The following is a 106,132-nucleotide window of genomic DNA, read 5'->3' on the forward strand; positions in this document are numbered from 1 at the left end:
GCCCGAGCCGGCAGCCGCTGACCGGCCACGGCCTCGACCGCGGCCCGCACCGCCACCGGCGCCCCGAGCCGAGCCACCGCCCGAGGGGGCGGCCTCACGGACGAGCCCACCGGCATACGACCGCTCACCGGGTGCGAGCTGGACGAGGAGCGGGTGGCCGGGGGCGACGCGCGTCGTCGTCGGCTTGATGCCGGCCTTGCGGGTGAGGTCGCGGACGTCACGGACCTGCTCGTCGAGCATCATCGTGACGACGGTGCCGTCGTTGCCGGCGCGAGCCGTGCGGCCCGAACGGTGCAGGTAGGCCTTGTGCTCGACCGGCGGGTCGGCGTGGATGACGAGCGCCACGTCGTCGACGTGGATGCCGCGCGCGGCGATGTCGGTCGCGACGAGCGTCTGGGCACGGCCCGAGTGGAAGTCGTCCATGTTGCGGGTCCGCGCACCCTGGCTGAGGTTGCCGTGCAGCTCCACGGCCGGAACTCCCGACGCATTGAGCTGCTTGGCGAGCTTCTTGGCGCGGTGCTTCGTGCGGGTGAAGACGACCTTGCGGCCGGGGGCCGCGGTGAGGTCGAGAATGACCGGCAGGTGCGCGTCGGAGCTGACGTGCAGCACGTGGTGGCTCATCGTCGACACCGGCGACTGGGCCGAGTCCGCCTCGTGCGTCACCGGGTTGGTCAGGAAGCGCTTGACGAGGACGTTGATCGCGCCGTCCAGCGTCGCCGAGAAGAGGAGTCGCTGACCCTCGCGCGGGGTCTTGTCCATGATCCGGCGCACGCCGGGAAGGAAGCCGAGGTCGGCCATGTGGTCGGCCTCGTCGATGATCGTCACCTCGATCGCGTCGAGGAAGACGTGGCCCTGCTGCATGAGGTCCTCGAGGCGGCCCGGGCAGGCGACGATGACGTCGACGCCGGCGCGCAGGCCCTGGACCTGCGGGTTCTGGCCGACGCCGCCGAAGATCGTCTGCGACGTGAGGCCGAGCGGCTTCGCGAGCGGGGCCATGGCGGTGTCGATCTGCGTCGCGAGCTCACGCGTCGGCGCGAGGATGAGGGCGCGGGGACGGCGCGGCTGGCGCGGCTTCGGCGACTGCGACAGCCGCGTCAGGAGAGGAAGGAGGAAGGCGTAGGTCTTGCCCGAGCCGGTTCGGCCGCGGCCGAGGACGTCGCGACCTGCGATCGAGTCGGGCAGCGTCGCGGCCTGGATCGGGGTCGGGGTCGTGATCCCGGCCCGCTCGAGGACGGACGTCAGGCTGGAGGGCACGCCGAGGGCGGCAAAGGTCGTGTCGGTGGACACAGGTGGGTACTCCCGAAGGTTGGAGAAGGTCGTTCTGCCCGGCGCGAGGGGTTCGACGGTGAACCGGGTGTTCGCGGCGCAATGAGCGAATCGACGTCAGGCGGCATGAGAAGCCGGCCGAGAAGAGGGCCCGAGGCAGAACTGGGCGGGCCACTGTGGTCAACCGTAGCGGAGCGCACCCCATTCCCCCGAATCGCCCGCGATGCCCCCGGGGGCAAAGATCGCGATCCGCCAACGATCCGCCGAAGGTGATGCCACGCTCAGACAAGAGTGCGACCATCGGCACATCCCCCACGGGCCGAGGCGCGGTGCCCCGGCTCCAGCACCAGCTCAGCATCAACCTGGAAGGACCTCCTCAATGCGTCGTCTCCCCGTGATGGCCCTGACCGGCCTCGTGGCCGCGGGCCTGTCCCTCACCGCCTGCGGCTCGAACTCCATGACGACGTCGGGCGCCTCGTCCGCCGCCGGCGGCGCGAGCGCGACGGGCTCGGTGGACGCGGCGCTCGCCGCGAAGGTCCCCGCCAAGATCAAGTCGGCCGGCGTCATCAAGGTCGGCATCGACCCGACCTACGCCCCCAACGAGATGCTCGCGTCCGACGGCAAGACCGTCGAGGGCTTCGACGTCGACATCTTCAACGCCGTCGCGGCGAAGTTCGGCCTCAAGGCCGAGTACCAGCCCGCCAGCTTCGACTCGATCATCCTCGGCGTGACCGGCGGCAAGTTCGACATCGGCGTCTCGAGCTTCACGATCAACCCTGACCGCAAGAAGCAGGTCAACATGGTCAGCTACTACAAGGCCGGCACGCAGTGGATCGTCGCCAAGGGCAACCCCAAGGCCGTCAACATCGACAACGCGTGCGGGCTCAACATCGGCGTCCAGAAGGGCACGACCCAGCTCGACGACCTCACCGCCCGCAGCAAGAAGTGCACCGACGCCGGCAAGCCGGCGATCAACATGATCGTCCAGGACGGCCAGGACCAGGTGACCGCCGACGTCGTCAGCGGCAAGACCGTCGCCATGCTCGCCGACTCGCCCGTCGGCCTTTACGCCGTCAAGCAGACCGGCCAGCTCGAGGCCCTCGGCAGCATCTACGACTCGGCACCCTACGGCTACGTCATCCCCAAGGCCGAGACCGACTTCGCCAACGCCATCGTCGACGCCCTCAAGGCCGCCGACAAGGACGGCAGCTACCTCGCGGCGCTCAAGAAGTACTCCGTCGAGGCCGGCGCCATCAACGACTTCGCCCTCAACCCCTGATCATGTCGGTCAACTCCCCCGACACCACGGAGCGGCCGGGCGCCATCGACGCCCGGCCGGTCCCGCACCCGTGGAGGTGGGTGGCGCTCGCCGTCATCCTCATCCTCGTCGCGATGATGATCAGCTCGTTCCTGACGAACGAGCGGTGGGGCTTCTCCACGGCCCTCCAGATCATGAACCAGACGCCGGTCCTCGAGGGCCTGTGGAAGGGCACGATCGTCGGCACCATCGGCGCGATGGCCATCGGCGTCGTCGGCGGCGTGATCATCGCGATCATGCGCCTCTCGACGAACCCCGTGCTGCGGGGCGTGTCGTTCGTCTACACGTGGTTCTTCCGCGGCATCCCGCGCCTCGTGCTCCTCGCGATGATCGGTAGCGGCATCGGGTTCCTCTACAGCGAGCTCAACTTCGGCGTGCCGTTCGGGCAGCAGCTCGCGTCCCTCATGGGCCTGTCGAGCGACTTCACGTTCTTCACGCTCGACGTCAACCAGTTCTCGAGCACGCTCCTCGCCGGAATCATCGGCCTCGGCCTGTCCGAGGCCGCCTACATGGCGGAGATCGCGCGTGCCGGGATCATCTCCGTCGACAAGGGCCAGAACGAGGCGGCGCAGGCCCTCGGCATGAGCCGCGGTCAGGCGATGCGCCGGATCGTCCTGCCGCAGGCCATGCGGGTCATCGTCCCGCCGACCGGCAACGAGACCATCGCCATGGTCAAGGACACCTCGCTCCTGTCGGCGATCCCCGTCATCACCGAGCTCTTCTACCAGACCCGCGCCATCGGCACCCGGACGCTGCAGATCATGCCGTCGTTCGTCGCCGTGACCGCCTGGTACCTCCTCGTCGGGTCGGTCCTCATGGTCGGGCAGTACTACCTCGAGAGGCGTTTCGGCCGGGGCTTCACCGGCAAGGCGCCCAAGGACAAGCGCTTCGCGCGACCGGCCGGGATGGGAGGAGCCTGATGACCGACACCACCGCAGGGGAGCTCTCACGCACGCGCGGGGACGTTCCTCTCGTCCGCGCGCTCAACGTCAGCAAGTCCTTCCACGGCAACGAGGTCCTCAAGGGCATCGACCTCGACGTGCACCGTGGGGAGGTCGTCTGCCTGCTCGGCCCGTCCGGCTCGGGCAAGACGACCTTCCTGCGCTGCATCAACCAGCTCGAGTCGATCGATGGCGGCCGCATCTGGGTTGACGGCGACCTCGTCGGCTACCGCGAGGTCAAGGGCCACCTGCACCACCTGAACGACAAGGAGATCGCGACCCAGCGTCGCGACATCGGGATGGTGTTCCAGCGGTTCAACCTCTTCCCGCACAAGACGGCCCTCGAGAACGTCATCGAGGCACCGCTCATCGTCCGGGGCGTCGCCCGCAAGGAGGCCCAGGAGCGGGGTCGGCGCCTGCTCGCGCAGGTCGGCCTCGCCGACAAGCCGGACGCGTACCCGGGCCAGCTCTCCGGCGGCCAGCAGCAGCGTGTCGCGATCGCCCGGGCGCTCGCGATGGACCCCAAGCTGATGCTCTTCGACGAGCCGACGTCGGCCCTCGACCCGGAGCTCGTCGGCGAGGTCCTGCGGGTCATGCGCGAGCTGGCCGATGCGGGTATGACGATGATCGTCGTCACGCACGAGATGGGCTTCGCCCGTGACGTCGCCGACCAGGTCGTCTTCATGGACGGTGGGGTCGTCGTCGAGGAGGGCAAGCCGACCGAGGTCCTCGGCAACCCGCAGCACGAGCGGACCCGCTCGTTCCTGCGGCGCATGCGCTCAGAGCACGACACGAGCCTGGCCGACGACGCCGCACGCGCCGCTGGCACCGACGCGGACGCGCCGGTCTAGTCGGGCCACGACGCCCGAGTGCGCCTGACGGCGCACGGTCGCGAGCGGCATACGACAGAGGGAGGGCGGGTGCCCCTGCACCCGCCCTCCCTTCTCGTATGCCGCTGGGCCCGGTCGGCCCGGAGGAGTCCGGCGCCGCGTGGCGCGGTCTCAGACGAGGTCCGCGACGCCCTCGTCGGTGATCTCGCTCGCGTCGATGACCATCGGGTTGAGCACCCGGTGGAGGAAGGACCGCGTCCGCGCCTCCTGCGGGTTGCCGATGACGTCGGCGGCCGTGCCTGCCTCGACGACGTAGCCGTCGTCCATGAAGACGACCCGGTGCGCGACCTCGCGGGCGAACGCCATCTCGTGGGTGACGATCATCATCGTCATCCCCTCAGCGGCGAGGGACTTCATGACGGCGAGGACCTCCCCGACGAGCTCGGGGTCGAGGGCCGAGGTCGGCTCGTCGAAGAGCATCAGCTCGGGGTCCATCGAGAGCGAGCGGGCGATCGCGACGCGCTGCTGCTGGCCGCCGGAGAGCTGGGCCGGGTAGGCGTCCTCCTTGTGCGCCATGCCCACGCGCTCGAGGTTGTGCCGGGCGACCTCGCGCGCCTGGGCCCTCGAGCGCTTGAGGACCTTCGTCTGGGCGACCGTGAGGTTCTCGAGCACGGTGAGGTGCGGGAACAGGTTGAAGGACTGGAAGACCATGCCGATCCGGCGGCGGACCCCGTCGAGGTCGACGTCGGGGTCGGTCATCTCGTCGGCGCCGACGAAGACCTGCCCGGACGTCGGCTCCTCGAGGAGGTTGACGCAGCGCAGGAGCGTCGACTTGCCGGAGCCGGACGGTCCGATGACGCAGACGACCTCACCCGTGGCGACCTCGAGGCTGATGTCCTTGAGGACCTCGTTGGACCCGAAGGACTTCTTGAGGTTGCGGATCGAGATGGCGGTCGTGCGCGTGGCCGTGGCGTCGGCCGTGGCGTCGGCCGTGGTGTCCGGGGTGGAGGGCGGGATGGGGGCCGGTGTGGGGTTCGTCATCTCATCGGGCCTTCGCGTAGCGGCGCTCGAGCTGGCGCACGAGCATGGACAGCGGGAGGGTGATCGCGAGGTAGCAGCACGCTCCGACGATGAGCGGGGTCGGGTTGACCGTCCGGTTGAGGAAGTCCTGCGAGAACTTCGTCAGCTCGTACTGGTCGGCCGTGACCCCGACGACGTAGACGAGCGAGGAGTCCTTGACGAGCAGGATGATCTCGTTGGTCAGTGGCGGGATGATGATCCGGAAGGCCTGCGGCAGGATGATCGTCGCCATGGTCCGCGAGTGGCTCATCCCGAGGGTCCGCGCCGCCTCGACCTGACCCTTGGGGACCGCCTGGATGCCGGCCCGGATCGTCTCGGCCATGTAGGCGCTGGCCGTGACCCCGAGCCCGACCATGACCATGCCGTACGTCCCGCCCGGAAACGAGAACCCCGGGAAGGCGTTGGGGATGCCGTAGGCGACCATGAAGAGGACGACGAGGGCCGGGACACCGCGGAAGAACTCGATGTAGGCGGTCGCGAACCACCGGTAGGGCCCGATCGAGCTGAGCTTCATCATCGCGAGGAGCAGGCCGAACGTCAGCCCGAAGACGAAGGCGAGCGCGGTGTAGATCAGGGTGTTGACGAGCCCGACGGTGATGACGCGGGGCATCATCCGGGCCAAGATGTCGCTGCGCAGGAAGGCCGCGCTGAACGTCGCCCAGTCGATCTTGACGGCGAGCAGGACGACGACCGCGATGCCGATGGCGTACTGCACGCCCCGGCCGAGGCGGGCCCGCTGCCGGCGGCTCAGGCCCGTTCGGGGGCGGTCGACGGTCTGGGTGGTCATGGGGTGCTCCATCGTTCGGAGGGTGGGGCGGGTGCCGGTCCGCGTCCCGGGGACGTCGGACCGGCACCCGTCACGTCAGGGCCGGCGGGTGCGGCTGACGGTGCGGGTGACGCGGGTGCGTCAGCTGGCCGGAACCTCGCCGATCCACTTCTTGAAGAGCTGGTCGTAGGTGCCGTCGGTCTTGGAGGTCGTGATGACATCGTCGACGACCTTCGCGAGCGCCTCGTTGCCGAGCTTCATGCCGAAGCCGTACTGCTCCCCCGTGTTGAACTGGGTCGCGATCATGGCCTTGCCCGGGTTCTGCTTGAGGGCCTCGCTCCAGACCGGCAGGTCGTTGATGGCGGCGTCGACCTGGCCGGTGAGCAGCGCCTGCGTCTCCGAGGCGAGGTCCTGGAACTCGACGATCTCGTAGCCGTTGGCGGCCTTGTTCTTCGTCGCGTAGTCGAGACCCGTCGTCGAGGACTGGGCGCCGAGCTTCTTGCCCTTGAGGTCGGCGAGCGACTTGACCGTCGAGCCGTTGGGGACGAGCAGGGCCTGCGTCGCGTCGAAGTACGGGACCGAGAAGAGGATGGCCTTCTTGCGTGCGTCGGTGATCGTCATGCCGGCCGCGGCGATGTCGCACTTGCCCGTGGCCATGTCCTGGCCGGACTTGATGCCCTCGAAGGGGGTGTCGACGATGGCCTGCTCGACCCCGAGCTTCTTGGCGACGAGGTCCATCATGTCGACGTCGAACCCGACCGTCTTGCCCGAGTCGTCGTTGGACTGGAAGGGCGCGTACGGCAGGTGCGTGCACACCGTGAGCTTGCCGGGGCTGATGAGCGAGACGCCCGACCCGCCGGGTGCCGAGGCTGCGGGCGTGCTGCCGCCCGTCGCGGGACCGCTGCTGCAGCCGGCGAGCGCGAGGGCGCTCAGGCCGGCGACGACGGCGATCGATCGCAGGGTGGTGCGTGACTTCAAGGGACGACTCCTCGTTCGTGGGCCACATCGACAGCCGGTGGCCGGTAGGCGCAGACCTTTGCACCGATGACGGAGGATGGGAAGAGCGAAGCCGATCTTTGGGACAGATCGTGATCTGGCGCAATAATTGCGCCCACAGGTGCTGCACTCCGCAGGACGTGCGCACAATGGGCCCATGACGACGGAGTCACCCGCCCCTGCCATGCCCGCCGGCCGACCCGGGACGGGCAGCGCGCCCGGGACGGAGATCCCGGCGATGGGCGTCGACGAGCTGCGCCACGTGCAGCTCGAGCGGCTCCGCGCGACGGTGCGAGCGGCATACGACAACGTGCCCCACTACCGGCAGGCGTTCGACGCGCTCGGCACCCATCCCGACGACGTCCGCTCGCTGGAGGACCTGGCCCGGCTCCCCTTCACGTCGAAGGCGGACCTGCGGGCCAACTACCCCTTCGGGATGTTCGCGGTCCCGCGCGAGCAGGTCGTGCGGGTCCACGCGAGCTCGGGGACGACCGGTCGGCCGACGGTCGTCGGGTACACCAAGCGCGACATCGACACGTGGGCCGACCTCATGGCCCGCTCGATCCGCCTCGCGGGAGGCCGGCCCGGCGACATCGTCCACGTAGCGTACGGCTACGGCCTCTTCACCGGGGGCCTCGGCGCCCACTACGGCGTCGAGCGGCTCGGGGCCACCGTCGTGCCGGTGAGCGGCGGGATGACCGAGCGGCAGGTCCAGCTCATCCAGGACTTCCGCCCGCGGGTCATCATGGTGACGCCGTCGTACTTCCTCTCCCTGCTCGACCAGATGGAGTCCGAGGGCATCGACCCTGCGGCGACGAGCCTCGAGGTCGGGATCTTCGGCGCCGAGCCGTGGACGGAGTCGATGCGCCAGGAGATCGAGCGCCGGACCGGCATGGACGCCGTCGACATCTACGGCCTGTCCGAGGTCATGGGGCCCGGCGTGGCCCAGGAGGCCGCCGCGACCAAGGACGGGCTGCACCTCTGGGAGGACCACTTCTACCCCGAGGTCATCGACCCGATCACCGAGGAGGTCCTGCCCGACGGCGAGATCGGCGAGCTCGTCCTCACCTCGCTGACGAAGGAGGCGATGCCGGTCCTCCGCTACAGCACGCGCGACCTGACGCGCCTCCTGCCGGGGACCGCGGTCCCGGCGATGCGGCGGATCGAGAAGGTGACCGGCCGCACCGACGACATGATGATCATCCGCGGCGTCAACGTCTTCCCGACCCAGATCGAGGAGCTCGTGCTCGCGGAGACGCGGCTCTCGCCGTACTTCCAGTGCGTCCTGCGCCAGCCGGGCCGGATGGTCGAGCTGACGGTGCTCGTCGAGCCGCTCGCCGGACTGGGTGCGGCCGAGGCGGAGGGGATCGCCCGCGGGCTCGAGCACGCGATCAAGACCCACATCGGCACGACGTGCCGGGTCGAGGTGCGCGAGCCGGGGTCGATCGAGCGCTCGATCGGCAAGGCGCGCCGGATCGTCGACGAGCGCCCGAAGGGGTGAGCCCACGGGTGCGCGGCTGTCGGATCCGTGCGGGCTGCAGGCCGCACGGATCCGAAGATCCCGACGTCTGCCACGAGGGCGTATGCCGCTGGGCTCGCCGGGTGCGTATCAACGGCCCTGGCCCGGGGCTCTGTCCTGGTGAGCGGCGTCGTCGCTCGCCTGGACAGGAGGCAGGACATGAGCAGGATCCCACCGCAGGGAGCCCAGATGGTCGGCGCGTGGCGGATGCACACGAAGCCGGTGCCACCCCGGGCCGCGCGCATCGAGCGGTCCCAGGGCACCGAGCGGGCCCCCGGCGCCCCGCGAGTCGAGACGGTCGAAGCCGTCATGGAGTCGGCGCCGGCACCGGCGCGCCTCCGCCGGCGCCACCCGCACCTGTCGAGCCTGGGCCGGCGCCTGCACCTCGTGCACTGAGCCGAGGTTCCCCCGCAACACACCGAGCAGTCGCCAACCCATGACGGCTGCGCCGGGCGAGGTTTGCGGTTGTTCGGTGTGTCGCCGGGTCTAGGAGCGGACCCCGCGGAGGGCCGTGCGGACGAGGTCGACCGCCGCGGCCTCGTCGAGACCGGCCTCGTGGGCGGCCGCGGCGAACTTCGTGGCGAGCGCCGCCACGGCGACGTCGGCCGTGTGCTCGCCCATGGCCACGGTCGTGCCTGCGCGGCGCCGGGTCTCGACGAGCCCGGAGGCCTCGAGCTCCTTGTAGGTGCGCGCCACGGTGTTCGCGGCGAGGCCGAGGTCGGCGGCGAGCGCCCGCACGGTCGGCAGGCGATCACCGGGCAGCAGGCGGCCCGACGTGATGAGCCCGGCGATCTGGGCCCGCACCTGCTCGTAGGGCGGCTCGGCCGATGCGGGGTCGACCCGGATGGACGAGATGGTCACCCCGCCAGCCTCCCACGGCACGGTCCGAGCGGGGGCGCGCTGGGCGGCATACGGGCGCGTGGCGCGAGGTGGCGAGGGTCACGGCGGCGATTCCCTGTCGCGACTACTACCGCATGTCGTAGGGTCTACTACGTCATGTAGTTGTCTTGTCCGCGTCGGGAGCCTCGATGGATGCCACAGACCTCGCGAGATGGCAGTTCGCCATCACGACCGTGTACCACTTCCTCTTCGTGCCGATCACGATCGGCCTCTCCGCCGTGGTCGCCTTCTTCCACACCCGGTGGGTGCAGACCCACAACCCCGACTGGCTCCGGCTGGCGAAGTTCTTCGGCAAGCTCTTCACGATCAACTTCGCGCTCGGGCTCGTCACCGGCATCGTCCAGGAGTTCCAGTTCGGGATGAACTGGTCCGACTACTCCCGGTTCGTCGGGGACATCTTCGGCGCGCCGCTCGCCGTCGAGGCGCTGCTGGCGTTCTTCCTCGAGTCGACCTTCCTCGGCCTGTGGATCTTCGGCTGGGGGCGCCTGCCCGAGAAGCTCCACGCGTCGACGATGTGGATCGTGCACATCGGCACGCTCCTGTCGGGGTACTTCATCCTCGCGGCCAACTCGTTCATGCAGCACCCGGTGGGCTACCGCTTCAACCCGATCACCGGCCGCGCCGAGCTGACCGACTTCTTCGCCGTGCTGACCAACAAGGTCCAGCTCGTCACCTTCCCGCACGTCGCCCTCTCGGCCTACATGGTCGCGGGTGCCGTCGTCATGGGCGTCTCGATCCACCTCATGCGCCGCGAGGCCCTCCGCGACGCCGACCGCAACCCCGCCCAGTCGGACGCCCCGCTCTACCGCCGCGCGGCACGGATCGGCGCGGTCCTCACCCTCGTCGCCGGCCTCGGCGTCGCCATCAGCGGCGACTTCCAGGGCAAGGTCATGACCGAGGTCCAGCCGATGAAGATGGCGGCCGCGGAGGCGCTCTACGAGACCTCTCCCCAGGGCGTCGGAGCCCCGTTCTCGGTGCTCACCGTCGGCTCCCTCGACGGACAGCACGCGAACGCGCTCATCGAGGTGCCCAAGCTGCTGTCCTTCCTCGCGACCGGCACCTTCGACGGCGAGGTCAAGGGCATCAACGACCTCAAGGCCACCTACGCCCAGACGTACGGCACCACCGGCAACCCGCGCCTGACGGACACGGCGACGAACTACGTGCCCAACATCCCGACGACGTACTGGTCGTTCCGCATCATGATCGGCCTCGGCGTGGCCGCGGCCGCGATCGCCGCGGCGGTCCTCTGGGCGACGCGCAAGCGTCGCATGCCGACCTCCCGCTGGCTGCTCTACGCCGCGATCCTCGTGCCGATCATGCCCGTCCTCGCCAACTCCTTCGGCTGGATCTTCACCGAGGTCGGTCGCCAGCCGTGGCTCGTCTTCGGGCTCATGACGACGGCGACGGGTGTCTCCCCGGGAGTCTCGATGGGTGAGGTCATCACCTCGATGGTCGTCTACACGCTCCTCTACGGCGTCCTCGCCGTCGTCGAGATCAAGCTCTTCCTGACCTACGTCCGGCGCGGCGCCGAGCCGTTCGAGAAGCCCCAGGACCCGAGTGAGCGGGACGAGGACGCACCCCTCGTCTTCGCCTACTGAGCCCCGAGACCTGAGACCTGAGCCCCTGAAAGGCCTGTGACAGCAATGGAACTCTCCACCTTCTGGTTCATCGTCCTCGGCGTCCTCTGGACCGGGTACTTCGTCCTCGAGGGCTTCGACTTCGGCGTCGGCATGCTCCTGCCCGTGCTCGGCGGCAAGCGCTGGGCCGGCGACGCCGCCGACGCCGAGAAGCGCCGCCGCGTCCTGCTCAACACGATCGGCCCGGTCTGGGACGGCAACGAGGTCTGGGTCCTCACCGCCGGCGGGGCTACCTTCGCGGCCTTCCCGCACTGGTACGCGACGATGTTCAGCGGCTTCTACCTGCCGCTCCTGCTCATCCTCGTCGGGCTCATCGTGCGCAACCTCGGCTTCGAGTACCGCCACAAGCGGCCCGAGGCACGGTGGAAGGCACGATGGGACCAGGCGATCTTCTGGGGCTCGCTCGTCCCGGCCCTCCTCTGGGGCGTCGCCCTGACCAACGTCGTGCGGGGCGTCCCGATCGACGCCGCGAAGGAGTACACCGGCAACCTCTTCACGCTCCTCAACCCGGTCGGTCTCCTCGGCGGTCTCGTCTTCGTCGCCCTCTTCGTCACGCACGGCGCGATCTTCGTCGCGCTCAAGACCGACGGCCCGATCCGCCAGGACGCGCGGGCCATCACGCAGCGGGCCGGCATCGTCGCGGCGGTCCTCGCCGTCGTGCTGCTCCTCGTCCTCGGCCTTGCCGACGGCAACCTCGCCTCGTGGGTGACGACGGTCGTGGCCGCGGTGGCGCTCCTCGGCGGGCTCGCGGCGAGTCGACAGGGGCGCGAGGGCTGGGCCTTCATCGGGACGGCCGTCACCATCGCCATGGCGGTCGCGACGTACTTCCTCATGCTCTTCCCCAACGTCATGCCGAGCTCGACGAACCCGGCCTGGAACCTCACCGTCGAGAACGCCTCCAGCTCGCCCTACACCCTCAAGGTCATGACGATCGTCGCCCTGATCTTCACGCCGATCGTCCTGCTCTACCAGGGCTGGACGTACTGGGTCTTCCGCAAGCGCCTGTCCACCAAGCACATCCCCGAGGACGTGCACGTCGAGACGGTCGCGGGCGCAGGAGCGCGATGAAGCCCTTCGACCCGCGTCTCCTCCGGGCGGCCCCCGCCGCCCGGAGGCCCGTGGCCGCGCTCGGGGCGATGGGCGCCGTCTCGGGGGCGGCGACCATCGCCACGGCGTTCGCCCTGTCGGCCGTCGTCGTCGCGGTCGTCGAGGACACCGACGTCACCACGCCGCTGGTGTGGCTCGCGGCCCTCTTCGTCGCCCGGGCCGGTCTCGCCGCCGGCAGCGAGACCGTCTCGGCCTGGGCGGGCGTCTCCGTGTCGACCGAGCTCCGGTCGGCGCTGCTGCGGCGCTGGGGCTCCCTCGACGCAGACACGCGCCCTGAGCGCGGGGCCGCCCTCGCGCTCGCGACCTCGGGTGCGACCACCGTCGAGCCGTATGCCGCCCGCTTCCTCCCGACGCTCGTGACCGCCGCCGTCGTGCCGGCCCTCGCGATCGTCACGCTCGCCGTCGTCGACTGGCCGAGCGCGCTCGTCGTCGTGCTGACGCTGCCCCTCCTGCCGGTCTTCGCCGCCCTCATCGGCAGGGCGACGGCGGAGTCGACCGAGCGGCGCTGGGCCGCCCTCGCCTCCCTCTCGGGCCACTTCCTCGACGTCGTCCGCGGCCTGCCGACGCTCGTCGCCTACGGCCGGGCCCGCCGCCAGGTCGAGACGGTGCGCGAGGTGAGCGACCGGCACCGGGTCGCGACGATGGAGACCCTGCGGATCGCCTTCCTCAGCTCGGCCGCTCTCGAGCTCCTCGCGACGATCTCGGTCGCGGTCGTCGCCGTGACGGTGGGCCTGCGCCTGTCGACGGGCTCGATGCTGCTCGGCCCTGCCCTCGTCGCGATCCTCCTGGCCCCGGAGGCCTACTGGCCGGTCCGACGCGTAGGCGCCGAGTTCCACTCCGCCGCCGACGGCGCCGTCGCCCTCGACGAGATCCTCACCCACCTCGAGACCCCCAGCTCACCGAACGCGGCGTTCGGTTCCGAACGCGCTGGTATACCGCTGATCTCGGCATCGAACGCCGCGTTCGGTTCACGGAGAGGTGGAGGACAGCAGGGGGCGCTCGAGGGGCGGGTCCGGGTCCACGGGGTCACCTACACGTATGCCGCTGGGTCGGCTCCCGTCCTCCGCAACCTCGACCTGGTGGCGGGGCCGGGCCTCACCGTGGTCACCGGCCCGTCCGGTGCGGGCAAGTCGACCCTGCTCGACCTCGTCGCGGGGCTGCGGCGGCCGAGCGAGGGAACCGTCGAGGCGCCCGCGGTGCACTACGTGACCCAGCGACCCTTCCTCGCCGCAGGGACCGTCCACGACGCCCTGACCATCGGCCACGACGTCGACGACGTGCAGCTCTGGGCGGCCCTTCGCGCGGTCGGCCTCGACGGGGTCATCGCCAGCCTCCCTGAGGGGGTCTGGGCTCACCTCGGCGACGAGGGCTTCGGCCTGTCCGCCGGGCAGCGCCAGCGCCTCGCCCTGGCCCGGGCCTGGCTCTCCCCCGAGACCGTGCTCCTGCTCGACGAGCCCACGGCCCACCTCGACGACGAGTCGGCGCACCGCCTCGGCGAGCTGATCGCCGAGCTCGCCGAACGCCGGGTCGTCATCGCCGTGACACACCGTCCCGAGCTGCTCGAGCACGCCGACCACCACCTCGTCCTCGGCGAGTCGGGCGCCCTCGAGGCCGCCACCGCGCCGACCCTCGAACCCGCGCTGGAAGCCGCACTGGAAGCCACGCTCGACCCAGCCATCGAGGCCGCCCCCGAACCCCATGGCGAGACCACCACGACCCACGAGGAGCCGTCATGACACCCGCGCCCTCCGACTCCGGCCTGCTCGACCGGCCGGCCCCGGTCGCGCCCGCCCAGCACACCCCCGCGGTGTGGCGGCCGTCGGCGGGGATCGTGCGCGGTGGCCTCCTCGGCGGGATCGCGACCGCGGCCGGGATGGCCCTCACCGCGACGTCTGGGTGGCTCATCGTCCGTGCCTCCGAGCAGCCCGTGATCCTCACCCTGCTCACCGCGATCGTGGCCGTTCGCGCCTTCGGCATGGCCCGACCCGTGTTCCGCTACTGGGAACGCCTCACCAGCCACGACGCGGCCCTCGCCACGCTCGCCGCCCGGCGCACGGCGGCATACGACGCCCTCATCCCGCTGACCCCGGCGCGGCTCGGGCGGCGACGCCGCTCGGACGTCCTCACCGGGGTCGTCGACGACCTCACCGACGAGGTCGACGCCCAGGTGCGGGTCACCGTGCCGGTGATCTCGACCCTCGTCGCCTGCGGGCTCGTCCTGGCCCTGACCGCCCTCGTCGCGCTCCCCGTCGCGGGGATCCTCCTCGCCCTCGCGGTGGTCGTGGCGGGCACGTGCGTCGTGGCCCTGCGCCTCGAGTCCCGCTCGCTCACCGAGCTGCTCGACGCCCGCGCGGAGGTCACCCGCGTCAGTGAGCTGACGACCAGCCAGGCCGGCGAGCTGCGCGCCGTCGGCGGCTGGGACACGGCGCTCGGGTGGCTCGACCGGGCCCAGGAACACCTCGCCCGGGCGACCCGTCGCCTCAGCGCGGGACGGGCCCTCGCCTCGGCGGCCTTCCTGCTGGCGGTCGGTGCCGCCGTCGCCGGCATCGTGCTCGTCGTGCGCGACCTCGACGTCGGCGCACCCGTCAAGGCGCTGCTCGTCCTCACCCCCGTCGCCGTGTCCGAGGCGATCACCCCGCTCGTCGACGCCATGCGCGCGCTCGCCCGCGCCGAGGGCAGCGCCGCGCGGATCGCGGCCCTGCTCGGGCTGACGCCCGCGGTGCGCGAGACCCGCGGACCGGGCGGCACCGCCCCGACGCTCGCGACCGACCGTCCGCCGCACATCGAGCTCGTCGGCGTCACCGCGTCGTGGACCGGCGACCGTCAGGACGTCGGGCCCATCGACCTCGTCCTCGCGCCGGGCTCGCGCACCGCCCTCATAGGCTCCAACGGCAGCGGCAAGTCGACCCTCCTCGCCGTGATCGCCCGCCACCTCGACCCGACCGCGGGCCGCTGCCTCTGGGACGGCACCGACGTGACGACGCTCCCCCTCGACGACGTCCGCGGGCTCGTCGCCCTCGTCGACGACGAACCACACGTCTTCGCGACGACGCTGCGCCAGAACCTGCTCCTCGCAGCGCCCTCCGCGACCGACGACGACATCCGCGAGGCACTCGACCGGGCCGGCCTCACGCGGCTCATCAGGGCGCTCCCAGACCGCCTCGACACGGTGCTCGGCGCCGGAGGCCGGGGCCTGTCCGGTGGTGAGCGCGCCCGGCTCGGCATCGCCCGGGCCCTGCTGAGCGGCCGTCCAGTCGTCCTGCTCGACGAGCCCGTCGCCCACCTCGACCCGCCGACCGCCACGGCGGTCATCACCGACCTCATGCGTGCCGAGCACGCCGACCCCACCCGCACCATCCTCATGGTCACGCACCGGCCCGAGGGGCTCGACCTCTTCGACCGCGTGATCACGCTCGACCCGGCCCGCCGGTAGATTGGAGTCACCATGCCCACCAACCCTCGCAACCGACTCGGTGACCTCGAGCGCGCCGTCATGGAGCTGCTCTGGACCACCGACCGCAGCCACCCCGACGGGATCACGGTCCGTGAGGTCCACGACCGGATCGGCCTCGAGCGTGGCCTCGCCTACACGACCCTCATGACCGTGCTCGACCGGATGGCCAAGAAGGGCCTCGTCAACCGCCAGCGCGACGGCCGTGCCTGGCGCTACACCGCCGCCTCGAGCCGTGAGGAGCTGACCTCCGAGACGCTCCACCACACCCTCGGCGAGCTGGCCGGCGACGAGCGTCGCAGCGCCCTGCTCCACTTCCTCGACGAGTCGACGCCCCAGGAGCTCGAGGAGCTGCGCGCAGCGCTCGCCGAGCTCGAGCGCCGCCGCCCAGACGCCGCCGTGGACTCCGACGGCTCGTCCGACGGGTCGTCCCACGTGTCGTCCGGCGAGTCCAGCGGCGACACCCCGAGCCCGGTTCGGCACCGGGTCTCCTGAGGGACCCTGAGAGGCCTGGAAGGCACGGTGTCGGTGGCAGCGCTTGCGGCGCTCATCCTCCTCGCGGTCGCGCTCGCCTGGCCCGTCCCCCGGGTCATGGCGGGCCTCACCGCGTTCCGCCGTGCGCCGAGGCCGGCCCTCGTCGTCTGGCAGGCGACCGCTGTCGCGGCCGTCCTCGCCGCGCTCTTCGCGGCGCCGGCGGCCGTCCCCCTCTTCCTCGACGGAAGTGGGCCCGTCGACGAGCAGCTCATCCCGGTCGCCGTCGCGGCCCTTCTCAGCGGGATCGTCGCCGCGCGGCTGCTCCTCTCCGGGCACCGGGTCGGCACGAACCTCCGGGCCGTCCGGCGCCAGCACCGCGAGCTCGTCGACCTGCTCGCCGTGCACGGTGACACCCAGGTCCGCGTCCTCGAGCACCCGACGCCGACGGCCTACTGCGTCCCCGGCATCCAACGTCGCGTCGTCCTGACGCAAGGGACGATCGACACGCTCCCCGGCCGCGAGCTCGACGCGGTCCTCGCCCACGAGCGGGCCCACCTCGTCGCCCGCCACGACCTCGTGATGGAGTTCTTCACGGTCGTCCACGAGGCCGTCCCCCGGTTCATGCGCTCGTCGGCCGCGCTGCGCGAGGTCAACCTCCTCATCGAGGTCCTCGCCGACCGGGCCGCCGTGCGCGAGACGAGCGCCGTCCTGACCGGGCGGGCGATCGTCCGGATGGCCGGCGGTCCGAAGCCGGCCGGCACGATGGCGATCCGCGAGGCCCCCTCGGCCGCACGCGTCCGGCTCGGCCTGCTCGACGACGAGGCACGGATCGCGGGGATGCCGCCGGCGCTCGTCAGCGTCGGGATGTACGCCTTCGCCCTCTCGCTCGTCGCCATGCCGTTCGCCCTGCTTGTCGGGGCGCTCACGGGGGTCACGGCGTCCTGAGCCCTTGGGTAGGGTGACCGCCATGCGCGTTCTCGTCAGCGGAGGAGCCGGCTACATCGGCTCGCACACGGTCGTCCAGCTCGTCGCGGCAGGGCACGAGGTGCTCATCGTCGACAACTTCGGCAACAGCAAGCCGACCGTGGTCAACCGCCTCGAGGCCCTGACCGGCACCCATCTGCCGGTCCACGCCTTCGACCTCACCGACGTCGACAAGACCGAGCACCTCTTCGCGCACGAGCACATCGACGCCGTCATCCACTTCGCCGGTCTCAAGGCCGTCGGCGAGAGCGTCGAGAAGCCGCTCGAGTACTACGAGAACAACCTCGGCTCGACCTTCTCCCTCGTCCGCGCGATGCGGCGCCACGGCGTCGAGAAGCTCGTCTTCAGCTCGTCGGCCACCGTGTACGGCACGGAGCAGGAGGCCGCGACGGAGGACCGGCGCACCTTCGCGACGAACCCCTACGGCTGGACCAAGGTCATGCAGGAGCAGATCCTGCGGGACGTCGCCGGCGCGCACCCCTCGATGCGGATCGCGCTGCTGCGCTACTTCAACCCGGTCGGCGCCCACGTGTCCGGGACGATCGGCGAGGACCCGCAGGGCATCCCCAACAACCTCGTCCCCTTCATCGCGCAGGTGGCCGTGGGTCGCCGTCCCGTTCTCGAGGTCTTCGGCGACGACTACCCGACGAGGGACGGCACGTGCGAACGCGACTACATCCACGTCGAGGACCTCGCCGCCGGTCACCTCGCCGCGCTCACGAGGCTCGCGAGCACCGACGACCCGATCTCGACGTGGAACCTCGGCACGGGTCAGGGCACCTCCGTCCTCGAGATGCTGCACGCGTTCGAGCGGGCGGTCGGGCGGGAGCTGCCCCACCGCGTCGTCGCGCGGCGTCCCGGTGACGTCGCCGTGTCGTACGCCGACCCGGCCAAGGCCAACCGCGAGCTCGGCTGGAAGGCGACTCGGACCATCGACGACATGTGCGTCGACACGTGGCGCTGGCAGCAGGCCAACCCGCACGGCTACCCCGACTCCGACTTCGCCTGACTCACCCCGACCTCGACGTATGCCGCTGGGCTCGGCCCGCTCAGATGGCGCGGTCGCGCTCCGGCGGGGCGGTTCGGCGGCCTGTTCGGGCGAGCAGGCTCAGGGCTGCGGGTGCAGGGCGTCGTAGTCGTGGAAGGACCGGACCCGGGCCACCGCGACGATGACGAGGACGACGACGAGGACGCCGCCGACGACCGGAGGCACCCACGTGGCAGTGAGGGTGGCCAGCGTCCCGGCGAACATCTGGCCGAGGCGCGGGCCTCCGGTGACGACGACGGTGAAGACGCCCTGGGTGCGCCCCCGCAGGTGGTCGGGAACGGCCGCCTGCAGGATCGTCGTGCGGAAGATCGCGCTGACGTTGTCGGCGCCACCCGCGACGGCCAGCGACAGGGCCGCACCGACGAGAGCCGGCCCGTTGACGTCGGCGAAGTCGCGCGAGACGACCTCGTGCCCGCCCAGTGTCACGACCGCCAGGACGAGGCCCAGGCCGAGGATGCCGAGACCGTAGACGACGATCGCGTTGCGGATCGCGATGCCCTGCCGTCGCAGGTCGGTGAGCCGCCCCGAGACGAGGCTCGAGAGGATGCCGCCCACGGCGTACGAGGCGGTGAGCACGCCGACGGTCACCGCGCCGCCACCGATGAGAACCGCTCCGATCGCGGGGAAGAGCACGATGGGCTGGCCGAACGTCATGGCGATGATGTCGACGACGAAGCTCATGCGGACGTTCGGGGAGGCGCGCAGGTGGGACAGGCCCTCGCGGACGGACCGGAACCCGCCGACGGGCGCCCGGTCACCGTCGGGACGGATGTCCGGCAGCGTCCAGAGGCCGAGGAAGCCGGCGAAGAAGAGCAGCACGTCGACGGTGTAGGTCCAGGCGTAGCCAACGTGGGCGACGAGCAGGCCGGCGACGGCCGGCCCGGCCGTGACCATGAAGCCCATCGAGATCCCGCTCAGGGCGGCCGCCTTGGGCAGGAGCTCGGTCGGCAGCAGGCGCGGGGTGATCGCCTGCCGCGTCGCCGACGCGATCGTGGACGCGACGGCGTTGACCGTCGTGACGACGTAGAAGACCCAGACCGTGGTGAGGCCGCCCCAGGCCATCGTCGCGAGGGTCACCGTCGAGCCCCAGCCCACGAGGGAGGCGACGAGCGCCACCGCCCGCCGGTCGAAGCGGTCGGCGATCGCCCCGCCGTAGAGCCCGGCGACCACCATCGGTAGCAGGGCGAACCAGGCGACGAGCGAGACCATGAAGGTCGAGCCGGTCAGGTCGTAGATGTTCAGCCCGACAGCCGTGGTGGTCATGACGGCGCCGATGCCCGACAGGGTGTTGCCGGCCCACAACCGCGCGAACGGCCGGCTGACCTTCAGCGGGGTGAGGTCGACGAGGTGCGACCGACGCTCGACGGAGGGGCCGGGGGTGCTGGTCGTCACCGTAGGAACCTACGTCAGGCCCCGCCGTCGGGCCGAATCAGGCGACGTCGGTGGCTGCCCGGATGAGCAGGCCCGGGTCGAGCGCCGCGACGCGTCCCCGCGTGGTCGGCAGGCACGCCTCGACGTCGCGCAGCCGGGAACCGTCGCGGACCCAGAGCCACGTGCCGTCGGGGCCGCGGCGGGCGACCTGGGTGCGGACTCGGCCGTCGGCGTCGGTCGCCGAGGTCATGGCGAGGTCACCCGCGACCATGACCCGCACGTCGCCCCCGTCGTCGGGCGCCGCGGCGCCGAGGTCGACACCCGCATCGAACGCGGCTTCGTACGCGGCCCGGATCGCCGCATGGCCGGCCGCCTCGCGACCGCGCGGGAGGCTCACGACCGCGTCGACGGCATACAGGCTGAGAATGCCGTCGAGGTCGGCCTTGGCCGCGAAGGTCGCGAAGCGCTCCGTGAGGAGCTCGGGGGCCGTGACACCGGGGTCTGTCGTGCTCATGGGCCGACCTTCCCACCGAGAACCGACAGCCGTGCGGTGGGCACGCTCGGACCCGAAACTCTCTCCGCTACTTCGGGGTACGGCGCCGCGCCCGAGGTGTTGAATGGGGCGCATGTCGTCCCGCACCCTCCACGTGACCTTCGTGTGCAGCGGCAACATCTGCAGGTCGCCGATGGGCGAGGTCATCCTGACCCAGCTCGTCGAGGATGCGGGCCTCTCCGAGCGGGTGCGGGTGAGCTCGAGCGGCACCGGCGACTGGCACGTGGGGGAGCACGCCGACCCTCGGACCATCGCGGTCCTCGCCGCCCACGGCTACGACGGGACGGCGCACCGGGCCCGCGAGTTCGACCCGGAGGAGTTCGACGACCTCGACCTCGTCCTCGCCTCGGACGAGGGGCACGTCCGGGCGCTGCATCGTTTCGCCCGCACCCCGCGCCAGCGAGCCAAGATCCGGCTCGTCCGTGAGTTCGACCCCGCTGCCGTCGAGGCGGGCACGCTCGAGATGAGCGACCCGTGGTACGGCGGCGACGACCACTTCGCCCGGTGCTTCCGAGAGGTCGAGGCGGCCTGCCACGGCATCCTCGACCACATTCGCACCCGGCTCGAGGTGGCCGACGAGCGTCCGTCCTCGACAGCCTGACCGCCCAGGCTGCGCACCTGCACGGCCCGATCCGACCAGCTCCTTAGGAACAGCTCCACCCACACGGCTCCACCCACACGGCTCCACCCACACAGCTCCCACAGAGCTCCACCCACTTGGCTCCCCCGCACAGCCCCGCCGCGTACCATCCGCCCGAACAACCGACTGCCCTCAACCGCGATGACTGTGACTGACTTCGAATTCCCCACGCCCGTCTACCCCTACGGCGCTCCCTGCTGGCTCGACCTGCTCGTCGCCGACGTGCCGCGCGCCCAGCGGTACTACTCCGAGCTCTTCGGCTGGCGGTGGCTCACCGGCGATCCGGCGAGCGGCGGCTACACGCTGGCCCTGCTCGACGGCCATCCCGTCGCCGGGATCAGTCGCAAGCCGACGACGGTGCCGGTGACGAGCCAGTGGACGACCTACCTGCGCGTCGGCGACATCGATGTCGCCGCCGCGGCGATCGTCGCCAACGGCGGCCGGCCGCTCGGGCGTCCCGTGGCGATCGGCGAGCTCGCGCGGACGTTCGTCGCTCAGGACCCGGGCGGGGCGTTCTTCGGGGTGTGGGAGCCCGTCGACCTGCCGGGCAGCGGGGTGCTCGACAAGCCGGGGTCGCTGACCTGGAACGAGCTGCTGACGCGGGACTACGACCGCGTCCTCGACTTCTACGAGAACATCTTCGCCCACGGCTTCATCGACGAGACGGAGCCCGGAGGTCCCCGCTGGTCGACGGCCCACACCGGTGACGGAAACCCCGCCTTCGGCCTCGCGGAGATCGAGCACGACTGGCCGGCCGAGATCCCCGCGCACTGGCTCGCATCCTTTGCCACCCACCAGGTGGTCCCGACCCTGGCCCGCGCGCTCGACCTCGGCGGGACGCTGCTGCAGGGCCCCTTCGACGGCCCGTACGGGCTCGGAGCGGTCATCGCCGGCCCCGAGGGCGAGGTCTTCTCGATCCTCGTCCCCGACGAGGACTGAGTCCCACCGGCACGGGCGCCGGCGCTACGGCACTGCCCACGAATCCTGGGCAGTGCCGTAGGACACGCCGGGAGGTATGCCGCCGGGCCCGGCTCCCGAGGAAACGGCGGCCCGGCGCCGGGTTGGACGGCATACGGAGTGGTGCTCGGCCTCTGGGAGGATGGGGGCCATGGCATCGCTCGCTGACGCAACCCCGCCCATCGCCCTCGGGGCGCTCGACGGTCGCTACCGCGGCGCCGTCGCCCCGCTCGTCGACCACCTCTCGGAGGCGGCGCTCAACCGGGAGCGGGTCCGCGTCGAGATCGAGTGGCTGATCCACCAGACGAGCCACGGCGTCGTTCCCGGGGTGCGCGAGCTGAGCGCCGACGAGATCGCTGCGCTTCGTGCGGTCGTCGAGGACTTCGGACCCGAGGAGGTCGCCGAGCTCGGCGAGATCGAGCGTGTGACCGTCCACGACGTCAAGGCGGTCGAGTACTTCCTCAAGCGGCGCCTCGCGGAGATCGCCCCGGCCGAGGAGGACAAGGGCCTGGCCGAGCTGATCCACTTCGGCTGCACGAGCGAGGACATCAACAACCTCTCCTACGCCCTCATGGTCAAGGGTGCCGTCGAGCAGGTGTGGCTGCCCAAGGCGCGGGCGCTCGTCGCGCAGGTCGGGGAGATGGCGCGCGACCTCAAGGACGTCCCGCTCCTCGCACACACGCACGGCCAGCCCGCCACCCCGACGACGATGGGCAAGGAGCTCGCCGTGCTCGCGCACCGCCTCGGCCGGCAGCTGCGCCGGATCGAGCGCCAGGAGTACCTCGGCAAGTTCAACGGCGCGACCGGCACCTACGGCGCCCACGCCCTCGCGCTCCCCGACGTCGACTGGCCGGCCGTCTCGCGGGCCTTCGTCGAGAGTCTCGGCCTCACGTGGAACCCGCTCACGACCCAGATCGAGAGCCACGACTGGCAGGCCGAGCTCTACGCCGACGTCGCCCGGTTCAACCGGATCCTCCACAACCTCTGCACCGACGTGTGGACGTACATCTCCATGGGCTACTTCGCACAGGTCCGCGGCCAGGGCACCGTCGGGTCGAGCACGATGCCGCACAAGGTCAACCCCATCCGCTTCGAGAACGCCGAGGCCAACCTCGAGGTGAGCAACGCCCTGCTCGACGTCCTCGGCGGGACTCTTGTCCAGAGCCGGCTCCAGCGCGACCTGACCGACTCGAGCATGCAGCGCAACATCGGGACCGCCTTCGGCCACTCGATGCTCGCCCTCGACAACGTCTCGCGTGGCCTCGCCGGCCTCGACGCCGTCCCCGCGGCCATGTCCGCCGACCTCGAGGCCAACTGGGAGGTCCTCGGCGAGCCGATCCAGTCGGCGATGCGGGCCCTCGGAGCCCAAGGCGTCCCCGGCATGGAGGAGCCCTACGAGCGGCTCAAGGAGCTGACCCGCGGCCGCCGCATCAACGGCGACGACCTGCGGGAGTTCGTCCGCGGCCTCGGGCTGCCGGCCGACGTCGAGCAGCGCTTCCTCGGGCTCACCCCGCAGACCTACACGGCCCTCGCGGGCCGGCTCGTCACCGACTACCTGGCCTGAGCTCCCCGCGCGACCCGACGTGCCGTCGCTCACCGGATTCCCGGTGACGCGACGGCCGCGGGTTAGCGTGGTCGCATGGCGCGAACACGGCGGGCCCGGGTCAGCGACGTCGAGGAGATCGCGATGTCGCTCCCGGACGTGACGCGCGACCCGGCCGACCCCGCGACACCGGGCCGACCGGCATACCAGGTGCACGGCAAGACGTTCGCCTTCTTCCGCGGACCGCGCAAGGACGCTGTCGACCCAGAGACGGGCGCGCCGTTCGAGGACGTCATCGTGTTCCGGTGCACGGCCGAGGACAAGCAGGCGCTCGTCGGCGACGAGACCTCGCCGTTCTTCACCACGCCCCACTGGAACGGGTTCAACGCCGTCCTCCTCCTCGAGCGGCACCTCGGACGGCTGAGCCTCGCCGAGCTGCGAGAGGTCATCACCGATGCCTGGCTCGTGCGGGCGCCGCGACGGGCCGCCAAGGACTTCCTGGCGTCGAGCACCGAGGAAGCGGGAATACCCTAGCGGGGTATGATCGTTCTCATACACGAAGGAGGTGCCATGGCTGGATACACCGGCAGCAAGGACGACTACCTGAAGCGACTGAGGCGCGTCGAGGGGCAGGTCCGCGGCATTCAGCGGATGGTCGAGGGCGACGAGTACTGCATCGACATCCTGACCCAGGTCAGCGCCGTGACCAAGGCGCTCCAGGCGGTCAGCCTCGGCCTGCTCGAGGACCACGTGGCGCACTGCGTCGTCGACGCGGCCCGCGAGTCCGACGATGCTGCCGCCGCCAAGGTCCGCGAGGCGTCCGACGCGATCGCCCGGCTCGTGCGCAGCTGAACCACCCCGAGGAGAGAACCATGAACGAGACCATCACCACCATCACCGTCGCCGGCATGACCTGCGGCCACTGCGAGGCGTCCGTCAAGGAGGAGCTGTCGGCCCTCCCCGGCGTCTCGGCCGTCGCCGTCGAGCTCAACCCCGGCGCGGACTCCCCCGTGACCATCACGAGCACAGCGCCGCTCGACCCGACCGCCGTGGAGGCAGCCGTCGCCGAGGCGGGCTACAGCGTCCGATGAGCACGCGCGAGGCGCAGGCCTCACCGGGGCGCACGGACGAGGTCCGACTCGCGATCACCGGCATGACCTGCGCCTCCTGCTCGGCCCGGATCGAGCGCAAGCTCGGCAAGGTCGAAGGCATCGAGTCGGCGACGGTCAACCTCGCAACCGAGAAGGCCCTCGTCTCGTTCTCGTCACCGGTGACCGTCGATCAGATCGTCAAGGAGATCGAGAAGACGGGGTATGGCGCTCGCGTGCTCGACGCGCAATCGACCCCCACGGCTCCGAACACCTCCGCGGCTGCGGCCGCCCCCACGCCTCCGGCCACGACCCCGCCGGTGGCCACCACGGCTCCGACGGCCACCCCGGCCGCGCCGCCCACCGGCGGCCACGCGGCCCACACCGACCACGCCGACCACGCCGACCACGCCGACCACATGGAGCACACGCCCGCCCAGGACGTGATCCGGCCGCGACTCGTGGCAGCTGTGGCACTCACGATTCCGGTGCTGCTCCTCGCCATGGTGCTGCCGACCTTTGCGGCGAGCCCCTGGCTCCAGTTCGTCCTCGCGACGCCCGTCGTGTTCTGGTGTGCGTGGCCCTTCCACCGCGCCGCCCTGGTCAACGCCCGGCACCTCGCCTCGACCATGGACACCCTCGTCTCGCTCGGCGTGCTCGCGGCATACGGCTACTCCGTCGTGGCGATGCTGTTCGGCGAGATGCACCTCTACTACGAGGTGGCCGCCGTCGTCACGACGTTCCTGCTGACCGGGCGCTTCCTCGAGGCGCGGGCCAAGGACTCGGGCAAGGACGCGCTGCGCTCCCTGCTCGACCTCGGGGCCAAGGACGTCGCCGTGCTCCGGATCGACCCGACGAGCCGGATCACCAACGAGCGGCGCGTCCCGATCGAGGACCTCGTCGTCGGGGACCAGTTCGTCGTCCGTCCCGGTGAGAAGGTCGCCACCGACGGAGTCGTGCTCGACGGGCAGAGCGCCGTCGACGCGAGCCTCGTCACCGGAGAGTCCACCCCGGTCGATGTGTCCCCCGGCGACGCCGTGACCGGAGGGTCCATCAACACGACCGGCCGGCTCGTCGTCGAGGCCCGCAAGGTCGGCGCCGACACGATGCTCGCCGGAATCCAGCGTCTCGTCGAGACCGCACAGACGGGGAAGGCCGACGTCCAGCGCCTCGCCGACCGGGTCTCGGCCGTCTTCGTCCCGGCCGTCCTCGTCATCGCCCTGGTGACGTTCGTGAGCTGGCTCGCGACCGGACACGGGCTCTCGCGTTCCCTCGCGGTGGCCGTCACCGTGCTCATCATCGCCTGCCCGTGCGCCCTGGGGCTCGCCACGCCGACGGCCCTGCTCGTCGGGACCGGACGCGGTGCCCAGCTCGGCACGCTCATCAAGGGCCCCCAGGTCCTCGAGGACACGCGCCGCGTCGACACCATCGTCCTCGACAAGACCGGCACGGTGACGACCGGCGACCTGCGCCTGCGCAGCATCGCCGTGCGCGGCCGGCTGTCCAAGAAGGCCGCCCTCACGGCCGCAGCCGCGGTCGAGCAGGGCAGCGAGCACCCGATCGCCCGCGCGATCGTCGCCGGTGCCGCAGAGGCGGGCATCGACCTGCCCCGGATCAGCGACTTCTCGACCAACCCCGGCGAGGGGGCCACCGCGCGGATCAAGGGCACCGAGGTCACGGTCGGCAAGGCCGCGCTCTTCGAGACGGTCGACGAGGGCCTCCGCTCGCACGCCGCGTCGAATGCCGGGACGACGGTCTTCGTCGGCTGGGACGGGGTCGCCGAGGCCGCGCTGACGGTCGAGGACACGGTCCGACCGACGTCGAAGGACGCCATCGCCCGCCTTGCCGGTCTGGGCCTGACGGTGTACCTCCTCACGGGTGACGGTGAGTCGAATGCCCGGAGCGTCGCCGAGCAGGTGGGCATCGACCCCGCGCGCGTCCGAGCGGACGTCCTGCCGGCCGACAAGCACCAGGTCGTCGCCGAGCTCCAGCGCGAGGGCAAGGTCGTCGCAATGGTCGGCGACGGTGTCAACGACGCGCCAGCCCTCGCCCAGGCCGACCTCGGTCTCGCCATGGGCTCCGGGACCGACGTCGCGATGGACTCGGCCGACATCGTCCTGGTCCGGTCCGACCTCGACGCCGTCGGCGACGCCATCGACCTGTCCCGCCAGACCCTGCGGGTCATCAAGCAGAACCTCGCCTGGGCCTTCGGCTACAACACGGCGGCGATCCCGCTCGCGGCCTTCGGCCTGCTCAACCCGATGATCGCCGGCGCGACGATGGCGCTGTCGTCCGTGCTCGTCGTGACGAACTCGCTCCGGCTGCGCCGCTTCGGTCGCTGACGCCGAGCCCCGACGGGTCGCCCACGCTGGTCAACTGGCAGATCAACTCGCAGATCAACTCGCGGAAGGTGTTGCTCCAGCAGCACCAGGTGCCTGATGATCCGCAGGCTGATCGCGAAGCCCTGATCGCTCCACCACGCACGACGGCGGCCGCCCCACTCAGGGGCGGCCGCCGTCGTCATGCGAGTCGAGGCTGTGGGGTCAGATGGTGACCTTGCCGTCGGGCGTCTCGAAGGTGACCGACATCAGGCCCGGCGTGCCGTGCGGCGCGATGAACGTGAAGTTGATGCCGCCCTTGTCGAAGGTGTCCTCCGGGCCGAGCCACTCGCGGACCCGGGACGGGTCGCCGGCGATCTCGAGGTGGTCGATGTGGACGTGACCGTCGGCGCCCGCCGAGGGGTGCACGGTCATGTCGTCCCACTCGATGAAGTAGGGGACCTGGGGGTCGGCCATGAGGCCCTTGATGCCGACCTGGCGCCACTTGAGCTCGGTGCCGTCGGGGCGGTGGCGGTAGCCGTCGACCGACTCGCGGCCGAGACGCAGCTCGACGGGCTTGATGTCGTCGACCGCGACGACCCAGCCGATCCAGCCGCCGCCGGCCTCGGAGCGGGCGCGTACGGCCTGGCCGAACGGCGCCTTGTCGGACGCCGGGTGGTCGAGAACCTCGACGACCTCGACGTAGTGGTCCTTGGCCAGCGGGAGGATGACGTTGCGCGTGCCGAAGCGGGGGTGCACACCGCCGTCCACCGGAGTGACGCCGATCAGCTTGGACAGCCGCTCGGCCGTGGCCTTGAGCCCGTCGGGCTCTGCTGCATAGGAGACGTGGTCAACTCGCATACAGACAATCGTGGCACACGCGAAGGGGTGCTCTTGACCACCCCTCCCCCGGGGCCGTATAGACCCCCTCGGTCGAAACGCGACCGTGACGCGCCCGTCACACGGCGGGTCGTCGGGCCGGCCGTATGCCGCTGGGCCGGCTCCCGAGGTCAGCGCGCGTCGCGCTGGCGGACCGCCTCGTACAGCACGATCGCGGCAGAGGCGGCGACGTTGAGACTGTTGGCCTTCCCGTGCATCGGTATGCGCACCCGGTGGGTGGCGGCCTCGAGGAGGACGGAGTCGGCGCCGTGCTTCTCGCTTCCGACGGCGATGGCCACGCGGCCGGTGTAGTCGACGTCGGTGTGGAGCAGGTCGGTCTCCGGGGTCGTGACGACGAGCGTGATCTCGTGCTCGCGAACCCAGTCGAGGACCTGCGCCGTCGTCGCGCTGGCGACCGGCACGGCAAAGAGCGTGCCCTTGCTCGAGCGGACGACGTTGGGGTTTCCCCAGTCGGTGACGGGGTCGGCCGCGATGACGGCATCGACCCCGGCCGCGTCGGCGGTCCGGAGCATCGCGCCGAGGTTTCCCGGCTTCTCCACGCCCTGGCTGACGAGGCTGAGGTGGCGGGGGCCGTCGACGCGGAGGTCACCCAGCGGCATACCGACGCGGTCGACGACGGCGAGGAGCCCGTCGGGACCCTCGCGGTAGGACACCTTCTCGAAGGCGGCCCGGCTGAGCCGGACGACCTCCACCCGGTCGCCGCGGAGGCGGGCGAGGAGGTCGGCCTGGTGCCCGATGTCCTGGGAGCCGGCCCGACCGGCCGGGCTGAACAGCTCCTCGCAGACATACACCGACGAGGGCCGCACGCCGGCGGAGAGCGCGAGCCCGATCTCCTCGTAGCCCTCGACGAGGGTCTGTCCGGTCTCCTCGCGCGTCCGGCGCCGGCGCAGCGAGAGGAGGCCCTTGAGGCGCGGGTTGGACGCTGAGGTGATGAGCAGCTCGGACATATCGGCCCCAGTCTCCCACCCACGGTGTCGGCGCCGCTGGCTAGCCTGAAACGACCGACAGACCAACAGGGAGACAGCGATGACCAACCTGACCGACCGTCCCAACACCGCCCTGCTCGTGATCGACATGCAGCGCGACGTCGTCGCCGGCGCTCACGACGTGGACGGCGTCGTCGCCAACATCAACACCCTCCTCGACAAGGCCCGCTCGGCGAACGTGCCGGTGGTCTGGGTCCAGCACTCCGACAGCGGGCTGCTGAAGGGCTCCGAGGGGTGGGAGTACGTCCCCGAGCTGCAGCGGCAGGAGTCCGAGCCGCTCGTCCACAAGACGTACAACGACTCGTTCGAGGACACCGACCTCGAGGCGATCCTCGCGGAGCGCGGGGTCGGACGGCTCGTCGTCAGCGGCGCCCAGACCGACGCGTGCATCCGCGCGACCCTGCACGGCGCCCTCGTGCGCGGCTACGACGCGACGCTCGTCGAGGACGCCCACACGACCGAGGACGCCCGGGAGTGGGGCGTGCCGGTCAGCCCCGAGCAGGTCATCGCCCACACCAACTCCTACTGGAGCGGGGCCAAGGCGCCCGGCCGCACCGGCGGGACCGTGCCCACCGCGGAGGTCGACTTCACGTCGGCCGGCTGACCGCCCGGCGCCCGGCCCGGCTCCGCGCCTAGGGTGGGGCCATGCTCGACACGCTGGCAGAACGGCCCTTCTGGCAGGCGTTCATCGCGCTGTTCGTCATCGTGCTGGCCCGCTCCAACGCGACGTACTGGGTCGGGCGGGGCGCGATCGCGGGCTGGCGCCGTCGTCGCACCGCTCGCGAGGAGGGCCGGGACACCACGACCCCGCAGTCTGTCGAGCCCACGGAGAGCCGGGCTCGCGCCGAGGTGCTGCTCACCCGGTTCGGGCCGGTGGCCGTCACGCTCTCCTACCTCACGGTCGGCATCCAGACGACGATCCACCTGACGGCGGGCCTGATGCGGATGCCGCTCGCGTTCTACCTCCCGGCGTCCGTCGTCGGTTCGGTGCTCTGGGCGGCCCTCTACGCGACGGTCGGCCTCGCGGTGGTCCAGGCCTGCTCCGCGGAGGCCGGGTCGTGGCTCGGCGTCGCGGCTCTCGCCGTCGTCGCGGTCGCCGCGATGGCCTTCTGGTTCCGATCGCGCCGTCGGAAGTCCTTGGACGTGCCCGACCGGGCCGTCCCCACCGCCGAGGGCAGCCCGACCTGACGCCACCCGGCCCCCCGGCCCCCCTTCCCGCCAAGTGAACGCGGTGTTCGTGCGTGAACTCAGCGGCATACCACTGCGTTCGTGAACGAACACTGCGTTCACGTGGGGAGCGGGGAGTTGGGAGTGGGGAGTGGGGTTTGGGGAGACCGCCTGACACGATCCTGACATCGACGTGACCCGGCCGTCGCGGCCCGTCACTAGAGTTCGAGCGTGCCTCCCGCCTCCCCTCCGGGCGCCGACGTGCCCCAGCGCGGCCTCGTTCTCGTCGTCGAGGACGAGCCGGCGATCGCCGACGTGCTCCGGCTCAACCTGCGGGCCGCCGGGTACGGCGTCGAGGTCGTCCACGACGGGGCGGCGGCCCTGACGGCGGCGCGGGACCTCCGGCCCTCGGCGATCATCCTCGACATCGGGCTGCCCTCGATCGACGGGATCGAGGTGTGCCGGCGCCTTCGCGCCGGCGGGGACTGGACGCCCGTCCTCTTCGTGACGGCCCGCGACGACGAGGTCGACCGGATCCTCGGGCTCGAGCTCGGGGCCGACGACTACGTCACGAAGCCGTTCTCACCACGAGAGCTCGTGGCTCGGCTCGGCGGCGTCCTGCGGCGCACTCGTGGTGACGCGACGACCCCCGAGGTGCTCCGTGCAGGCGCGCTCGAGGTCGACCTGACGAGCCACGTCGTGACCGTCGACGGGGTTGAGGTGGCCCTCACGGCGACGGAGTTCGACCTGCTCGCGCACCTCATGCGCCGTCCGGGAGTGGTCTTCACCCGCGAGCAGCTGCTCAGTGACGTGTGGGGCTACGCCGCGTCCGCAGGCGGGCGCACCGTCGACGTCCACGTCGCGCAGGTGCGGGCCAAGCTCGGCGCGGCCAGTCCCATCCGCACGGTGCGCTCCGTCGGGTATGCCGCTGAGCGCGGTCCCAGCCCCGCGCCGACTTCGCGATGAGCGGGGTCGCGAGCGCCGCCTCCGCGCCCGTCGCACCAGCCGGGCGGGGGTCGCTGACCGGTCGGATCACGCTCCTCGCGGTCGGGATCGCGGTGCTCACGGCGCTGCTCGCCGGGGCGCTGACGATCGGCCTGACGCGGTCATCGGCGGACGCGTCCGCGCGGGCCACACTCGCCCGGATCGCGGACGGGGCCGCCGCACGAGCCGACGCCGGGGCGACGGCGGAGGCCCAGCGTCGTGCGGTTCGCACCCTCGGTGTGCTCGGTGTCGAGTCGGCGAGCGTCGGCCGCGGTGGGGCCGTCATCGCGACGAGCCCCCTGGCCCGGGCCGCGCTCACGCCCGCGCGGCAGCAGGTCCTCCTCGGCGGTGGCACGGTGTCCGATCGCGAGAGCGTGCGCGGCACCCTTGTGCTCATCGAGGGCCGGCCGACCGAGGCGGGCGGCATCCTCCTCGTCCAGCGGCGGTCCGACGCGACGGCCGACTCCGACCGGCTCGTCCGCCGCACCCTCATCGCCCTCGCCATCGCGGCGGTCGTCGCGATGATCGTCAGCGCGGCCCTCGCTCGGCGGCTCGCGGGGCCCCTGCGACGGACGTCCGAGGCCGCGCACGCCCTGGCGGCGGGCCGGCGTGACGTCACGGTGCCCGTCGAGGGCCCCGCGGAGGTGGCCGAGGTGGCGAGCGCGCTCAACACGCTCTCGTCGTCGCTGTCGCGGTCGGAGTCGCGCCAGCGTGACTTCCTCACCTCGGTGTCGCACGACCTGCGCACCCCACTGACCGGGATCACGGGCTACGCCGAGTCCCTCGCGGGCGGCCTGATCCCTGCCGAGGAGACCGCACGGGTGGGCGGCGTGCTCCTCACCGAGTCGCGGCGCCTCGAGCGGCTCGTCGCCGACCTGCTCGACCTCGCCCGACTGCGCGCCGAGCAGCCCCGCCTCGAGCCGCAGCCCGTCGACCTCGTCGCGCTCGGGCACGAGGTCGAGGCGGTGTGGCAGCGCCGGTGCGCGGCGGTCGGCATCCCGTTCTCGTTCGTCGCCGGCAGCGCGCACGCACCGACGACGACGGACCCGGCCAGGCTGCGCCAACTCGTCGACGGGCTCCTCGAGAACGCCCTCCGGGTCACCCCGAGCGGTCGTCCCATCGTCGTCGAGGTGCGGGAGGAGTGGCTCGCCACGGGACCCGGCCCAGCGGCATACGACGTCATCGAGGTCCGCGACGGCGGGCCCGGGCTGCGCGACGACGACCTCGCGGTCGCGTTCGAGCCCTCGGTGCTGCACGAGCGCTACCGCGGGATCCGGCCCGTCGGCACGGGGCTCGGCCTCGCCATCGTGGGGCGGCTCGCCGCCCTGCTCGGCGGGAGTGTCGTGGCGGGCCACGCGCCGGAGGGCGGGGCCCGCTTCACGGTGCGCCTGCCGCGCGTCACCGCCTGACGCGGTCGGCCCGGCCCACGGCCCACCAGAGCAGCGCGCCGAGGACGTTGAGCAGGACGAGGACGACGATCCACATCGGCTTGGTGAACGTCCGCATGTCTCGCTCGTCCGTCCGTGAGAAGTCGACGAGCGCCCACACCCAGAAGCCGAGCGGGACGAGCACGACGAAGAAGCCGACGTATGCCGTGTCGACGCCGTGCATCCGGTGCACCTCCTGCTCCCATCCTCGCCCTCGCGGCACCCCGTGAACAGTCGCGGAGGGGCGGAATGAATCCCCGCCCGGGCGGGGTTGACACTCCATGACGACCTGGGGATTCATCGGAAGCGGAAACATCGGCAGCACCGTCGCCCGTCTGGCCGTCGCGGCCGGCCACGACGTCGTGCTCAGCAACAGCCGGGGCCCCGAGACCCTGGTTGGTCTCGTCGCCGAGCTTGGCCCGAAGGCCTGCGCGGCGACCCCGGCCGAGGCGGCGAAGGCCGGCGACGTCGTCGTCGTGACGATCCCGCTCAAGAGCCTGCGCGCCGTGCCCGTCGAGCCGCTGCGGGGGAAGGTCGTCATCGACACGATGAACTACTACCCCCAGCGCGACGGCGCGATCGCCGCGCTCGACGACGAGTCGACGACGACGTCCGAGCTGCTCCAGGCCCACCTGCCGGAGTCCAAGGTCGTCAAGGCCTTCAACAACATCTACTTCGGGCACCTCGGCGCCCTGCCGCGGCCCTCGGGAGCCGCCGACCGGACCGCCCTGCCGATCGCCGGGAACGACGCCGAGGCCAAGCGCCTCGTGACGCGCCTGCTCGACGAGATCGGCTACGACGCCGTCGACCTCGGCCCCCTCGCGGAGGGCTGGCGCACGCAGCGCGACACCGCCGCCTACGGGACGATGTATGCCGCGAACCCGCAGGCGTGGGACGAGGGTGCCCAGCCCGTCCCGGCCTCCGTCGTCAGGGAGCGGGCCGCCGCCGCCCAGCGCTACCGCGAGATCGAGATCTGACCGCTCCCGGGCGGGTAGCGTTCCCTCGTCGCGCGGCGTCGCCGCGTCACCGAGAGGAGCGGGCCTCATGACGACCCACGAGCGGGAGATCACCGAGCCGGTGCTCCTCTGCCGACCGGACTCCGGCGCCCTCGCCCCAGGAGCCCTGGGCTGGTCGAGGCGCCCGCTCCACGTGTGCAACCTCCGCGGCCGGCCCCTCCGCGCCAAGCGCTGGGACTACTGGGCGGTGCTCACCGGCGACCTGGCGGTCTCGGTGACCTACGCCGACATCGGCTATCTCGGCACGGCCACCGTCTGGTGGGCCGACCTGGCGACGGGCGCGACGGGCGGGCGCGAGGTCATCGTCCCGGGTGGGCGCGGGTTCGACCTGCCTGACGTGCCGGGCTCGGCCCCCCTGCGGTTCCGCTCGAGCCACCTCGACCTCGACCTGGTGACCGAAGGGCCCGACGCGAGCGGCGCCGGAGGTGGCACGACGATCACCGGACGGTGGCACGAGAGCGACGGCACCGAGAGCCGCCTCGACGTGCGGGTCGACGATCCCGCGGGCCACGAGTCGCTCAACGTCGTCATCCCGTGGTCGGACCGGCTCTTCCAGTACACGTCCAAGCACCAGGCGCGGCCGGCCCGTGGCGAGCTCGTCGTCGAGGGCCGCACGCTCCGGATCGGCGACGGCGCACCCGCCTGGGGCGTCCTCGACGTGGGTCGCGGCCGCTGGCCCTACAGCACCCGGTGGAACTGGGGTGGCGGTGCCGGCACGGCCGACGACGGTCACACCGTGGTCGGCCTCCAGCTCGGCGGGATCTGGACGCGGGGAACGGGCTTCACGGAGAACGGCGTCCTCGTGGACGGGCGGCTGACCAAGATCGGCACCGAGCTGGTCTGGGACTACGTCTGGGACGACCCGATGCGCCCGTGGCGAGTGCGCCACCCGGACGGCAGCCTCGACGTGACGCTCACCCCGCGGTTCGACCGGCACGCGAAAGTCCAGGCGCTCGTCGTCGCGACCGAGGTCCACCAGGTCTTCGGCTCGTGGACCGGCCACGTCACGACGGACGAGGGGCGCGAGATCCGGGTGACCGGCATACCTGGCTTTGCGGAGGAGTCGCGCTCGCGCTGGTGAGCCGACCGAGGGCGACGGAGGCGGGGGCGGAGGCGGCGGGGTTGGACCCGGCGTGCGGCCTCCCTTACCCTTGACCCCGAGGGGAGTACTTCCCAGACCTTCGCCGGTCAGTACGGCGGCCCGATGGCCGCCCCGGTGCGGGGTCGGCGGGCCGGTCAGCACGGCCGGGCGCCGATGAAGGAGACCTCAGACATCGCGTTCTGAGGAGACCCCATGCTCGCTGCAGCCGTGCAGCCCGCCGAGGCCACCGCGTCGATCGGCACCCCCTCGCTCTGGTTGGCGACGATCGGCGGCGTCATCGCCCTCTTCTTCATCGACTTCCTGATCACCCGCAAGCCGCACGACCCGAGCATGCGGGAGGCGGTCGGGTGGTCCGCGTTCTACATCGCCATCCCGGTCGGGTTCGGCGCCTGGCTCTGGTCGCAGTACGGCTCGCAGCAGGGCATCGAGTACTACACCGGCTACCTCGTCGAGAAGTCGCTCTCCGTCGACAACCTCTTCGTCTTCATCATCATGCTCTCGTCGTTCGCGGTCCCGCGGGAGCTTCGCCAGCGGGTCCTGCTCATCGGCGTCGCCGGCGCGCTCCTGCTCCGCGGCGTCTTCATCGCTCTCGGCACTCAGATGATCGCCAGCTTCGCGTGGACGTTCCTCCTGTTCGGCGCGATCCTCATCGGCACGGCGATCAAGGTCGGCCGCGACGCCCTCTCGCACGCCGACCACGCCGTCGACGTCAGCCAGATGCGAACCATTCGGCTGCTCCGCCGGTTCTTCCCGGTGACGGACGACTATGCCGGGACGCGGATGACGGTCAAGCGGGAGGGGCGGCGCGCCCTCACCCCGCTCGCCCTCGTCACCGTCGCCATCCTCGGCACCGACATCGTCTTCGCCATCGACTCGGTGCCGGCCGTCTACGGCATCACGGGCGACCCCTACCTCGTCTTCGCGACGAACGCGTTCGCCCTGCTCGGCCTCCGGGCGCTCTACTTCGTCCTCGAGAACGCGCTCGCCTCGCTCGTCCACCTCGGTCATGGCCTGGCGCTCATCCTCGCGTTCATCGGCGCCAAGCTCGTCCTGCACTGGGCGCACGGCGTGTGGCCGTCCGTCCCCGAGATCCCGACGCTGCTCTCGCTCGGCGTCATCGTCGGCATCCTCGCCGTCGTCACCGTGACGAGCCTCGCCTCGCGCCGCAGGTCGCGGCGCGAGGCGGAGGGTCAGGCGGAGGGCGAGGCTGAAGTCCTGGCGGAGGGCCAGCCCGTCGAGGTCGGCTCGACGGTCAGCCCCGGGTCAGCTCGCTGAGCCGCTCGACGAGCTGCTCGAGCTGTTCGGTGCCGGCGTACCCGTGAGGAAGACGACCACCCGAGCCTTCGGGTCGCTGGCTCCGACTCCGACGACGAGCGCCTTCGCCCCGACCTTGACAGCGCCGATCGTCGAGTCGGAGCCGGTGCCCTTCTGGCCGCCGGTCCCCCGGGTCCGGGCGCGGACCTTCGTGTCACTGCTGACGGAGAAGGTGAGGGAGAACCCGTCCTTCGCCTTGACCGTGATCGAGGTGCCCGAGACGGCCGTGACCTCGCCGCGGACGGCCTGGTGGGTGACCGGGCCGTTCTGGCTCTCCGTCACCCACGTCGCGTGGAGGGCCCGGAGCAGACGCGCCCGCAGCCCCCTGCGCCCGTCGCGGTCGGCCACGCCACCGCTGGAGGTGGCGACCGGGTCGCTGCCCTGGGGCGTGACGGCGGCGGGCACGTCCGTCGCCGCAGAGACGAGGGCGATCGTGTCGGCGTCGGTGCCGGTGTCGCCGGCGGCCGCGCCAGCCTGCGACGTCCCCGTGGCGGTGTCCGCGGGAGTGGCGCACGCCCCCAGCGCGAGCGCCCCGACCCCGATGACGAGCGCGCTCGCCGTGCCGGTGACGACTGACCTGACCTTCATGATTCCTCCCGAAACCTCGCGCCTCCGGGGCGCTTCGTTGGACTGCCGTGCTGACAGGACCCAGCCTGTCGCGTGAAGGTCAGGCAGCGGCATACGTCATGTTCGGATCGTGTTCAGAAAGCCCGCGAGCGGATTCTCGAGGAGAAGTCCCGACGGGATGTCGAGAAGCAGGCCCCGGCTCCGTCCCTTGGGTGATCGTGCCACGCTGGGCACACGTGACGAATGGAGGAACCAGGATGGCCAGGTACCTGTTGGGGGTCGACTTCCAGGGCGGCGTCGTCGACACGCCGATGGAGGAGTGGACGCCGGAGGAGGTCCAGGCGCACCTCGACTACTACGGCGCGCTGAACGACGAGCTCGTCGCGAGCGGGGAGCTCGTCGAGTCGACGATCCTCACGGGTCCCGACCTCGCGAAGATCGTCACGTCGGACGGGACCGCCCCCGTCGTGACCGACGGGCCGTTCGCGGAGTTCAAGGAGTGGCTCGCCGGCTACCTGATCGTCGAGGTCGACTCGGAGGAGCGGGCGCTCGAGATCGCGGCGAAGGTGTCCGCGGTGCCCGGGCCGGGCGGCGTTCCGACGCAGCAGCCGATTCACGTCCGCCGCGTCATGGACGACGCGCCGTCGGACTCCGAGGAGATGAGCGCCTTCCTCGAGACGGCCGGGGGCGTGCGCTGACCGTGCCGAACGAGGTCGAGGACCTGCTGCGCGAGCTCGCGCCGCAGGTCCTCGGCACGCTCAGCCGTCGCTATGGCGACTTCGACACCGCCGAGGATGCCGTCCAGGAGGCGCTCATCGCCGCGTCCACGGCGTGGCCGCGGGACGGCGTGCCGGCCAACCCCCGCGGCTGGCTCCTCCAGACTGCGTCCCGCCGCCTCATCGACCACTGGCGCAGCGACCGGGCGCGGCAGCGCCGCGAGGCGGCGGTCGCCCTGCAGGAGCCACGGCTTGGCGAAGCGCCTGAGCCGGCGCCGGACGAGGACGACACGCTCCCCGTCCTCTTCATGTGCTGCCACCCGGCGCTGACCCCGGCGTCCGCGATCGCGCTGACCCTCCGGGCCGTCGGCGGCCTCACGACGGCCGAGATCGCGAGCGCCTTCCTCGTGCCCGAGGCGACGATGGCCCAGCGGATCAGCCGGGCCAAGCAGCGGATCGCGGCGTCGGGCGGACGGTTCCGGATGCCGACGGAGGAGGAGTATGCCGCCCGGCGCGCGAGCGTCCTCCACGTCCTCTACCTCGTGTTCAACGAGGGGTATGCCGCGAGCAGCGGGAGCCGGGTCGAGCCTGGTGAGCTGGCGGCGGAGGCGATCCGGCTGACGCGTCTCGTGCACCGCGCCCTGCCCGAGGACACCGAGGTCATGGGCCTGCTCGCCCTCATGCTCCTGCTCGATGCCCGCCGCCCGGCCCGGACGGGTCCTTCGGGTGCGCTGGTGTCGCTGGCTGACCAGGACCGGACGCTTTGGGACGGGTCGCGCATCACCGAGGGGCTGGCCCTGCTCGACCGGGCGGTCGCGGTCGGGGCCGTCGGCGAGTACCAGCTCCAGGCCGCGATCGCCGCCGTCCACGATCGCGCCTCGCAGGCCGACGAGACGGACTGGCCGGAGATCCGCGCGCTCTACGGGCTGCTCGAGCGGATGACCGGCAGCCCGGTCGTGACGCTCAACCGCGCCGTCGCGGCCGCGATGGCCGAGGGTCCGGAGGTGGGACTGGCGGTGCTCGACGAGGTCGGCGATCGGCTCGCCGGGAACCACCGCCTCGACGCCGTGCGCGCCCACCTGCTCGAGCTGGCCGGCGACTCGGAGGCGGCACGGTCGCACTACCGGGCCGCGGCGGCTCGCACGACGAGCCGCCCCGAGCGGGACTACCTCACCGCCCGAGCCGCCCGCGTCGGGTCCTAGACACCCGCTCACGGGTATGCCGCCCAGCCCGGCTCTCCGGGAACGCGGGCACCTGCTGGGGTGAGCGGCATACGGGCGCCTGGGTTGTGAGGGGCAGCGAACGATTGTGGAGGCGGTAGGGCGGCGCCCACACTGGAGGATGGCCATCAACCTTGAGCGGCAGTGGTTCGACGGACTCGCCCACCTGCGCTACGCCGCGACACCGAAGCGGATCAGTGCGCGCCTCGACGGACAGACGGTGCTCGACACACGGGACGCGCTGCTCGTCTATGAGCCGCGGCGCATCGTCCCCTGGTATGCCGTCCCGCCCGACGACCTGCACCTGGACCTGACCGAGCACGACCCGGCGCCGGTGCCGGAGCTGCGGGCGCCGGTGCTGCCGCCGCACCACAACGAGTGGCACACCGTGCCGGGCCGGTCGCTCCACCTGGACGGCCACGGCGAGGTGGCCTTCCGGCCCGACGAGCCCGAGCTCGGCGGCCGGGTGGTCGTGCACTGGGAGCCGTTCGAGTGGCTCGAGGAGGACGAGCCGGTCATGGGCCATCCGCACGACCCCTTCAAGCGGATCGACGTCCTGCGCAGCGACCGTCACGTGCGGGTCGAGGTCGGCGGCGTCACGGTCGCCGAGTCCTCCCGGCCGATGATGCTCGTCGAGACGTCGCTGCCGGTGCGGTGGTACCTGCCGCGCGAGGACGTCCGGACGGACCTGCTGACGCCGTCGGAGACGCACACGGTGTGCGCCTACAAGGGCGTCGCGTCGTACCTGAGCGCCGATGGGGCGCCCGACGTGGCGTGGTTCTATCCCGAGCCGCTGCACGATGCGTTGCCCGTCAAGGACCTGGTCTGCTTCTGGCGGGCCGCCACGGTCTTTGTGGACGGAGAGGCCGTCGACACGTCGATGCCTGGCGGCTGATGCCGAGGGCCGGCAGCGGACCGGTCGACCTGAGACACGCATAGGGCCGACCCATCGGGAGCGGGTCGGCCCTTTTGAGCGCAACGTGACGGGTCGGTGCCATCAGTCGCGCGGGTCACGCTGGGGAACAGATCACAGCAGCCGGCCCCAAAGCTGGTGCAGGGGTCAGAGCCCCGCGGCCTTCACGCCGTATTTCGCCTGCGAGGTGGTGAAGCCCTCAAACTCCAGCTGGTCGATCAGTCCACCGCGGGAGAACGCGCTCATGTCGAGGTAGGCCTTGGCCTTCTTCGCGGCCTGCTCGTTCCAGTTCACGGTGATGTGGTCAACGGCGAAGGTCGCGTCGGCCTTGGAGAACTGCTCGAATTGCAGCTGCTCGATGAGCCCCTTGCGCGAGAACGCTGTGTATTCCAGGTAGGACTCCGCCTTGGCGATCGCCTGCTTCTGGCTCATCGTCATCGCGGCCTCCGCTGCTGCCGCCTTCGCGGCCGCCTCCTCCTCGGCCTTCTTCTTCGCGGCGGCGTCAGCGGCTGCCTTCGCTTCGGCATCTGCCTTCTTGCGTGCGGCTGCGTCGATCGATGCCTGGACGGACGGGTCGACAGTGGGGGCGCTGCTCGTTGTGGGGGCGCTGCTCGTTGTGGTAGCGACTGTGTCGGCGACAGGGGTGGGGGCGGGGTTGTCGTTGCCGGTGGCTCCGATCGCGATGAACGCAGCGAGGATGCCACCAGTCCAGAGGCCGACCTTCTTCCCGCGGCTCATCTTCTTCTTCGGCGCGAGCGGAGCGGTGGCCTCGTACGGCTGACCCTGCGGTGCCGGAAGCGGCTGGGTGGCGGGCGGCTGATAAGGGTCGCTCTCGGGAGTCGGGAACTGCGGGGTGTCGCTCATGTGAGTTGGTTCTCCGTGGCTTGTCTCGGTTGGTGCTGGATTGCGGAGGACTCTCACTCAATGTCTGATTCGTCCCCCTAGGTCAGTCTCGGGGGCTGAGCGCACAGGCGTCATGGGTTTCGGGGAATTGGCACTTCTGCCGGTTCACCCTGCCCCTGGAGCGATCGCGTCGGGGCACGGGTACGTCCGAGTGGGCCCTGTTCGGATCTCTCCGTTGGTGACGGCCGCGGTGGCGTCACCGCGGCCGAGTCCTCCCGGCCGATGATGCTCGTCGAGACATCGCTGCCGGTGCGGTGGTACCTGCCCCGCGAGGACGTCCGGACGGAGCTGCTGACGCCGTCGGAGACGCACACCGTGTGCGCCTACAAGGGCGTCGCGTCGTCCCTGAGCGCCGATGGGGCGCCCGACGTGGCGTGGTTCTACCCCGAGCCGCTGCACGACGCGCTCCCGGTCAAGGACCTCGTCTGCTTCTGGCGGGCCGCCACGGTCTTTGTCGACGGGGCGACTGTCGACCCGTCGATGCCTGGCGGGTGATGTCGAGGGCCGGCAGCCGACAGGTCGACCCGACTCGGGGTCTCGCAGCGAGTGGGCGGCCGTAGGCTCCCTCTCATGGGTGAGGATCCTCGAATTACGTACGTCCTGATCGACGGGGAGAACATCGACGCCACTCTCGGCACCTCGATTCTCGGGCGGCGCCCCCGACCTGAGGAACGGCCACGATGGGAGCGGCTGCTGCAGTTCGCTCAGGAGCTCTGGCGGCAGCCGGCCGCTGGGCTCTTCTTCCTCGCTGCGAACAACGAACTCCCGATGCCGTTCATCCAGGCGCTGGTTGCCATCGGCTACCGACCGATCCCGCTCACCGGCGCAGCCGGCGAGAAGGTGGTCGACATCGCGATCCAGCGGACGCTGACGGAGATTCGGCGCCGACAGGCGGACGTGCTCCTCGTCAGCAACGACGGGGATTTCGTCGAACAGGTGTCGGACCTGCTCGATGGTCGACGGGTCGGAGTGGTCGGGTTCCAGGAGTTCCGCAGCAACGCATACCTTCCGCTCGTGGCCGACGGCCTGTCCATGTTCGATCTCGAGTACGAGGTGCAGGCGTTCAAGGAACCGCTGCCGCGCGTGCGGATCATCCCGATCGACGACTTCGACCCCACCGACTTCCTTTAGGCCACGCTTTTCAGGAAGTCAGCAAGGCGCGGCAGGGTCGCCGCCCTTCTGCGGCTCTGCGACGAGCTGGCCAAACGCGATCAGCGGCTGCCCTCTGGTTGCTACGCCGACGAGGAGATCGACTGCATACCCCGGGTCCAACGCAGTCGCAGCCCTAACCAGGCCGATCGCCGACATGGCGGGGAAAATGAATGATGCGAAAGCGCCCATACAGACTTCAGCCGACATCGTGTCCGATTGACCACCACTCCCCACCCTGCACGTCAATAGCTGACTTACCGGGCCAATCCAGGGCAGAAAAGAGTTCGAATTGCATAGCGTCCAGTGCCAACCACTGCAGCCCCTCAAGGAACATCAAATCCGACAAGTCCCCTATCCGCGCGCTTCCCCGGAGATCCAACCTCTCCAAGCGCGCGAGTTCGCTCAGGCCGTGAAGATCTTGGAGGCTTTCCGAAGCCAACCTCAAAATGCGAAGTCCCGACGGTAAGCTGAGATCACGAAATGAATATGCCTCATCTGCGCACTCAATGTTGAGCTCTTCGAGGTTCTCCCATTCCCGACCCAAGCCGTCGAGTAGTTCTTCGATGGAGAGAAACCTCAAGTCTTGGTGAGTGCAGAATCGGGCCAACTCAGTCCTGGACCATTTCCCTCTTACAGAAAGCCATTTGAGCCGCTGCCGGACCCTGCAATCCCCGGGCGCGAAATTCATCGGCGCCCTGAAGGATGTCAGTTGCAGCGTGTCCAAGACTTCTAGGCCTGAAGGTTTCGACCCCTCTAGATCCAGTATTCGGAGCTCCGGCAAGCTCCGAAGGCACTCAACGGTGGCCAAGCGCGACCCCGGAACGCGCAGAGTGCGGAGATGTTTCAGCCCTTGGACAAAGTCCCAGCTGGCCATACTAGAAGCTCTGGAAAGAGTCAAAGTCCTTAGCGGCAGATCTCCCAAACCATGAGCAAACTCCAGCTTCCCCACATCGAGAAGGGAAACGTTCCACAACTGCAGTCCCCCGAGCGCAGAAACGTCGAGCAGCTCGGTAGCCTTCTCTATCCACAGCGACTTGATGTTTGCGCAGCGCTGAATACCCTCAACCGATCGCAACGAGCTTCCGGACGTGACAGCAAGAGACTTCAGTGAGTCGACCCCTTGGATGCGGCTGAACGACTCACCGTGAAATGTCCGTAGGCGAATAGATTCGATACCGGCAAACGAGAAGGCCTCTTCCTCTGAAACGCTTCCGGGCCACTCGATTGTGAAGTTCGGTCTACGTCGCAGCACCGGAGCAAGGATCTTGTTCGCGAACTCTTCGTGGTCGAAATGAACCCACGCCTGAATTAGCGCCTCAACGCACTCCTGCGCGGGCGGGACATCGGCAACCAACCGCTCAAGGGTCTGCATAGCACGCGCACCAGCGAGCAGCCGACACAGATAGATCAGCGATGGAATGGATGCCTCTAGGATGCTCGGCGCTGAGTCGAGCCATGTGTTCACCCACTGTAGAGCCATCCCCCCGTGGCGGGAGAGATCTCGCGCCTCAGCCGGGCTCCGGGGAGGGACGATGGTGGCTGTTATGGCCAGGGCGCGCTCAAACGTGGGCGCATTGACGCTTGAAGTACTTGCCAAGCACTCGGCTACCAGGACTGCGGAGGACCGCTTAAGTGACTCGGGGGCTCGATCATGCGCATTGCACAGAGCCTGAACGAGGACGCCTGAAGTGGCCCTCTGCACCCTCCCGGCCAGAAAACTAGTGGTCGAGCGTCCTGAGTCCGTCTTGACGAGTTCCACCACATCGAGACTCGAAATATCGTCCGCGTACCATACGGCCGTGAAGTATTCTTGGAATGACCTGTGCAGAAACTGGCACTCGTGACGTGTAATCCTATTGAGAAGGACACTTCGGCCCAGTAGCACGTCGGCGACTTGCTCCGGAGGATCCCCTACGCGCGGCATGGTTGGCAGAATATCGTCGAGGATTTCTAACAAGCAGGTCATTTGGCCGCTTTCGTCCAGAGCCTGACCTAGGTATCGCATGTCCTTGGGAGTTATTGCCATAACCGACGTGCTTGCCTCGTACATCTTCTTGGCGACGCCGCCGAGGATTAGCCGTTTGTCAGCAAGGTGAAGGTTGTCGAGGGTTACACCTCCGAGACTCCGATACTTCTCCCGCTGATGAAGGAGCACATCTGTCACCCTGTCGTACAGCTCTGTTCTGGTTGAGGCTGAACCCCCTTCGTCATGAACGTATATTGCGCACATCATGCTCGCAATCAGAGGTGTTTCCGCAAGCTGCCGCATGGACGGATCGTCAGCTAGGGTGTCAATGAGAACGTTTCTGACGCCCTGTTGCTGCGGCGTCGTCAAGCCCGCCATCGCTTCGAACCAACTATCGATGCACTCGATAGTCGTCGTCCAATTCATGGGGGAAAGGTCGAACCTTGAGAAGCGGGAAGCCTCGAAGCGAGCACCATCAACGTCATCTGGACGCGACGTGACTATGAAATGACACTTGGGATACCGCTGGAGTAGGGACTCGATCCACTGCAATGCATGCTCCCGATCATTCCCTGCCAGTTCGTCAAGGCCATCAAATATTAGTAGCCCGTCACCGCGGGAGAGTGTCTCCTCGAGCCACTCATCGGACGCATCTTCCGGGTCAGCGCCCTGTACGCGTAGCAGGTCGCGCGTCGTTAGCTGAAGCGACTCTCTGCCAGCCAGCTCACGCAGTTTGACGAGGAACGGAAAGCAGTCGCGCAACACAGAGGGGGTTCTTCGGCTATCCCCCTTGACGAGGAGAACCATAAGCCACTGCGAAATCGTAGACTTCCCTGATCCGGCAGCCCCCACGAGCAGGATTCTTAGGCCATCTAATAGGTGAGCAGGGATTCGCCCGACATTCGCTTTCGCCAACTCACGCGCGTTCGACCTAATAGTGTTTAGCGAAGTGATCGCGGCGTCCACGGCCAGACCTTCACGTCTGAATCTACTACCGAAGGGCTCGTAACCTTTGCCTTCCATACTACCAAGCAGGTTAGGATCGCTGAGAGTAATGGAAAGAGTGACGTATGCAACGTCGATCCTTTGTCTCCGAAGCTCCGGAGGAACGTTCAAGCCAAAGAGCTGCAGATATCCATGCTGGTTCAGGACCCCCCGTGCATACTGTCGAAGGAACACTTCATGCCGCGTATCGCTGCCGCGTTGCCTCGTCAGCATGTCCTCGACGACCAAGCGGAGACTTTGCTCGATGTGGTTCGTGCGTATGAGCGTGGCCAGGATTGCCTGATCCTTGACCTCCGGCAAGTGCCGCACGAAGGAGGCCAGGTACTCGCAGGACTCGCGGAGCAGCCGCCTTCCGTACTCAAAGCCCGGCTCTGAGACGAGTCGTTGCTCGAGCAGCGACTCATTCTTGGCTGACAGCTCTTCGTAGAGAATCTGTGGATCGAAGTCAATCTCCTCTAAATGTGACTTCGTGAGGTTTCCCCCTTGGAGACATCCTTCAACTGCCTCTGCGGCGGCATGCTTTTCTTCGACTGCGAGCCCGTCGTACGCCTCGAAGGACGAGGCGAGAGCCTGCCCGATCGTGCGCTGAGCGCGCTTGACTTGCCTGAACAACTCGTCCCCGCGGGGCCTGTCGCGCAATAGGGTCACGAGTTTCTCGCCGTAACTTAAGCGGTCCCCTAGGTCAGGGTCTATAACGCCCAGCCCGGCGAAAATTATCTGTCGCCCGACGCCGTCAGTGGTGGCCATGCTGGTCCTTCCTGAGCCTCCGACTCGCGAAGGGTAACCTCCAAAGCCCGAGGCCACTTCGCGCACCAACTTGGTCCTGCATGAATGCGGTCACGGGACCCCCGGTGTCCCCGCGGACAAGGGCGCATCGCGCCACGCGTGTTGACATGTGCGCGACGCTACTCGGTACTGGGAGGTGAGGTGTGAGGATGGTGCTGTCTGTTCGAACTCTTCCCAAAGACCGGCGCCCGCGTGCACCGGCCCGGCCACCCGTTTGGCAAGCCAGATCTTGAAGGGCCGGATGAGGTCGGCCTTCGACCACGTCGAGCAACGGTGCTGGGCCGGTGCCGCCGCGGATGCCGGTCAGGTCGATGGGGGGCGGACTTCCGAACCACGATGGGCCCCACGTAGAGTCGGGCCGTGGTTTCGGACGTCGGCTGCCAAGGCGTCGGCATCCGGTGAGATTCGATAATTTCGCCGTCCACATCGAGATGAATGTCGATGGCACACGTTCCAGTGCAGGACCGGACCTCTAAGCCAAGCAGGCCGCTACTCACCAGGTCGCTCTGGGGCACCGGGCCTTCGGTCCGATTGGGGCTCCGCCTCACATCGAGGCACTCATCACCACAATGCATTCCGGTCGACGGTGACCCGGTGGCTCGGCACATCGTGCTCGTCGATATCCCAGGTAGCGTCGCCATCCCGTTGCTGCGCAGTTACTCAACGGAGATGGCCGCGACGGTCGCGGAACGGCCTCGCGTCAATCTGGGCGAAGTGGGCTCGTCTGCTGGTGAGGTTGTGGCAAGGGAGGCGGCGGTTGAACGGCTGTGGAGGTCAGCGGCATACGGGTCAGGCGAAGATCGGGCCGACAGGAGGGTAGGCGTCCGTCAGCAGCCGACGAACCTCGGACAGCGACGGCACGTCGGCGCCGCCCTGGTATCCGGTGTCGAGGCGCATCGGCTTCCCCCACGCGATCAGGTCCTCGATCGTCGGCGCATGTGCGTCGGCGGAGAGCGCGGCGAACCAGTCGGCGCGGGCATACGTGATGTCGCCGCCGATGCAGACCAGCTCGACCCACGAGGGGTCGGCGAGGCAGACATTTTCGTACGGGTCGGAGTGATGCCGCTCCAGGACAACAAGATCCGCCGGCCGACCCTCCGCCAACGACCCCAGGTTCTCCGACAGCCCAGCCATGTTCGCCGCCACGGACGTCACCATCGCCACGAGGTCGCCAGCAGCGATCGGGTGCCCCTGCTGGGCGAACTCCCGTCGCGCCACCTTCATCTCCGCCAACAGACTCGTCGAGCCCGACGGCAACCAGTCGGCGCCGAGCGCGACCGGCATCCCAGCAGCCATAGCCTCCCCCGCGAGGGTCGTCTCGCCGTAGAGGCGGAGGTTGGACTGCGGCGACCAGACGAGCCGACAGCCGAGGCCGGCGACCGTGCGCAGGTCGTCGGCGCTGAGGGCGCTGCCGTGGATGATGTTCGTCGCGGGCGTCGCAGCCCCGAGCGACAAGAAGCGCTGGAACTCCGTCGCACTCCGGTCGTCGCCTCGAGCCCCCTCCGACAAGTGCAGGTAGAACGCCGTCACGTCCCCGGTGCCGATGTCGGCGATGATCTTCTGCAGGCGAGGCAGGTCGCGCGACGACGCAGACGGCAGGTCGATCATCGAGCGGGCCTTGTGCGACCCGAACGCCCAGAGGTCGATGTTGCGCACGAGCGGCTCCGCGTTCGCCGTGCTCGCCCCCGAGGCGCCCTGGATGCCGGTGACGCCGCCGACGAGCGCCCGGACCTCGGCATACCGGATCTCCGTCTGCGGCGGGACCTTCGTCAGCAGGACGTTCTGGGGGTCGCGGACGAGGGCGTGGTAGACGTCGGAGGACCGCCAGCGGTAGCGGTTGGCATAGAGCTCCGGCGGCTCCCACGCGGCGAAGACGTTGAACTCCGGGTGCCCGTGAAGGTCGAGCAGCCCCGGCAGGATGACCCCGTCGGTCTCGTGGACCTGCACGTCGGTCGGCTCGGTCCGGCTCACTTTGTCGATGGCGCCGTCGGCGACCGTGACGAAGCCGCTGTCCCAGGCGCCGTCGGGTGTGATGACCGCGCCGTGGAGGGCGAAGGGCGCCGGCGGCAGGGCCCGTGGCCGCGTCTCCGGCGGGGGCAGCTCCTCGGTGACTCCCCTGCCATACACCTTCGAGAACGGGTCGTCGCCCGCCCGGCTCGTCACACGCTCGGCCATGTCTGTGCTCCCTTCGGCACCGTCACCTCGATGGTCGCCCGCTTCTCGTTCGCGTCCGCCCCCGACCGCACGGCCCAGCCGTCGAGGTCACGCCACCACGGCGGTGTCCCGGCGGGGAGGTCCGCCTCCGGAATGGTCACGAGGTCGCCCGGCTGCCACCCGGCGGCATACGGCGTGAGGTTGGTCGGCCCCTCCGGGGTCACGTGCGCAGCCAGCTCCGGAAGGGCCGCGTTCCAGTTCGCGTGGAGATCGGCCGTCGTCTCCGCGAGCGGGCGGTGCGTCGCACGGGCCGAGCTCTCGGGGAAGGTCGGGTGACGGATCGCCGCGAGGTGGAGCGCGCCCGCGGCCGCGGGCTGGGTCTTCGCCCACGCGGCGTAGGCCGTCTTCGCGAGCGACCCGAGCGCGACGACGGCGGTCACGTCGGTGCCGACGAGGAGCGCGTCGAGCCACGCGTTGCGGTAGGCGGTGATGCCCTGGTCGCCGATGTGGCGCTCGCCGCCCGCCTGACCGTAGACGCTGTAGAGGAACGTGTTGACCATGACGTAGGACCGCGTGATCCCGATCTTGGCGAGCAGGCCCTGGACGCGCTGCCCCGCCTCCCCGACGAGGATCCGACGGCTGATCGACTCGTGCGTCGCCGGGTCCTGCCCGAGGACGAGGACCCGCGCCGACCCGTCGAGGCGGCCGCGGTGGAAGATCGGCCCCCACTCGACCCGGAAGTCCTTGATCGGGTAGACGTCCTCGCCGGGATAGCCCCCGACGAGCGACACGAACGGCTCACTCGCGTATCCGCCACAGCTCTCGTGCACGACTCCCACGGCTGCCTCCCCAGCGTCGGGTCCCCTTGTCAGTGCAGGGTCTCTCGACGGTAGCCCTGATACACCGGCCCCGTGGTGGATCGGCCGGGACTGGGGACTCAGCCGATCGGCAGTGGCCCGTAAGCCACTCTCCACACGGAGCCGTTGAGTGCTCTTCCCGCGGAGACCGCGCACCTGTACGACTGCTGGCCTTGGACGCTTCCCCGAACGACGATGTACTGGATTCCCGACGGATCCGTCAAAGAGTTGCCGGTGTAGTCCTTGACGTTGTCGAGGCACTGCTTCGACGGGTCCTGCCCGTCGTCCCGGGCCCACCCACCGACCCATTCCAGGTCATGTCGCTTGGAGCAGCTCACGGTGAGCGTGCCACCGCGTTGTGCGCAGGCCCGGAGGCGGTCGGGTATCTGGCCGTTGGGGAGACCGACCAGGTCAGCGGCAGTCGAACCGGCCGCCACCGCTTCGGCGCTGGGAAAGATCAGACACGTCCCCTGGACTTGCGCCGACTCGACGAGGAGCGAGGCAAGGGGATCAACCGCAAGGCCGCCAAGGATCTCCCTGGTGTCACACCGAGAGTCCCGAACGACGTAAGCCGCGCCCGGCGAATGACAGTTCGTGCCCGCGGCGCTTGCCTTGTCGGCGCATGGTTGCGGAGCTGAACTGGTTTGCGCGTCCGGCTCTCGCTGGAAATTCTGCTGAGCCGTGGTGCCGCCGAAGGAAGAATCGTGTGCTCCGGCCGAATTCTGGCCATTTCCTTTGTCGAGCGTGCCCTGGTAGGTCCAAACGGTGAAGACGAGTGCAGCCACCCCCGCAATACTCCCGACCCATGCGGCGACCAGATGCGACCGAAACAACGAAATGACGGCGTTGGGCACGTTCGCAACACGCGCCGAAACCGCGGCCAGCGCCCGCGATCCACGCATCAGGCGACCGTCAGGACTTCGGCATGATGGACAGGCCCAGGATCACTGCATTCGCCCTCCCACAGGAGTTGTCGCTTGACTGCGCCTTCACTGCGATCGTCACAGCCGTGACGCCGGACAAGTCCGCCTGCAACTTCTGCTGGGCGTTGAACTTCACCAGCTTGGTGTCGACCAGCTTCCCGTCCGAGGAGACCTGGAACTCCATGACGTCCTGCGAACTCTCGGAATTGAGCCCTTGGGCGGCCGTGAAGACCAAGAACCCTGACTGGTCCGCGAATCTGAGCTCCATCTGAACAGCGCCGCCACAGCCACTCACGGTAGTGAAGATCCCTTGTTGGGCATCAGCCACCCGTGGAACGGCGACGCTTCCCTCGCTCCAATTCTCATGCTCGAAGACGTCACTCATCGTCAGGTGACGAGGCCCTGTCAGCGCCCCCGTGATGACGGGCGGCCCGTCCGGCGTCTGGCCCCCGGAATCGCCTCCGGAATCCTGTCCGGACATTGTGGCGCCAGAGTCGGAGGTCGGCCCAGCCGCCCCTGGCGTGACAGTGACTGTCGCCGCCGCGGCCGTGATGGTCACCGGGGGCGCTGCGGGTGCAGCAGATCCACAGGCGGTCAATGTGGCCAGGCCGAAAAGTCCGATCACCATTCCGCTGCGCATTGGCGGCTCCCGATTGGAGGATCAAAGAGACAAATCCTGAGTCTTGTCGAGCAGAAGTTATCAGAGGAAAAATCGGTCGGAGTGGATTCGGGCGATTTGCCTCGGTCGCCGCCCGCGGAAGCAAAGCCACCTCGACAGCGTCGAGCAAAGATCAGGTCGTCGTTGGACGCTCAGTCGTCGCCTGCAGCGCGCCGCAGCAGGAGCGCCCTCTCGGCCTCGTTCTGGGTCATCCCTGCCGCCCGCTCGAACTCCGCCCGCGCCTCGTCGGTGCGCCCGAGCCGCGCGAGGAGGTCGCCCCTGACGCTCGGCAGCAGGTGGTAGTCGGCGAGCGCCCCCGACTCGACCAGCGCGTCGACGACGATGAGCGCGGCAGCCGGCCCAGCGGCATACGACAGGGCGACCGCGCGGTTGAGGTCGACGACCGGGGACGGCTTCAGCCGCCCGAGCTCCACGTAGAGCGCGACGATCCGCGCCCAGTCCGTCGCCTCCGCCGTCCGCGCGCGTGCGTGGCACGCCGCGATCTCCGCCTGGAGGACGTACGGGCCCCTCGGCGGGTCGTCAGCAGCGCGTATGCCGCTGAGCGCGGTTGCGCGGTCGAGCGCGGCGAGCGCGTGGCGGATGAGCGACCAGTCCCAACGCGTGCGGTCCTGGTCGAGGAGCAGAACGGGCGCTCCGTCGCGGCCGATGCGGGCGCGGGTCCGGGACGCCTGGATCTCCATGAGCGCGAGGAGCCCGTGGACCTCCGCCTCCCGCGGCGCGAGGGCGGCGAGGATGCGGCCGAGGCGGATCGCCTCCTCCATGAGGTCGCCGCGCACCCAGTCGCGGCCCGAGGTAGCGGCATACCCCTCGTTGAAGATGAGGTAGACGACCTCGAGGACGGACGCGAGCCGCAGGGCGAGCTCGGCGCCCGAGGGGATCTCGAGGGTGACGCCGTCCTGCGACAGGGTCTTCTTGGCCCGCGAGATCCGCTGCGCGATCGTCGACTCCTGCGAGAGGAACGCCCGGGCGATCTCGCGCGTCGTCAGACCCCCGATCATCCTGAGGGTCAAGGAGATCCGCGCCTGCGCCGTGAGGACCGGATGGCACGCGGCGAAGACGAGGCCGAGGACGTCGTCGTCGACATCCTCGAGCGCCTGGTCGAAGTCGGCCTCTCCGAGGTCGGCCACGCGGAGCTCCTCCGCGTGGCCGACCTGCTGGAGCTTGGCGGCGAGGTTGACGTCCCGACGGATCCGGTCGATCGCCCGGCGGCGCGCGGTCGAGGTGAGCCACGCCCCCGGCTTGTCGGGGATCCCGTCGCGGGGCCACTGCTCGAGGGCCTGGACGAAGGCGTCTTGCGCGAGATCCTCGGCGAGGCCGATGTCGCCGACGAGCCGGGCGACGACGGCGGTCACCTTCGCGGCCTCGATGCGCCAGACCGCCTCGACGGTGCGGCGCACCTCCTCGGGGTCCCTCATGCGCTCCTGGTACCTCCGGCGTGCGGGTCGATCGGGTCGAGCGGGGCGATCGACTCGAGCGGGGTCGATCCAGTTCGCTCGAGCTCGATCGAGTCGGCCCTACTCTCGCACGAGGACCACATGCGTGACGCCGGGGGCCTCCGCCGACTCGGTGACCCGGAACTGCGAGAGCCGGCCGTCCTGGCCGTCGAACAGCCGCTCGCCCTCGCCGAGCAGGGTGTGGGCGACCGCGAGGCGGATCTCATCGACGAGGTCGGCCGCGAGCGCCGCCCGCGCCGTCGTCGCGCCGCCCAGGATGACGACGTCACGCTCCCCCGCCACGACCTGGGCCTGACCGACCGCCTGCCGGATCGTCTCGTCGTCGCAGTCGCCCGTGACGAGCGTGAAGGTGCTCCCGCCCTCGACGACGACCGGCTCGCCGGCCCGATGGGTCGGCACGAACACCGGCAGCAGCTCGAAGGTGTCCGGGTCCCACAGCGGGAGACCCACACCGAGCATCCTCCGGCCGAGGACGACCGCGCCCGCGCCCTCGAAGGTCGCCTCCGACGCGCGTCTGTTGGCCTCGTGGTCCTCGCCCATCCACTCGTGGAGGCGCTCGCCACGGATGCCGAGCGGGTGCTCGTCGCTCGTGCCCGGCCCCGCGGCGAGCCCGTCGAGGCTGATCGTGAGGTGGAGCCTGACGCGTCCCACGGCCCGGCCCTCGTCAGCCCTGGGCCGCGGCGCGCGCGGCCTCCTCACGCATCCGCGCCTCGCGCTCCTGGAGCTCGGGCGTGAAGGCGTCGCCGAAGTCCTCGGGCGCGAAGACCTGGCGCAGCTCGAGGGTGAACTCGCCCTCGGCGCAGCTCCGCGGCCAGTTCTTGAGCCACTCGATGGCCTCCTCCTTCGAGGACACCTCGATCATGGTGAAGCCGGCGATGAGCTCCTTCGCCTCGGCGAACGGCCCGTCGGTGACGGTCACCTCGCCGTCGGTGCTGTAGGTCAGGCGGGCACCCTTGCTCGACTCCCGAAGACCCTCGCCGTCGACGAGGACGCCGGCCTTGAGGAGCTCCTCGTTGTAGGCGGTCATGTCCAAGAGCTGCTGCTCGGTGGGCAGCACGCCGGCCTCGGACTCGGGCGTGGCGGGGACGATGATCATGAAGCGCATGGTGGTTCTCCTCGGTCTCGTTCGCGGGGCTCCCTGCCCTGCTCACCTACCCGTCGAACGGGGTTCGCGGTTCTCGACAGGGCTCTATGACCTCTTCCACTCCTTCTCGAACTCGAGGCGCACGGTCGCCTGCGACGGCACGCCCTCGCGGAAGAGGACGTCCGCCCGCGCAGCCTCGGCGAGCGCCACGAGGATCGGGACGAGGCCGTCGTCGTCGACGTGGTGGGTGACCTCGTCGGCGACCGCCTTGACCTCCTCGGGCGCGTTGCCCATCGCGACGCCCCACGCCGCCCAGTGGAGCATCTCGAGGTCGTTGCGCTGGTCGCCCGCAGCCACCGTGTGGTCGGGCTCGACGCCGATGCGGCGCCGGACCTGCTCGAGCGCCGAGGCCTTGGACACGCCCTCGGGATTGATGTCCAGCCAGGCGGACCAGCCGACGGCATACGAGACGCCGTGGAGGCCCGCTCGCTCGACGAGCTCCATGAACTCCTCCGCGGTGGCCTCCGGCTGGCGGAGGGTGACACGGGTGACGGGGTGGGCGATGAGCTCGTCCCAGTCGACCTCGCGGGAGGCGCCCATGAGCTCGCCGTCGGGGAAGTGCTTCGAGACCTTGAACCCGACGCCGAGCTCCTCGACGGCGATGCGCGCGTCGGGCAGGGCGACCCGCATCTTCTCGAGGACCGAGCGCGGGTCGAAGGTCACCGTCTCGATGATCGAGTAGCCCTGGGGGTGCTCCGGGTCGAGCTCGAGCGTGACGGCGCCGTTGGAGCAGATGGCGTGGCCGCGGTCGAGGCCGAGCTGGTCGAGGATCGGGGTCGTCGCGATGATCGAGCGACCGGTGGCGATGACGACCTCGACGTCGTCGGGAAGGGCCCGGACGGCCTCTTCCACGCGCGGCGAGAGCTCGCCCATGTGGTTGAGGGTCGTGCCGTCGAGGTCGAGAGCGAGCAGACGCTTGGCCATGAGGTCACGCTATCCGGCTTGCCCGTATGCCGTCCGAGCCGCCCCCGACGCCGTGCGCGCCCCAGCGCCGGCCCGGTCTCAGGCGAGACGCCCCAGCGCGTCCTCGATCCCGCGGTGGAAGGTCGGGTAGGCGTAGATCATCGACCGGAGCCGTTCGATCGGCACGTGGGCGTGGACGGCGACCGCGAGCGCCCCCATCACCTCGCCCCCGGCCGGTCCCATCGTCGTCGCACCGACGAGGACCCCGCGGTCGGCATCGGAGACAACCTTGATGAAGCCCTCGTTGCCCTTTGCGTGGATCCAGCCGCGGGTCGTCTCCGCGAGCGGGGTCAGCCCGACCTGGACGCTGCTGTAACGCTCCCGGGCCTGCGCCTCGGTCAGCCCGACCGCCCCGACCTCCGGGTCGGTGAAGGTGACGCGCGGGAGGGCCTCGTAGTCGGCAGGTGGGCCGTCCTCGCCGAGGACGTCACGGATGACGACGCCGGCCTGGTACATCGACACGTGCGTGAACGCGCCCTTGCCGGTGATGTCGCCGACGGCCCAGACGCGCGCGGCGCCCTCGTCGTCGGCGTTGCCCGTCACGCGGCAGCGATCGTCGACCGGCGCGGTCCGCGCGTCCTTCGGCACGCCGACGGTGTCGAGCCCGACCGCGGCCGGGTCGGCGTGGCGTCCCGTCGCGACGAGGAGCCGCTCGCCCCGCACGACCGTGCCCCCGGCGAGGTGGACCGCCACGCCGTCGCCGTCTGCGGCGACCCGCTCGGCAGCGGCGCCGACGTGGACCGTGACCCCCTCGGCCTCGAGAACCTGCTTGAGGAGGTCACCCGCCTCGGGCTCCTCGAGGGCGACCAGTCGCGGCGCCGCCTCGATGATCGTCACCTCGACCCCGAACCGGGCCATGACCTGGCCCAGCTCGCACCCGATCGCGCCGCCGCCGAGGACGACGAGCGAGGCGGGCAGCTCGCGGGCCTCGATGATCTCGTGGTTGGTCCAGTGCGGTGTCTCGTCGAGCCCCGGGACCGGGGGGATCGCCGCGCGCGTGCCGGTGTTGACGACGACACCCTGCCGAGCGGCATACCTCGTGCCGTCGACGTCGACGGTGCCGGGGGCGGTGAGGCGGCCGGTGCCACGGACGAACGTCCCGCCCTTGCCCGTGAACCGCTCGACCGCGGCCTTGTCGTTCCAGTCGTCGGTCGCCTCCTCGCGGATGCGCCGCGCGACGACCGACCAGTCGGGCACGACCTCGCCGACCCGCCCCGCCAGGTCGCCGACGCGCCGGGCCTCGGCGAGGGCGTCGGCCGCGCGGACCATCATCTTCGACGGGACGCAGCCCCAGTAGGGACACTCGCCGCCGACGAGGCCGTGGTCGACGCCGAGGACCCGCAGGCCCTTCTCGGCGAGCGTCCCGGCGACGTGCTCACCCCCGGGGCCGAGGCCGATGACGATCAGGTCGAAGGTGGTCGCGTCGTCCGTCATGGACCCACCCTTCCCCGTCCGGGCCGTCGACGGAAGCCCAGCCGCCCGTATGCCGCTCACGCGCCTCTCACTCGGACGCGCGCTCGCGTGTGGGCTCGGGGGTGGGCCCGGGTGTGCGGGAAGTCAAGGTCCAAAGTCCCTGTCGGGCACATTCCGGACCCGAGAGCGTGTGGGCAGAGGAAAGGAGTCGGCCATGCGCACCCACCTTCGACGCCGTCTCACCATCGGCACGGCCATCATCGCGTCGGTCCTGGTCGGCTCCGCGGCCTGCGGCACGCCGTCCGAGCCCACGAGCCCGGCCCGGGGCACGTCGAGCGGCGCGACGGGCGGGGCGAGCGGCGGGTCGACGGGCGTCGCGACCGGACCGGTGAAGCGGCTGTGGAAGGCGGCCTGGAGGAGCGGGGGCGAGGGACCGCCCGACGACGCGAAGGACGTCGTCATCAGCCCCGACGGGCTCACGAGCTACGTCGTCGGCAGCGGCCCGGTCATCGCCTACGCGACGGCCTCCGGCCAGCAGCGGTGGACCGCGGACGACCCTGCCTTCACGCAGGGCCTCGTCTCCGGCGCGGTGAGCGCTGACGGCTCCCTCGTCTTCGTGACCGGGCCGACGACCAAGGCGGACACGGGCGAGAACTACACGACAGTCGCGCTCGACGCGTCGAGCGGCAAGCCGTTGTGGCGCAAGAGCTACACCGGGCCCGGGGCTGGTGCTGACACCCCGGCCGCCATCGTCGCGGCGGGTGACCTCGTCGTCGTCAACGGCACGAGCGCGGGCTCGGGCACGGGCGTCGACTTCGCGACCGTGGCCTACGACGCCAAGACCGGGACCCAGAAGTGGGTGGCCCGGTACGACGGCGCGGCCCACGGGGACGAGGGCTGGTTCCCGAGCGGGATCCACTCCCTGGCGGCGAACCAGGCGGGCTCGATGGTCTACGTGACGGGAGGCAGCCAGGGAGCCGGCGGCGCCGACTACGCGACCGTCGCCTACGAGGCCGCGACGGGCACTCGGAAGTGGGTCGCGACCTACTCCGACCCGAGCAAGGCGAACGACGTGTCCGCCGCTGTGGCGGTCAGCCCCGACGGTGTGACCGTCGTGACGACCGGCGCGAGCGAGTCGAAGACGACGAAGACCGACTCGGCGACCGTCGCCTACAACGCCGCAACCGGCAAGCAGGCGTGGGTCAAGCGCTACAACGGCCCCGCGAGCCAGAACGAGGGCACCGGCGCGATCGCCTTCGCCCCCGATGGCCAGTCGGTCTTCGTGACCGGCACGAGCGAGGGCGCGACGCAGGGCAAGGAGGACTTCATCACGATCGCCTACGGGACGACGGACGGCACGCAGCGCTGGGCGGTCCGGTGGGACGGCAAGAACGGCGGTGACGACAACGCGGCCGATCTCGCCACAGGCCCCGACGGCACGACGCTCGTCGTGACGGGCAAGACAGTCCCCGCTCCGATGCAGGACGAGTACGCAACCGTCGGCTACGACCCCGCCACCGGCAAGGTCCTGTGGACGGCGACCTTCGCGTCACTCTCGGCGAACGAGAGCCGCGCGAGCGAGGCCCACGCCGTGGCCATCAGCAAGGACGGCACGATCGTCGTGACCGGCGTCTCGGGCGTTGGCTACGGGACGGTCGCCTACCGCGCCACGAAGTGACCCGGGGCTGACGCCCCCCAGTCGGCCGCCTCGACGGCTGGCCTCAGGAGGTCGCTCAGGAGGTCAGGCCGAGGACCGCTACGACGACGAGGACGGAGGCCGCGCCGATGCGCAGCACGCGGCGCGGCGGGGAGTCTCGCGGTGGCTCGAGGGCGCCCGCCGCGGCGCGCAGCTCAGGCGCGCGACCCGCCTCGCGGTCGCCCGTCGGCGCCGAGCCCCTCGCCTCCCGGTGCACGTCCATGTCCTCATCCTTCCGGTCATCGACCCGCTCACGGCCCTGTCCGCACAGGGCTCACGACATTGGCGCCGATCGTGGCAGGAGCCTCACCACCTCGCAAGGGGTCGGGCCAGACCCACAACAACTCCGCCCGGGCGAAGGAGCACAAGCCCCCACCGCGGCCTAGACCACAACATCTCCGCCCGGGCGAAGAAGGTGTGGTGGGCGCTGCCCGGTTGGCCCGCCTCACGCTGGGCAGTCGGGCGCGGGCTGCGCGGGGGCGCGGTGGCGGCCCAGCGGCATACGGACCCGGGCGAGGATCCACAGGCGGACGGGCGCCTGGGCGGCGAGGACGCTGCCGAGGATGACGGCCATGGCGACGGCATGGACGGGTCCGAACGACTCCCCGAGGAAGACGACGCCGAGCGCGACGCCGACGACCGGGTTGACGAGGCCGACGATCGAGGCCGACGTCGGACCGAGGAGCGAGAGGCCGCGGAACCAGAGGACGTAGGCGAGGCCGCTACCGATGAGGCCGAGGTAGACGAGCGCGAGGACGGCGGGCAGGTCGAGCGTCGGCGGGCCGCCCTCGACGACGAGCGCGATCGGCAGGAGGACGACCCCACCCGCGACGAGCTGCCACGAGGTGACGGTCACGACGTCGGCGGGCGGGGACCAGCGCTTCGTGAGGACCAAGCCGAACGCCGCGAGGACGACGGCGCCGAACGCACCGGCGAGGCCGAGCGGGTCGACCGCCCGGTCGAGACCGTTGCGCAGGACGAGAAGGGCGACGCCGAACAGCCCGACGAGGCCGGCGACGACCGAGACCCGGGCGGGACGCTCCCCGAGGACGAGCCGGGCCACGCCCATGACGACGAGGGGCGCCACCGCCGTCGCCGTGGCACCGAGGCCGCTCGGGAGCCGGTAGGCGGCGAGGAAGAGGAGGGCGTAGAAGAGGCCGATGTTGAGGCTGCCGAGGACGAGCGAGCGCCACCACCAGCTGCCCTTCGGGAGGCGCCGGATCCAGAGGACCATGAGCAGGCCGACGGGGAGGGCGCGGACGGCGGCCGCGAAGAGGGGCCGGCCCGGGGGCAGCCACTCCTGCGTCACGGCATACGTCGAGCCCCAGATCGCCGCCGGGAGCGCCGTCAGGGCGATGGTCCCCCAGCTCCCACTTTTGTCTTCCATGGAAGGTAAAATACCTTCCGAGGAAGATATATTCCCAGTCATGGACCACGTGCAGCACGTCGTCGACCAGTGGGCGACCGAGCGGCCCGAGCTCGACGCGACCCCGATCCTCGTCATCGGCCGGATCCACCGCCTCGCCATCGCGCTCGACGTCGAGCTGCTCCGGGTCTACAGCGCGCACGGCCTCGGCGACGGCGACTTCGACGTGCTGGCGACGCTCCGACGGTCGGGCGCGCCCTACGAGCTGACGCCGACCGAGCTCGTCGAGCAGACGATGGTCACGTCCGGGGCCGTCTCGAAGCGGGTGGACCGCCTCGAGGGCGCCGGACTCGTCGAGCGGAGGGTCGCCGAAGGTGACCGCCGGAGCCGGATCGTCCGGCTCACGCGCGCCGGGCGCACCCTGATCGACCGGGCCGTGCCTGAGCACCTCGCCAACGAGGCCCGGCTGCTCGCGCCGCTCACCGCAGCCGAACGCGACACCCTCGCCGGACTGCTCGGCAAGCTCGCCGTCTCCCTCGGACTCTAGGCGCGCTCGAGACCGGTCACCCCGTGGGGACGCGATGCCCTCGGGGACTACTCGCCGTCGACCTCGCGGATCGTCTCGCGGACGGTCTGGCTGGGCATCGTCGAGTTGCCGGGACGCACGCGGGTGATGACGCGCTCGCGCCGACCGCGACGGGCGTTCGCGATGAGTGCCCCACCGGCGATCATGAGGATGATGCCGACGACCGGCAGGTTGATGTTCGGGGTGTTGGCGCGGACGGCGAAAGTGAGGATCGCGCCCAGCACCGCGAGGGTGACTCCTGGTCCCATGGCGGGCACCTCCAGCATTCGGTCCAGCGACGGCGGCCGCTGCTCCCCATTCCATACCCGTGAGGCCCTCCAGCGCCACACCCCGGCGCCCTCCGTCCATCCCAGGCGTCGTCACGGTCGCCCCGCCATCAGCCGACAGGCCTACGCTGGGCGGCCATGACCCTCGCGACGGCCCTGCTCCTCGCAGTCGCCGCGCTCATCATCGGCTTCGCCAAGACCGCGATCGGCGGGCTCGCGAGCATCTCCATCGCGATCTTCGCCTTCGTCATGCCGACCCGCGAGTCGACCGGGGCGATCCTCCTGCTCCTCATCATCGGCGACCTCGTCGCCGTCCGGCACTACTGGGGCGATGCCGACCTCGGCCTGCTCAAGCGCCTGATCCCCGCCGTCATCCCCGGGCTCGCCCTCGGCGCGGTCTTCCTCGCCCTCGTCGACGACACGATGCTGCGCCGGTCGATCGGCATCCTCCTGCTCGTCATGGCGGCGCTCCAGCTCGTCCTGCTCTGGCGCGCCCCCGACACGACGCGGATCGCCTCGTCGCACGCGGCGGCGATCGGCACGGGCGTCGCGTCCGGCTTCGCGACGATGACCGCCAACGCCGCCGGTGCGGTCATGACGCTCTACCTCGTCGCCCAGGGCGTCGAGAAGCGCCGCTTCCTCGGCACGGGCGCCCTCTTCTTCTTCGGCGTCAACCTCTGCAAGGTGCCCTTCAGCGTCGGACTCGGCCTCATGGGCCTCGGGACGCTGCGCAACACGGCCCTCCTCGCCCCGCTCGTCCTGCTCGGGGCGTGGATCGGGCTGAGGACCGTGCGCCGGCTCAGCCAGGCCCGCTTCGACCATGCCGTCCTCGCCGCGACGGTCCTCTCGGCGCTCGTCCTCGTCCTGCGCTGAGGCCCTGCGCCGTCCCGACGGCATTCAGGACCGTCAGGAGCCGTCGACCTTGACGATGTCGAACGGACCCGGCGGCAGCCCGAACCGCGCGTTCACGGCATACAGCGTCGTCCCGAAGGAGGCGATCGTCGTCGGGACGGCGAAGTCGGGATCGGTCAGCACGCCCGTCGGCGTCGCCGACGCGTAGTCGGGCGACATGCGCAGCACGACGACCTCGTTGAGCTGGTTGCGCACGACGTAGAGGATCGGGCCGCGCAGGAGTATGCCGTCACCCGCCGTGAGCGACGCGGCCGTCGCGACCGTCGTGGCGACCCCGGTGGCCGGGTCGACCCGGTAGAGCAGGCCGTTCGTGCTGTTGACGACGAGCAGGACCGAGCCGTCGGGCGAGGCCTCGATGCCATTGGCGCTGAAGCCCGGCAGCTGCTGCCAGTCGCCCGTCAGCGGGATCGTCTCGGGGGCGCCCGCGGGAGCGCCGTTGCGAAGGGGCAGCCGGTAGAGCTCCGCCTGCGAGGAGTTGGTGAAGTACGCCGCGTCCCTGGTGACCGTGACGTCGTTGATGAACGACGGGTCGGTGCTCAGCTGGTACGTCGCGACCTCGGCACCCGTGGCCGCGTCGAAGACGTAGGCCTGGCCGGTCGGACCGCCGGCGACGAAGAGCAGGCCGCCCGACTCCTTGAGCCCCACCGCGACCCGGCCCGCACCTCCCGGCACGAGGACCGACCCGAGCCCCGTGCGCAGGTCGCCCTTCCAGACGGCGCCCGACGCGAGGGACCCGGAGTAGACCGTCGTCCCAGTGCCGGAGGCGATGCCCTCGGCCTGCCAGTTGTCGGGGAGCGGGATCAGCTCGGGGAACGGCTCGGCGGCGAGCGCTCCGGTCGGGGCCAGGGCCATGGCTCCCGCCATGACGAGACCGAGGGACGTGGTCAGCACCTTCCGCGTGAGTCTCATCCGTTCACGGTAGGCCCGTGGCCGGGCATCGTCCACGGGTCTGGGCGAGGGGGCGGCGCGCCCCTCACAGCCCGGCCGCGCCCTCACAGCAACGCCCCATGCCCGGGAGGGTACGGGCACAGACCCCGCCCTGACGGTGGACACAGGTGGCACCCCGGCCGCCGACCACCCGAAGGAGCACGAATGAAGACCAACCGAATCGTCACCATCGCCGCGGCGGTCGCCGCTGCAGGAGGCCTCGCGTTCGGCGCGGCCTCCCTCGCGAGCGCCGACCAGAACGGCACGTCGACGTCGAACCCCTCGGCCACCCAGTCCCAGAACGGCGAGTCGCCGCAGGGCCAGGACCAGCGCGGCATGGGCGGTCAGGGCATGGGCAACGGCAACACCGACCCGAGCAAGCCGATGCGGTCGGACGAGAAGCTGCTCACCGGCGACACCCTCGCCAAGGTCACGGCTGCGGTGAAGGTCAAGGAGCCGAACGCGACGATCCAGCGCGTCGAGACCGACTCCGAGGGCGTCTACGAGGCGCACATGGTCCGCGCCGACGGCACCCACATCACCGTCCAGGTCGGTGCCGACTTCGCCGTGACGAACGTCCAGGAGGGCGGGCCGAACGGCTCCGGGATGCCGGGCGGCATGGGATATCAGCCCCAGCAGCCCCAGCAGGGCTCGACCGCCTCGCCGAGCGTCACCGGCTGACCGCGCGCCGCGAGACCGTGTGCCGCCGGGCCGGCCCTCCCCTTCGGCCGCCCGGTGGCACACGCACGCCCGGGCGGAGAAGCTGCGGCCGAACGACCCTCAGACCACACCGAAACGCCGCCGCGGCGGAGAAGCTGCGGCCCGAAGACCTCCTCACCCCCGGAGGGACCCGGCTCTGGCAGGGTGAGCCGGTGCCGACGTACACGTCCTACGACGGAGCCGAGCTCGCCTACCGCGTCGAGGGCTCGGGCGATCCGGTCGTCGTCTCGCCGGGAGGTCCGGCTCGGGACCCCGCCTACCTCGGCGACCTCGGGGGCCTGGGCCCGCTCGCTGCCGAGGTGGGACACCTGCGACCCCGGCGATCAGCGCGGGAACATGCGGGCGGGCACGTTGTACGGGGTGATGACCTCGACGTTGGCCGGCACGGACGTCGGCGCCCCCGGCAGGAGTCCGTGGTGGCGCATGACCTGGGCCATGGCCCGGCGCATGTCGGCCTGGAGGTCGTGGTGGAGCACGGCCGTGAGGGCGCCGGAGCGCAGCAGCTCGACGTTGTCCTCGTCGAGGTCGTGGGCGACGAAGGCCCTCCGTTCCCGGCCCGCGGCATCGAACGCCGCGACGGTTGCCCGGTTGCCGCCCCCGACGGAGTAGACCGCGGTGATCGTCGGGTGGTCCGCGAGGACGCTGCCGACCCGGGCGGCGAGGGTCGCGTCGAGCCCGTCGGTGTCGGTGAGCGAGTGGACCGCCCGTTCGGGCGCGAGCCGCGCCAGCATCCGGGCGAACGACTCGACCCGTTCGCGCTCACCGAAGAAGAGCGACCGGCTCAGCGTAACGAGCGCGTCGCCCGGCCGGTCCCCGAGGGCGACGGTGAGCAGGTAGGCCGCGGTCGCGCCGGCTGCCGCGTTGTCGAGCCCGACGTATGCCGCCCTCCCGCTCCCCCGCACGTCGGTGACGAGCGTGACGACGGGGATCCCCCGGTCCCCGAGCCGGTCGACAGCGGCCGCGACCTCGGGATGGTCGGGCGCCTTGAGGAGCACGCCGTGCGACACCCGGCCGCGCCTGCCGATGCCGTCGAGGACCTCGACCGCGGCGTGGACGTCGGCGCTCTGCCGGAGGTGGAACCGGGCACGCACCACGGCCGGCCTGGCAGCGGGCAGCTCGGCCTCGAGCGCACGCCGCACGGCCCCGCTGAACCGCTCGGGGGCCTGCACGACCACGTCGAGGATGAGAGTCCGGGCGCCGAGCCGTAGCTGGGTCTGCTGGCGGTCGAGGTCGAGCAGGGCCCGCTCCACGGCCCGGACCGCGCGCGGACTGGCCCCGGCGCGCCCGTGCAGGACCCGGTCGACTGTCGCCTCCGAGAGGCCGGACTGCTCGGCGATGTCGCGCACGCGGTGGGAGCGGGCCATGGAGGCAGGGTAGGTCGACATGCGAGGACTGAGGGGTTTCTGAGGTCTTTCACACCTCGCTCGCCGTCACGGCGGGACCCATGCTGGGAGCTGAGACGCGATCACCCGCCCGACAACGACCCGGAGGCTCCCATGACCGCCACCCCAGCACGACCGGGCTCCCGGCCCAGCGCCCCGACCACCGGCTGGCTGACCCGCGAGGACTGCCACCTGGAGGACCTCATCGAGGTGCTGGCCGACGAGACACGGCCGGCCGACTACCCGCATGCGAGCCGGGTCGAGCGGGAGGTGCTCGTCTACGACGCGGCCACCCTGCGGCATACGGCCGCGGACCCGGCGACGCGAAGGGACGTCCAGGCCGAGCTCGCCCGCGCGCTCTCGGAGGGGCCGGGGATCGTCGTCCTCGCCGGCGCGCTCGACCCAGCGGTCGTCGACCGCGCGACCGCGGCGTTCGAGCGGATGATCACGGACCAGCGCGCGACCGGCACCGGGGCCGGGGACCACTTTGCCAAGCCCGGGGCCAACGACCGGGTCTGGAACGCCCTCGAGAAGCTCGCCGTCACCGACCCCGAGACCTTCGTCGCCTACTACGCCAACGACCTGCTCGCACTGGCGGCCACCGCATGGCTCGGCACCGGCTACCAGGTCACCTCGCAGGTCAACGTCGTCAACCCCGGCGGCGAGGGGCAGACCGTGCACCGCGACTACCACCTCGGCTTCCAGTCGGACGAGGTGTGCGCCGGCTACCCCGCTCATGTCCACGCGCTCTCCCAGGCCCTCACGCTGCAGGGGGCGGTCGCCCACGTCGACATGCCGGTCGAGTCGGGGCCGACGCTCTACCTGCCCCACAGCCAGAAGTACGCGCACGGCTACGTGGCCTACCGGCGGCCGGAGTTCCAGGAGTACTTCGTCGCCCACCACGTCCAGCTGCCGCTCGCCAAGGGGGACGCGGTCTTCTTCAACCCCGCCCTTTTCCACGCCGCCGGGACGAACCACTCCGCCGACATCAAGCGCATGGCCAACCTGCTGCAGATCTCCTCCGCCTTCGGCCGGGCCATGGAGACGGTCGACCGGGCCCGCGTCGTCGGCGCGATCTACCCGGCCCTGCAGGCCGCGCGCCCGGGGCTCTCGGAGCAGGAGGTCGCCAACGTCATCGCGGCGAGCGCCGAGGGCTACTCGTTCCCGACGAACCTCGACCGCGACCAGCCGATCGGCGGCCTCGCCCCGCATACCCAGGCCGAGCTCGTCGCCGACGCCCTCCGCGACGGTATGCCGCTGGGCGAGCTCCGCGACCGCCTGACCGCCCGGGACGCGGCCCGCCTCAGCCACTGACCTCCCCGACACCTCCCCGGTCGATGTATCTCCGCGCGCTGGAGCGTGCGGAGATACATCGAACCGCGGGTGATGCACGAGGAGGTCCTTCGACTCTGGCCCGCGCGGCGGCCGGGCGCTGTCCTGAAGGTGACTGGATGCCTGGGCAAGGAGGCCACCATGGACAGCATCGTCTGGCCGATCCTCTGGACAGCCTGTGGCGTGGTGACGATCGTCGCCTCGCTGCTGGCATATCGGAGCACGCGTTGGCGGCACGTCGGGCGCGCCGCGACGGCGGTGCTCTTCCTCATCGGCGGCGCACTCGTGCACGTCATCAACCTCGTGACCGGTGGGGACTACACCTCGTTCGCCGACCCGGCCCACTTCCAGTGGGTGACCGACACGTGGCGTGACGTCGTCGGGCCGAACCAGCTGCTGTTCATCGGGCTGCTGATCGTCTTCGAGGCGACCGTCGGGCTGCTGGTGATCAGCGGCGGGCACCGGACCCAGCTCGGCTACCTGGGCGTCATCGCGTTCTACCTGGCGCTGTGGCTGTTCGGTCCGATCGAGCTCGTGTTCGTCCTCGTGATGCTCGTGCCGATGGTCCTGCTCCTGCGGGCCGAGCGGCACGCGGTGATGACGCCCACCGTCATCGCCGGCTCCGAGGCGAAGGTCACCCGCTGACCTCCTGGGTCCCTCCCACCCTCACCCACGCCCCCACCCCACCACCCCCTCGGGTCGATGTATTTCCGCGCGCTGGAGCGCGCGGAAATACATCGACCCGTGGGCGGTGGGTGGGGCGGAGTGGGACCTTTGCCTCTGCCCACCTGGCCGGCGCGGAATCAGGATCGGGGCATGGCCAACCTCAGAATCCCCCTGCTCGTCGGTGTCGCCGCGGCCGTAGCGGTCGGCGAAGTCACCGTCGCCTTCGAGCGAGACACGGACGCGGCCTGGTCGCGGCTCGACTCCTTGGACAGGAAGGTCGTCACGACCTCGTTCGGCGCCGTGGACTACGCCGAGACGGGAGCGGGTGACCCCGTGCTCGTGAGCCACGGCATCTTCCACGGCTGCGACGGCGGGTTGCTCTCCGTCCGAGACGTCCTGCCCAGGCGCAGGGTCATCGCCCCGTCCCGCTTCGGCTACCTCGGCTCGGCGCTTCCCGCCGGTGCGACCCCGGACGACCAGGCCGACGCCTTCGCCGAGCTGCTCGACCACCTCGACGTCGGTGCCGTGGACGTCGTGGGCATCTCAGCGGGCGCCACCGCCGCACTGGCGTTCGCCCTGCGCCACCCCGGGCGGACCAGACACCTCGTGGTGCTGTCGGGGAACCTGCCGGGCGGACCCACCGCGGTGGCCGCACCGCCCTGGGTGAGGCTGATCTACGCCGAACTGCCGATGTGGGCGATGAAGAGGGCCGCCCGAGCACAGCTCGCCCACCTCATGGGGGTCCCGGCGGGGTTCCCGAAGACGCCAGAGCAGGCGAAGCAGGTGGACGAGATGGTGGAGTCCATCTTCCCGGTGGGCCCTCGTGCCGCAGGGGCGCTGCTCGACGCCTTCAGCTCCAATGCGGCGGTCAATGACCTCCCGATCGACCAGATCGCCGTCCCGACGATCATCATCCATGCCAAGGACGACCCGCTGTGCGCGTTCGCGTCCGCAGAGGATGCGGCCCGACGCATCCCCGGCTGCACCCTGGTCACGCAGGAGTCCGGCGGCCACCTCGGCCTCGGGCAGAGCGAGCAGACCCGCGTCACGCTCGACGCGTTCCTCACAGCCCCGGTGGCTGCCTGACGGTCGACGGCACCTCCCCGGTCGATGTATTTCCGCGCGCTCCAGCGCGCGGAAATACATCGACCCGGGGGTGGGCGGGAGGCCCGGTCGTGCCGCGCACCACGAGGTGGGGGTCGAGGACGACGTCGACGGCCTGGGTGCGCCCGGAGTCGAGCCGTTCGGTCGCGGCCTGGACCGCAGCGACCGCCATGGCCTCCGGCGCCTGGCTCACCGACGTCAGGTCCACGGTCGCGAGCCGGGCGATCGGGCTGTCGTCGTAGCCGACGACGGACATGCCACCGGGCACCTCGACCCCCTCGCGCCGGAGCCGGTCGAGCACGCCGAGGGCCGCCCGGTCGTTGAAGGCGACGAGGGCGGTCGGGCGCTCGCCGGTCTCCGTGGAGAGGACTCGACGTGCCGCATCACCGCCGGCGTCCTCGGTGGAGCCGCCCGGCACGACGAGGACCGCGTCCCCACCGACGAGGCGCCGCACGGCCGAGCGGTAGCCCCTGCGCCGGAGCGCCGAGATCGGACCTCGTGGCCCGTCGACGAAGGCGATCGAGCGGTGCCCCAGGTCGACGAGGTGCGCTACGGCCAACGCGACCCCGGCGTCGTCGGCGGCGCGCACGACATCGACCCCGGCTGCAGCAGCCCTGCGGCCGATGGCGACGACGTGGTGGTCCATGGCCAGGGCCGCGAGCTCCGGGTCGGTGAGCGTCGGACCGAGCAGGAGCAGGGCCTCGCACCGGAAATCGAGCAGGCTCTCGACGGCCCGGCGCTCGTCGCGCGTGCGGGTCAGGGGGCTGATGACGATGTCGTAGCCGCGCTCGTCGGCGGCGGCCTGGATGTCCTCGAGGAGCTCGGCGTGGAAGGCGCTGCTCACGTCCATCGTCACGCCGAGAAGCTTGGTGCGCCGCCGCGCGAGGAGGCTCGCCGTGCGGTCGGGCCGGTAGCCGAGCTCGCGCGCCGCGTCGAGCACGGACTCGCGAGTCGATGCGCTGGGGCCCGGCTGCCCCCGCAGCACGAGGGACACGGACGCGGTCGAAACGCCGGCGCGGGAGGCGACGTCCTCGAGGCGCGGGCGCGAGGGGCGGGACGGCATACGGCTCCTCGGGGTGAGGCAGGGCAACCGGACGGCGCCTGCGGAACGACGGTAACGACACGGACTGGAGGGCGACCACCCCTGGGGCTGACTCCCTGACGGCCTGACGCGAGTTTGTCAGGACAAAGCGTTGACAGGGACAGCTTCTCGGTCCCAGACTCGTTTAAAGCGCTTTAAAAATATCGCGCTACCACCCCGAAGACCACCGACGTTCAGAGAGGCACCTCATGACCACGTCCCCCATCGGCGTCGCCGTCATCGGCGCGGGCATGGCCGGCCGGGCACACTGCGCGGGCTACCGCACCGCCCCGACGCTCTTCGACCCGCCGCTCCCCCCGATCCACTACGCCGCCGTCGTCGACGCGAACGAGGCGGTGGCCAAGGATGCGGCCGGTCGCTACGGCTACGAGCGCTACGGCACCCACTGGCGCGAGCTGCTCGACGCCGACGACGTCCAGGTCGTCAGCGTCGTCGTCGCGAACCACCTGCACCGCGAGATCGTCGAGGCGCTCCTCGCCGCCGGCAAGCACGTCCTCTGCGAGAAGCCGCTCGCGGCGAGCCTCGAGGACGCCCGCGCGATGGTCGCAGCCGCCGACGCCCACCCCGACCTCGTGAGCGGCGTCGGCTTCGTCTACCGGCGTCAGCCCGCTGTCGCCGCGATCCGCGAGCTCGTCCGCGACGAGCTCGGCGAGGTCTCGCACTTCAACGGCCGCTACTGGTGCGACTACGCGCGCAGTGCCGAGACGCCGATGTCATGGCGCTACAAGGGCGGGCCCGGCACGGGGGCGCTGGCCGACATCGGCAGCCACCTCATCGACCTGGCCGAGTTCGTCTGCGGGCCGATGACCTCCGTCAGCGGCGCCTCCTTCGCGACGAAGGTCAAGGAACGCGCCCTTGCTCTCGGGACGACCTACGGCCACGCCAAGGCCGAGCTGAGCGACGTCCGCGAGCCCGTCGAGAACGACGACGTCGCCAGCTTCACAGCGCACTTCGCCTCCGGCGCCGTCGGCACCTTCTCCATCTCGCGCATCGCACCGGGCCACGCGAACTCGCTCGCCTTCGACCTCATGGCCGAGCACGGCGCCGCGAAATGGGACATGGACCGCCCCGCCGAATTCTCCGTCATCCGGCGGCTGCGCGGCGACGGCCTCGACGGCTACAACCAGGTCCTCGCCGGCCCCGCCCACCCCTACGTCAAGGGCGGACTCCCGATGGACTTCCCCGGCTGCTCGTACGGCGTGGGCGACCTCTTCGGCTTCCAGGCCCGCGCGTTCCTCGAGCAGGTCGCCGGCATCGAGGGCCTCCCGCCGGTCGCCGCCCTCGAGGACGGGGTCCGCGACCTGACCGTCATCGACGCGGTGACGCGCTCCGCCCTCGCCGGCGGCGCCTCCATCCGCCTCGACTGAGACACCACCAGTTCGTATGCCGCCCAGCGGGTTTCGTGGCCCAGCCACCCTCCCAGCCCAGCGGCGACAGCAGGACCCGGCTCAGCGGCATACCGCCCGATCGAACCCGACACGACCACTGACACCTGACTCCGGAAGGACACCACCATGTACCTCGGCGCCTACAACGCCTGCCTCGCAGACAAGCCCCTCGGCGAGGCCCTCGACATCATCGCCGGCCTCGGCCTGACGAGTGTCGAGATCAACTCCGGCGGCTTCCTGCCGCCGATCCATCTGCCGGTCAAGGAGATCCGCGAGAGCGAGGCCGCGCGGCAGGAGTACCTCGGCGAGTTCAGCTCGCGTGGCCTGACGCTGACCGCGCTCAACTGCAACGGCAACGCGCTCCACCCCAGGGCCGACTTCCCGCACTCGCAGGCCCTGCTCGACTCGATCGAGCTCGCGGCGCTGCTCGGGGTCAAGCGCGTCGTGACGATGTCCGGGGCCCCGGGCAGTGAGCCGGGAACGACTGTCCCCGTGTGGAGCCCGCTCCCCTGGTGGAGCCCGTTCCTGGACGTCCAGGACCACCAGTGGAGCGTCGCGATCCCCTACTGGAAGGACATCCAGGCCCGCGCCGCCGACGCCGACGTCAAGATCGCGATCGAGATGCACCCGGGCAACATCGTCTTCAACCCGCGCACCATGCACCGCCTCGCGGAGGAGATCAACGCGACGCACGTCGGCGCCGAGATGGACCCGAGCCACCTCTTCTGGCAGGGCATCGACCCCGTCCTCGCCATCGCCGACCTCGGCGAGCTCGTCTTCAACGCGGCGGCCAAGGACACGCGGATCAACGAGGCCGCGAAGGTCAACGGCGTCATCGACGACAGCTTCACGCGGGTCGCCGAAGGCGAGCCGGGCTACCTCCCCCTCGGCGGCGGGACGACCCTCAGCGGCTGGCCGGCGACCCCGTCGTGGGACTTCGTCGCCGTCGGGCGGGGGCACGACACCGCGTACTGGACCGAGTTCCTACGGGCCCTGCACAAGGTCGACCCCGACATGCCGGTCAACATCGAGCACGAGGACCAGGAGCTCGACCAGCTCGAGGGGCTGCGGTTCGCGGCCGAGACGCTGATCGCCGCCGAGAAGGCCCTCTGAGCCATGGGGCCTCAGCCGGGGACTCCAGCGCCGGCCTGACGAAGTCGCTGCGGCACGGGGCAGCTCACGTCGTGCACTGCAGCTTGCGCTGGACCGTGCTGCACGACACGGCACGCGTGGCCTGCGTCGGTGGCGACTGGCTGTCCGTGAGGGTCACCGTGTAGGTCCCGGGCTTCTTGTACGTCGTCGAGACCTGAGATCCGGTGGCTTTGGCGCCGTTGCCGAACGTCCACCTCAGCGGGGCGACTCCGGTGCCGGTGAAGGTGCACGTGCCACGGGTGCACGTGGCGGACGTGATGGTCGCGGGCGACGGGGGCGGGGGTGGCGTCCCGCCCATCCGCGCGGCCACGTCGGCACGGATGGTCGGGAGGGCGGCATACAGGGTGGCGCCCGGGCACGCCGTCGCCAGCCAGTCACGGTGCCCGGAGATGGTTGCGACGTCCTTGGTCACGCCGGTGATGGGGTTGACGTAGTGGACCGTGCCCTGTGGGTCGAGGTGGTGACGCGTCGAGAGGGCGGCCAGCAGCCCGTCGAGGCCGTCGACCGCGGCGGCCGAAGGGGTGGTGTCGCCGGAGCACTCCGACGTCGGCTCGTAGCAGCCAAGGAGCGCGATGCCGATGTTGCCGGCGTTGTAGTTCCCGACGTGGGCGCCGTTGACGATCCGGTCGGTGGTCGTCTCGTGGGCGAAGTCGGCGCCGTCGCCACCGGCGTAGAGGCAGGACGTGCTCGTGTGGCCGGCGTTGCGCCCCTCGTAGACGACTCCGTGACCGTCGACGAGGTACTGGTAGCCGATGTCGGACCACCCGTTGGTCTGCACGTGGTAGCTGTAGATGGCGCGGACGGTCGCGGAGTAGTCCTGGTTCGGGTCGTTGGAGCCCGCGCTGTGATGGACGGTGAGGACCTGCGCCGGGTAGAAGGCCTGGGTGTCGGTCCCCTTGGACCAGCCGCTGATCGACTCATCTGCTCCCCAGTCCGCCCTGGACCTGCACGAGGGAGCGGCATAGGCAGCGTCTGCCGGCCGCTTGGCGACGACCCGGGCCCGGCCGTCCGTCGTGTTGATCGCGGCCGCACGCCAGTTGCGGCCGAGAGCGGGCAGGCCTCGGACCTGGTAGGCGTCGGCGTGGTCCACCGTGATGAGGGCGCCAGTGAACTGACCGGCCGACTGTGCGCCGTCCTGCTCGATCGGCTGCCACGCCGTCCAGGCGCCACCGACGCGGAAACGGGCCTCGCCGTAGGGCGATCGTCCCGTGCCGGCCAGCACGGCGCCCGGGGCCAGGTCGGCCACCACCCCGAAGTACTCGATCGGGAAGGCGGCGCCGACCGGGCCGTCGGACACCGGACGGGTGTCGTTGAGGGTCCGCGGACTCGTCACCGCCGCGGACTGCGGAGCGACGCCGAGCGTGAGGGCAGCGGCGAGGCCGGCGGTGACGGCGACGAAACGTGCGACGAAACGAGCGAGGTGGCGACGTGTGAAGGTCATGGCAGGTCCCCTGTCCTGATGGTGCCGACTCTTCATTCCATGGTTGCGCGCAGCGGTGGCCGCCGCGGAGGAGCCGCCTGAGTGTGGGGTTTCCGACAAGGCCGGAGAGTCGACGATGCGGGTTCGGTCACCCCAGCTCGGTCAGGCGCGCGACCGCGATCCGGCGACCCGCTTTCGCCTCGTAGGGACCGAAGGAGGGATAGGTCGCGACGATGATGTCCCTCCAGGCCGCGTCGGACTCGGCCCCGCGCAGCACCTCGACCGACATCGTCCTCCTGTTGCGGCCGACCTCGACGGTCGCGGTCGAGGCGGCCCGGAGGTTGCGGACCCACTGCGGTTCCTTCGGCTGCCCGCCCGCGGTCGCTGCGAGGTAGTAGGCGCCGTCGCGCTCCACGTACGCCACGGGCACGGTGTGCGGCACCCCGGACTTCCGTCCGGCCACGGTGAGCAGGAGCACGAGGCTGCCGCCCCTCGCCCTGCCGCCGACGCGGCCACCGGTACGCCGGTAGATCCACACGGCCGCCGCGTTGCCAGCCTTCCACAATCGCTGTGCCATCGACGCCATGCCGTCCTCGCTGACTCGCGGAGGTTCTCTCGACGAGTCAACCACGGCTCGACCGGTCCGGGTCGGCGCCGGGCCGCGGGACCCCACTCGCCGCTCGGTCGACAGCCGACTCAGGAGGTCAGGCTGACGTGCAGGTCCCGGCCGAGGATGTCGGCCAGTCGTGCGACCTCCTGCTCGACGGCCTCGTCGGGTAGCCGCCGCTCGTCGTGCCAGGTGATAGTGAGCTCATCGCCCTTCCGCGCCCAGGTTCCACAGACGACGCCGCCGGCGATCAGCGGGTTCGCCTTGCGGGTCATGGCGTCCCGAAGAGGTGGGGGCGTGACCCGGATGTCCTTGGTGCCAGGACCCATCACCCACTGGTCATGCCCCGGAAGGAGCCGCACGGCCTCCGAGGGCCGCGCGGCGGCAAGGGCCTCCACGTCCTCGCGCATGACGTATGCCGCTGTGCCCTCGACGTCGATGCCGACCAGCCGGTCGCCCAGGCCCGAGATCCACCCGTCGAGCCGTTTGCGGCCCGCGCTCAGGCCAGATCCGAGCCAGTAGTGGAGATGCTCGGGTGTGGCCGGACCGTAGGTCCCCAGATAGGCCGTGACGGCGCGCGGGCCCGCGTCGTCGAGGTCGGGGATGCCCGACCACAGGGGGTTGCTGTCGAGGCGTTGAAAGGTGTGCTGTCCGTCGCGAGGTGGACCGAAGCTGATGTCCCCTTGCCACGTCAAGGGCTTGATCAGGGTGCCCGCGCCATCGTCGAAGACCGGTTTCAGGTGGCGGTAGGCGCGGCGCCTGGTCAGGACCGCGCCGAGCTCGGCGATGGTCAACGGACCGTCGCTCAGCGCGTCGCGCACCGCTGCCCGGAAGTCTGGCCAGTCCTCAGGGCGCAGCCGGTAGTACTCCACCCAGCTCGGCAGCTCCCACTGCCGTCCCGCCGATCGAAGCGCGAGGTAGATCCCGCCGTCCTCGGGCGAGAGGTAGTGCATCGACCCGCGGAACGCGAACGCCTTGATCACCGTCCCGTCTTCCAGGGCGCGCGCGAGATCGCCGGGACGCGACGCCGTGCTCCGGGTCCTCACGGCGAGTTCAGCGAGCGACTCGTCCATCGACAGCACCGCACCGAGCCGGCGTACGACCTCGGCCGCGGACCCCGGCCCGACCGGGTCGATCAGGTGTCGCTCCATGCGCCACGACAGTGCTTGCCTCCACGTGACCGTGGCCTCGATCGCGGTGGTCATGCGCAGCATGGTGTCACCGCTTCTGGAGGAAGAGGGCCGTTGAGCGTTCCGCAGGCAACGCGAGGCTGCGGCCACGTCGCGTCGGCTAGCCTGCCGCCATGGCGAGCGCCGAGCTGGACGAGCTGGTCGTCGCGGACGCCGAGGCCCTGCGAGCGTGGTTGTCGGCCAACCACGCCACGTCGCCCGGAGTCTGGCTGGCCCTGACCAAGAAGGACGGCCTAGTCACCACGCTGACCTGGCAGCAGGCGGTCGACGAGGCCTTGTGCTTCGGCTGGATCGACGGGCAGACCCGGAAACGGGATCAGGAGACCTCCTGGATCCGGTTCACCCCTCGTAGAGCCCGCAGCGCCTGGTCACAACGCAACATCGCCAACGTGGCCCGGCTGGAAGCACAGGGCCGCATGCTGCCCCCAGGCCGCGCCGCGGTAGACGCCGCGAAAGCGGACGGGCGGTGGGCGGCGGCCTACGCCCCGCCGTCAGAGGCCGAGGCACCGGCCGACCTCCTCGCCGCCATCGCCGCCGTCCCAGCCGCCCAAGCCATGTTCGACATCCTCACCAAGACCAACCGGTTCGCTCTCATCTACCGCGTCAACGCGGTCAAACGGGCAGAGACCCGCGAGCGGAAGATCGGGGAGTTCGTCGCCATGCTGGCCCGCCACGAGACGATCCACCCACAGAAGGCAAAGCCTCCGAGCTCGCCGTAGCCAGCCGGCGCGTGTCGCTGTCCCCAGGTCGGTCAGAAGGGGCTCGCCGCGCGGCGTGCGACCGCAACTGCTCCCCGCCGTGGTGTCCGGGTTGGACACTTGCTGCATGGTCGAGGTGGACCCGGAGCGGTTCGAGGCGATGGTGACCGAGGCGCTCGACGGCATACCCGGAGAGCTTGGCGAACTCATGAGCAACGTGGCCGTCACGGTGCACCACGACCGTGGCCCGGCGGGCCTCTTGGGGCTCTACCAGGGCGTGCCCCTGACGCGTCGGTCGGCGTTCTACGCCGGCGTCCTGCCTGACCGGATCACGATCTACCGGCGTGCCATCTGCGCCCTGTGCGACAGCGACTCCGAGGTGGTCGAGCAGGTTCGGCGGACGGTCATTCACGAGGTGGGACATCACTTCGGGATCAGCGACGCGCGCCTGCGCGAGCTCGGTTGGTGAGTCGGCGGCTTCCCGCCGTCACCGAGCGGATCGAACCGAATGCCGATAACGTCCGGCAGTGCCAGGGAGATCCGCGTGGTTTCGTCCTGGCTGTCTCCTTCCGGCTCAGCGCAGACGAGCGAGATCCCTTCGGATGTAGCGCAGGTGCGCCCACTCCTCCTCCAGGATCACGCGAAGGCAGTCACCGACGGTCGGCCGCCAGTCACCGCCCCACGGGTCTTCGCGTTGCTCCGCGAGCAGCTCCGCCGTGGCTGTGGCCAGGAAGTCCGTCACCATTTGCTGTCGGTCGGCACGCACCGCGAGGATCTCCTCGTAGACCGGCGGGTCCACGCGGAAGATCGACATGTCGAAGCCCATCTCTTCGGCCCCGGTGAAGATCTGGCCGATCTCGTGGAACGGCTGCTGCATCCGCAGGATCCCGCCGCGCAGCCAGGCGTCGGTCGCCAGGATGAGGTGCCGCAGGGTCTGGGCCAGGGACCACTCGTCCTCGACGTGGGCGTCCACCAGGCCCGGCGGCGTGTCCGTCACCGTGGCCTGCCACGCAGACTGCACTGCGACCCACCCCTCGCGCAGGCCCTCGGGCGTCTGCGCCTTCTGCAGCGCGCGGCCCGGGAACTGCCGGTTGAGCTCGGCATCGACGAGCGGCACCACGTCGACCCCGTTGACGAAGAGGCTGCCGAAGAACAAGTCATGGCTGTCGATGTCGAGTCCGCCCACATCGACGCTGCGCATCGTCACACCGCTGACATCGGAGAATCGCACGGTGGCGCCCTTGAAGCTCGCCTTGACGAAGGTCGCGCCTTCGAACTCCTTGGTGCTGGAATAGGTCGTCATCCCGTCATCATCACCGCTGCCGGGGACAAGCGCGCCTCGTGCGACCGCGCCCACAACGCAATGCGGTCGCCAATCGCGAGAACGTCTGGAACGGCCGCCCGATCTCCTTGATCGTCCCAGCGGAGCCGCTTGACGTCCTTGGCGGCAAGGCCGTCCCGCTCATCGAGCTGATCCCGCCCGTTCACCAGCGCGTCTACAAGATGGGGTTGGAGCACCTCGGCGTCGTGGTCGGCGACCCCTTCGACACGTTCGTCGAAGCCCACAAGCCCGTCCTCACCGGACAGCAGTTCCAGGGCCCGCACAGCACACCGGACCCCGTCTACATCTTGTTCGAGGACTTCACTCACGTGAAGTTCTATCGACTCTCACTGAGGGAGTCCGTCGAGCTTGATGCCGGCCCGTTCGCCGACGGGTTCCATCACGTTGACCCCTGGGTGCCCCAGCGCCTGGTCACCGCGACCGGTCCGAATCCTCTGCCCCGCTGAGCGACCCGGGGAATGCCGCGCGACCGCCACATATCCAGCGCGCGCACTCGGAGCCCGCTCGCTGGGCACCTTCTACTGACCGCGCAGCCGTTCGACGATCGGTGCGGCGGAGTCGATGTCCTCTTCCCAGAACGTCCAGTGGCTGATGCCCCAGCGGTCCCGTCGCGCGAGGATCTCGTCCACGACGCGGGCTCTGTCTCCGACCAGGTAGTAGGGGCTGGTCGCGGCAATCTCTCGGGAGGTCCAGTCCTCGAGGGGTATCTCGTCGCTGGACCGGTGGAGGCCGAAGACGAGAGCCGCTCGCTCGGGCGGTGTTGTGGTTCGCTGCTGCAGCGCCGCTTCCAGCACGCTGATCTTGTGGTCGAAGGCGCTCCGGGAGAACTCCGTCGGATCGAGGCCCCCTCTCGGAAGGGACTTCGGAACGAACGCCACGGTGTCCGCCCACCGGGCCGCCAGTCGCGTCATCCGCGGACCTCCGCCACCGAGAAGGAGGGGGATCGGTCGTTGCGCGGGCTCGACAAGCAGCTCACAGCCGTTCAGCTGGTAATGGTCGCCGGCCCAGTCCAGCTTCTCGCCGAGGTGGAGTCGACGGACGATCTCAACGGCTTCCTCGTACCGGGAAGCGCGCACGGGGCCCTCGTCGAAGGGAATGCCGACCATCTCGTACTCCGAGCGGGACCACCCGGCGCCGATACCGAGCTCCATCCGGCCACCGGACATGCGGTCGATCTCGGCAGCCTCACGAGCCAGAAGCACCGGGTGCCGGAAGTCGTTGTCATAGACGTAGGAGCCGACCCGCAACGTTGTCGTCACGGCTGCTGCGGCTGCGAGTCGCGGGGTGCACACGGTGGAGTTACCGAAGTGGTCAGCGACCTGCAGCACGTCGAACCCGAGATCCTCCACCTTTCGTGCGTAGGAGGTCCACGCGGTCTTCGACTCCTCGGTTCCGCTCGTTGTCACCAGGCCAAATCGAAATGGTCGCGACGTGTCCGCGAGGGTCATGGCTCGAGGGTATTCCGCGCGAGCGGGTGGCAGAGCCTTCCTGGCAACGGTGACGCCCCGAACGCCCCACGCCCGCGCCTCACGGGAGCAGGGAGGCGGCCTTGATCTCGAGCCAGTCGTCGTAGGGTCGCCGGCCTGCGGTCCACGAGAGGGCGACCTGAGCATCAGTGGAGTCGATGCCGAGGTAGTCGCCCATGAACGAGCCTTGTGGGATCGAGGCGTCCACGACCTGCCGCGTCATCGTGCTGCCGCCGGGAGGGATCTGCCCGTACACGGCGTCGAGTGTTGCGGTGGAGCGGGTGTAGTCGTAGTAGACGACGTCGATACGGCCGTTCGGGGCGACCGACATCCACGGCATGACCTGGTCGGCCTCGTCGTTCGTCAGGTTCGTCTGGCTCGGGAACGACTCACCGTGGTCGGTGGACTTGGCGAGGTAGATGTCGAGGTTCCCGGTCGCGTAGTCACCGGTCATCAGGTCGACCGTTCCGTCTGCCTCGACGCCGATCGACGCCTGCATCGAGGTCCGCCACAATTCATTGGGAAGGGTTTCGGGTGCGGGCACCAGGTCGCGCACCTTGACGCTGCGGGTGAACCTCGCCTCACCGGGGCGCAGCTGGCTGACCACGACCGCCTGCTCGCTGTAGATCGAGATGTCGTTCCAGATCCCGGCGGTGGCGTAGATGGTGCCGTCGGGGGCGCCGGCCAGCGACACGTCGAACCGCCACGGCGCGTCGGCCCGGTAGTCGGCCGCGATCTCGTACGGCCCCTGGTAGGTCAGCCCGCCGTCGGCGGACACCAGCGCGTAGGAGCGGGCGTAGCTGTTCTTCGTGCCGAGGAACACGGTGTAGGCGAGCAGGACCCGGTCGCCGTACCGGTCGATCGTCAGCATCGGGTGGTCGTGCAGGTGGCCGACCTTCTTGCCTCTCGCGAGTTCGACTGCGGGCTCCCACGTCTGCCCGCCGTCGGTGGAGCGGCTCGTGTACAGGGCGCTCGGCGCCAGCCCGGGCCCCCACGCGTCGCAGGCGACGACCGCCGTCCCGTCGTTGAGGAACCCCACGGACGGGTCACCGGCAAACGCGAAGTCGGGGTTGCCCTCCGCTGCGTTTAGCCCGTGGATCCAGCTGACCTGCCAGGTCTGGCCGCCGTCCATCGAGTAGCCCACCCCGCAGGACTTCGCTCCCGAATCGCCCCAGGCGGCAATGAGGTTCGCCGGGTTGACCGGGTTGATCGCGATGTCCGTCTCGGCGTCACGGTTCAGGTCGTTGGTGACGAAGCCGTTCGACACGACCGTGGAGGCCACGGACGGGGACACCCCTGCAACGACGACCAGGGCCAGACACGCAACACCAGCGACAACGATGGCTCGCTTACGCACCGCTACCTCCTCGAGCGACACGGGCCGGCACACGCAGGTCCGCCTCGACGTTACGCCGGGCGCAGCACTCCCGCAGGCGAATCAAGTGGCCAGCCCTGGCCGTGACCGCGACGATGCGCGGTCGGTCATGGTCGACGGCAGCGTCCACGTGGGCTGCCGGGACCCAGCTCCGCAAGCCGCCGGATCTCGTCGACGACACCCGCTGCGCCCGGCAGTGCGGCGATCTGTGCGGCGACCTCGGCCGCCCCTGCGCGGAGGTCTCGATCCGACAGTGCGCGTGCTACCGCCCCGGGCAAGGCGGTCACCCCTTCTGGCCCACCTGGGAGGCTCAGGCCCGCGCCGAGAGCCGACACCGCATCGGCGTTCATCTGCTGGTCGGTGGTGAACAAGGGCAGCACGACCTGCGGGACCCCGGCGGACAGCGCCGACATCGTGGTCCCGAACCCGCCGTGGCCGACGACCACCGCAGCCAGCGCCATCACCTCGTCCTGCGGCCAGTACTGCTCCACGTGCGCGTTCGCCGGCGTATCGGACAACGCCAGCTCACCGGCATACCCGGTGGTCATGAGCACTCGGGCGGGAACGTCCGACAGGGCGCCGAGTGCTGCCGTGAAGACCTCGCTGAGGTGGCCCAGGCCAGCCGCGACCGTCCCGAAGGTGACATACACCAGGGGGGCGTCCGGGTCTCCCCAGGACGGGGGCAGGCTCCCACCACCCACCCGGCGTTCCGCGCGGAACCGGACCACGACACGGGCCGCCCCCTCGGCGCGTCCGGAGCCCGGGACAGCGTCGTCCATGCATTCGGGGACCATCGTGAACACCGGCGAACCGCCGGCCGCCCGGAGCAGGTGCCCGTGCTCGAGCCCGGACAACTCGTCGAGCTCAGCCAGTGGCTCCTCCACGTGGGCCCGACCCCAGTCCATCAGGGCCGCGACCCCGATCGCCACCTCCGCGTGCGGGATCCCTGCCGCTTCGGCGACGGCGAGCGAGCCGAACTCCGCCGACTCCCGAAGGACGACATCGGGCCGCCAGTCGTCCACAACCGCTCTCAAGGCGGGAAGGGCGGCCTGAGCGTCAAGCCGGCCGAACACCTCGGCCATGACGGTCCCGTTCGCGCGCTCCAGGGTCATCGCCGGGAGCGTCTCGAACACGGCCCCCATCGCCGCAGCGGGCGCGTCGGCAAACGGTGCGTGGCCCAGGCCGGCGCGTTCGACCGCACCCGCGAACGAGAGGGGGGCCGCGACCCGCACCTCGTGGCCGGCCGCGCTGCACGCCTGAGCCAAGAGCTTGAGCGGCCCGAAGTGGCCGTCGCCCGCCGTCGTCGAGCACAGCACTCGCATCGCTGAAGTCTCCCAGCCCGCTCCCGCACACGAAAGGGCAGCAGCGCCAGAGAGGGAGACTGTCACCGTGGTCGAAACTCTCAGGGCTGACGCGTCCGACGACGGACTCGCTGCCGCCCAAGAGGCGTACCTGGCCGAGCTCGCGGACGACGTCTCGATGTCGCTGCACGAACGCTTGCACGTCGGGTATGCCGTGTGCCCCGCTCGCGACGAGTGGCCGGGGAGCGCCGTCACCTGGCGGGAGGGGCGAGGCCTCCGCCCGACCCCCGGGCTGCTGATGGCGGCATCCCCGTCCTGCCCGCCCGACGAGAAACGCGTTGCGCGTGGTGGGCACAGGATGTCTGGTTGACAGACCACCCACCACGAGAAGGAAGTCCCGCGCATGTCGCTGCCCACCCCCACGCTGCACACCGCTCGACTCCGACTGCGTCCCTTCGACGACACGGATGCGAACGACATCTTCGCGCTGCAGAGCAACGCCTACGTCCTGCGCTACTGGGACTCTCCGCCCTGGAGCGAACGCGCACGCGCGGAGCAGTTCATCACGGCTTGCCGGCAGATGGCAGAGGAGGGCACCGGTGCTCGGCTGGCCGTGGATCGTGCCTCCGACGGGGCGTTCATCGGCTGGTGCACCCTGAGCCGGTGGAACCCGGCCTACCGCAGTGCGTCACTGGGCTACTGCTTCGATGCTGCAGCGTGGGGACACGGCTACGCGACGGAGGCCGCGGAGGCGTTGTTGCGGTGGGCCTTCGACACCGTGGACCTGAATCGCGTCCAGGCCGAGACCGACACTCGGAATGTGGCCTCGGCCCGGGTGCTGGAGAAGCTCGGGTTCGTGCGTGAAGGGACGTTGCGAGAAGACTGCGTCGTGAACGGCGAGGTCTCCGACTCGTGGGTCTTCGGGCTCATCAGGCGGGAGTGGCAGCCGTCGTCCGCGCAGGCTACTGCTCGCTGAGTCCTCGAAGGGGACGGCGGCCGCTGTGCGAGACTCGTGATGATGCAGGAGCGCACGGGTGACTTCGAGCTGACGATGGACGAGCTGCGGGCGGTTGCCGCGTATGCCGTGGCGTGCGCGAAGCCTGCACTCGTCATCTTCGAGAAGGCCAACCCCGATGACCGTCGCCCGGCTGCGGCGCTCGACGCCGCGCTGGTCTTCGCCGAGGGTGCGCCTCGGTCACGCCTCCAGCGGACGGCCGCGACCGACGCCCACCGCGCCGCCAAGGAGACTCCGAGCGAACCCGCCCGGCACGCGGCGAGCGCTGCCGGAGACGCGGCCGCAGCGGCATACCTCCATCCGTTGGCCAGGGCGACGCAGGTGCGTCACATCCTGGGGGCGGGCGCCCATGCCGCCCGCGCGGCCGAGCTCGCACGGGGCGATGACCCGGTGGTCGCGGAGTACGTGGTCACCGCCGCCGCCAAACGAGCCACGCCGGTCGTCCTCGACGTGCTGAGCCGCTACCCACGAGCGCCGAAGGGGCGCAGCCGGGTCGCGGTCCTCATGGAACGGCTCGACAGCCTGCTTCGAGACCCACCGCCGACGCCGCGCGTGGTCGACGACCCCGGGCCGTTCTTCCACGGGACGAAGGCCGACCTGCGTCCCGGTGACCTGCTCACGCCTGGCTGGCACTCGAACTACGGTTCGGGGCGTCAGGCCAACCACATCTACCTGACGGCGACGCGGGAGGGCGCACCGCTCGCCGCCGAGCTTGCCCGCGGCGAGGGCCCCGGGCGGGTGTACCGCGTCGAGCCGCTCGGCACGATCGAAGACGACCCCAACGTCACCGACAAGCGCTTCCCCGGCAACCCGACCCGCTCCTACCGGACGACCGAGCCGCTGCGGGTCATCGAGGAGATCACGGGCTGGGAGCGCCCACCGGCAGAGCGGATCCGGCACATGCGCGAGCGCATGGCAGAGCTCGCCGAGCTCGGGATCGAGGCGATGGACGACTGACTGGGTTGCCCACGCCGTCGAGGCTCCTCACGGCAGCCACAAGGTCGCCCGTGGCTGACACCCTCAGGACATGGCGTCAGTGACGCAGGGCCGCGGCCAGCTCTTCCGGGTCTTCGACGGTCACGGTTGCCGCAGGGTGGCGTAGGAAGCCGGTGGGCTCGATGGCGTGGACGGGCTCGAGGAACGAGATGCACAGTCCCTGCTGCGAGTTCGTCGCGAAGGTCACGCCGCGGTCGGTCAGCGACAGGTGGGCCGGACCGGCCGTGCGGATCCAGGAGTACCCGCGGGTCACCTGCGTGTGGGAGACGTTGGCGAGGGTCGTGTGGAGGCGCCACGACCCGAACCGGACCAGGAGCTTGTCGTCGGTGACGATGACCCGCGCCCGCTCCGGCGTCACCCCGAAGAGCAGCGCCGGCAGGCGGTAGCGGTCCTCGAAGGCGAACTCGAACTCGCGCATCACGAGCGGCTCGACGGACTCAGCGGGCCGGACGGGCGGTCGAGCAGACCCGCGACGCCACGCTGCTGTTCTCCGAGGTAGGCGTCGAGCGCGAGGAGCCCCGCGGTGGCGGCCGGGGTGGCCCATTGGAGGGTCTCCATCCGCCTGGCGAGCAGACGCGCCGTCCGTCCGGTCGTCGCATCCCTGTCCGCGCGCTGCGCGTCGCCCAACTCCGCGCCGAGGCGGTATGCCGCCGCGCTGGCAGCGATCGCCACCCCGGTGAGCGCCGTCTTGAGGACGACTGCGGCGGTGGTCGGCGGATGCGCGGCGACGCGACGCCGGTTGTCGGCCACGATGGCGATGCCGCTCAGCAGGTGCAGCCCGATCGCCGCCCCTTGGACGGGACCCCACCGGTGCCATCCCTCGTCGGCGATCTCGGCCTGCTGCTGCGCGTCGTCGCCCTTTCGCGCGGCCGGGTTGAGGGCCACGGCGCCCATGAGCGACCCACCGAACCAGGCCGCGTTCGTCAGCAGGTGCATGGTGCGAACAGTCGTGCTGTATGCCGTCATCCCGAACCTCCGGAGCGCGTGACGCGCCTCTGGTCGGGCGCATCGGGTGGTCAGGACCTCGCCGTACCCGCTTGCGGTCATGTCCCACCGGGAGGCAGCTCACGGGCTCGCCGGCTCGTGCACCTCTCCCGTCACGTGAACGCGGCGTTCGTTCTCGAACTCAGCGTTGTGCCAGTGAGTTCGAGAACGAAGACCGCGTTCACGTGGCGGCTCTGGCGCACGAGCGGGGCACGGTTGCGGAACCACGAGGACGGGTACTCCTCCTCAAGATGAGAAAGGCGGGTCAATGAGATCGTGGCGCACGTCGGAGGTCGGCGCGCTCTCCCGGGCTTACGCCTGGTTGGTCGTCAAGCTGCGGTTGCTGGTCGTGCTGGGCTGGGCGGCCGGCATCGTCGCCGCCGTCGCATGGCTGCCGGGGTCGGCACCCGACGCGGGGCTGAACGGGTTCGCGCCACCCAACAGCCGCGCCATCGCGACGGAGACCGCGTCCGCGAAGGCCTTCGGGTTCCCCATCCTGTCTCGCACCGTCATCGTGCAGCGCGATGCGCACGGCCTGTCACAGCCGGCGCAGCAGCGGGTGGTGGAGCGCGCGGTAGCGGTGGCCAAGGGCACCGCCGGTGATGTCGGCCCCATCGCTGGTGTCATCCCTGTCGCCAACACGAAGGGGGTCTTTCCGTCGTCGTCGGAGCAGGGCACCACGGCTCTGACCTACGTCTTCACCAAGCCGGGCACGAGCTTCGTCGAGGAGGTCGCTGCCGCGGGTCGGTTCGCGAACGAGCACATGAACCAACCGGACGACCACGTCGTCGGGGTGACGGGGACCGTGCCCGCGCAGCTGGCGCAGTCCGAGATCCTCTACGGACACCTGCCGTTGCTCGAGGGCGCCACGTTGCTCGTCATCATCGGGCTGGTCGCCTTCAGGTTCCGGTCCATCGTCGCCCCGCTGGTGGCGCTGGTGACCGCTGCGGCGTCGTACTTCCTGGCCGTCCGCGTCACCGACTATGTCGGCGGGTTCGTGCAGGGCGGGGTGCCCGAGCAGCTCAAACCGCTCGTGCTCGCGCTCGTGCTGGGCATCGTGACCGACTACGCCATCTTCTTCCTGTCGAGCATGCGCACCGGCCTGGACGACGGCCTCGACAGGCTGACGGCCGCAAAGATGTCGGCGGCCCAGACCGGACGGATCGTGTTGGTCGCCGGGATCGCGGTGGCTGCGGGCACCGCGTCGATGCTCGTCGCGCGGTCCGGCTTCTTCCGCGCCTTCGGTCCGGTGCTCTCGCTGTCGGTCCTGACCGCCGTCGCCGTCTCGGTCACCCTGTTGCCGGCTCTGCTCGCCATCTTCGGCCGCGCGCTGTTCTGGCCGACCCGTCGCGCCAAGGCGGACCGCTCGGCACCGGTGGCGCGCGCCGCTGCCCGGCTGCTCACGGTCAGGGTCGTGGCGCTCGTGCTGGCAGGGGCCTGTGTCGTCGGCCTCGCCGTCCTGGGCACCGGTGCGGACCGCCTGCGCCTCGGAGTGTCCTTCGTCGCCGCGCTCCCCTCCGACAGTCAGCCGCAGTCGGCCGCTCGAGCGGCGGCCTCGGGCTTCGCGCCCGGGATCGTCGCGCCGACCGAGCTGCTGCTGCAGGGCCGGGACGTCGGGAGTGACCCGCAGAAGCTCGCCCGCCTCGGCAGTGAGCTGCAGCACCAGCCGGGCGTCGCCGGCGTGGTGAGCCCCTCCGCGCTCCCGGACGAGCTGGCGCACGACGCGCTGGTGACCCGCTCAGGCGACGCGGCGCGCTTCCTCGTGATCCTCGAGCACGACCCGCTCGACGCCACGGCGATCAGCGACGTGGAGCACCTGTCGCTGTCCCTGCCCGGCCTGCTGCAGCGGGCCGGCATCGAGGGCGCTCACTACGGCCTGGCCGGCGACACCGCCGTCGCGGGCGAGCTCGTGGCCGCGACGAACGCCGACCTCCGGCGAATCGCGATCGCCGTGCTCGTCGTGAACCTCATCCTGCTCATGGTGTTCCTCCGTGCCGTCGTCGCGCCGGTCCTGCTGCTCGGCTGCAGCGTCCTTGCGCTGGCCGCCTCGCTCGGTTGCCTGTCGCTCGTGTTCCAGGACCGGCTCGGCCATGACGGGGTCGCGTTCTACGTGCCGTTCGCCGCCTCGGTGCTGCTCCTGTCCCTCGGCTCCGACTACAACATCTATGGGGTCGGCCACGTCTGGACCCGCGCCGACCACACTCCGCTCCGCAAAGCCATTGCGGAGCGGATTCCGGAGACGTCCGGAGCGATCACGGCCGCCGGCGTCACGCTGGCAGCCAGCTTCGCGATGCTTGCGCTGGTGCCCCTGCGGCAGTTCCGCGAGCTGGCCTTCGTCATGGGGCTCGGTGTGCTCATCGACGCCTTGGTCGTGCGCTCGGTCCTCGTGCCGGCCCTCCTCACGCTCCTCGGTCGCTTCAGCGCCTGGCCCCGAAGGCTCCGCGGCGCGGCGGTGACGCGACCGCCCGCGCGCCGACCCTCCACAGCCCCGGACCCGGGCACGTGACGTCACGGGGAGGGCACGCGGCCCCGGGGCTCGGCTGAGCAGCATACGAACCCGTCTTCCGTATGCCGCTCGAGCCGCGGGTGACCGCGTGCCGTCCCGTCGTCGCCCGCTCAGCGGCTGAGCCGGGCCTCCTCGTCCAGCCGCGCGAGCTTGAGCGGGTTTCGCATCGCGAAGATGCGGGTGATCCGGCCGTCGTCGACGGCCACGCTCACCACGGTGGTCCCGAACCTGGGCGTGTCGATCCGGGCCGCCGGCGCGCCGTTGAGCCACAGGGTGGTGATCTGCGCCCCGGCGACGACACGAGGGAAGACCGAGAGGTAGGCCGTCACCCGGTCGGCGCCCACGACCGGACGCCGCACCGCCTGCGCCACGCCACCACCATCGGCGACGAGGACGACGTCAGGGGCGAGCACGTCCATGAGGCCCTGCATGTCGCCAGTCGTCACCGCGGTCATGAACCGCTCGACCACCTGCTCCTGCTCCAGCCGGTCGACCTGCATCCGAGGCCGCCGAGCCGCCACGTGCTCACGCGCGCGATGGGCCACCTGACGCACAGCCGGCGTCCCCTTGCCGACCGCCTCCGCGATCTCGTCGTAGGGCAGGTCGAAGACCTCACGCAGCACGAACACCGCGCGCTCGGTCGGGCTGAGCGTCTCCAGGACGGTCAGCATCGCGATCGAGATGCTCTCGGCGAGCTCGACGTCCTCGGCGACGTCCGGGCCCGTGAGCAACGGCTCCGGCAGCCACTCACCGACGTAGTCCTCCCGACGACGGGCGAGCGTGCGCAGCCGGTTGAGCGCCTGCCTCGTGACGATCCGCACGAGGAAGGCCCGCGCGTCGCGCACGCCGGCCTGCCCCTCGTCGCCGAGGTCCGCCCACCGGAGCCACGTCTCCTGGACCACGTCCTCGGCGTCGGCAGCCGAGCCGAGCATCTCGTAGGCCACGGTGAAGAGCAGGCTCCGGTGGGCGAGGAACGGGTCCCGGCTCATGCCTCCGAGCGTACGGCGGCACGCTCGGCCATCGGCTTGAGCCCACAGGCCGAGGCGAAACCCTCCGACTCGATCCCCAGGGCCACGTTGGACCGCGTGGTCAGGTTGGCGTACCCGATCACACTCGTCAGCTCGACGAGGCCGGCCGCACCGAGCTGCTCCGACAGGCTTGCGACCATCTCGTCGGTCACCGTCGGCGGCGTCTGGCTCATCGCCTCGGCATACTCCAGCACCTCCCGCTCGAGCGGGGTGAACACGTCGGACTCGCGCCACCGCGGGATCTCCCGCGCTCGGTCCACGTCCAACCCGTGGTTGCCCGCCATGAAGTAGTTGAAGTCGAGGCACCACGAGCAGCCGACGAGCGAGGCGACGGCCATGTGCGCGAAGGACTTCAGGCCCTCGTCGCACTCGTCCCACTTCTGCAGCTTCTGGCCGTAGCCCATGCTGGCCTTGAGCACCGGGACGTGGTGCCACATGACGCCCAGCGACTCCGGCACTTGGCCGAACATCTTGGCGCTGAACTTCTTCACCATCGCGCCGTACAAGCCGGTGATCTCCTTCGGCGGGATCCTGGTGGTCATCGTTCCTCCTCGTGGAAGCGTCGGGGGGTGGTCTCTGGTCGAGTCGACATGAAGACACCGGTCGCGCCGCGGGTGTGACATCCCGGCGTCAGGGATCTCGAGCCGTGTCCAGGCGTGGCTGGGCGTTCCGCGACGGGGGCCCTTCGGCCTCGCCGGCGTCAGCGCCAGAGCTCGGCGAGCGGCTCGGCGAGCGCCCGGCCCTGCTCGTAGCCACCTCGTGCCGCTTGCACGCGCGTCGACGGGTCGAGCGCGTTGGCGTCGAAGACGTCACCCGCGCCGCTGTCCGGGAACACGGCCTCGACCCTGCTCCCGCCCGCGCGGAGCTCGTCGACCTGGCTCGCGAGGTCCATGCGCCACTCGAGCGGCATCCGCGTCCTTCCGCTGAAGGGCGACATCACGAGGACGCGCCCGTAGCCGGCGGCCAGGTCGGCGTTCTCGCTGCGTCGGTAGCCGCCGTTGAGGTACCGCTCCTCGCCGATGCGGTAGGGCGTCAGCGCCGAGGTGCTGGCGGCCACGGCGTCCACCATGTCGACCCCGCTGTGGCGGTCGAACACGACCGGTTCCCCGGTGCGGGCGTCGACAGCGGTGATGAGCACGCGCTGCTGCGGCCAGTCCCGACCAGGGAGGCGCGCCGCGACGACGTCGCGCCAGTGGCTTGCGGCCGCGCCATGAGAGGTATCGAGCTCGAGGGCCGCGGCGCCCATCCTGCGACGCATGTCGAACGCGTCGGCTGCCGCCGCGATGATCTCGTTCGACCACTCGAGGTAGCTCGGGCCGGAGACGCTGGGACCCGGCCTTCTCGCCGGCCCGGCCCCCCGGGACTGTGGCTGGCGCACCTCGGCGAGGACAGCGGCATACAGCTCGGTCGGCCGTGTGCTGCTGGTGATCTGGGCGGCCACCGTGGAGCCTGCCGACGTCCCGATGATGAGGTCGGCCTCGGTCACATCGACCCCGGCATCGCACAGGCCGGCGACCAGGCCGAGCTCCCACGCGTTGCCGGCCGCGCCGCCCCCAGCGAGGACCAGGGCTCTCTTGCGTGCGTTGGGCGTTGGTGCTGTGGCGTCGGCCTGCTGGTCGAGCCTCGGCCAGTTGCCGTGTCGAGGATCTTGCGGCACCGGTATGCCGTCGAAAGGTGTCGTCTCGCTGGTGTGCGGCGTCGAGGAAGGTGTCGGGTTCATGGGAGTCGCCTCTCGCGATAGCTGTCGGGCGCTCCCAGTGGCGACTACCTCAGTCGCGAGATCGTGGACGGCGGCGGAGCACCCACTGTGGACACTGCGTACATGGGTCTCACCTCCTGCCGGTAGATCACGATCACCACGACGCTAGCAGGCTGTGGAGGCGTCACGGCAATCGGCGCCAGGGCGTCCAGAGTCAGACACTCAGGGCTGGAAGACGAGGTTCCTCAGCCTGACCGGCAGTCCGCCGTCCAAGCGGGCTTCCGCATGCCAGGCGCTTCGTGGCGCGTGCTCAGATCAGTCCAGGCAGAACTCGTTGCCCTCGACGTCCTGCATCACCTGACACGACTCGTTGTGCTCGTCTGCCAGCAGGAGCTGCCCACGCACCGCGCCGAGCTCGACGAGCCGCGCACACTCGGACTCGAGCGCAGCCAGGCGCTCCTCGCCGACGAGCCCGGTGCCGACGCGCACGTCGAGGTGCACGCGGTTCTTGACGACCTTGCCTTCGGGAACGCGCTGGAAGAACAACCGCGGGCCCACGCCGTCGGGGTCGACGCAGGCGAAGGCCGAACCCTGCCGCTCCGGCGGCAGCTGCCTGTCGACGTCGTCCCAGCTCGCGAAGCCCTCCGGTGGCGGGGGCACGACGTACCCCAGCACCTCGCACCAGAACCGGGCGACACGCTCCGGCTCCGCGCAGTCGAACGTGACCTGGACCTGTCTCACCGACGTCATCGCCCCACCCTAGGGCGCGCAAACCGGCCATCGGCGTCCAAGCCTGCGGTCGGTACACGGCGGGAGCACGGTATGCCGTCCGGCACCGTGGGTTTGTGCGCCCGGCACCGCGGCTCGGCCTGCGGTGAGACGCTGGGGGCATGCGGTTCCGCAGCGCCGTGCTGTGCCTGCTCGCCGTCCTGACGAGCAGCGCCGCGTGCGCCGCTGGGCAGCCCGGGAAGGAGCCGACCGTGAGCGTCCAGCAGGTCATCGTCGTCAAGAGCACGGCATTCGCCGAAGGAGACTCGCTGGACTCGCAATTCACGTGCGATGGTGCCGGCAAGGTGCCCCCTCTGACGTGGTCAGGTGTGCCCGCCGGCGCCAAGGCGCTCGCGCTCGTCGTCGACGACCCCGATGCCCCCAGGGGGACCTTCACGCACTGGGTCGTTCTCGATATGCCGCCCGGCACCGCGGCGCTTGCGGCCCATGGTCTGCCGCGTGGCGCCGTGCAGTCGAAGAACTCCGGAGGCGGCACGGGCTACTACCCGCCGTGCCCGCCCAGCGGCATACACCGCTATCGCTTCAGCGTGTACGCGCTCGCCAAGCCGACCGAGCTCGCGGAGGGCACAGCGCTCGACCGGGCCCTGCGTGCGGTGGAGTCGAACGCGATGGCGCAGGGACGGCTGACCGGCGTCTACCAGCGCAAGCAGTGACGTCGGGAGGCGCCTCGTCCGGCGGCCGCGGCGCCTGAGCCAGAGGCGGGTGCGGGCCTCGCTCAAGGAGAGCCGACGGCTCCTCCGACGAGACTCCTTCTCAGGGAGCGACACGACGGCGAGAATGACGGGATGTTCATCTCCAGCGTCCCCGAAGAGGCTGCCGAGGGCGAGGTCGCCGAGTACTACCGGAAACAGCGCGCCGCCTGGGGCTTCCTCCCCAACTACGCCGCCGCGTTCTCGACCCGCCCTGATGTCGCGCAGGCGTGGAACGCCCTCAACACCGCCGTCCGTGACGGGATGGACCGGCGGCGCTTCGAGATCGCGACCATCGCCGCCGCGAGAGCCCTACGGTCCACCTACTGCACCGCGGCCCATTCGAAGTTCCTCCGTGATGTGTGCGGCGACGAGGCATCGATGGACTCCATCGTCCGGCACCCGGACGGGACCGCGCTCGACCCGCAGGACCGCGCGGTCTACGAGTTCGCCGCCAAGGTTGCCGCCGACGCAGCCTCGGTCGAGCAGCAGGATGTCGACCGTCTGCGCGACGCCGGGCTGAGCGACGCCGACATCGCCGACGTCGTGTTCGCGGCGTCGGCGCGGTGCTTCTTCACTGCGGTCCTCGACGGACTGGGGGCGCAGCTCGACCACCAGACGGCAGAGACGTTTGCACCGGACCAGCTCGCGTCGATGGTCGTCGGTCGCCCCGTCGCACACCCCTGAGATCCAGCAAGCCCGCCTCGACTGCCAGACGGACGGCAGCCTTGGGCTGTCGTCACCGGCCGGAGTCCCACCAGCCGAGCACCCGGGACGCCCGGAGCGTGTTCCAGCGGCTCGGGCGGCCATCGCCGTCCTCGAGCGGGAAGTGGACCGCGCCGGGGTGCGTGTTCTCGAGCAGCCACGTCCCGTCTGGCTGGCGCTTCGAGCGCACGAGCTCGATCGCCTCACCGAGCCGAGGGTCCCTGACGTCGGCCGCGCGGAAGTACTCGAGCCCGCGCAGGACGTCGTAGTGCCACCGCGTCGGGAACGAGAACGCGAGCCATTCGCTGACCGGCACCTCGCCCGTGCTCCTGCGGCGGAACAACGACCGCTCGAGCAGGTACTGCTCACCGCCGCGTCGAGCCGCGGCCACCTCTGCCGACCCGCCGGTCGCGCGCTCGTACTCGAGCAGGCCCTCGAGGACGCAGATCGTCGAGTCGAACGACGACACGGTCGCACCCATCTCGGTCCAGCAGTTCCAGCCGCCGTCGTCGAGCTGGTCGGCGAGGAGGCGCGTGACGATGCCGTCGACATCGGCTCCGAAGTAGGCGCCGAGGGTCACCGTGCGACCGTTGATGCAGGGCTCGACCTCACCGTCGAAGAACGGCAGGTCGTCGTACTCCCAGCGGCAGTTCGCAGTGACCAGCGCGGTCATCTCGCGCGCCGTTTCGGTGGTCGGGTCGAGCCCGTAGTCGTAGAGCTCCATCATGGCTGGCAGGGTCGAGGTCCACGGCTGGCTCCCGTCCTTCGGCGGTTCCCCGCGGCCGGGGAAGCACGCACCGCCCATCCACTGACCGTCCGGGTCACGAGCCGCGAGGAGCCGAGCCCCCCAGCCCTCGGTCGTCACCCGCGAGCGCTCGGCCGCAACGGCCTCGGCCGGGGCGTCCGTCAGGTCGCGCAGGACCTGCCACCGGATCGCCGGGTCCGAGTCGAGCAACCACTCGAGCGGAGGGGCCGCCTCCGGCTGCGGCCCGTCGATGCCGCTGTCCTTCGCGCGCTGATCAGCCATCCCATCAGGCTAGAGACCGGCACCGACCCCGTCGGGCCCGAAGCGCCACCCAGAATCGAGTCCAGATCACTGCGCCGGCGCCCGGAACGCGCCACCCACACGAGACACCCGATGGTGAGCGGACTCAGCCGTTGGCCGGAGTCGTCGCCACGGTGAAGGCCTCGCGGAACCGAGCCAACGCCAGCTCGCTGTCACCGGAGGCGAAGGCCTCGAGCCCGATCGGACCCGCATAACCCATCTCGGCCAGGGCCCGGGCGACCGCGGGATAGCTGATCTCGCCGGTCCCCGGCTCGCACCGGCCCGGCACGTCGGCAACCTGGATCTCGCCGATCCACGGCAGTGCCCGCCGGCACAGCTCGATGAGGTTCCCCTCCCCGATCTGCGCGTGGTAGAGGTCGAGCATCAGGCGCAGGTGCGGGCTGTCGACCGCATCGACGAGGGCGAGCGTGTCCGCCGCCTTGCCGAAGGGGACGCCCGGGTGGTCGACCTCGGTGTTGAGGTTCTCGAGGACGAACATGACGCCCTCCCGCTCCCCCAGTGCTGCGATCCGCTCGAGCGTCCGGGTGGCCGAGACCCATTCAGCCCCGGTCGGGTTCGGCAGCGGCCTGACCGGCAGACCCTGCCCGTCGAGGCCGGTCCCGTGCAGGTTGAGCCGCGGGATGCCGAGCCTGGCGGCGACGGGAATCGACCGTTCGGCGGTGGCCAGCAGCTCGTCGGCGCCGTCCGGCGTGACGAGGTCGCCGGTCACGTAGCCCGTCATCGACGAGAACGTGGCCCCGGTCGCGACGAGGGCGTCGATGTCGTGGCGCGTCCAGTCCCAGATCTCCACCTGGAACCCGAGCGCGTCGATCCGGCGGACCCGCTCGACGACGGGCAGGTCGGTGAAGACCATCTCGGCGCACACCGCGAGCGTGAAGGGCGTGCTCATCGGGCCACCTCCGTGACGCCCGCGACCCGCGCCGGCCGGTTCGTCTTCACGGACTCGATGCACGCGAGCGCGACGGCGAGCGCCCGACGCGCGTCGACGCCGGTCACCGACGGAGCCCGCCCCTCGCGGACCGCGGACACGAACTCGACGAACTCAGCGGCATACGCCTCGTGGAGCAGCTCCACGTCGACGCGCGCGGTGTCCTGCGAGAGGCCGCCCGACGTGTAGAGCCGCATGCTGCTGCGGGCCCCGTCGCCGGCCGTCACCATCCCGCGCGAGCCGAACACCTCGCCGCGGACGTCATAGCCGTATGCCGCTGAGAAGCTCGCTTCCGCGACGGCTCGGGCGCCGTTGTCGAAGGTGATGACGACGACCGCGGTGTCGAGCAGGCCCTGGTCCTTGAAGTCCGGCGCGACGAGCGCATCGGCCGTCGCGTAGACCTCGACGGGCTCGGCTCCTGGGTTGAGCCAGAGCAGCGTGTCGAAGTCGTGGATGAGCGTGAGGAGGAAGACCGTCCACGGCGGGACGGCGGCCGGGTTGGCCAGGCCGGGGTCGCGGGTGACCGACCGCATGAGCTGGACGCTGCCGATCGCGCCGGAGGTGACGGCGTCGTGGGCGGCGCGGAAGCCCCGGTCGAAGCGGCGGTTGAAGCCGACCTGGAGGATGACACCCGCATCCTCGGCGGCCCGGACGGCCCGGTCCGCGTCCTCGAGCGAGAGCGACATGGGCTTCTCGCAGAAGATCGCCTTGCCGGCCCGGGCGGCCGCGACGATGAGGTCGGCGTGGGCCTCGGATGACGCCGCGATGACGACGGCCTGGATGTCCGGGTCGGCGATGAGCGCCAGCGGGTCGGTGAAGGCGCGGGCGCCGAGCTCGGCGGCGAGCGCCTCAGCCGACTCAGGGCGCGGGTCCGCGACGGCTGCGAGCCGGGCGCCGGGGACGCGCTCGGCGATGAGGCGGGCGTGTGAGGTGCCGATGCGTCCGGCGCCGATGAGGCCGACGGAGATCGTCTCGTCCATGAGAGATCCTTTCGTGGGAACTAGAGCGCTCTAGTATCGGCACGTCGTCTCGTTCAGGTCAAGGGTTGCCTGGGGGTTTGTGGAGCGCTCTAGTTATGCTGGCGCCCATGGCGAACCGCGCGGTGACGATGGAGGACGTGGCGGCCCGGGCCGGCGTGTCCCGGGCGCTGGTCTCGATCGTGTTCCGCGGCGCACCGGGTGCGGCCGAGTCGACCCGTCAGCGGGTCCTCGCAGCGGCGCGTGAGCTCGACTACCAGCCCGACACCCGCGCGAGCCGGCTCGGTCGCTCGCGGACGCGCACCCGGACGCTCGGGGTCGTCTTCGGCGTTGGCCACGACTTCCACGGGGACGTCATCGACGCCATCTACGCGTCCGCCGGGCCGGCCGACTACGAGGTGGTCCTCAGCGGGGTGACGCGGCACCGGTCGGAGGACGTCGCGGTGCGGACCCTGCTCGCGGAGAAGTGCGAGGCGCTGCTCCTGCTCGGCAGCGGTCTGCCCGCGAAGGAGATGGTCCGGCTCGCTGTGACCGTGCCGGTCGTCAGCCTGCTCAGGCCCGTCCGGGCGGCCGGGGTGGACGTCGTCCGGACCGACGACGCGGGCGGCCTGGCCCAGGCGGTGGCCCATCTCGGCGAGCTGGGGCACCGGCGGATCGCTCACCTCGACGGTGGCCGGAACGCCGGCGCGGCCGAACGTCGCCGGGGCTTCCGGACGGCGGTCCGGCGGCTCGGCGTGGAGGCCGAGGGAGTCGAGCTCGCCGGCGGCCTCACCGAGGAGGACGGGGCCGCTGCCGCGCTCGAGCTCCTCGCCCTGCCCGGGCCGCGACCCACCGCGGTGACCGCGTTCAACGACCGGTGCGCGCTGGGGGTCATGGACGTCGTGCGGCGCCACGGGGTGCGGGTGCCGGAGGACCTGTCGGTCGTGGGTTTCGACGACATCGAGCAGGCCGCCTATCGACACGTCTCCCTGACGACGATCCGCCAGGACGTCGAGGCCCTCGGAGCGGCCGCGATCGAGCGGGTGCGGGCCCGGCTCGACGCCGGGGACGAGAGCACGCGGGATGTCGTCGTCCCACCGACCCTGGTCGCCCGAGAGTCCACCGCACGCCTCGACATCGGGCCCTGATACGCCCGTTCGATGTCTTCCACGGTCTGATCCGACCGTGGAAGACATCGAACCGGAAGGGAGAGGAAGAGGGCAGAGGGTCAGCCGCGGCCGGCCCAGCTGATCTCCCACGTCGTGTTGTCACCGTGCTGCTGCGTCCAGAAGGTCCGCCACGTGGAGGTCATCGGCTCCGGGACCTTGGCGCCGAGCAGGCCCGCCACAGTCGGGTCGCCGTCGGAGACGTGGATGCCGGTGATCTCGTTGTCGCCGTCGTTGTATGCCGGACCGCTCGTCGCGTCGAACGTCGCCGACGCGTCGCGCCCCTCCGCGAGGAACCGCACCGGCTGCGGGGCCTGGCCCTGCAGGATCGCACGGTCGCCGCTCGCGCCGCGCTCCGGCAGGTGGAAGACGTAGCCGGAGTCGAGGGCGTTGCGCTGAGCGTGCAGGCCGTCGCCCGCGTCCTCGACGACGAGCAGGTCGTCGGCGGTGGCGAAGGTGATGTTGTCGAACCCGGTGTGCGCCTCGTCACCGGGTGCGGCGATCGAGATGCGGCCGGTGTTCGCGCTCGCGCTCGACTGCGAGATGCGGAAGACGCCGCCGTAGGCACCCGGGAGCGTGCTCTTCGCGCTCGTGTCGCCGGTCTCCGTGAAGTAGAACTCGCGGAAGTCGGTGCCGGGACGGAACACCCCGTTCTCGGGACGCTTGAGCGGGGTCGCACCCGCCGCCTTCGCCGCGGCCGTCGCACCGAACGCCTCGTCCGTCCCGGTGTGGATCGTGATCCACGCCGTCGCGAACGACGTGCCGTACGTGTGCAGCTGCGTGATGAACTCGTCCGACGGGTTCGCCTGCAGCTCAGCCGCGGTCGCGGGCGACCCGGTGGGCCGGGTGATCTGCAGCGCCTGGAGCGCGCCGCCCTTCGTCAGGTCGGTCCGGTCGGTCGGGACGAACCGGTAGAGGTAGCTGTTCGGCACCTTGCCGCCGTTCGCGCCGGCACCACCGATGTCCTCGACGAGCCAGACGTTGCCGTCCTTGTCGTTCTGGACGCCCTCGTAGCCGCCGGACCCGAGCGCCGGCAGGCGGACCGCCTTGCCGTCGACGGCGTCACCGTTCGCGTCGAGGCTGACCCCGAAGACGCCGCCCTTGGGCGAGCTCGACTCGGCCGTGAGGAGCAGCTGCTTGGTGAAAGGGTTCCACGTGATGCCGTCGATCGTCGGGTAGGCCTTGCCGTCCGGGTCGACGTCGGAGATGAGCGTGACCCGCTTCGCGGGGTCCGTCTCGTCGAGGTTGATCCGCGTGACGTAGCCTCGCGGGCCGATCTCGTGACCCTGGTAGAGGTAGTGCTTGCCGCCGAAGACGAGGTAGACGTTCTTGTCGGGCTCGGTCTTGTGGGCCTCGTTCGCCGACTGGGTCAGTGGCGCGCCGTCGAGGGTGTTGTAGCCGTAGTGCGTGACGCCGTTCGCGACGTCGGGGTTCGTCAGGGGCAGCGCCCCCCACGCGACGGACGTCTGGGTCGCGGACGCGGTCAGGACGTTGTTCTGAACGCCGAACCTGGGGTTGGCGCTCGGCACGCCGACGACCCGGAAGCCGTCGTCGGCCTGCGCGGGAGCGCTCGCCAGGGCGAACGCGACGGCCGCCGCGAGCGTGCCGACGAGGCCCGCCTTCGTCAGGGTGGAACTGTTCACGTGAGACGCCTCTCGTACGAGTGGGAGGACCCGATCCGGTCCTCCTCGAACGAGATCCACCCTGTCGACGCCGAGCGAGGTCCGAGGAACGCCGAGGTGAACGGCTGACGAGGACTCGCCCCCGCCCGGGTGAAGACCCCGCCGACGTGGACGCGCGCGAATGCCGCTGAGCCCCGCTCAGCGGCATACCGCTCGCTCCCCGAGGTGGCCGGGTCGCGGGCACCCGGGGACGGTCACTCGATGGCGTACCCGGCGATCAGGGAGGTGAGGCGCGCGGTGTCGGCGTCGCTCCAGTCCGGTGGCTGCGAGACGTCGGCCCACGCGGCCGGCATCGTGGACCCGTAGTTGTGGCCCTGGCCGTCGGGGACGCTGACCCCGACGAACTGGTCGACGGTGACCTGCAGGAAGGTGAGGACCGGGTACCAGTGCATCTCGGGTGTCCGGCCCGCGCCAGGGGCCTCGGCGAGCCAGTCCGGGCGACGGTTGAGCAGCTCCGGGCTCCACCAGACGACGGGGTCGTTGGCGTGCTGGAGGTAGGCGACCCGCGGCGCGTCCCAGGGCCCAGCCGGCTTCTCGAGATCTCCGGCGACGCCCGCGAACCGGATCGTCGTGCCCCGGTCCACGACCGGCTGCCACTCCGGGGACCCGGCGTCGCGGTCGGCGACGACCGTCGACCACGGCTCCGAGAAGTTCGGGGAGCCGACGAAGACGGCGCCCTGGGTCCGGGCGGAGATGTCGGCGGCCGACGTGAACGCCGACTGGCTCGAGAAGGACCCGAGCGAGAGCCCGTACGCGAGCAGCTTGGGGCGGGTGGCCTCCGGCAGCGTCGACCACGTCGCGTAGACGGCGTCGAAGAGCTCGCGCCCGGCCTCACGGGCCCGGTCGACGTCGACGAGGGTGGAGATCCAGCTCGGCAGGTAGGAGTACTGGATGGTGACGATCGCGGAGTCGCCGTTCCACTCGTACTCGAGCGAGTCGGTCGCCTGGGGTTCCAGCCACCCGGTGCCGGTGCTCCCGGCGACCACGAGGACCTTGCGGCTGAACGCGCCGGTGCGGGTCAGCTCGCGGACGGCGGCCTCGGCCCGCTCGTGCGCGGTCGGTGCCGAGTCGAGGCCGACGTAGACGCGGATCGGGGTCTTCGCCGGCCGTCCGGAGAACTGCTCGAGCGTGGCGGCGTCGGGCCCCCGACCCACGAAGCTGCGGCCCTGGATCCCGAGCGAGTCCCACGCGACCGTCGACGCGCTCGAGCCGGAACGTTCGGGAGCGAGCGGCTGGGTGACCCCGGGGGCCGTCCCGGCGTTCGTCCCGGCGTAGAGCGTGTCCATCGCGGAGACGAAGCCCGTGAAGAGCAGCCCGGTTACGAGCGTGTAGATGATCAACGCGACGGCCAACGCACCGATCGCGGCCGCCACCCCGGCGGGAACGAACCGTCCGACTCTGCGGGCGATCCACCTGGCCGCCCGGCGCAGGCCACGGCAGAGCATGACCGTAGCGACAGCGACCGGGAGGGCAACGAGCGCGACTACGAACGCGGTCAGCAGGCCCTCGTCGGGCATCCCCACGAGGGTGCGCACGTCGTTCTGCCACCGGACCCCGAGTAGCAGGAAGAGCACCGCCGCCAGGGGTGCGACGACGGCGAGACCGCGCCACGCCCAACGCCGGACCTCTGCCCGCGGTGTCCGGACCTGGGTCTTGCGCACGAGCCAGCTGACGAGCACCCCGACGCCGTAGCCCAGGGCCGCGCCGAGGCCGGCGATGACCCCTTCGAAGAGCCAGGGTCGGGGCAGCAGCGAGGGGGTCAGGGCCGCCCCGAAGCCCGCCACCGCGAGCAGCAGGCCGGCGAAGTTCGGCCGACCGAGGGCACGGAGGCGGCTCGCTCGGCTGCGGCCTCGTCGCGTCTCCGGCGGCTCGGGAGGCTCGGCGGCCGGGGCGGGTTCCGACGTCGTCCGGGAGGTCGTCACCTCGCCACCGTAGGACCGGCCGGCGCTCGTGTCCTGAAGACGGCCAAGGTCCCGGGAGCCGATCCAGCTCGTCCGCCGCCCCTCCGCCTCCGGTTCGATGTTTTCCGGAGTCGTATACGACTCCGGAAAACATCGAACCGGAGGCGGAGCCCGGAGGGAGGACGGAAGGTCAGCGGGCGAGGCGAGCGGCGACGAGGTCCATCACGCGCATCGTCGCGATCGTGTCGGCGAGGGGGCGCAGTGGAGACTCCGTGTCCCCCGCGCTGATCCGGCGCGCCGCCTCCGCGGCCTCCCAGTGCAGACCGGCGTGGCCGATCCGCGGCTCGTCGTAGCGGAGCACCCGCCCGTCGTGCGTGGCGAGCGTGAAGCCGCCGGGCTGGTAGAACGGCCCGTCGAACGTCAGCGTCGCCTGGGAGCCGACGATGGCCGCCGCCGTCGGGGACGTGCCGAGCAGGGATGTGTGCAGGGCGGCGACCCCGCCGGACGCCGTCCGCAGGACGATCGCGGTCTGCGCGTCGACCCGGCTCGGGCTCAGATCGGCCGGGGCGACCGTGCCGACCGCCGCGACCTCGGCGGGCTCGCCGAGCACCCAGGTGGCGAGGGCGACGGGATAGGTCCCGAGGTCGTACATCGGCCCGCCCGACAGATCCGCCCGCAGGATCCGGTGGTCGGGCTCGAAGTGCTCGCCGAGATCGGCGAGCACGGTCCGCACCGTCCCCAGCGCGCCGGACTCGAGCAGCTGCCGGACGACGTCGAACTTCGGCAGGAAGAGCGTCCACAGCGCCTCCATGAGGAACAGCCCTCGGTCCGCCGCCAGCCCGGCGAGCTCGCGGCACTGGTCGGCATCGAGGCCCATCGGCTTCTCGACGACCACGGGCTTGCCGGCCTCGAGCGCGAGCCGCGCGTGCTCGTGGTGGAGGTGGTGCGGTGTCGCCACGTAGACGACGTCCACCGCCGGGTCCGCGACCAGCGCCGCATAGGAGCCGTATGCCGCCGGCTCCCGTTCCAGCCCCACCGGACCTTCCAGCGCGCCCACGAACGACTCCGCCGTGGCGAGCGAACGGGACCCGACGGCATACACCTGCTGGCGGGTGTGGGCGAGCAGGGACGCGGCGAAGCGAGCGGCGATCCAGCCGGTTCCGAGGATCCCCCACCGCAGCGGCGGGGCGGCCATCGGGTCGGGCGTGCGCGGCTCGGGCAGCGACGACGGGAACATCAGGTCTCCTCGGTCGCGGGGGGAAGTGTGGAGGGTTGTGGCCCTCATGGGGGCCACAACCCTCCACGCCCTGTTGAGAGGGTCAGGCGTAGAAGGCCGGCTTGGCGATCATCTCGACCTTGACGACGCCGTCGTCGGTGAGCGCCTTGACGCCCGCGTCGCAGACGCACGCGGCGGCATACCCGTCCCACGACGTCGATCCCGTGTGCTCACCGCGCGACACCGCACTGATCCACTCCTGCACCTCGGTGACGAACGCCCCCCAGAAGCGGTCGTTGTGGTCGCGGGCGATCGAGTTGCGGTGGCCGGAGCCGTCGCGGACCTCGATGGCGTTCTGGTCGGCGAGGCTGACCGTGCCCTTCTCGGCGACGGCCTCGCAGCGGATGTCGTAGCCGAACTGGCAGTTGACGAAGATCTCGTCGTCGACGCGCACGCCCGACTCGGTCTCGAGGATGAGGACGAGCGGGTCCTGGAGGTGCTCGAAGCGCAGCGAGGTCTTCTTCGGCTTGTCGACGCGGGCCGAGACGAACTCCTCGCCGAGCAGCCAGCGCATCGTGTCGACCTCGTGGATCGCGGTGTCGTTGATGGCCATGTCCCACGTGTAGTGGTCGGGCACGGTCGGGTTGCGGTGGGCGCAGTGGACCATGAGCGTCTCGCCGAGCTCGCCCGAGTCGAGCAGCGCCTTCATCTGGCGGTAGCTCCTGTCGAAGCGCCGCATGAAGCCCACCGTCACGAGGCGACGGCCGCCGGCCTGTTCGGCCTCCATGATGCGCAGCGCGGCCTCGGCGGTCGGCGTCAGCGGCTTCTCGCAGAAGACCGGCTTGCCGGCCGCGATGGCGGCCAGCACGTCCACCTCGTGGGCCGGCCCGTAGCTGCAGATCATGACCGCGTCGACATCGTCGGAGCCGATGAGGCTCGCAGAGTCGGGGTGGGCGGTCGCGCCGATCCGGCCGGCAACCTCCTTCGCGCGCACCTCGTCGACGTCGGACACGGCGACGACGCGGCCTCCGGCGATGACGCTGTGGATGCGGTCGATGTGCGCCTGCCCCATGCCTCCGGGGCCGATCATGCCGATGCGTACGGTCATGTGGGGTGACTCCTTCGTCACTTGAGGCCGAGGCCGATGGATGCGAGGTACTCGCGGGTCTGGATGGCGTTGGGCAGCGGGTAGGACGGGTCGCAGGGGTACATGTCCTGCTCGCACACCACGTAGAGCTCCTTGTCGAGGTCGGCGAGCGCCTCGATGAGCGAGGGCATGTCGGGCGCGCCGGCGGGCGGGGCGACCGAGCAGCCCTTGGCGACAGCAAGGCCGAAGGGCCAGTCCTCGTCGTGCGCCTGCTTCACGAGGCCCTCGTCCATCGCCTTGATGTGGACGTACGAGATGCGCTCGGGGTACGTGCGGCAGAGCTCCATCGGGTCGCCGCCGCCGTAGACGATGTGGCCGGTGTCGAGACAGAAGCCGACGTAGTCGGGGTCGGTCGCCTGGAAGATCCGGTCGATGTCCTCCGGCGTCTCGATGTGGCTGTCACCGTGCGGGTGGAGCACCATCTGGAGGCCGTAGTCCTCCTTCATGATCCGCCCGAGCCGGTCGGCGTTGGCGATGTAGGTGTTCCACGCCTCCGTCGACAGCACGCGGTCGTCGGTGTAGTCCCACGTCTTCTCGTCGCGGAACATCGGCGGCAGGTGGACGACGTACTCCGCCCCGACGGCCGCGTGCGTCTCGGCGATGGCGCGGAAGGTCTTCTCCGTGTCGGCCCAGGCCTCCGGCTTGTGCAGGATCCCCCAGCCGGTGCCGGCGACGACGCGGAAGCCGCGCTTGTCCATCTCCTCCTGCAGGCGCTTCGGGTCCTTCGGGAAGTAGCCGAAGGGGCCCGTCTCCATGACCGAGAAGCCGGCCTCGGCCATCTCGTCGAGGGCGGTCTCCCAGTGGATCTGCTTGTCGTCCTCGGGGAACCACACGCCCCATTGGTCGGGACAGACCCCGATCGTCAGCTTGCTGTAGCGCGGGTCGGTGTTACGGGCCTTGGCGTCGGCCATCTGCTCTGTTCCTCTCGGGAATGGTCGAGGGGCGTCGCCGCCGACCGGGGGGTTGGTGACGTGGGTGGGTCAGACGTTCTGCGGGAAGCCGAGGTTGAGGCCGCCGTGGCTTGGGTCGAGCCAGCGCGAGGTGACGACCTTGCCGCGGGTGAAGAAGTGGACCCCCTCCATGCCGTGGGCGTGGCTGTCGCCGAAGAGCGAGTTCTTCCACCCGCCGAACGAGTAGTACGAGACCGGCACGGGGATCGGCACGTTGACGCCGACCATGCCCACCTCGACGTGGCGCTGGAACTTCCGGGCCGCGCCGCCGTCGTTGGTGAAGATCGCCGTCCCGTTGCCGTAGGGGTTGCTGTTGATGAGCTTGAGGCCCTCGTCGTACGACCCCACGCGCACGACCGAGAGCACCGGGCCGAAGATCTCGTCGTCGTAGAGCGACATGCCGGGCTTGACGTGGTCGAAGAGCGTCGGCGCGAGGAAGAAGCCCTCGCCGTCGGACTCGTACTCGTCCTGGCGGCCGTCGACGACGAGCGTGGCGCCCTCGGCGACCCCCGCGTCGAGGTAGGAGGTGACCTTGTCGCGGTGCTGGGCCGTCACGAGCGGGCCCATGTCGCAGCCGCGGGTGCCGTCGCCGGTGACGAGCTTGCCCATCCGGTCCTTGATCTTCGAGATGAGCTCGTCGGCGATGGGCTCGACGGCCACGAGGGCCGAGATCGCCATGCACCGCTCGCCCGCGGAGCCGAAGCCCGCGTTGACCGCGGCGTCAGCCGCGAGGTCGAGGTCGGCGTCGGGCAGGACGAGCATGTGGTTCTTGGCGCCGCCGAGGGCCTGGACCCGCTTGCCGTGGGCCGTCCCCGTCTCGTACACGTAGCGCGCGATCGGGGTCGAGCCGACGAACGACACCGACTTGACCTCGGGGTGGGTCAGCAGGGCGTCGACCGCCTCCTTGTCGCCGTGGACGACCTGCATGATGCCGTCGGGCAGGCCGGCCTCCTTCCACAGCGCGGCGATCGCGACCGCGGCCGACGGGTCCTTCTCCGACGGCTTGAGCACGACGGCGTTCCCGCACGCGATGGCGATGGGGATGAACCACATCGGAACCATGGCCGGGAAGTTGAACGGGGAGATCACCGCGACGACCCCGAGCGGCTGGCGGATCGAGTAGACGTCGACGTTGGTCGACGCGTTCTCCGTGAAGCCGCCGCGGAGCAGCTGCGGGATACCGCAGGCGAACTCCGCCACCTCGAGACCGCGCGTCACCTCGCCGAGCGCGTCGGAGAGCACCTTGCCGTGCTCGGCCGTGATGAGGGCCGCGATGTCCTCCTTGCGCTCGTTGAGCAGCTCGCGGAACGCGAACAGGACCTGGGTGCGCTTCGCGAGCGAGGCGTCGGCCCAGCCCTCCCAGGCGGCCGCAGACTGGGTCACGACCTCGTCGACGAGCGAGGCGGAGGCGAGGTCGAGCACGCCGGTCTGCTCACCCGTCGCCGGGTTGAAGACGGGGGACGTGCGCTCCGCGGTGCCGGTCCACGGCTGGCCGCCGATGAGGTGGGTGATGCGCGTAGGCGTGGTCATGGGAGTTTCCTTCTCTTGCAGTCTGGTTCAGGGGTATGCCGCTGGGCGGCCTTCAGGGGGCGACGAACGTGGGCGGGGTGGCCCACTTGTCGAGGTAGGAGCGGATGGTGTCGCGCATGAAGGTGCTCGAATCGCGAGCTCGCTCCTCCCAGGCGAAGACGCAGGTCGTGACGATGCCGTCGAAGCCGATCCGCTCGAGCCCGGAGAAGAACTCGTCGAAGTCGACCTCGCCCTGCCCGATGTCGAGGTGCTGGTGCACGGTGACCTGCGACCCGGGCGGGTTGACGATGTAGCGCAGGCCCGAGGAGCCCTGGTGGTTGAAGGAGTCGGCGACGTGGACCATCGTCAGCAGGTCGCCCGCCTTGTCCATGATCCCGGCGCAGTCGTTGCCCTGGTGGAACGTGTGGGGGGCGCAGTAGAGGAAGCTGACGTTGGGGCTGTTGATCCCCCGGATGAGGTCGACGGCGCGCTTGCCGTCCTCCTCCCAGTCGTCGGGGTGGGGCTCGAGGACGAGCCGGATCCCCTCCTTCTCGAAGACCGGGAGCAGCTCCTCCATCGACCGCCAGAACATCCGCTCGCAGACGGCGGCCTGTCGGGGGTTGCCGTTGAACTCGGAGTTCATCGTGTCGACGCCGAGGTCGGAGGCGATCTGGATCGTGCGCTTCCAGTAACGGACGGCGGCCTGGCGGTCCTCCTCGTCCGGCCCCGACCACCGGTAGAGCGGCAGGACCGAGGAGACCCCGACGCCGGCGACGGCGAGCGCCTTGCGGAACGAGGCGACCGTGACGTCGTCGACCCGCGGGTGGTTGAAGAACGGCGTGAAGTCCTCACGCGGGCTCAGCTCGATCCACTCGTAGCCGAGCTCGGCGACGAGGGCCGGCAGCTCGAGCAGGGGGGTCTCGCGGAACATGTACGGGTCGAGTGCGAGCTTCATGATGCGGTCTCCGGGCTGGTTGTGCTGGTCGTGTCCGTCGTTGCGGGAGCGATGAAGGGGCGCTGCGTGCTCTTGTGGTCGAGGTACTCGCCGTAGGCCGTGCGCGTCGAGTCGAGCTCGGACACCGCGCTCACGGGCACGTCCCACCACGACTCGCTGTCGGGGGCGAAGACGAGCGGGTCGGTCTCGACGTGGATGACGACCGGACCGCCGTCGGCCGGAGCGGCCTTCGCCTCCTTGATGGCCTGCTCGAGCTCGGCCTGCGAGTGGACCTCGATGACGTGCGCGCCGAGGCTGCGGGCGTTGGCAGCGAGGTCGATCGGCAGGCGCTCGCCGTCGAGGCGTCCGCTCGCGGTGTCGCGGTAGCGGTACTTCGTGCCGAACCGCTGCGAGCCGAGCGACTCCGACAGCGACCCGATCGAGTGGAACCCGTGGTTCTGGACGAGGACGACGATGACCTTGACGCGCTCCTGGACCGCGGTGACGAGCTCGGTCGGCATCATGAGGTAGCCGCCGTCGCCGACCATCGCGAAGACGTCGCGGGTCTCGTCGGCGAGCCGGATGCCGATCGACGCCGGGACCTCGTAGCCCATGCAGGAGTACCCGTACTCGACGTGGTACGCCTTGCGGTCGCGGACGCGCCAGAGCTTGTGGATGTCTCCCGGCATCGACCCGGCCGCACAGAGGACGACGTCACGCGGGTCGGACAGCTCGTTGACCGCGCCGAGGACCTGGCCCTGCGTGAGCAGGCCCGGGGCGAGCCGGTCGGTCACCTCGGCGGCCGGGTGGAAGGCCGCCTCGACCTGGGCGTCCCAGTCGGCCCAGAGCCTCGCCTGCCGCTCCTTGTAGGCCGGCTCGACGGCATACCCCTCGAGGGCGGCGGCGAGCGCCGCGAGCGCCTCGCTCGCGTCGGCGACAACGGCGAGACCGGAGTGCTTGCCCGCGTCGAACCGGGCGACGTTGATGTTGACGAAGCGGACGCCGGGGTCCTGGAAGGCGGTCCGGGACGCAGTCGTGAAGTCGCTCCACCGGGTGCCGACCCCGATGACGACGTCGGCCTCGGCGGCGATCGCGTTGGCGGCCGTCGTGCCGGTCGAGCCGATGGCACCCATCTGCTGCGGGTGGCCGTGCGGGAGGGAGCCCTTGCCGGCCTGGCTCTCGCCGACGGGGATGCCGGTCCGCTCGCACAGCGAGCGGAGGGCCTCCTCGGCGCCGGAGTAGTGGACACCGCCACCGGCGACGATGAGCGGACGCTTCGCCGACCGGATGAGCGCCGCGGCGTCGGCGATGTCGACCGCCTCCGGCAGCGGTCGGGCCACCCGCCACACGCGGGGGGCGAAGAGCTCGACCGGCCAGTCGTGGGCCTCGGCCTGCACGTCCTGGGGCAGGGCGATCGTGACGGCCCCGGTCTCGACCGGGTCGGTCAGGACCCGCATCGCGCCGAGCAGGGCGGAGGGCAGCTGCTCCGGCCGGGACACCCGGTCGAAGAAGCGCGAGAGCGGCCGGAACGCGTCGTTGACCGTGAGGTCCGCGGCATACGGCGCCTCGAGCTCCTGGAGGACCGGGGCGGACACGCGCGTCGCGAAGGTCCCGGACGGCAGGAGGAGGACGGGGATCCGGTTGATCGTCGCGAGCGCCGCGCCCGTCAGCATGTTCGTCGAGCCCGGGCCGACCGAGGCGGTGCACGCCCAGGTCTGGAGGCGGTCCTTCTGGCGGGCGTAGGCGACGGACGTGTGGACCATGGCCTGCTCGTTGCGGGCCAGGACGTAGGGCAGGTGCTCCTGGCCGTCGGCGAGCTCGTTCTGCAGGAGGGCCTGCCCGAGCCCGGCGACGTTGCCGTGGCCGAAGATGCCGAAACAGCCGGCGAAGAGCTTCTGCCGCTCACCGTCGCGCTCGCTCCACTGGTTCGCGAGGAAGCGGACCACGGCCTGCGCCACGGTCAGCCGCACGGTCCGGGGCTGGGTGTCACGCGTCATCGGGTGCCTCCAAGCGGGAGTCGGGGGTCGACGGGCTGCGCCGACCACGTGTCGCGGACCCAGCCGTGCGCCGGGTCGTCGCAGATGAGCCAGGCGCGCTCCTCGCCGGGACCGGCCATGACGTTGAGGTAGTAGAGGTCGTACCCGGGCGCGGCCATCGCGGGCCCGTGCCAGCCGTGCGGCACGAGGACGACGTCGCCCGAGCGGACCTCGGCGAGGACGTCGATCGGCCGCTCGTCGGTGCCGTAGACGCGCTGGTAGCCGACCGGGTCGAGCCCGGGACCGTCCGGCGCGCCGGCCTCGCGCTGCACCTCGAAGAAGTAGATCTCCTCGAGGTGCGCCTCGACGCCGGGCCGGTCCTCGTCGTGCTTGTGCGGCGGGTAGGAGCTCCAGTTGCCGCCCGGCGTGATGACCTCGCAGGCGATGATCGACTCGGCCTCGAGGACCCCGGGCGTGGCGAAGTTGCGGACCTCGCGGCTCGCCTGACCGGCACCCCGCAGCTCGACCGGCACGTCCGCGGCACCCACGTGACGGAACGGCGGCGTGTGCCGTCCCGTCGCGCGGGCGCCGCAGACGGCGACATGGGCAGGACCAGCGGTGGCGGTGACCGTGACCTCGGAGCCGCGCGCCGCGTAGGCGACGTCGGTCGGTCCTGCGAAGACGGACGCCCGGCCCGCGAGGACGGCGTCGTGCTTCGTGCCGTCGGCGTCCACGGCCGTGACCTCGACCGAGCCCGCGAGCGGCACGACGACGTGCTCCCACTCGTCCGGCGCGAGCGTGCGGCTCTCCCCGGGAGCGAGGTGGACGGCATACAGGCTCGTGTGCTCCCAGCCGTCGAGCGAGGCGTCGATGGCGACCTCCCACTCCGGCGTCGACGCCGACGCGAGGGGCCGCACGTACCTGGCGTTGTCGCTCATGCGGCACCGTCCCGTGCGGAGCCGTGGACGAGCTCGGCTGCGATGTCGACCGCGGCGGCGACGTCGCCGTCGGGCGGGTAGAGCAGGGCGCGCCCGACGACGAGGCCGCGGACGGCGGGCAGCTCGAGCGCCTTGCCCCACAGCGCGTACGTCTCCGACGGGTGGCCCTGGGGGTCGCCGCCGAGGAGGAGCGTCGGAAGGGTGGTCGCGTCCATGACCCGCTCGAGGTCGTCGACGACGGGCAGCTTGAGCCACGTGTGGGCGCTCGAGGCCCCGAGGCCGGACGCGATGTGGATCGACTTGATCGTCGAGTCGGGGTCGAGCAGGTTGACGACCCGGTCGCCCCTGCGCACCGACAGGAACGGCTCGACCATCGCCATGAGGCCCGCCTCGGCGAGCTCGGTGACGGCCTTCGCGCTGGCCTCGAGGGTCGCCGCCGTGCCCGGGTCCTCGAGGCAGATCCGCGTCAGCATCTTGCCACCGTCGATCCCGTTGGCGGCGAGGTCGCGGGCCCGGTAGGCCGTGAACCGGTCGTCGAGCTCGAAGGAGGCGCCCTGGAGCCCGCCGCGGTTCATCGAACCGATCGCGATCTTGTCGTCGAGCGCCCCGAGGAGCAGCAGGTCGTCGAGGATGTCGGGCGTCCCGAGCACGCCGTCGACGCCCGGCCGGGACAGGGCGACCGCGAGGCGCTCGAGCAGGTCGGACCGGCTCGCCATCGCGGCGCCCTCGCCACGGACCCCGAGGGCCCCGCGTGCGGGGTGGTCGGCGGCGACGACGAGCAGGCGCCCGTCGGTCCCGACGAGGGGGCGCCGCTGCCGGCGTGCCCACGCGTCGGCGATCCGCTGCGGCTCCC

General features: G+C 70.7%; 103 protein-coding genes and 1 pseudogene. 50 read left to right on the top strand and 54 right to left on the bottom strand.

The features are described 5' to 3' along the window. Positions 1 to 1,287, bottom strand: a 1,287-nt coding sequence (locus N865_RS07515; RefSeq protein ID WP_034803595.1) for a DEAD/DEAH box helicase, incomplete at its 3' end; no start/stop codon positions are given. A 358-nt stretch (positions 1,288 to 1,645) separates the two neighbouring features. On the opposite strand from N865_RS07515, the gene N865_RS07520 reads away from it, so the two are divergent. From N865_RS07520 to N865_RS07530, 3 genes are read left to right on the top strand one after another with little or no spacing between them, the layout of a single operon-like run. Then, positions 1,646 to 2,545 (top strand): ABC transporter substrate-binding protein, encoded by a 900-nt coding sequence (locus tag N865_RS07520; protein WP_051510320.1) that lies wholly within the window; start codon positions 1,646 to 1,648, stop codon positions 2,543 to 2,545. A 2-nt stretch (positions 2,546 to 2,547) separates the two neighbouring features. Further along, positions 2,548 to 3,504: an amino acid ABC transporter permease gene (locus N865_RS07525; RefSeq protein WP_034803598.1), complete on the top strand. Its 957-nt coding sequence runs from the start codon at positions 2,548 to 2,550 to the stop codon at positions 3,502 to 3,504. Beyond that, positions 3,504 to 4,376, top strand: a complete 873-nt coding sequence (locus tag N865_RS07530; protein WP_051510321.1) for an amino acid ABC transporter ATP-binding protein — start codon at positions 3,504 to 3,506, stop codon at positions 4,374 to 4,376. The genes N865_RS07525 and N865_RS07530 overlap by 1 nt, the downstream gene beginning before the upstream one ends. A gap of 150 nt (positions 4,377 to 4,526) precedes the next feature. Here the strand turns inward: N865_RS07530 and N865_RS07535 are convergent, their stop codons facing one another. The 3 genes from N865_RS07535 to N865_RS07545 form a co-directional block, all read right to left on the bottom strand. Then, the gene (locus N865_RS07535; protein ID WP_084328040.1) at positions 4,527 to 5,396 is read right to left on the bottom strand and encodes an amino acid ABC transporter ATP-binding protein; all 870 of its coding nucleotides are present in this window, start codon (positions 5,394 to 5,396) and stop codon (positions 4,527 to 4,529) included. A 1-nt stretch (position 5,397) separates the two neighbouring features. After that, positions 5,398 to 6,222: an amino acid ABC transporter permease gene (locus N865_RS07540; protein WP_034803601.1), complete on the bottom strand. Its 825-nt coding sequence runs from the start codon at positions 6,220 to 6,222 to the stop codon at positions 5,398 to 5,400. Positions 6,223 to 6,342: 120 nt separating this feature from the next. After that, positions 6,343 to 7,179 carry a transporter substrate-binding domain-containing protein gene (locus N865_RS07545; RefSeq protein ID WP_034803604.1) on the bottom strand — a complete coding sequence of 279 codons (837 nt, stop codon included), beginning with the start codon at positions 7,177 to 7,179 and terminating at the stop codon, positions 6,343 to 6,345. A 175-nt stretch (positions 7,180 to 7,354) separates the two neighbouring features. Between N865_RS07545 and paaK the strand changes: the two genes are divergently transcribed. Next, entirely contained in the window at positions 7,355 to 8,698 is a 1,344-nt protein-coding gene (gene paaK / locus N865_RS07550; protein ID WP_034803607.1) for a phenylacetate--CoA ligase PaaK, read from the top strand. A 177-nt stretch (positions 8,699 to 8,875) separates the two neighbouring features. After that, positions 8,876 to 9,112 (top strand): hypothetical protein, encoded by a 237-nt coding sequence (locus tag N865_RS07555; RefSeq protein ID WP_157557605.1) that lies wholly within the window; start codon positions 8,876 to 8,878, stop codon positions 9,110 to 9,112. A 90-nt stretch (positions 9,113 to 9,202) separates the two neighbouring features. Here the strand turns inward: N865_RS07555 and N865_RS07560 are convergent, their stop codons facing one another. Then, positions 9,203 to 9,571, bottom strand: coding sequence for a GntR family transcriptional regulator (locus N865_RS07560; protein ID WP_407636748.1), 369 nt, complete (start codon positions 9,569 to 9,571; stop codon positions 9,203 to 9,205). A gap of 173 nt (positions 9,572 to 9,744) precedes the next feature. Between N865_RS07560 and N865_RS07565 the strand changes: the two genes are divergently transcribed. Genes N865_RS07565 through galE form a run of 7 tightly spaced genes read left to right on the top strand, consistent with a single transcriptional unit; the run spans position 9,745 to position 18,281 of the window. Next, positions 9,745 to 11,217 (top strand): cytochrome ubiquinol oxidase subunit I, encoded by a 1,473-nt coding sequence (locus N865_RS07565; protein WP_034803617.1) that lies wholly within the window; start codon positions 9,745 to 9,747, stop codon positions 11,215 to 11,217. 45 nt (positions 11,218 to 11,262) lie between these two features. Next, positions 11,263 to 12,324, top strand: coding sequence for a cytochrome d ubiquinol oxidase subunit II (gene cydB / locus N865_RS07570; protein WP_034803623.1), 1,062 nt, complete (start codon positions 11,263 to 11,265; stop codon positions 12,322 to 12,324). Continuing rightward, complete coding sequence (cydD, locus tag N865_RS07575) at positions 12,321 to 14,099, top strand: thiol reductant ABC exporter subunit CydD (protein WP_084328042.1); 1,779 nt, start codon at positions 12,321 to 12,323, stop codon at positions 14,097 to 14,099. Before cydB ends, cydD begins: the two co-directional genes overlap by 4 nt. Then, positions 14,096 to 15,796 carry a thiol reductant ABC exporter subunit CydC gene (gene cydC / locus N865_RS07580; RefSeq protein ID WP_084328043.1) on the top strand — a complete coding sequence of 567 codons (1,701 nt, stop codon included), beginning with the start codon at positions 14,096 to 14,098 and terminating at the stop codon, positions 15,794 to 15,796. The genes cydD and cydC overlap by 4 nt, the downstream gene beginning before the upstream one ends. Positions 15,797 to 15,808: 12 nt before the next feature. After that, entirely contained in the window at positions 15,809 to 16,309 is a 501-nt protein-coding gene (locus N865_RS07585; protein ID WP_084328044.1) for a BlaI/MecI/CopY family transcriptional regulator, read from the top strand. Positions 16,310 to 16,342: 33 nt separating this feature from the next. Beyond that, positions 16,343 to 17,233: a M56 family metallopeptidase gene (locus N865_RS07590; RefSeq protein WP_034803841.1), complete on the top strand. Its 891-nt coding sequence runs from the start codon at positions 16,343 to 16,345 to the stop codon at positions 17,231 to 17,233. A gap of 22 nt (positions 17,234 to 17,255) precedes the next feature. Beyond that, positions 17,256 to 18,281, top strand: a complete 1,026-nt coding sequence (gene galE, locus N865_RS07595) for a UDP-glucose 4-epimerase GalE (RefSeq protein WP_034803633.1) — start codon at positions 17,256 to 17,258, stop codon at positions 18,279 to 18,281. Positions 18,282 to 18,380: 99 nt separating this feature from the next. Here galE and N865_RS07600 read toward each other — a convergent pair whose 3' ends face one another. Together N865_RS07600 and N865_RS23265 are read right to left on the bottom strand one after the other, a co-directional pair. Next, positions 18,381 to 19,712 carry an MFS transporter gene (locus N865_RS07600; protein ID WP_084328045.1) on the bottom strand — a complete coding sequence of 444 codons (1,332 nt, stop codon included), beginning with the start codon at positions 19,710 to 19,712 and terminating at the stop codon, positions 18,381 to 18,383. A 37-nt stretch (positions 19,713 to 19,749) separates the two neighbouring features. Then, the gene (locus N865_RS23265) at positions 19,750 to 20,205 is read right to left on the bottom strand and encodes a YybH family protein (protein WP_051510322.1); all 456 of its coding nucleotides are present in this window, start codon (positions 20,203 to 20,205) and stop codon (positions 19,750 to 19,752) included. Positions 20,206 to 20,317: 112 nt separating this feature from the next. Here N865_RS23265 and N865_RS07610 point away from each other — a divergent pair, with 112 nt between their 5' ends. The 7 genes from N865_RS07610 (at position 20,318) to N865_RS07640 (ending at position 26,814) form a co-directional block, all read left to right on the top strand. After that, complete coding sequence (locus N865_RS07610; RefSeq protein WP_034803638.1) at positions 20,318 to 20,845, top strand: low molecular weight protein-tyrosine-phosphatase; 528 nt, start codon at positions 20,318 to 20,320, stop codon at positions 20,843 to 20,845. Positions 20,846 to 21,031: 186 nt separating this feature from the next. After that, on the top strand, positions 21,032 to 21,823 hold the full coding sequence (locus N865_RS07615) for a VOC family protein (RefSeq protein WP_245603701.1): 792 nt from the start codon (positions 21,032 to 21,034) through the stop codon (positions 21,821 to 21,823). Positions 21,824 to 21,992: 169 nt separating this feature from the next. Beyond that, positions 21,993 to 23,405, top strand: a complete 1,413-nt coding sequence (gene purB, locus N865_RS07620; RefSeq protein ID WP_034803640.1) for an adenylosuccinate lyase — start codon at positions 21,993 to 21,995, stop codon at positions 23,403 to 23,405. A 75-nt stretch (positions 23,406 to 23,480) separates the two neighbouring features. Then, positions 23,481 to 23,918, top strand: a complete 438-nt coding sequence (locus tag N865_RS07625) for an MmcQ/YjbR family DNA-binding protein (RefSeq protein ID WP_034803643.1) — start codon at positions 23,481 to 23,483, stop codon at positions 23,916 to 23,918. Between the two features lie 36 nt (positions 23,919 to 23,954). Continuing rightward, positions 23,955 to 24,236 (top strand): metal-sensitive transcriptional regulator, encoded by a 282-nt coding sequence (locus tag N865_RS07630; RefSeq protein ID WP_034803645.1) that lies wholly within the window; start codon positions 23,955 to 23,957, stop codon positions 24,234 to 24,236. 20 nt (positions 24,237 to 24,256) lie between these two features. Then, positions 24,257 to 24,475: a heavy-metal-associated domain-containing protein gene (locus N865_RS07635; RefSeq protein ID WP_034803647.1), complete on the top strand. Its 219-nt coding sequence runs from the start codon at positions 24,257 to 24,259 to the stop codon at positions 24,473 to 24,475. Next, a complete protein-coding gene (locus N865_RS07640) occupies positions 24,472 to 26,814 on the top strand; it encodes a heavy metal translocating P-type ATPase (RefSeq protein WP_034803649.1) in 2,343 nt (780 codons plus the stop codon). Before N865_RS07635 ends, N865_RS07640 begins: the two co-directional genes overlap by 4 nt. Positions 26,815 to 27,015: 201 nt before the next feature. On the opposite strand, the gene N865_RS07645 is transcribed toward N865_RS07640, so the two are convergent. Continuing rightward, complete coding sequence (locus N865_RS07645; RefSeq protein ID WP_034803652.1) at positions 27,016 to 27,651, bottom strand: VOC family protein; 636 nt, start codon at positions 27,649 to 27,651, stop codon at positions 27,016 to 27,018. A gap of 149 nt (positions 27,652 to 27,800) precedes the next feature. Next, the gene (locus N865_RS07650) at positions 27,801 to 28,637 is read right to left on the bottom strand and encodes an RNA methyltransferase (protein ID WP_034803655.1); all 837 of its coding nucleotides are present in this window, start codon (positions 28,635 to 28,637) and stop codon (positions 27,801 to 27,803) included. 79 nt (positions 28,638 to 28,716) lie between these two features. Between N865_RS07650 and N865_RS07655 the strand changes: the two genes are divergently transcribed. From N865_RS07655 to N865_RS07670, 4 genes are all read left to right on the top strand, one after another. Further along, a complete protein-coding gene (locus N865_RS07655; protein WP_034803658.1) occupies positions 28,717 to 29,280 on the top strand; it encodes a cysteine hydrolase family protein in 564 nt (187 codons plus the stop codon). Between the two features lie 41 nt (positions 29,281 to 29,321). Then, positions 29,322 to 29,864 (top strand): DedA family protein, encoded by a 543-nt coding sequence (locus N865_RS07660; RefSeq protein ID WP_051510324.1) that lies wholly within the window; start codon positions 29,322 to 29,324, stop codon positions 29,862 to 29,864. A gap of 210 nt (positions 29,865 to 30,074) precedes the next feature. Further along, a complete protein-coding gene (locus N865_RS07665; RefSeq protein ID WP_245603702.1) occupies positions 30,075 to 30,809 on the top strand; it encodes a response regulator transcription factor in 735 nt (244 codons plus the stop codon). Next, positions 30,806 to 32,236, top strand: coding sequence for a sensor histidine kinase (locus tag N865_RS07670; RefSeq protein WP_051510325.1), 1,431 nt, complete (start codon positions 30,806 to 30,808; stop codon positions 32,234 to 32,236). Before N865_RS07665 ends, N865_RS07670 begins: the two co-directional genes overlap by 4 nt. On the opposite strand, the gene N865_RS23005 is transcribed toward N865_RS07670, so the two are convergent. After that, on the bottom strand, positions 32,226 to 32,438 hold the full coding sequence (locus N865_RS23005; RefSeq protein ID WP_051510326.1) for a PLDc N-terminal domain-containing protein: 213 nt from the start codon (positions 32,436 to 32,438) through the stop codon (positions 32,226 to 32,228). The genes N865_RS07670 and N865_RS23005 overlap by 11 nt on opposite strands. Before the next feature lie 97 nt (positions 32,439 to 32,535). Here N865_RS23005 and N865_RS07680 point away from each other — a divergent pair, with 97 nt between their 5' ends. The 3 genes from N865_RS07680 to N865_RS07690 all read left to right on the top strand — a co-directional run bounded on the left by N865_RS07680 (position 32,536) and on the right by N865_RS07690 (position 35,647). Next, entirely contained in the window at positions 32,536 to 33,231 is a 696-nt protein-coding gene (locus N865_RS07680) for an NADPH-dependent F420 reductase (RefSeq protein WP_034803662.1), read from the top strand. 67 nt (positions 33,232 to 33,298) lie between these two features. Continuing rightward, complete coding sequence (locus N865_RS07685) at positions 33,299 to 34,351, top strand: DUF2804 domain-containing protein (protein ID WP_034803664.1); 1,053 nt, start codon at positions 33,299 to 33,301, stop codon at positions 34,349 to 34,351. Positions 34,352 to 34,564: 213 nt separating this feature from the next. Next, entirely contained in the window at positions 34,565 to 35,647 is a 1,083-nt protein-coding gene (locus N865_RS07690; protein WP_051510327.1) for a TerC family protein, read from the top strand. Here the strand turns inward: N865_RS07690 and N865_RS07695 are convergent. After that, entirely contained in the window at positions 35,636 to 36,274 is a 639-nt protein-coding gene (locus N865_RS07695) for a hypothetical protein (RefSeq protein WP_034803666.1), read from the bottom strand. The genes N865_RS07690 and N865_RS07695 overlap by 12 nt on opposite strands. Before the next feature lie 236 nt (positions 36,275 to 36,510). Between N865_RS07695 and N865_RS23505 the strand changes: the two genes are divergently transcribed. The 3 genes from N865_RS23505 to N865_RS07710 all read left to right on the top strand — a co-directional run bounded on the left by N865_RS23505 (position 36,511) and on the right by N865_RS07710 (position 39,084). After that, complete coding sequence (locus N865_RS23505) at positions 36,511 to 36,951, top strand: YciI family protein (protein ID WP_034803668.1); 441 nt, start codon at positions 36,511 to 36,513, stop codon at positions 36,949 to 36,951. Between the two features lie 2 nt (positions 36,952 to 36,953). Continuing rightward, positions 36,954 to 38,171: an RNA polymerase sigma factor gene (locus tag N865_RS07705; protein ID WP_157557606.1), complete on the top strand. Its 1,218-nt coding sequence runs from the start codon at positions 36,954 to 36,956 to the stop codon at positions 38,169 to 38,171. Between the two features lie 139 nt (positions 38,172 to 38,310). Then, the gene (locus N865_RS07710) at positions 38,311 to 39,084 is read left to right on the top strand and encodes a DUF427 domain-containing protein (RefSeq protein WP_034803670.1); all 774 of its coding nucleotides are present in this window, start codon (positions 38,311 to 38,313) and stop codon (positions 39,082 to 39,084) included. Positions 39,085 to 39,249: 165 nt separating this feature from the next. On the opposite strand, the gene N865_RS22245 is transcribed toward N865_RS07710, so the two are convergent. After that, positions 39,250 to 39,966 (bottom strand): Ltp family lipoprotein, encoded by a 717-nt coding sequence (locus N865_RS22245; RefSeq protein WP_245603703.1) that lies wholly within the window; start codon positions 39,964 to 39,966, stop codon positions 39,250 to 39,252. 126 nt (positions 39,967 to 40,092) lie between these two features. Between N865_RS22245 and N865_RS07720 the strand changes: the two genes are divergently transcribed. Both N865_RS07720 and N865_RS07725 read left to right on the top strand, forming a co-directional pair. Next, positions 40,093 to 40,500 carry a DUF427 domain-containing protein gene (locus N865_RS07720; protein WP_281173490.1) on the top strand — a complete coding sequence of 136 codons (408 nt, stop codon included), beginning with the start codon at positions 40,093 to 40,095 and terminating at the stop codon, positions 40,498 to 40,500. Between the two features lie 75 nt (positions 40,501 to 40,575). Continuing rightward, the gene (locus N865_RS07725) at positions 40,576 to 41,136 is read left to right on the top strand and encodes an NYN domain-containing protein (RefSeq protein WP_034803673.1); all 561 of its coding nucleotides are present in this window, start codon (positions 40,576 to 40,578) and stop codon (positions 41,134 to 41,136) included. Between the two features lie 217 nt (positions 41,137 to 41,353). Here the strand turns inward: N865_RS07725 and N865_RS07735 are convergent, their stop codons facing one another. The 10 genes from N865_RS07735 to N865_RS07775 form a co-directional block, all read right to left on the bottom strand. Beyond that, on the bottom strand, positions 41,354 to 44,875 hold the full coding sequence (locus N865_RS07735; protein ID WP_034803682.1) for an NACHT N-terminal Helical domain 1-containing protein: 3,522 nt from the start codon (positions 44,873 to 44,875) through the stop codon (positions 41,354 to 41,356). 828 nt (positions 44,876 to 45,703) lie between these two features. After that, entirely contained in the window at positions 45,704 to 47,089 is a 1,386-nt protein-coding gene (locus N865_RS07740) for an amidohydrolase family protein (protein WP_034803685.1), read from the bottom strand. Then, positions 47,074 to 47,907: a uracil-DNA glycosylase family protein gene (locus tag N865_RS07745; RefSeq protein WP_034803688.1), complete on the bottom strand. Its 834-nt coding sequence runs from the start codon at positions 47,905 to 47,907 to the stop codon at positions 47,074 to 47,076. The genes N865_RS07740 and N865_RS07745 overlap by 16 nt, the downstream gene beginning before the upstream one ends. Positions 47,908 to 48,005: 98 nt before the next feature. Beyond that, positions 48,006 to 48,827, bottom strand: a complete 822-nt coding sequence (locus N865_RS23270; protein WP_157557607.1) for a hypothetical protein — start codon at positions 48,825 to 48,827, stop codon at positions 48,006 to 48,008. 10 nt (positions 48,828 to 48,837) lie between these two features. Further along, positions 48,838 to 49,233, bottom strand: coding sequence for an NPCBM/NEW2 domain-containing protein (locus N865_RS23010; RefSeq protein ID WP_169735716.1), 396 nt, complete (start codon positions 49,231 to 49,233; stop codon positions 48,838 to 48,840). Between the two features lie 425 nt (positions 49,234 to 49,658). Further along, entirely contained in the window at positions 49,659 to 50,942 is a 1,284-nt protein-coding gene (locus tag N865_RS07755) for an RNA polymerase sigma factor (RefSeq protein WP_034803695.1), read from the bottom strand. Between the two features lie 99 nt (positions 50,943 to 51,041). Beyond that, entirely contained in the window at positions 51,042 to 51,632 is a 591-nt protein-coding gene (locus tag N865_RS07760; RefSeq protein WP_034803697.1) for a dihydrofolate reductase family protein, read from the bottom strand. A gap of 13 nt (positions 51,633 to 51,645) precedes the next feature. Further along, the gene (locus N865_RS07765; RefSeq protein ID WP_034803699.1) at positions 51,646 to 52,086 is read right to left on the bottom strand and encodes a YciI family protein; all 441 of its coding nucleotides are present in this window, start codon (positions 52,084 to 52,086) and stop codon (positions 51,646 to 51,648) included. Between the two features lie 84 nt (positions 52,087 to 52,170). After that, complete coding sequence (locus N865_RS07770; protein WP_034803701.1) at positions 52,171 to 53,049, bottom strand: HAD family hydrolase; 879 nt, start codon at positions 53,047 to 53,049, stop codon at positions 52,171 to 52,173. 78 nt (positions 53,050 to 53,127) lie between these two features. After that, on the bottom strand, positions 53,128 to 54,522 hold the full coding sequence (locus N865_RS07775; protein WP_034803703.1) for a dihydrolipoyl dehydrogenase family protein: 1,395 nt from the start codon (positions 54,520 to 54,522) through the stop codon (positions 53,128 to 53,130). A gap of 193 nt (positions 54,523 to 54,715) precedes the next feature. Between N865_RS07775 and N865_RS07780 the strand changes: the two genes are divergently transcribed. After that, complete coding sequence (locus tag N865_RS07780) at positions 54,716 to 56,179, top strand: outer membrane protein assembly factor BamB family protein (protein WP_034803705.1); 1,464 nt, start codon at positions 54,716 to 54,718, stop codon at positions 56,177 to 56,179. A gap of 55 nt (positions 56,180 to 56,234) precedes the next feature. On the opposite strand, the gene N865_RS07785 is transcribed toward N865_RS07780, so the two are convergent. Next, on the bottom strand, positions 56,235 to 56,420 hold the full coding sequence (locus tag N865_RS07785) for a hypothetical protein (RefSeq protein WP_034803707.1): 186 nt from the start codon (positions 56,418 to 56,420) through the stop codon (positions 56,235 to 56,237). A gap of 222 nt (positions 56,421 to 56,642) precedes the next feature. Beyond that, the gene (locus N865_RS07790; RefSeq protein ID WP_084328051.1) at positions 56,643 to 57,584 is read right to left on the bottom strand and encodes an EamA family transporter; all 942 of its coding nucleotides are present in this window, start codon (positions 57,582 to 57,584) and stop codon (positions 56,643 to 56,645) included. 40 nt (positions 57,585 to 57,624) lie between these two features. On the opposite strand from N865_RS07790, the gene N865_RS07795 reads away from it, so the two are divergent. Further along, positions 57,625 to 58,110, top strand: coding sequence for a MarR family winged helix-turn-helix transcriptional regulator (locus N865_RS07795; protein WP_034803709.1), 486 nt, complete (start codon positions 57,625 to 57,627; stop codon positions 58,108 to 58,110). A 47-nt stretch (positions 58,111 to 58,157) separates the two neighbouring features. On the opposite strand, the gene N865_RS07800 is transcribed toward N865_RS07795, so the two are convergent. After that, entirely contained in the window at positions 58,158 to 58,397 is a 240-nt protein-coding gene (locus N865_RS07800; RefSeq protein WP_157557609.1) for a hypothetical protein, read from the bottom strand. Between the two features lie 156 nt (positions 58,398 to 58,553). Between N865_RS07800 and N865_RS07805 the strand changes: the two genes are divergently transcribed. Next, the gene (locus tag N865_RS07805) at positions 58,554 to 59,288 is read left to right on the top strand and encodes a sulfite exporter TauE/SafE family protein (RefSeq protein ID WP_034803716.1); all 735 of its coding nucleotides are present in this window, start codon (positions 58,554 to 58,556) and stop codon (positions 59,286 to 59,288) included. Positions 59,289 to 59,321: 33 nt separating this feature from the next. On the opposite strand, the gene N865_RS07810 is transcribed toward N865_RS07805, so the two are convergent. Further along, positions 59,322 to 60,236 carry an SMP-30/gluconolactonase/LRE family protein gene (locus N865_RS07810; RefSeq protein ID WP_034803719.1) on the bottom strand — a complete coding sequence of 305 codons (915 nt, stop codon included), beginning with the start codon at positions 60,234 to 60,236 and terminating at the stop codon, positions 59,322 to 59,324. Between the two features lie 183 nt (positions 60,237 to 60,419). Here N865_RS07810 and N865_RS07815 point away from each other — a divergent pair, with 183 nt between their 5' ends. After that, entirely contained in the window at positions 60,420 to 60,935 is a 516-nt protein-coding gene (locus N865_RS07815) for a hypothetical protein (protein ID WP_051510329.1), read from the top strand. A 362-nt stretch (positions 60,936 to 61,297) separates the two neighbouring features. On the opposite strand, the gene N865_RS07820 is transcribed toward N865_RS07815, so the two are convergent. Next, positions 61,298 to 62,338: a LacI family DNA-binding transcriptional regulator gene (locus tag N865_RS07820; protein WP_034803883.1), complete on the bottom strand. Its 1,041-nt coding sequence runs from the start codon at positions 62,336 to 62,338 to the stop codon at positions 61,298 to 61,300. Between the two features lie 132 nt (positions 62,339 to 62,470). Between N865_RS07820 and N865_RS07825 the strand changes: the two genes are divergently transcribed. From N865_RS07825 to N865_RS07835, 3 genes are all read left to right on the top strand, one after another. After that, on the top strand, positions 62,471 to 63,670 hold the full coding sequence (locus tag N865_RS07825) for a phytanoyl-CoA dioxygenase family protein (RefSeq protein ID WP_034803722.1): 1,200 nt from the start codon (positions 62,471 to 62,473) through the stop codon (positions 63,668 to 63,670). 159 nt (positions 63,671 to 63,829) lie between these two features. Next, positions 63,830 to 64,333, top strand: a complete 504-nt coding sequence (locus N865_RS07830) for a hypothetical protein (RefSeq protein WP_034803726.1) — start codon at positions 63,830 to 63,832, stop codon at positions 64,331 to 64,333. A 171-nt stretch (positions 64,334 to 64,504) separates the two neighbouring features. Further along, positions 64,505 to 65,440: an alpha/beta fold hydrolase gene (locus N865_RS07835; protein ID WP_034803729.1), complete on the top strand. Its 936-nt coding sequence runs from the start codon at positions 64,505 to 64,507 to the stop codon at positions 65,438 to 65,440. Here the strand turns inward: N865_RS07835 and N865_RS07840 are convergent. Further along, positions 65,418 to 66,521, bottom strand: coding sequence for a LacI family DNA-binding transcriptional regulator (locus N865_RS07840; protein WP_084328052.1), 1,104 nt, complete (start codon positions 66,519 to 66,521; stop codon positions 65,418 to 65,420). The two genes, N865_RS07835 and N865_RS07840, sit on opposite strands and share 23 nt — an antisense overlap. Positions 66,522 to 66,748: 227 nt before the next feature. Here N865_RS07840 and N865_RS07845 point away from each other — a divergent pair, with 227 nt between their 5' ends. Then, positions 66,749 to 67,927, top strand: a complete 1,179-nt coding sequence (locus N865_RS07845) for a Gfo/Idh/MocA family protein (RefSeq protein WP_034803732.1) — start codon at positions 66,749 to 66,751, stop codon at positions 67,925 to 67,927. Between the two features lie 147 nt (positions 67,928 to 68,074). After that, on the top strand, positions 68,075 to 69,061 hold the full coding sequence (locus tag N865_RS07850) for a sugar phosphate isomerase/epimerase family protein (RefSeq protein WP_034803735.1): 987 nt from the start codon (positions 68,075 to 68,077) through the stop codon (positions 69,059 to 69,061). 64 nt (positions 69,062 to 69,125) lie between these two features. On the opposite strand, the gene N865_RS21680 is transcribed toward N865_RS07850, so the two are convergent. The 3 genes from N865_RS21680 to N865_RS07865 all read right to left on the bottom strand — a co-directional run bounded on the left by N865_RS21680 (position 69,126) and on the right by N865_RS07865 (position 72,332). After that, on the bottom strand, positions 69,126 to 70,541 hold the full coding sequence (locus N865_RS21680; RefSeq protein WP_051510330.1) for an N-acetylmuramoyl-L-alanine amidase: 1,416 nt from the start codon (positions 70,539 to 70,541) through the stop codon (positions 69,126 to 69,128). Positions 70,542 to 70,668: 127 nt separating this feature from the next. Continuing rightward, positions 70,669 to 71,097, bottom strand: a complete 429-nt coding sequence (locus tag N865_RS07860; RefSeq protein ID WP_169735717.1) for a nitroreductase/quinone reductase family protein — start codon at positions 71,095 to 71,097, stop codon at positions 70,669 to 70,671. A gap of 119 nt (positions 71,098 to 71,216) precedes the next feature. Further along, entirely contained in the window at positions 71,217 to 72,332 is a 1,116-nt protein-coding gene (locus N865_RS07865; protein WP_034803893.1) for a DNA glycosylase AlkZ-like family protein, read from the bottom strand. A 98-nt stretch (positions 72,333 to 72,430) separates the two neighbouring features. Here N865_RS07865 and N865_RS07870 point away from each other — a divergent pair, with 98 nt between their 5' ends. Continuing rightward, positions 72,431 to 73,036 (top strand): YdeI/OmpD-associated family protein, encoded by a 606-nt coding sequence (locus N865_RS07870; RefSeq protein WP_034803738.1) that lies wholly within the window; start codon positions 72,431 to 72,433, stop codon positions 73,034 to 73,036. Positions 73,037 to 73,142: 106 nt separating this feature from the next. Further along, complete coding sequence (locus N865_RS07875) at positions 73,143 to 73,484, top strand: metallopeptidase family protein (RefSeq protein ID WP_034803741.1); 342 nt, start codon at positions 73,143 to 73,145, stop codon at positions 73,482 to 73,484. 105 nt (positions 73,485 to 73,589) lie between these two features. Here the strand turns inward: N865_RS07875 and N865_RS07880 are convergent, their stop codons facing one another. After that, positions 73,590 to 74,372, bottom strand: a complete 783-nt coding sequence (locus N865_RS07880) for a DinB family protein (RefSeq protein ID WP_245603704.1) — start codon at positions 74,370 to 74,372, stop codon at positions 73,590 to 73,592. Here N865_RS07880 and N865_RS07885 point away from each other — a divergent pair. After that, entirely contained in the window at positions 74,357 to 74,803 is a 447-nt protein-coding gene (locus N865_RS07885) for a VOC family protein (RefSeq protein WP_157557610.1), read from the top strand. The genes N865_RS07880 and N865_RS07885 overlap by 16 nt on opposite strands. A 72-nt stretch (positions 74,804 to 74,875) precedes the next feature. Here N865_RS07885 and N865_RS21685 read toward each other — a convergent pair whose 3' ends face one another. The 3 genes from N865_RS21685 to N865_RS07900 all read right to left on the bottom strand — a co-directional run bounded on the left by N865_RS21685 (position 74,876) and on the right by N865_RS07900 (position 78,520). Further along, positions 74,876 to 75,970: a TIGR03621 family F420-dependent LLM class oxidoreductase gene (locus tag N865_RS21685; RefSeq protein ID WP_084328054.1), complete on the bottom strand. Its 1,095-nt coding sequence runs from the start codon at positions 75,968 to 75,970 to the stop codon at positions 74,876 to 74,878. Continuing rightward, on the bottom strand, positions 75,885 to 77,180 hold the full coding sequence (locus tag N865_RS07895) for a sialidase family protein (RefSeq protein WP_157557611.1): 1,296 nt from the start codon (positions 77,178 to 77,180) through the stop codon (positions 75,885 to 75,887). Before N865_RS07895 ends, N865_RS21685 begins: the two co-directional genes overlap by 86 nt. 125 nt (positions 77,181 to 77,305) lie before the next feature. Then, on the bottom strand, positions 77,306 to 78,520 hold the full coding sequence (locus N865_RS07900; protein ID WP_169735719.1) for a glycosyltransferase: 1,215 nt from the start codon (positions 78,518 to 78,520) through the stop codon (positions 77,306 to 77,308). A 382-nt stretch (positions 78,521 to 78,902) separates the two neighbouring features. Here N865_RS07900 and N865_RS07910 point away from each other — a divergent pair, with 382 nt between their 5' ends. The 3 genes and pseudogenes from N865_RS07910 (at position 78,903) to arr (ending at position 80,471) form a co-directional block, all read left to right on the top strand. Further along, positions 78,903 to 79,475: a GNAT family N-acetyltransferase gene (locus N865_RS07910; RefSeq protein WP_034803769.1), complete on the top strand. Its 573-nt coding sequence runs from the start codon at positions 78,903 to 78,905 to the stop codon at positions 79,473 to 79,475. A gap of 75 nt (positions 79,476 to 79,550) precedes the next feature. Beyond that, positions 79,551 to 79,901 (top strand): annotated as a pseudogene (locus tag N865_RS23900) (putative immunity protein); the annotation flags it as partial. Between the two features lie 117 nt (positions 79,902 to 80,018). After that, positions 80,019 to 80,471 (top strand): NAD(+)--rifampin ADP-ribosyltransferase, encoded by a 453-nt coding sequence (gene arr, locus N865_RS23905; protein WP_245603707.1) that lies wholly within the window; start codon positions 80,019 to 80,021, stop codon positions 80,469 to 80,471. 76 nt (positions 80,472 to 80,547) lie between these two features. On the opposite strand, the gene N865_RS07920 is transcribed toward arr, so the two are convergent. Together N865_RS07920 and N865_RS07925 are read right to left on the bottom strand one after the other, a co-directional pair. Further along, the gene (locus tag N865_RS07920) at positions 80,548 to 80,928 is read right to left on the bottom strand and encodes a hypothetical protein (protein ID WP_051510338.1); all 381 of its coding nucleotides are present in this window, start codon (positions 80,926 to 80,928) and stop codon (positions 80,548 to 80,550) included. Then, positions 80,928 to 81,446: a hypothetical protein gene (locus N865_RS07925; RefSeq protein ID WP_245603705.1), complete on the bottom strand. Its 519-nt coding sequence runs from the start codon at positions 81,444 to 81,446 to the stop codon at positions 80,928 to 80,930. Before N865_RS07925 ends, N865_RS07920 begins: the two co-directional genes overlap by 1 nt. Before the next feature lie 316 nt (positions 81,447 to 81,762). On the opposite strand from N865_RS07925, the gene N865_RS07930 reads away from it, so the two are divergent. Beyond that, on the top strand, positions 81,763 to 84,000 hold the full coding sequence (locus N865_RS07930; protein WP_051510333.1) for an MMPL family transporter: 2,238 nt from the start codon (positions 81,763 to 81,765) through the stop codon (positions 83,998 to 84,000). A gap of 110 nt (positions 84,001 to 84,110) precedes the next feature. Here N865_RS07930 and N865_RS07935 read toward each other — a convergent pair whose 3' ends face one another. The 4 genes from N865_RS07935 to N865_RS07950 all read right to left on the bottom strand — a co-directional run bounded on the left by N865_RS07935 (position 84,111) and on the right by N865_RS07950 (position 87,477). Continuing rightward, positions 84,111 to 84,989: an RNA polymerase sigma-70 factor gene (locus N865_RS07935; protein ID WP_034803775.1), complete on the bottom strand. Its 879-nt coding sequence runs from the start codon at positions 84,987 to 84,989 to the stop codon at positions 84,111 to 84,113. Next, the gene (locus tag N865_RS07940; RefSeq protein WP_034803778.1) at positions 84,986 to 85,570 is read right to left on the bottom strand and encodes a carboxymuconolactone decarboxylase family protein; all 585 of its coding nucleotides are present in this window, start codon (positions 85,568 to 85,570) and stop codon (positions 84,986 to 84,988) included. Before N865_RS07940 ends, N865_RS07935 begins: the two co-directional genes overlap by 4 nt. A gap of 158 nt (positions 85,571 to 85,728) precedes the next feature. Then, positions 85,729 to 86,748: a patatin-like phospholipase family protein gene (locus tag N865_RS07945; protein WP_034803780.1), complete on the bottom strand. Its 1,020-nt coding sequence runs from the start codon at positions 86,746 to 86,748 to the stop codon at positions 85,729 to 85,731. A gap of 294 nt (positions 86,749 to 87,042) precedes the next feature. Then, the gene (locus N865_RS07950; protein WP_034803782.1) at positions 87,043 to 87,477 is read right to left on the bottom strand and encodes a VOC family protein; all 435 of its coding nucleotides are present in this window, start codon (positions 87,475 to 87,477) and stop codon (positions 87,043 to 87,045) included. 140 nt (positions 87,478 to 87,617) lie between these two features. Between N865_RS07950 and N865_RS07955 the strand changes: the two genes are divergently transcribed. Then, on the top strand, positions 87,618 to 88,169 hold the full coding sequence (locus N865_RS07955; RefSeq protein ID WP_051510334.1) for a YbhB/YbcL family Raf kinase inhibitor-like protein: 552 nt from the start codon (positions 87,618 to 87,620) through the stop codon (positions 88,167 to 88,169). Between the two features lie 132 nt (positions 88,170 to 88,301). Beyond that, a complete protein-coding gene (locus N865_RS07960; protein ID WP_034803784.1) occupies positions 88,302 to 88,892 on the top strand; it encodes a carboxymuconolactone decarboxylase family protein in 591 nt (196 codons plus the stop codon). Between the two features lie 52 nt (positions 88,893 to 88,944). Here N865_RS07960 and N865_RS07965 read toward each other — a convergent pair whose 3' ends face one another. The 3 genes from N865_RS07965 to N865_RS07975 form a co-directional block, all read right to left on the bottom strand. After that, positions 88,945 to 89,937, bottom strand: a complete 993-nt coding sequence (locus N865_RS07965; RefSeq protein ID WP_245603706.1) for a hypothetical protein — start codon at positions 89,935 to 89,937, stop codon at positions 88,945 to 88,947. Between the two features lie 124 nt (positions 89,938 to 90,061). After that, the gene (locus N865_RS07970) at positions 90,062 to 90,865 is read right to left on the bottom strand and encodes a TIM barrel protein (RefSeq protein WP_034803787.1); all 804 of its coding nucleotides are present in this window, start codon (positions 90,863 to 90,865) and stop codon (positions 90,062 to 90,064) included. Further along, on the bottom strand, positions 90,862 to 91,884 hold the full coding sequence (locus N865_RS07975; RefSeq protein WP_034803789.1) for a Gfo/Idh/MocA family oxidoreductase: 1,023 nt from the start codon (positions 91,882 to 91,884) through the stop codon (positions 90,862 to 90,864). Before N865_RS07975 ends, N865_RS07970 begins: the two co-directional genes overlap by 4 nt. Positions 91,885 to 91,991: 107 nt before the next feature. Between N865_RS07975 and N865_RS07980 the strand changes: the two genes are divergently transcribed. Then, positions 91,992 to 93,008: a LacI family DNA-binding transcriptional regulator gene (locus tag N865_RS07980; protein ID WP_084328059.1), complete on the top strand. Its 1,017-nt coding sequence runs from the start codon at positions 91,992 to 91,994 to the stop codon at positions 93,006 to 93,008. An 80-nt stretch (positions 93,009 to 93,088) separates the two neighbouring features. Here N865_RS07980 and N865_RS07985 read toward each other — a convergent pair whose 3' ends face one another. From N865_RS07985 to N865_RS23015, 10 genes are all read right to left on the bottom strand, one after another. Continuing rightward, entirely contained in the window at positions 93,089 to 94,669 is a 1,581-nt protein-coding gene (locus N865_RS07985; protein WP_051510335.1) for an alkaline phosphatase PhoX, read from the bottom strand. 233 nt (positions 94,670 to 94,902) lie between these two features. Then, positions 94,903 to 96,630, bottom strand: a complete 1,728-nt coding sequence (locus tag N865_RS07990; RefSeq protein WP_051510336.1) for an alpha/beta hydrolase — start codon at positions 96,628 to 96,630, stop codon at positions 94,903 to 94,905. Between the two features lie 169 nt (positions 96,631 to 96,799). Beyond that, positions 96,800 to 97,846: a Gfo/Idh/MocA family protein gene (locus tag N865_RS07995; RefSeq protein ID WP_034803794.1), complete on the bottom strand. Its 1,047-nt coding sequence runs from the start codon at positions 97,844 to 97,846 to the stop codon at positions 96,800 to 96,802. Between the two features lie 82 nt (positions 97,847 to 97,928). Then, on the bottom strand, positions 97,929 to 98,933 hold the full coding sequence (locus N865_RS08000) for a Gfo/Idh/MocA family protein (RefSeq protein WP_034803797.1): 1,005 nt from the start codon (positions 98,931 to 98,933) through the stop codon (positions 97,929 to 97,931). A 17-nt stretch (positions 98,934 to 98,950) separates the two neighbouring features. Continuing rightward, on the bottom strand, positions 98,951 to 99,883 hold the full coding sequence (locus N865_RS08005) for a TIM barrel protein (RefSeq protein ID WP_034803800.1): 933 nt from the start codon (positions 99,881 to 99,883) through the stop codon (positions 98,951 to 98,953). Positions 99,884 to 99,952: 69 nt separating this feature from the next. Beyond that, on the bottom strand, positions 99,953 to 101,452 hold the full coding sequence (locus N865_RS08010) for a CoA-acylating methylmalonate-semialdehyde dehydrogenase (protein ID WP_034803804.1): 1,500 nt from the start codon (positions 101,450 to 101,452) through the stop codon (positions 99,953 to 99,955). A 52-nt stretch (positions 101,453 to 101,504) separates the two neighbouring features. After that, positions 101,505 to 102,386, bottom strand: coding sequence for a sugar phosphate isomerase/epimerase family protein (locus tag N865_RS08015; protein WP_034803808.1), 882 nt, complete (start codon positions 102,384 to 102,386; stop codon positions 101,505 to 101,507). Further along, the gene (gene iolD / locus N865_RS08020; protein WP_034803811.1) at positions 102,383 to 104,362 is read right to left on the bottom strand and encodes a 3D-(3,5/4)-trihydroxycyclohexane-1,2-dione acylhydrolase (decyclizing); all 1,980 of its coding nucleotides are present in this window, start codon (positions 104,360 to 104,362) and stop codon (positions 102,383 to 102,385) included. The genes N865_RS08015 and iolD overlap by 4 nt, the downstream gene beginning before the upstream one ends. Further along, positions 104,359 to 105,279: a 5-deoxy-glucuronate isomerase gene (gene iolB / locus N865_RS08025; RefSeq protein ID WP_034803814.1), complete on the bottom strand. Its 921-nt coding sequence runs from the start codon at positions 105,277 to 105,279 to the stop codon at positions 104,359 to 104,361. The genes iolD and iolB overlap by 4 nt, the downstream gene beginning before the upstream one ends. After that, positions 105,276 to 106,132: Cgl0159 family (beta/alpha)8-fold protein (locus N865_RS23015; protein WP_034803820.1), on the bottom strand; the 857-nt coding region annotated here is incomplete at its 5' end. The genes iolB and N865_RS23015, both read right to left, overlap by 4 nt.

Source organism: Intrasporangium oryzae NRRL B-24470 (genome assembly GCF_000576595.1).
In the GTDB taxonomy this organism is placed as follows: domain Bacteria; phylum Actinomycetota; class Actinomycetes; order Actinomycetales; family Dermatophilaceae; genus Intrasporangium_C; species Intrasporangium_C oryzae.

Coding starts and splice junctions, on each gene's coding strand:
- N865_RS07520 (WP_051510320.1), top strand. CDS start 1,646: ATGCGTCGTCTCCCCGTGATGGCCCTGACCGGCCTCGTGGCCGCGGGC.
- N865_RS07525 (WP_034803598.1), top strand. CDS start 2,548: ATGTCGGTCAACTCCCCCGACACCACGGAGCGGCCGGGCGCCATCGAC.
- N865_RS07530 (WP_051510321.1), top strand. CDS start 3,504: ATGACCGACACCACCGCAGGGGAGCTCTCACGCACGCGCGGGGACGTT.
- N865_RS07535 (WP_084328040.1), bottom strand. CDS start 5,396: ATGACGAACCCCACACCGGCCCCCATCCCGCCCTCCACCCCGGACACC.
- N865_RS07540 (WP_034803601.1), bottom strand. CDS start 6,222: ATGACCACCCAGACCGTCGACCGCCCCCGAACGGGCCTGAGCCGCCGG.
- paaK (WP_034803607.1), top strand. CDS start 7,355: ATGACGACGGAGTCACCCGCCCCTGCCATGCCCGCCGGCCGACCCGGG.
- N865_RS07555 (WP_157557605.1), top strand. CDS start 8,876: ATGAGCAGGATCCCACCGCAGGGAGCCCAGATGGTCGGCGCGTGGCGG.
- N865_RS07565 (WP_034803617.1), top strand. CDS start 9,745: ATGGATGCCACAGACCTCGCGAGATGGCAGTTCGCCATCACGACCGTG.
- cydB (WP_034803623.1), top strand. CDS start 11,263: ATGGAACTCTCCACCTTCTGGTTCATCGTCCTCGGCGTCCTCTGGACC.
- cydD (WP_084328042.1), top strand. CDS start 12,321: ATGAAGCCCTTCGACCCGCGTCTCCTCCGGGCGGCCCCCGCCGCCCGG.
- cydC (WP_084328043.1), top strand. CDS start 14,096: ATGACACCCGCGCCCTCCGACTCCGGCCTGCTCGACCGGCCGGCCCCG.
- N865_RS07585 (WP_084328044.1), top strand. CDS start 15,809: ATGCCCACCAACCCTCGCAACCGACTCGGTGACCTCGAGCGCGCCGTC.
- galE (WP_034803633.1), top strand. CDS start 17,256: ATGCGCGTTCTCGTCAGCGGAGGAGCCGGCTACATCGGCTCGCACACG.
- N865_RS23265 (WP_051510322.1), bottom strand. CDS start 20,205: ATGAGCACGACAGACCCCGGTGTCACGGCCCCCGAGCTCCTCACGGAG.
- N865_RS07610 (WP_034803638.1), top strand. CDS start 20,318: ATGTCGTCCCGCACCCTCCACGTGACCTTCGTGTGCAGCGGCAACATC.
- purB (WP_034803640.1), top strand. CDS start 21,993: ATGGCATCGCTCGCTGACGCAACCCCGCCCATCGCCCTCGGGGCGCTC.
- N865_RS07625 (WP_034803643.1), top strand. CDS start 23,481: ATGGCGCGAACACGGCGGGCCCGGGTCAGCGACGTCGAGGAGATCGCG.
- N865_RS07630 (WP_034803645.1), top strand. CDS start 23,955: ATGGCTGGATACACCGGCAGCAAGGACGACTACCTGAAGCGACTGAGG.
- N865_RS07635 (WP_034803647.1), top strand. CDS start 24,257: ATGAACGAGACCATCACCACCATCACCGTCGCCGGCATGACCTGCGGC.
- N865_RS07640 (WP_034803649.1), top strand. CDS start 24,472: ATGAGCACGCGCGAGGCGCAGGCCTCACCGGGGCGCACGGACGAGGTC.
- N865_RS07645 (WP_034803652.1), bottom strand. CDS start 27,651: ATGCGAGTTGACCACGTCTCCTATGCAGCAGAGCCCGACGGGCTCAAG.
- N865_RS07650 (WP_034803655.1), bottom strand. CDS start 28,637: ATGTCCGAGCTGCTCATCACCTCAGCGTCCAACCCGCGCCTCAAGGGC.
- N865_RS07655 (WP_034803658.1), top strand. CDS start 28,717: ATGACCAACCTGACCGACCGTCCCAACACCGCCCTGCTCGTGATCGAC.
- N865_RS07660 (WP_051510324.1), top strand. CDS start 29,322: ATGCTCGACACGCTGGCAGAACGGCCCTTCTGGCAGGCGTTCATCGCG.
- N865_RS07670 (WP_051510325.1), top strand. CDS start 30,806: ATGAGCGGGGTCGCGAGCGCCGCCTCCGCGCCCGTCGCACCAGCCGGG.
- N865_RS23005 (WP_051510326.1), bottom strand. CDS start 32,438: ATGCACGGCGTCGACACGGCATACGTCGGCTTCTTCGTCGTGCTCGTC.
- N865_RS07680 (WP_034803662.1), top strand. CDS start 32,536: ATGACGACCTGGGGATTCATCGGAAGCGGAAACATCGGCAGCACCGTC.
- N865_RS07685 (WP_034803664.1), top strand. CDS start 33,299: ATGACGACCCACGAGCGGGAGATCACCGAGCCGGTGCTCCTCTGCCGA.
- N865_RS07690 (WP_051510327.1), top strand. CDS start 34,565: ATGCTCGCTGCAGCCGTGCAGCCCGCCGAGGCCACCGCGTCGATCGGC.
- N865_RS07695 (WP_034803666.1), bottom strand. CDS start 36,274: ATGAAGGTCAGGTCAGTCGTCACCGGCACGGCGAGCGCGCTCGTCATC.
- N865_RS23505 (WP_034803668.1), top strand. CDS start 36,511: ATGGCCAGGTACCTGTTGGGGGTCGACTTCCAGGGCGGCGTCGTCGAC.
- N865_RS07710 (WP_034803670.1), top strand. CDS start 38,311: ATGGCCATCAACCTTGAGCGGCAGTGGTTCGACGGACTCGCCCACCTG.
- N865_RS22245 (WP_245603703.1), bottom strand. CDS start 39,966: ATGAGCGACACCCCGCAGTTCCCGACTCCCGAGAGCGACCCTTATCAG.
- N865_RS07725 (WP_034803673.1), top strand. CDS start 40,576: ATGGGTGAGGATCCTCGAATTACGTACGTCCTGATCGACGGGGAGAAC.
- N865_RS07735 (WP_034803682.1), bottom strand. CDS start 44,875: ATGGCCACCACTGACGGCGTCGGGCGACAGATAATTTTCGCCGGGCTG.
- N865_RS07740 (WP_034803685.1), bottom strand. CDS start 47,089: ATGGCCGAGCGTGTGACGAGCCGGGCGGGCGACGACCCGTTCTCGAAG.
- N865_RS23270 (WP_157557607.1), bottom strand. CDS start 48,827: ATGCGTGGATCGCGGGCGCTGGCCGCGGTTTCGGCGCGTGTTGCGAAC.
- N865_RS23010 (WP_169735716.1), bottom strand. CDS start 49,233: ATGAGTGACGTCTTCGAGCATGAGAATTGGAGCGAGGGAAGCGTCGCC.
- N865_RS07755 (WP_034803695.1), bottom strand. CDS start 50,942: ATGAGGGACCCCGAGGAGGTGCGCCGCACCGTCGAGGCGGTCTGGCGC.
- N865_RS07765 (WP_034803699.1), bottom strand. CDS start 52,086: ATGCGCTTCATGATCATCGTCCCCGCCACGCCCGAGTCCGAGGCCGGC.
- N865_RS07770 (WP_034803701.1), bottom strand. CDS start 53,049: ATGGCCAAGCGTCTGCTCGCTCTCGACCTCGACGGCACGACCCTCAAC.
- N865_RS07775 (WP_034803703.1), bottom strand. CDS start 54,522: ATGACGGACGACGCGACCACCTTCGACCTGATCGTCATCGGCCTCGGC.
- N865_RS07780 (WP_034803705.1), top strand. CDS start 54,716: ATGCGCACCCACCTTCGACGCCGTCTCACCATCGGCACGGCCATCATC.
- N865_RS07785 (WP_034803707.1), bottom strand. CDS start 56,420: ATGGACGTGCACCGGGAGGCGAGGGGCTCGGCGCCGACGGGCGACCGC.
- N865_RS07790 (WP_084328051.1), bottom strand. CDS start 57,584: ATGGAAGACAAAAGTGGGAGCTGGGGGACCATCGCCCTGACGGCGCTC.
- N865_RS07795 (WP_034803709.1), top strand. CDS start 57,625: ATGGACCACGTGCAGCACGTCGTCGACCAGTGGGCGACCGAGCGGCCC.
- N865_RS07800 (WP_157557609.1), bottom strand. CDS start 58,397: ATGGGACCAGGAGTCACCCTCGCGGTGCTGGGCGCGATCCTCACTTTC.
- N865_RS07805 (WP_034803716.1), top strand. CDS start 58,554: ATGACCCTCGCGACGGCCCTGCTCCTCGCAGTCGCCGCGCTCATCATC.
- N865_RS07810 (WP_034803719.1), bottom strand. CDS start 60,236: ATGAGACTCACGCGGAAGGTGCTGACCACGTCCCTCGGTCTCGTCATG.
- N865_RS07815 (WP_051510329.1), top strand. CDS start 60,420: ATGAAGACCAACCGAATCGTCACCATCGCCGCGGCGGTCGCCGCTGCA.
- N865_RS07820 (WP_034803883.1), bottom strand. CDS start 62,338: ATGGCCCGCTCCCACCGCGTGCGCGACATCGCCGAGCAGTCCGGCCTC.
- N865_RS07825 (WP_034803722.1), top strand. CDS start 62,471: ATGACCGCCACCCCAGCACGACCGGGCTCCCGGCCCAGCGCCCCGACC.
- N865_RS07830 (WP_034803726.1), top strand. CDS start 63,830: ATGGACAGCATCGTCTGGCCGATCCTCTGGACAGCCTGTGGCGTGGTG.
- N865_RS07835 (WP_034803729.1), top strand. CDS start 64,505: ATGGCCAACCTCAGAATCCCCCTGCTCGTCGGTGTCGCCGCGGCCGTA.
- N865_RS07840 (WP_084328052.1), bottom strand. CDS start 66,521: ATGCCGTCCCGCCCCTCGCGCCCGCGCCTCGAGGACGTCGCCTCCCGC.
- N865_RS07845 (WP_034803732.1), top strand. CDS start 66,749: ATGACCACGTCCCCCATCGGCGTCGCCGTCATCGGCGCGGGCATGGCC.
- N865_RS07850 (WP_034803735.1), top strand. CDS start 68,075: ATGTACCTCGGCGCCTACAACGCCTGCCTCGCAGACAAGCCCCTCGGC.
- N865_RS21680 (WP_051510330.1), bottom strand. CDS start 70,541: ATGACCTTCACACGTCGCCACCTCGCTCGTTTCGTCGCACGTTTCGTC.
- N865_RS07860 (WP_169735717.1), bottom strand. CDS start 71,097: ATGGCACAGCGATTGTGGAAGGCTGGCAACGCGGCGGCCGTGTGGATC.
- N865_RS07865 (WP_034803893.1), bottom strand. CDS start 72,332: ATGACCACCGCGATCGAGGCCACGGTCACGTGGAGGCAAGCACTGTCG.
- N865_RS07870 (WP_034803738.1), top strand. CDS start 72,431: ATGGCGAGCGCCGAGCTGGACGAGCTGGTCGTCGCGGACGCCGAGGCC.
- N865_RS07875 (WP_034803741.1), top strand. CDS start 73,143: ATGGTCGAGGTGGACCCGGAGCGGTTCGAGGCGATGGTGACCGAGGCG.
- N865_RS21685 (WP_084328054.1), bottom strand. CDS start 75,970: ATGCTCAGGTCGCCCTCTCGTGGACCGCAGGCCGGCGACCCTACGACG.
- N865_RS07900 (WP_169735719.1), bottom strand. CDS start 78,520: ATGCGAGTGCTGTGCTCGACGACGGCGGGCGACGGCCACTTCGGGCCG.
- N865_RS07910 (WP_034803769.1), top strand. CDS start 78,903: ATGTCGCTGCCCACCCCCACGCTGCACACCGCTCGACTCCGACTGCGT.
- arr (WP_245603707.1), top strand. CDS start 80,019: ATGGAACGGCTCGACAGCCTGCTTCGAGACCCACCGCCGACGCCGCGC.
- N865_RS07920 (WP_051510338.1), bottom strand. CDS start 80,928: ATGCGCGAGTTCGAGTTCGCCTTCGAGGACCGCTACCGCCTGCCGGCG.
- N865_RS07925 (WP_245603705.1), bottom strand. CDS start 81,446: ATGCACCTGCTGACGAACGCGGCCTGGTTCGGTGGGTCGCTCATGGGC.
- N865_RS07930 (WP_051510333.1), top strand. CDS start 81,763: ATGAGATCGTGGCGCACGTCGGAGGTCGGCGCGCTCTCCCGGGCTTAC.
- N865_RS07935 (WP_034803775.1), bottom strand. CDS start 84,989: ATGAGCCGGGACCCGTTCCTCGCCCACCGGAGCCTGCTCTTCACCGTG.
- N865_RS07940 (WP_034803778.1), bottom strand. CDS start 85,570: ATGACCACCAGGATCCCGCCGAAGGAGATCACCGGCTTGTACGGCGCG.
- N865_RS07945 (WP_034803780.1), bottom strand. CDS start 86,748: ATGAACCCGACACCTTCCTCGACGCCGCACACCAGCGAGACGACACCT.
- N865_RS07950 (WP_034803782.1), bottom strand. CDS start 87,477: ATGACGTCGGTGAGACAGGTCCAGGTCACGTTCGACTGCGCGGAGCCG.
- N865_RS07955 (WP_051510334.1), top strand. CDS start 87,618: ATGCGGTTCCGCAGCGCCGTGCTGTGCCTGCTCGCCGTCCTGACGAGC.
- N865_RS07960 (WP_034803784.1), top strand. CDS start 88,302: ATGTTCATCTCCAGCGTCCCCGAAGAGGCTGCCGAGGGCGAGGTCGCC.
- N865_RS07965 (WP_245603706.1), bottom strand. CDS start 89,937: ATGGCTGATCAGCGCGCGAAGGACAGCGGCATCGACGGGCCGCAGCCG.
- N865_RS07970 (WP_034803787.1), bottom strand. CDS start 90,865: ATGAGCACGCCCTTCACGCTCGCGGTGTGCGCCGAGATGGTCTTCACC.
- N865_RS07975 (WP_034803789.1), bottom strand. CDS start 91,884: ATGGACGAGACGATCTCCGTCGGCCTCATCGGCGCCGGACGCATCGGC.
- N865_RS07980 (WP_084328059.1), top strand. CDS start 91,992: ATGGCGAACCGCGCGGTGACGATGGAGGACGTGGCGGCCCGGGCCGGC.
- N865_RS07995 (WP_034803794.1), bottom strand. CDS start 97,846: ATGTTCCCGTCGTCGCTGCCCGAGCCGCGCACGCCCGACCCGATGGCC.
- N865_RS08000 (WP_034803797.1), bottom strand. CDS start 98,933: ATGACCGTACGCATCGGCATGATCGGCCCCGGAGGCATGGGGCAGGCG.
- N865_RS08005 (WP_034803800.1), bottom strand. CDS start 99,883: ATGGCCGACGCCAAGGCCCGTAACACCGACCCGCGCTACAGCAAGCTG.
- N865_RS08010 (WP_034803804.1), bottom strand. CDS start 101,452: ATGACCACGCCTACGCGCATCACCCACCTCATCGGCGGCCAGCCGTGG.
- N865_RS08015 (WP_034803808.1), bottom strand. CDS start 102,386: ATGAAGCTCGCACTCGACCCGTACATGTTCCGCGAGACCCCCCTGCTC.
- iolD (WP_034803811.1), bottom strand. CDS start 104,362: ATGACGCGTGACACCCAGCCCCGGACCGTGCGGCTGACCGTGGCGCAG.
- iolB (WP_034803814.1), bottom strand. CDS start 105,279: ATGAGCGACAACGCCAGGTACGTGCGGCCCCTCGCGTCGGCGTCGACG.